Origin of the sequence: Nitrosococcus halophilus Nc 4, from assembly GCF_000024725.1 — a bacterium.
GTDB lineage: Bacteria > Pseudomonadota > Gammaproteobacteria > Nitrosococcales > Nitrosococcaceae > Nitrosococcus > Nitrosococcus halophilus.
The window spans coordinates 1022631-1137973 of sequence record NC_013960.1 but is presented as its reverse complement, the minus strand read 5'-3'; the positions used below and the strand labels follow the sequence as shown (position 1 = coordinate 1137973).

Below are 115343 nucleotides of genomic sequence, written 5' to 3'. Positions count from 1 at the left end.
ACGGCAAGAGCAAGAAGCGGGTTCAGAGCGAGGCGGGGCAATTGGAAATCGAGGTGCCACGGGACCGCAATGGGAATTTTGAGCCGCAATTGGTCAAGAAACGTCAGCGTCGGCTGGAGGGCTTTGATGAGAAGGTGCTAGCGCTGTATGCCCGGGGGCTCTCGACCCGAGAGATTGAGGCGCAGCTGGAAGAGCTCTATGGGGTGGAGGTCTCCCCGGCGCTGATTTCCCAGGTGACCGATGCGGTGTTGGAGGAGGTGCGGGCCTGGCAAAGCCGGCCCCTATCGGCCGTCTATCCCATCCTATATTTTGATGCCTTGTTTGTGAAATCACGCCAGGAGGGCATGGTGAAAACGAAAGCAGTGTACTTAGCCCTGGGGGTCAATCTAGAGGGAGAGAAAGAGCTGTTAGGGATGTGGATGAGTGAAAACGAAGGGGCTAAATTCTGGCTGTCGGTATTCAATGAGCTGAAAAACCGGGGGGTCGAGGATTGCTTTATTGCCTGCGTGGACGGGCTCAAGGGCCTGCCTGAGGCCATCGAGGCGGTGTTTCCACAGGCCCAGGTTCAGCTGTGCATCGTGCACAAGGTGCGCGGCTCGCTGAAGTATGTCCCCTGGAAACAGCGCCGGGCCGTGGCGGCCGACCTGCGGGCCATCTATGGCGCCGCGACCCTGGCCGAGGCCGAACAGGCCCTAGAGCGCTTCTCAGCGCGTTGGGATGAGACATATCCGGCCATCAGCCCCAGCTGGCGGGCCGATTGGTCACGGCTGACGGTCTTCTTTGATTACCCACCCCAGATCCGGCGAGCCATTTATACCACCAACGCCATCGAATCCTTGAACTATTCACTACGAAAAGTCTTGAAAAACCGGGGCGCTTTTCCCACGGATGAAGCCATTTTCAAGGTGCTCTATCTGGCCCTGAACAATATCACCAAAAAATGGACTCAACCCATTCGGGACTGGAAGGCCGCCCTCAATCAATTCGTCATCCTCTTCGCTGAGCGGATGCCCAAGTGAAAATTAGTTACACAAAAAACTTGACACCCTCGATATTTAGGCAACAATAGACAAGGCTTGGCCCCTAAACCCAGGTTCCAAGCTCCTACCATTCCCTTTCTAATTAAACAGCATGCCGCGGCTGGATTTCGCTGATAATACGTTTGGCTTCTTTTATTTCAGCAACGCGCAGGTCGTACTCGGCTTGTAGTCCCAGCCAGAATTGAGGGGTGGTGTCAAAATAGCGGGCTAATCGCAACGCGGTATCCGCGCTAATCCCACGCCTCTCCCGCACAATCTCATTAATGCGCGGCGTGGGCACATGAAGCGCTTTCGCCAACGCGTTAACGCTCATTTCAAGCGGCACAAGATAGTCCTCGCGCAAAATTTCTCCAGGATGAACTGGGCGCATCCCATTTTTAAACATAGGTTTACCTCCTCAATGATAGCCCACAATTTCAACGGCTTCCGGTCCCTCGCTCGTCCAGATAAAGCACACCCGCCACTGCTTATTGATTCGGATACTGTATTGTCCAGCTCGGCTGCCTTCCAATGCTTCCAGTTGGTTGCCTGGCGAAGAGGCTAGGTCCCGTAGCTCCCGCGCATTGTTCAATTGAACGAGTTTGCGCTCTGCCACCTTGCGAATGCTTTGCCACCGGCGGGATTTGCCGGTTTCAAACAGACGTTGGGTCTCTTGGCAGCGGAAGCTTTTAATCATCGAGAAATGTATAACGTTTAACGTTAAACTTCAATATCTGGGGGCAGAAGTTAACACCCCGCCTATTTTCCACTAGCTGCACGCCCTGGACCCTGCACAGGTAAAGGGCCTAGCTTTGTGCAGCGCTTCTCTGGGAGTTTGATATTTAGGCGGCAATAGACAAGGCTTGGCCCCTAGGTACGTTGACAATCCCCTCCTTTCCCCTGGCGCTCTTGCTCTAGCAAAAGGTTACGGTGGTTACATCCACCGTTTTTCTAATGGTAATTCCGCGTTTTCATAGAGATCAGTGTGGGCAAACTCCACTGGACATAAATTTGGACATAAACACCCCCGCCTATATATGCAAGCCAATGATTTTATAAAGTAATATTGTAATATATAGGTGGACATTATTGAGGACAAATATGGTGCCTTTTAAGCTCGCTGAGCATCGCATCCGAGTTGAGACTGCCCGTTTTGGCCCTTTTTTATTTCAAATTGGGGTTGATGCCAGTCGAGTCGAGATCCTCTACCAGCGGGTCAGCGATGCGCAACGGCGTTTTCGCGGTTCCCCCCTTTCTCAGGTCGCTAATCGGCTGGAACGGGAAGTTGCGGTCAGCAGCGTCTTTGGCACCAATAGCATTGAGGGTGGCGCCCTTTCAGAGAAGGAGACGCAGATTGCTCTAGAGCTAGATCCACGCAAGGTGAAGGACACCGAGCAGCAGCGGGTCGTTAATCTTAAGGCTGCCTATAATCTATCTAGGAACATGGCCACTAGTCCTGGTTGGGTTCTGGATCTAGAGTTCATCTGCCAGATCCATGCTGCAATTACCGCGAAGCTCCCCCATGAGCACAACCAACCAGGCCTATTACGGGACAACCCCAAGGGGATCAACACTTTTGTCGGCGATGCAGCCCATGGTGGCCGCTACAAGCCGCCGCAGTACGGCGCGGACATTCGCCTGCTGCTGGAAAATTTGGTCGAGTGGCACCGAAAGTTGCAGGCGGAAGACGTGCCCGTTCTAATCCGCGCTCCATTGGTTCATTACTATTATGAACTCATCCATCCTTTTTGGGATGGCAATGGCCGTGTTGGGCGGGTTATACCAATTTAGTTAAAGAATGCAATTTATTGAGGCTTCAAGTGGTTGTTTAGACTGAATCTATAGAATGCAAAATTACATGAAATTGGTATTATTGAGGCAGCCCTGCTACAAGCTGAAGGTTTTCGGTATGCGCCCTTTGCACAAGCGCGCTACTACTTTGAACATGTCGATCGCTATTTCACTTTGATTAATATCTGCCGTAAGGCGGCCGACCGAAAAACTGCGTACCCGAACACTCCTTTTATCGAATTCTTCCTCGAGGGGATGCTGACCAGCTTAGAAAAACTGCACGACCGGGTGAATCAACTCATCAACATTCTATTGTTCGAGAACGACATTAAGCGCCGCCACGACGAAAAGGAGATCAACGACCGACAATACGCGATCGTCTCTCAAATCCTGAATGCAGGACAACCTGTTCCTCTAGCTGAGCTGCGCCGTGCACCCTGGTATCTTGCGCTCTACGCTCAACTAACTGACAAAACGAAGCAACGCGATCTGCGTCGCCTACGCGAAGCTGGGCTGGTTAATCAGGACAGGCAAGGAAAACTATGGCCCGGCTTTGTCCAGCTTAATGACGAGGCGGTATAACTGGTAGAAATTGGCTTTCAAGCCATGGCGGCCCCCCTGTCCAGCATATAACGAAACAGCAGTCGGGGTCCCTCCTTTCCGCTGGTGCTCTGCAAGGCCATCAGGAGCGCAGCCCAGAAAGGCAGTGTGCCTTCCCCGGCCCGGATGAGTTGGTTGAGACGCTGCTGGACCCGGCCAGGGTTGATTTGGATTTCGGTGCGGAGGAGGTCGGTCATGACAGACACCTAATATAAATTAATATCAACACGTTGACATTATCTACCAAGCCCCGCCGGGACTGGCCTAGCGGGGTTTTTTGGGGACAATCCGTGTTTTGTCAACCTGATTTTGATTTGTCAATCGGCCTCGCTGCTGATACCAATTTCATGTAATTTTGCATTCTATAGATTCAGTCTAAACAAGCATTTGAAGCCTCAATAAATTGCATTCTTTAACTAAATTGGTATGAGGTGGCGGGGCTAATGCCATCGAGCAATCAGCCAAAATGCGAACTAGTTCTCAAAAAAGTGGGGCTTTCAGCGCTTATCGCTTTCTATAGTTATAGGAGTTACGCAGTTGGCGATAACGTGTACAAAGGCTAAGCCAGATAGCCACTTCAACTCTCTCACAATTATCTGAGATCAACGCCCTTGGCTATGCGATCGCCGATGTCCTTGTCGATGTTACGCCAGTATTCAATCGCACGCCTCAATACAGGTTCGGACACGCCGTTTTTTAGGTGCCCTACCACGTTGGACACCAGGCGGTCACGCTGGGCGTTATCCATCACTTTACGCACCAAGGTGCCGGCCTGGACAAAATCATCATCGTCCTTGCGTTTTGTGTAGGCGGCACGAATGAATTCACCGCTAGTACTCCAAGTGGCCACCTCGGGATACCGCTCGGTGTCAGCCTTGGGGCCGCCCTTGGAGTTCGGTGTGTACACTGGATCGGAGACTTTATCAATTCGCATGACGCCGCCCTTGCTGTAGCTGTGGACCGGGCTCTTCGGCCGATTGACCGGGATCTGCGCGTAGTTGACGCCGAGGCGTGCCCGATGGGCGTCGGCGTAAGAAAGTAGGCGGGCAAGCAGCATCTTGTCGGGGCTAGGGCCGATGCCGGGGACGAGGTTATTCGGTTCGAATGACGCCTGCTCGATCTCGGTGTGAAAATCGCTTGGATTGCGGTTCAGGGTGAGCCGACCCACTTCGTGCAGCGGGTAATCGTCGTGGGGCCAGACCTTGGTCAGATCAAACGGGTTGAACCGGTAAGTGTCTGCCTCTTTAAAGGGCATGATCTGCACCTTCAGCGTCCAGCTGGGGTAATCGCCCTGCTTAATCGCCTCGAACAGGTCGCGGCGGTGGTAGTCGGCTTCATCACCGGCGATCCGGTCAGCTTCCTCCTGGATGAGATTCTCAATACCCTGGTCGGTCTTGAAGTGGTACTTGACCCAGAAGCGCTCGTCTTTGGCGTTGATCCACATGAAGGTGTGGCTTGAATAGCCGTTCATGTGCCGATAACTCCTGGGAACTCCGCGATCACTCATCAGAATGGCAACCTGGTGGGCGGACTCAGGCGACAGGGTCCAGAAATCCCACTGCATGTCGTGATCGCGCAGGCCGTTGTCCGCACGGCGCTTCTGCGAATGAATAAAGTGCTGGAACTTCATGGGATCGCGCACGAAAAACACCGGCGTATTGTTCCCTACCATGTCGTAGTTGCCCTCGGTGGTGTAGAACTTGAGCGCAAAGCCGCGCACATCCCGCCAGGTGTCGGGACTGCCGCTCTCACCGGCCACCGTGGAGAACCGGGCCAGCACTTCGGTCTTTGTAGCCGGTTGGAAAACGGCTGCCTTGGTGTAGGCGCTGACGTCCTGGGTCACTTGGAAATATCCGAAGGCCCCCGAGCCCTTCGCATGGGGCTGGCGGTCCGGAATCATCTCCCGGTTGAAGTTGGCCATCTGCTCCATAAGGTAATGATCATGCAGCAGAATCGGGCCATCGGGCCCTACGGTTAGGGAGAACTCGTCGCTGGATACAGGAATGCCCGCATCATTGGTTAGGGTTTTGCGGTCGCTATCTTTCATAAAAATGCCTCTTTTCAATTTTTTGCCTGTAAACCATCATCCCTTTCGATGTGATTGATACGTTAAGAAGTAGACTTTCTAAGCGAATAAAATGTCAAAAGCGAAATCTAATCCAGATAGAAATCAGTTAAGCACCTGTTTCTACCCATTTCCACTCAGCTTTATCCAGGCAAACATTTCGGTTAAGAGACCACCTTGCGATGAACCGGTGTCATCGGCAGTGTAAAAATGACCTACCTGTGCAAGTGAAAATTGCCCCCCCTTTCATTAACCTGGCTGCCCCTACCCTGCAAAGCAAACCTCACCTCGCCACTGAGCCCCCGCAAATTCTTAGAGAGGATAATCCCATGTTGGGCCTGCCCAGATACCCGCGCCCAGGCTTTCAAGGACTTCTTCAGGGCTTTGGAAGTAATCACCACGGTGGGGTTCTTCCGGTTGAAACGCCGCATAGCCACCAGAGAATCTTGCACCATCTCCCGATCCTGCATCCGCAGGGCTAACGCATAGCGGTTCATGAGGTTCCGCCGCCGGTTCAATATCCGATGTTCCAGATTCTTAAGTGCCCGGTTGGTCCCCACGGCTAACCGGGTTTTCTTTTGCCCATTGTTTTTCCTTCAGGACGTCCTCTATTACTGGTTTGAAATAATTTGGGCTCAGCGTGCTCAAATCTCTCCTTGCCCCGATCATCTGGCAGGCAATCTCCGCATCCTCGATAGTCACCCCCTGAGTACACCAGTCGCCGAACATGGTCATTGCCTTGAGGGTCATATCCCGACCCATGCCGCAGCGGCGTTGAAAGAAGTCCGCCCATTCCAAAGCAATCTTAGGAACGTAATCAGGAGTGACATCTTTCGGTAAATTAATCCGCTCGCAGAATTTCTCCAGGGGTTCTGGAAAATCACTTTTGTCTCGCGCGCGAAAAGTAGAGTAGTGATCTAAAGGGTTATAGGACTGATCGGGTGACATCTGGGTGTCACCCCTCCTATGACATCTGGGTGTCACCCCTCCTATGACATCTGGATGTCACCCCTGACATATTGTCACCCCTAGCAGACGTATAAGGAGGTTTTTTTTGAGCCAAAGAAAGGTCTATTTTGTACGTAGTGGATTTTTTTGCAGTCGCTGGCCTAACCTCAATTAGGATCCCAGCTTGTTTCAGTTCCTTGATGATTCTCTGGACTTGACGCCTTGAGTAATCCACCTTCCAGGCAATGAGGCCGATAGAAGGGTAGATGTTCTCCCCATTGTGATCCGCCGAATCTGCCATGGCCATAAGCACTATTCGTTGATTTGGGGGAAGCTTGAGATCCCAAATTTGGCCTAATATCTTGGCGCTCATTTTTATTTCCTCCTGGATGTCTAAGAGGTTTTGCGGAAGGGGAGGTACATCGTCGCTGGGAGCAGGGTGTGATAGGTACTCATCATTGGATTAGAGAGCTTATTTAGGCAGACATTGACGGAACCGTTCTGAGAAATTCTGAGATACTTCTCATATAACTTTTTGTGTGTCATAATAATACCAATTTCATCTAATTTTGCATTGTATAAATTCAGCTTAAACAAGCACTTGAGGTCTTAATAAATTGCATTCTTTGATTAAATTGGTATAAAAACCTATCTGAATTTTTTTAACCCTGTCGGCTTCGCCTGTTGACGGGGTTTTTGATTTCCTCAACAGCTTCCAAACCACTATCCCAACCATCACCATGCCGGCAGCGATGATGAGCGGCAGGCCAAATTTGGTGATGAGATAATTCACCCTGTTTTCGTTAACTCCGATGTTTCCCATTGACTTTTTTCTGCTTGGGGATGTAACCCTCAACGAAACCGTCTTCATCCCTCCGGAATCGAATATTGGGGTAATCACATAAACCTTGTTGCCTCATCTTCTTCGCATAGCCGGGCATGCAGTCAGCACAAAATGGATTTTTATTGGCTGTTTGTTGATAAAGAGTCGAAGACAACTTCGCGGCTCTCACCCAAAGACGGAACGTGTGTTCATCGCAACAGCGGGGACGATGTATCTTCATAAAATTTAATACTCAATTCTTTCCCATCTTTCTCACCCCAAAAGCAGCCACAAAAGCCCAGCCCAAAACGATCCGCAGCCCAACAGCAGCGCTAATAAAATCCGCCCGCCCGTGACATACTCCTCAGCCTCAACAGGCCTGCGCCGATCTTCTTTTCTTCCTTTGGATTTTGGAGACCCCATCCAGCACACTCTCCAGGCAAGCTAAATAACGACATCTGCCCTGCGGTTTCTGCATTCCGCAACCTGTTTATTTGTCGATTACGCTGATGCTTCTCTCTGTCATGATTCAAATGACAACGATTACAAAGCGCCGCCAGATTCAGCAGCGATGCCGCCTCTGGCCTGTGGTCGTAAACATGGGCAGTGGTCAATATCACCTTGCTGCCGGTGATGGGGTGCGGCTTGTAGTTCTCCGCCCCGCACCACTCACATTTGTTCTTAGCCCGGTAGAAGCGGATAAAGCGGCTTCTGAGTTTCCAATCCTTCGGGTAGCGTTGTTTGTTTTCTGCTCGAATGGGCATTCATTCCCCCGTCAAAAAAACGGGCCTGGTTAGGAGGCGCCAGGCCCAAACGGTCCCGGTGGCACGCCTCGGCATTGCCACCCCAAGGCTATGGCGGTGTTGTAATACCAATTTCATGTAATTTTGCATTGTATAGATGCAGTCTAAACAAGCACTTGAAGCCTTAATAAATTGCATTCTTTGATTAAATTGGTATAATCTGTTCATCCCAATGCCTTCCTCGCCAGCGTGCGCATGGCCTCGTATTCCTCCCTGGGCACACTGATCATTTCCCCTTCCCTCTCGATGACCTCGTAGCCTAGGGCGTAGAGAAAAAGCACCACCTTGCCCAGGCCGATTCCCGCTTTCCCGGACACGATCCGGTTGACCTGAGTGGTGCTCAGGCCCGTTTTCTCCGAAATGGTGTTCTGTTGCGTCATGTAGATACGACGCAGCAGATCGGGCTCGGTGATAAATCCCCTCTGATTCCCTGTCATTCCCTGAATCCATGGGCTTTACTCCTGCCAAACGATTTTTCAGGAGATGGCGATGCCTGCCTTTCAAACTGCCCACACTGCCGCTCAATGTCCCAGGCATAACCTCGCTCGCCTTTGGCCAGGCACTCGACGGAGATTCCACCGTGGACGAGCCAGAGCTTGGCATGGAGGCATTGGCGGCAGGTGGCAGTCATGCGGCTTGGTCTTCTTTGGGTGCGGAACTGACAGGATTAAGCCTTGCGTAGTCGCCGAAATGCTTTCTTGCCGCTGCGTTATAAGCTTCAGCCGCTTCTTCTGCGCTTTCGAAGCAACCAAGGTTGATTTCCTTGCGATCAACCATGATTCTGGCTCTCCATTTACCGGTATCAGACTTCAAGGAAACACCTTTAAAACCAGATGGATTGTTTCTAGATCCACGTTGATTTCTGCTGTTCTCTTGTTGAGAGCAAATGCGCAGGTTGATCTTGCGGTTATCAAGCAAGTCGCCGTTGATATGGTCGGTAACAAATCCTTTGGGTACTTGAAGGATCATCCTGTGCATGTACTCCTTAGCCTTCTGTCCATCCTTGAGAATCCAAGTAACGGCATACCCGAGAGCGCTTACGTGCCATCGATAATTGACCAAGCGCTCGTAATCATCAGCATCAATCAAGGCATAACGGCCTTTTGTCAAAGGGATCTTCTTATATGGCATCTCCCCATAGAGGTCGGGCCTCAACTCGTACCGGGTGACACGACCGTTGGTGGCGCGCTTGATGGCCAACACTCGCTCGGCGGGAACACGGCCCTTTTTGATCCATTTCTGAACGGCCTGATAGCGCACCCCACATGAACGCGCTAGGGCGGTTTGGCTACCAACAAGCTCGATTGATTTTTGAATGGGTGTTTTCATGCAAACAAATGTACAACCAATAGTTGCCAACATTAAACAACTGATAATTGGAAAACAAACTAATAAACTGCAACCTATGGTTGTAAATACTCAACAATCGAAAAAGGATTTTGCCGCTCGGCTAGATAAAGCCTTGACGTATGCCGGAATACCCCAAGGCCGAAATCGGATAGCTAGCGTATCCAAAATGTTCGGAGTATCGAGGGAGGCCGTTAGAAAGTGGTTGGCTGGGGAAAGTATTCCAGATACCAAACGAATAGCGGGTATTGCCCAGAGAACCGGCGTCAGAGGGGAATGGCTGTTAACCAGTCAAGGGCCGATGTGTTATGGCGATAAAGAAGAAATGCATGAGCAAAGTCTTTCCCCCCACGTCCTCCAGCTCGCCCACCTCATTGCCCAGGCCCCACCCGAAAAGGTCCAAGCCATCCTGACCCTACTGGGTGTCAAGGAAGAAGGCATCTACCCTCCACCTCGCAAAGAACGCCGCAGCGGTGGGGAGCGCCGACAGAATGTTCACGAAGTGGACTTCGAACGCAGGAGTGGACTGGATAGACGTGGAAGCCGCCCATTCTTCGATGACGAGACTCCGCCACGAAAACCAAGCAAGAAAAAACCAAGAAAAGGAAAGGATTAGTCGTGTTCAAAAGCGTATCAACGGATACTATCTCTGCCCTGGAAAATCTTCATCGGCGAGCGCAGAGTGTGGCGACCTAGTGGGCATTGCGTTTGTCGGCATCCAGAGAGGAAAGCGCCCCGTCACGGGCTGGGCGGGAGAAGCGGGCAGCAATCCATTTTTAACTTTGGGGTTTTTGAAGCGTCTAAACCAGAGGCTCCTGAACCATGCTGAGGATATGGGGTATTGAGCCGGGGGGGTATTGAACATCCACAGAAACGCCGAGGGCGGGTGGTGAGGGGGATCAGCACTTAAATAAGAATTTACAAAGCAATAGGGGGATATTAGTATCAATAGAGCAAGTGGAAATCGGATTGATGCTACCAGGTGCTCATAATTTCGAAGACTTAAATGTTAACCCCACTTGGAAGGCCCATGTTAAAACTCACGAAGAAATAAAAATTGCATATGTTAAAAAAGTGGTAGTGCTCAAAAAGTAATGCTGCTCAGGGTTGTCGTATAACTTCTTGGTTGTAATGACAAATAAAGAATTTGATTGCCCCGATGTGGTTGGCCAGTTTTTTCGAAAATGAAAGGGTTTGACGAACCAAGCGCGAGACGCGCTGACGCAAGGTGCAGTTAAACCGTTCGATGGCATTGGTTTGCCCCGAGCCCTTGGGACACACTTGATGCTGCGCTGGGGGAATAGTGCCCCGATAGGCCTCCCAGTCGTCAGTGGAAAAAGTGGCGTATTTGCGATAGCTTGCCGGAAGGCGTAGCCACAGCTCACGGGCACTGTCCCGTGAGCGGTCACCAACATAGAAGGCCAATACTTGGCGCGAGCAGGGATCGAGCGCCAGCCAGAGCCATTGCTTGTTCGCTTTACAGCCAACAAAGCTCCATAATTCATCGGCTTGGACTTCTAAACAAAACATCTCAATGGCCCGATCGGGTGAGACCGATTGAACACCCAGGTCATCAGGCAAGTGCGCGTATAGCTCATCGATAAACTGCAGCAACCACGTCAAACTCACCTCCAGTACCCGACAAATGCCTCGCAACGACAGCCGCTCTAGCAGCAATTTTTTAACCAAGGCGCGCGTGGTCTCGTCAATACGATGGGCGTCGGCCACAAACTGCCGCCCGCAGTTCAGACAGGCGTGATTTTGTTTACTGTAGTGGGTGCGACCGTTTTTCTTAATGTGCGATAATTCGCAACGTGGGCAACGCAAGTTGTTCATCAGAGCGACTCCTTGTGAAGAAAGTTTGGTCGCTTCCTATTACAACGGAGTCGCTCTGTTTTCACAAACTCAAAGCATTACTTTTTGAGCACCACCTGAATATGATGGAAAAGTTATTCCCAGAATCTCCCCAGTATAAGGGAACCTGGGCTCCAGTATATTTGGAGCCAATAGTGGGGTCCGGTGAAAGAGTAACAGTTGCCGTAGCCGCCTTATCCTGTGATGGTGAGCGCCAAGTAATTCAAGCCATTCGGAGTGAGTTAATCAATTGTTTATATGGTTCTAAATCGGATCATTTTCAGAGCATGATCAATTGGATCATCAAATCTTTAAACACCCATATCAAAAATCATGGAAATCTAGATGATTGGGTACCTCCCTTTGATGGAGTAATACTGGGAAATCCCGTAAGTGGTGCAGATCATGATATTAAAGGCCTGTTTAGGCAGGCTATTAGATTCTCTGCAATCCTTGGCACTCTTGCACTAGAAGCTGAACGCGACGAAGATGACCAAGAGCCAAAAAATTATAGTGATCAATGGTCCCGAAGGGTTTTAAAAGAAACCCGTGCTATTAATACAGATTTAACAAAATACTTCCGTAGAAGAATTAAAATCAGCGAATCATAGATTCTTACAACTTTTGGTTTTTTAAATGAAAGATATGCTTCTAACTTTGGGCTGCTAGCGCCAACACGCCTGTCAGCTTCTTTGAATATAATCAAAGCAAGATTATTGGATTTAGAAACATTAAAGAAATCACAAATATTGGTTAAACCAGAGCAGTTTGAGCTTATAGTAGGAACCCCTTCTCTAGAAGATCCAACATTATCTGAAAATTCTATCAAACGCTTAAACCGACATTCCGCACCCCTATAGTGGATTTTCAAGAATAAAGGGTTTCATAAGGGGGACCTAAGATCGCCAAGAGGCCTCGGTGGTGGTCGTGGAGATTGAGGACGTAGGTCTGGCTCTGTTGCACAATTAATACATGGATGCCGACAAAGCACTGAAAGACCCAACGGGCAGTAGGTTTGGAAGTGGGTTGACCTTTTTGGTCGGGGAAAGTCTGTTGATGTTGGGTGAGGGCCTGGCGCATCCGATACTCCAGGGCGGCGTAGACGAGCAGAGACAAGGTCATGACCATCATCAGGGCCATAATACGCTGAGGGGATTTGAGAAACAGCGAAGAGGCGAGAAACAAGGGGTCCTTCATAAAGCGAAAGCCACGCTCTACTTGGCTCTGTTGCTTGTAAGCGGTCAGCAGTTCAGCCGGTGGGAGTTGGTGGGCATCGAGTTCGTTGGTGGCCACAATAAAGCGACTTTTGCGGGTGAGCAGCGCTTCGCGGGTCTGGGGAGCTGAGGCCAGTGCTCCGCGCAGGCGAAAGCGGACCGTGGTGGGAGGTTGTCCGGTCGCCGGTCGTCCTGGCTTGTCATAAGCGGGAAGCGCTTCAACGGCGCCTTCCTCTACGGTGGTGAACTTGAGGGTGGCTTGAAACTGTTCGAGCGCCTGTTGGGCATCGCTGGAGCAGGCAAACGTTTGTTGGCAAAGGCGCTGGAAATCCTGGGCTTCTTTGCCGCTTTCTTTCAACACCTGGCGGTTAACGGTCTTCAGTGCCCGCTGGCGGGCCGGCGTGGATTCGACCAGCAACCAACGCTGTTCGATGTCGGCGTAGGTGGAGACCCGTTCTTGGTAGCGATAATCCTCATCCAGGACGTTCATGGGCTCTGAGGGGGTGGAGGTCAGCACCCTCTGTGCTTCTTTCAAGGTGGCGGGCACCCGGGTGATCCACTTGCGCTCACCCAGACTTTGGAGCGTGGCTTGGGTGTACAAGGCACTATCGGCGACCAGGTATTCAAGGGGGCTGGCCTGGCAAAGTTGCTCTAGGTGGGCTTCGACCACTTGCTTAAACTGGGCCTTATCTTCGCTGTTGCCATTGAGCGGCTGCATGAAAAGGGGTAATCCTGCCTGGTGTTCGGTCATCAAGTTCAGCACCACTTGATTAAGGTCGGGGCGGTGATCACGGCTGTAGCCCCGGGTAATATGAATGACCCTGGCTTGCGGTTCCTCGGCGCTGTTATAGTCTCCATCGACATGAAAACTCGTGCTATCCAGCTGCCCAAAGCGGCCCTCTAATCCTAGCCGCTTTGCCGCCTGAGCACTCAGTACCGCATACAGAGCGGTCACATCATGGGCATACAATGTGTCCAAGGCACGTCCCAGGGTGTCGTCATTTAAATGGGCCGGTTCCACCCCCGGACCCATCAGTCGCTCGGTAGGCTTGTTCTCAAAAAAACGCGGCACCAGATAAAGCCGTTGATTAACAAACCCTAGCCCATTGAGCACCAGGGCTTTCACCGCTTGACCTACCGAGACTTTTCGCTGCTCTCGATCCTGCGGGATCTGTTCATCCAAACCCTCGCCCAGACCCAATTCATCAAACATTGAGGCCACTAACCCTAAATGGTCTAAAGTCTGGCTCTGGTATGCTTCGGCCATGCCCCCTTCCTCCCTTGGCTCAGCTAAAATAGAAAAGCTAATTTGGAGGCTAAAAATCCTTTTGTCTACTCATCAGGGTGCGGAAACACGGCTTAAAAGAAGCTATTGAGTTGGTAGATGAAATAGCCCGCTTTGAAGGCATTCATTTTTTCAGGACTGAAAATGCTAGATCTGCCGCAGAACATTTAGTGAAACAAGCCGCATAAAAATTGTACTGCGTTTTTAGCCCGCTTTACGCGGGCTCCTCGTCATGCATATCCACAAGATCGTCGATATCAACGTTGAGCGCCTTAGCGATCCGCTTGAGCGCTTTGACAGTCCCCTCCCTTTCTCCTTTCTCCATCATCGCTAGATAGGACTGGCTTAATCCTGCTTGCTCCGCCAGATCGTGTTGGGTCAGGCCGCGATAGGTTCGCCATACCTTGATCGGGTTCTCGCCTTCTAAGAGCCTCTCGACAATATCCTGTGGCACACCCTCATCATCGGGCGCAGCAATCGCCCGTTCAAGAGCAATGGTATCTTCTACCATTTCTGCTTTTTCCAGCAATTCCAAATATTCTTCGTATGGGATAACGGCCCATTCCGGCCTTTCACCTCGTTTAATTACTTGAGCAGTCATTTGTAGACATCTCCTCTCGGCCCAATCTTTATCACTGATATTATCAGACGGTTTCTATCTATATGGTAGATAGCCCTCCAGCCGCCCATCTTTAAACGATAACCCTCGCGCCCAATCATCGGCTTGATATCTACATCCGTCCGCGCCGGATCAAGCGCTAGCTTTTTAAATGCCTCATTTATTTTTATAGCCATCTCCCGAGGCATGCGCTGCAAGATTTTTCGCGCTGATTTTTCATAAATCACTGTGTACATGCCTTTATTATCTTATTAAGTGATAATATATTCAATAAAAATATCACCTAAAGAGATAATAAGTGCTAACCCCCCTCCCTTTCCGGCCCGACAACGGCTAGAGGGAGCCCGCCAATGTCCTGCTAAATATTCACTAGCTACCCCTACGGCAGTGGCTGAGGGATGGTTGTCGCTTTCCAAAAAAATACAACTATCTGTTTTTTACATTAGGCAACTATTGGTTGTAATCTCTCCCCATCGACGCCCCAAATGCCCCACAGGGGACACATTAAGGGCAAAGCGTTTAGGTTGCGGCGGCGTAGAAATTCGCAGACACGCAGGCAAGAACACGCTGATTAACCCGCAACCCCCACTAACCAAACACCCAGGGGAGTGCACGAAAAGAAAAACAATGGAAAAAGAAGGCTCACCCACTTTCAAGCAACGATGCAAACAAGTCATCCATGAGGCCCGCGAGCTTAACCCCAATAGCGAGGCCATGATCGGCTGCTTGGCGGCCCGTTTGGTGATGACACAAAATGCCATGACGCTGCACATCCAGCGCATGAAAAAGTTACTGCAAGACATGGAGGCAGATTTATGTCAACCAAAACCCGAAACGAAAGAATCCAACGGCTCCTCTCCGAGGGACTGAGCGAAGCCCGCCAAAGGAATATGCATGCCATGAAAGAGTCCTATTGCGCTGTGCATTTGGCCAACAAATGCGCCACGCTACAGGAGCAGCAATCTCGATTAGTGCCCTACCAGGAAGCTAGAAAACTCCAGCAGTGGATGCGGGAGAATCCCGCCCTAGTGTACGGCGTGTTGGGCGACTTAAGCGTTGAGCAACTGGCTAATCTAGCTGAGATTCCCACGCTTTTCGGAAGCTACATCCTGGGCCAATTGCATGAGGCCATGGTTGATGAGGAAGAAATGCAGGACAAGGAGCCCGATAGAGAAGCCGAACATGACCTTAGGGAGCGGATCAACGGCTATAGGCCGGATATGTTGGGGGTGTGTTGATGAATACCGCTAACGAAGAAATCAGACAAGAAATATTCGGAATAGAGGGTGTCAAGTTTTTTGTGTAACTAATTTTCACTTGGGCATCCGCTCAGCGAAGAGGATGACGAATTGATTGAGGGCGGCCTTCCAGTCCCGAATGGGTTGAGTCCATTTTTTGGTGATATTGTTCAGGGCCAGATAGAGCACCTTGAAAATGGCTTCATCCGTGGGAAAAGCGCCCCGGTTTTTCAAGACTTTTCGTAGTGAATAGTTCAAGGATTCGATGGCGTTGGTGGTATAAATGGCTCGCCGGATCTGGGGTGGGTAATCAAAGAAGACCGTCAGCCGTGACCAATCGGCCCGCCAACTGGGGCTGATGGCCGGACATGTCTCATCCCAACGCGCTGAGAAGCGCTCTAGGGCCTGTTCGGCCTCGGCCAGGGTCGCGGCGCCATAGATGGCCCGCAGGTCGGCCGCCACGGCCCGGCGCTGTTTCCAGGGGACATACTTCAGCGAGCCGCGCACCTTGTGCACGATGCACAGCTGAACCTGGGCCTGTGGAAACACCGCCTCGATGGCCTCAGGCAGGCCCTTGAGCGAGCATGTCCGGGTGCACGACCTCAAACACACCTTTGGGCGCAGGTTGCGGGCCGCCGGTGCCCCGCTAGAAACCCGGAAAATGTTGCTCGGTCACCGGAACAAGGACATCACCACCCATTATTCTGCACCGGAATTAGCCGAACTTATAGATGCGGTACGGAGAATTGAGGACTGGGGCGTTCGCAAAACGTCCACATTAACTATTTTGAGGAAAATAATCCCTCAACAATAATGGTGTAATGTGTTGTTTTAGCTATGAATTATGGCGCGCCCGGAAGGATTCGAACCTCCGACCCCCTAGTTCGTAGCCAGGTACTCTATCCAACTGAGCTACGGGCGCGCGAAACAAAGAGCTTATTATGCGGAATTTGAAAAAAATTTCAATACGCAAGCCCTACGCTGATCAAGGCTAAAAAAAACCTCGCGCTGGATTCGCCTAACTCGCCATATTCGCAAGCGACTTCAACAGCGCAACTGCGCAGTATGAAATATTATCATAACTACGCTAAAAATGGCGGAGAGAGAGGGATTCGAACCCTCGATGGAGCTACTAACCCCATACTCCCTTAGCAGGGGAGCGCCTTCAGCCTCTCGGCCATCTCTCCGGAAAAAATCTACCTTTAACTTTAAGTATCAATGATAACAGTTATTCACTGCCTCCAGAAATAGCGGGTGTAGCCTGGAGTGCCGCTTCTGTGAGCTCTGACTCGGTAGCTTGCCCCTTACCATTAGCCTGTTCCTTCTCGCGCTGGATACGCGCATAAATCTCTTCCCGGTGGACAGTAACTTCTTTTGGCGCTGTCACGCCAATCCGCACCTGGTTGCCCTTTACACCTAGCACAGTTACCGTGACGTGATCCCCAATCATCAGGGCTTCGCCGACGCGTCGAGTCAAAATTAACATAGGTCCCTTCTCCTCTTCTCAAAAATGGGCCCACTCGAGTGGGTCCATGGTTTCGCAGCCTCCATACCGGGATGATGGACTAGGCATAATAGGGTTCTTGCCTAATAACTTATATCCCGCTTTTCTGCTCGTGTCGCGCCTCCCTACCTGCTGCACACGCTGTTATTATGCTTTTACCAAATTGTAATATATAGCGTTATGTTTGAATAGTTTCTCTCTAAACCAATTTGACTCACTTATATTAGACCATGAAACTATCCTTAAAGGGATGAGGGTATTCTACCTGGTGTCTTTTCCAATTCAAATGCCGAATGCAGGGCCCGTACCCCAAGTTCTAGGTATTTTTCATCGACAACCACTGAAATTTTAATCTCAGAGGTTGAAATCATCTGAATATTAATACCTTCTTGCGCTAAAGTGTGAAACATAGTGCTGGCAATGCCAGCATGGGAGCGCATGCCTACCCCTACCACCGAAATCTTCGCAATCTTATCATCCCCCCTTACCTCACGAGCGCCCAGATTCCGGGAAGCTTCGCGCAAGATCTCAAGGGCTTTACGGTAATCATTACGATGTACTGTAAAGGTAAAATCTGTCGTACCATCCCGGCCCACATTTTGAATGATCATATCCACCCCAATGTTGGCATCAGAGATAGGGCCAAGAATATGATAGGCAACCCCTGGCTTGTCGGGGACTCCAAGAATAGTTAACTTAGCTTCATCGCGATTGAAGGCAATTCCAGAAATTAGCGGCTCTTCCATTCCCTCTACCTCGGCTGTAATCAGAGTACCCTCCCCGCTTTCAAATGATGACAATACCCTCAAGGGTACCTGGTATTTACTAGCAAACTCAACTGAACGAATCTGCAAAACCTTGGCACCGAGACTAGCCAGTTCAAGCATTTCTTCGTAGGTCAGATGATCTAACCGCCGGGCTTCAGGAACTACCCGGGGGTCGGTCGTGTAAACGCCGTCGACATCGGTATAAATTTGGCACTCATCTGCTCCAAGAGCTGCTGTCAGGGCCACCGCAGTCGTATCTGAACCTCCCCGCCCCAGGGTAGTAATATTGCCTTTTTCATCCACCCCTTGAAAACCAGCCACAACCACGATTCGCCCATGGCTTAAGTCATCGCGGATACGTTTGGCATCAACTTCCTGGATACGTGCTTTGTTATAGGCGCTATCGGTGCGGATATGTACCTGGGCCCCGGTATAGGAGCGGGCTGGAATACCGCGCTGTTCAATGGCGATGCTTAGCAAAGCAATGGTCACCTGCTCACCCGTAGAAAGCAGAACATCTAACTCTCGGGGATTGGGCTGAGGATCAATCTCATGAGCCAAAGCCAACAAGCGGTTAGTCTCACCACTCATGGCCGAGACCACCACAACGAGGTCCTGCCCTTTCCGCCGGGACGCTACAAGTTTCTCAGCAACCGCCTCGATGCGCTCGAGAGTCCCGACGGAGGTACCACCAAATTTTTGAACAATTAAAGTCATTTACCTCAATATAACGAATAGTTATTAATTTACCCCAAAGATCATCCCCTAGAAGGCCTCAAATAAAAGGGTTAGGGTTTACTGCCCTTTAGATTTTAGATGACTCTCTACCCACTCCGGAACTGATTTAAGGGCGGCATCCAACTTATCTGGATCCTTACCCCCTGCCTGGGCCATATCCGGGCGCCCCCCACCTCGGCCTCCCACCTGTTCAGCTACAAAGTTAACCAGATCTCCAGCCTTAATCTGGTTAATGGCATTTTTAGTCACCCCTGCAATCAAAACCACCTTACCTTCCACCACTGTACCTAGCACAATGGCGGCGGTGGCAAGCTTACTTTTGAGTTGATCGGCCGTATTACGCAAGGTTTTGATATCGACCCCGTCAATCCGGGCTGCCAAAACTTTAACACCTTGGATTTCTTGGGCCTGAGCACTTAGATCCGACCCTCCCGCGCTGGCCAGCCGAGCCTTGAGACTCTGTATTTCCTTCTCCTGCTGACGGGCCTGCTGCTGCAACAATTCAAGCTTGTCAATCACCGACTCCCGCGAGGCCTTGAGTAGACCTGCAACCGCTTCCAAGCGGGCCTCATTCTCTTCTACCCAGCGTAGCGCCGCTTCCCCGGTAACCGCCTCAATCCGGCGAATTCCGGCAGCAATACCCGTTTCATTAATAATCTTAAAGAGACCAATATTGCCGGTACGATCCACATGGGTACCTCCACACAACTCTACAGAGAAATTTCCCATGCGCAAAACCCGCACTTGCTCGCCGTATTTTTCACCAAACAAGGCCACAACTCCAGCATCCAGAGCCTCCTGCAGAGGCATAATCTGCGTTTCTACCGGTAAATCTGCCCTAATTTGGGCATTGACCAAGCGCTCAATTTGACGCAACTGTTCTGGTTCTAGCGCTTCGAAATGGGAAAAATCAAATCGCAGCCGATCGGCAGTCACTAGAGAGCCTTTCTGGGCGACGTGCTCCCCCAGTACCTGCCGCAGCGACGCATGTAGAAGATGCGTGGCCGAATGGTTAAGCCTCGTGGGAGCCCGGTGTGCTCGCTCCACTTCGGCTTGAATTAAGTCGCCAACCCGTAGCTCGCCTAAGCGGACTTCGCCTAGGTGCGCATATGCGGCTCCCTGCTTCTGGGTATCCGTCACATTGAATAATCCACCGGGAGCACGCAACGTTCCCTGGTCTCCCACTTGCCCGCCCGCTTCAGCATAGAACGGGGTCCGGTCAAGCACCACAATTCCCTTTTCACCGGCGCTTAGTTGTTCCACAGCCTCTGTGGTCTCAGCCACCCGGAATAGGGCGGTCACTTGGCCTTCACCACGCAGATGCTCGTAACCAATAAATTCTGTTTCCAGATCTAGCTGGAGGTCAGGTCCATACTCGATCTTGAAGCGACTAGCGGCGCGGGCCCGCTCACGCTGCTTGGCCATGGCGTGCTCAAACCCCCTCATATCCAGCGTAAGGCCTCGCTCCCGAGCAATATCGGCAGTCAAATCCACAGGGAAACCAAAAGTATCGTAGAGCCGAAATACCGTTTCCCCAGGAATCACCTGACCCGATAGATTCTCAATATCTTGCTCCAGAATTTTGAGTCCCTGGTCTAACGTCTCATTAAAACGTTCCTCTTCCAATTTCAGCATCCGCTCTACTCGGCTCTGGGCCTGGGGCAACTCAGGATAGGCTTCCCCCATTTCTACGGCCAACGGCTGCACTAACTGATAGAAGAAAGGGTCACGTAAGCCTAGCTTGTGCCCATGCCGAATGGCTCGGCGGATGATGCGGCGCAGGACATAACCTCGCCCCTCATTGGAGGGCTGCACGCCATCAACAATCAAAAAGGCACAGGAGCGAATATGGTCGGCAATCACTCGCAAGGAGGTCGGCTCTTGGTTTTGAATGCCCGAAAGGGCAGTAATCGCGGTGATTAAATTACGGAACAAATCGATGTCGTAATTATCATGGACTCCTTGCATCACTGCCGCCAACCGTTCCAAACCCATCCCCGTATCAACGGAAGGCTTGGGCAAGGGGGAAAGGTGGCCTTCCTTATTCCGGTCATACTGCATGAAAACCAGATTCCAAATCTCAGTATACCGGTCACCCTCCTGCTCCGGGCTACCAGGAGGACCTCCCGCAATGCCAGATCCGTGATCATAGAAGATCTCCGAAGAAGGGCCACAGGGTCCCGTATCTCCCATGGACCAGAAGTTGTCTTCGGCACCACAGCGGGCAAAGCGCTCAGGGCTAACGCCAATCTCCTTTAACCAAATATTGGCCGCTTCATCATCATCCTCAAAAACCGTAATCCACAACCGCTCAGGTGGTAACTTCAGCACTTCGGTCAACAACGCCCACCCATAGCCAATGGCCTCGCGCTTAAAGTAGTCCCCAAAACTGAAATTGCCCAGCATCTCAAAAAAGGTATGATGGCGAGCAGTATACCCCACATTTTCAAGGTCATTATGCTTGCCCCCGGCACGGACACAACGCTGGGCACTGGCAGCGCGGCGATAAGCGCGGGTTTCTCGACCCAGGAAAACATCTTTGAACTGAACCATGCCCGCATTGGTGAAAAGCAACGTCGGATCATTAGCGGGGACTAAGGGACTACTGGGGACAATCTCATGGCCCTGGTGGCGAAAATAATCGAGGAATATTTTTCGAAGTTCAGCACTGCTTTTCATGATCGATTGCTTAGGCTAAGCGCCTCAGTCATCTATTCCGCTTAACGCGCGATTAATCTGTTCCTGGGTAAATCCCCGGTACTGCAGAAAACGCATCTGCCGGGCCCGTTCCCCAAAACTGCTGGGAAGTGCTTGTCCAAAGCGCTTGCTCCGGGCTTTCATCGCTTGGCTATCCCAATTTCTTTCCTGAATGAGGCCATCGGCAATCAAGGCCTCGCTGATACCCCGCTCCTTGAGTTCGGCCGCGATACGGCGGGGTCCAAAACCACGTTCCGCCCGCGAACGAATATAACTTTCGGCAAAGCGTTGATCGCTTTGTAAGTTATCCCGCCCAAGCTCTGCCAGCACGGCCTCAATTAAATTAGCTTGATATCCCCGGACGGTAAGTTTACGTTGTAATTCCCAACTGGAGTGCTCCCGCCGCGCCAGCATCTCCAACATTAGGCTTCGAACTTTTACTGCACCATTATCGCCCATATGAACAGTCAGGCTTCTACCTCCTCGGCCTCTGCCAATGCCGCTTTGCTCGGCAAGAGCTTCTCCCGGATACTGGCTTCAATGCCCTGGGCGAGTTCTTGGTGTTCCTTGAGAAATTGACGCACATTATCCCTGCCTTGACCAATCCGATCCCCATTATAGCTGTACCAAGCGCCTGTCTTTTGGACAAGCCCTTCCTGAACACCCAGATCGATAATCTCTCCTTCCCGAGAAACTCCGCTCCCATAAAGGATGTCGAAGGAGATCTGTTTGAAAGGCGGCGCCACCTTGTTCTTAACAATCTTCACCCGGGTTTCGTTACCAACGATCTCCTCCCCTTTTTTGAGGGAACCCACTCGACGAATATCCAAACGCACAGAAGCATAAAATTTGAGCGCATTACCACCGGTGGTCGTCTCCGGGCTACCAAACATCACCCCAATTTTCATTCGAATCTGGTTAATAAAGACAACCAGTGTATTGGAGCGCTTGATATTCGCGGTAAGTTTGCGCAGGGCCTGAGACATCAACCTGGCTTGCAAGCCTACATGGGAGTCGCCCATTTCCCCCTCAATCTCCGCTTTGGGAGTCAAAGCGGCTACCGAGTCTATCACAACCACATCCACTGCCCCTGAACGGACCAACATATCGGCAATCTCTAGCGCTTGCTCCCCCGTATCCGGTTGGGAAACAAGAAGGTCATCAACATTAACCCCCAATTTCTCAGCATACTGAGGATCCAGGGCGTGTTCAGCGTCCACAAAAGCCGCCGTCCCTCCCACCTTCTGAGCTTCTGCGACGACTTGTAGCGCTAAAGTCGTCTTGCCTGAGGCCTCTGGCCCAAAGATTTCAACCACACGGCCTCGTGGCAACCCTCCCACCCCGAGGGCAATATCAAGCCCTAGAGAGCCGGTAGAGATCACCTCGACCCCGCGTACGGTGTTAGCATCACCGAGACGCATTACCGCGCCTTTGCCAAATTGCTTCTCAATCTGTGAAAGGGCAGCTCCCAGCGCTTTTTTCCGGTTTTCGTCCATTGCTTGACCTCTAATTTTTCGCAGCGTACAAGCCTATGCCTTTAAATAAAAATTATCCCATAGTCTGGCTAGGACATCCTAGTCCGCGGGTAGCGAATTAATTGGTTCATATCACTAAAGGCCAAGTACGCAACACTTGGTACTGAACCCCACTAGGATGGGTCACTGACTGCACCAGACAAAAATGGTCAACCTGCCAGACCAGGGGCGCCACCCGAGTGGTGGGAAAACGCCCGGCCACCTTACGCGCCAGAGTCATATGGGCCCGGTAAGGCCGAGTCTCGGGCTGATAACCACATGCCGTCAGCCCTTGATTCAATTGTTTCACCAGCTCTATCAAGGGCTCCGGCGTCTCCTCGGCAGCACACCAAACTACCCGTGGGCGGGGCCAATGCCCTATCTGCTCCAGCTGTAGCGTAAAGGGGCTCCCCACAATAGTATCGGCCACCGCTTCGGCACAGGCACGCTGTTGCGCCGTCATACTCCCCAAAAAAACCAAAGTCAAGTGCAGATTCTCAGGGCGAACCCGTTTCCCCTGCTTACCCAATACCTGCCGGGCAATTCGAGCCAAGGACTCCTGCAACGCCTGTTCAGGCCAGAGGGCAAAAAACAAACGCTGGGTTTCAGTTGGACTGTTCAAGGACATCCAATAACCCTCGCAAAGCCCGCTCCACTGATTGCTGCCGCACCGCATTGCGGTCCCCTGGAAAACCTTCCCGAGCGGTCCACTCGCCCCCCGTCTTCAATGCCCAAGCAAACCAGACCGTTCCGACGGGCTTTTCTGGAGATCCCCCCCCGGGTCCGGCAATCCCGCTGACGGCAACGCTGATCCCGGCACGACTGTGAGCCAACGCCTCCCTTGCCATTTCCTTGACAGTGGCTTCGCTTACCGCGCCAAAATGCACCAGCGTTTCCGTGCTAACTTCAAGCATCTCCTGTTTAGCTTCATTGCTATAGGTCACAAAACCCCGTTCAAACCAAGCTGAACTCCCGGCAATATCGGTGATGGCCTTTGCTACCCATCCACCCGTGCAAGACTCGGCAGTGACCACCTTCAAGCCGCGTGCTTGTAAGACCTTTCCAAGCTGCTGGGGTAACATCTTTAGCTTCATTTCAAAGATAGTTATACCAATCTATCTAGCAAATGTCCTGCGATGACATGATCTAAGGCTAGTCGCCAAAATACGGTCGCCGCTACTCCCTAACAAGTGCTTGCTATCGTCCAGGATATGCTTGCTATAATCAATGCCGCTATAACAACAATATCCAATAAATTTCTTCCCGCAAACTGAGATTTTAATCTGCCCCTGCCCAAGAGGCGGAATCTTTAATTCAGCGATATTTGCCAACTCACTACCGACTGCAAAGGTCTGTCTATGTCAGCGAATGGCCTGCAAAAACCCCATACTCCCATGATGCAACAGTACCTGCGGATTAAGGCAGACTATCCCCACACCCTTCTACTTTACCGTATGGGTGACTTCTATGAGCTGTTCTATGAGGACGCTCGACGTGCGGCAGAACTACTGGATATTGCCCTCACTAGCCGTGGCCAGTCAGCGGGCGCCCCCATTCCCATGGCGGGAATCCCCTACCATGCCCTCGATTCCTATTTGGTAAAACTAGTCCGTCAGGGAGAGTCAGTGGCCATCTGTGAGCAGATAGGTGACCCCGCCAAAAGCAAAGGTCCTATAGAACGCCAGGTAGTGCGGGTGGTTACCCCGGGAACAGTAACCGATGAAGTCCTGTTGGAGGCCCGCCAGGATAATTTGCTTGCCGCTCTCCAGCGGCAAGGAGAGGTTTTTGGATTTGCCGTGCTTGATCTTTGTAGCGGGCGTTTTAGCATTCTAGAAGTGGATAACGAAGCAGCAGCCGCCAGCGAACTGGCCCGCATCCGTCCGGCGGAACTTTTGGTCAGCGAGGAGCTAACGCTCACCCTGGCCGATCCTCAAGCAGCTCCGGTGGCACGGCCTTTACCTCCCTGGTATTTTGATACGGAGAGCGCCCAACGCCAACTTTGCCAGCAATTCGGGACCCAGGATCTAGCCGGCTTTGGCTGCGAGGACCTAAAAACCGCTATCGCCGCTGCAGGATGCCTGCTGCAATATCTCCACGATACCCAGCGGACTCGGCTTCCCCATATCCAAAAACTCCAGGTAGAGTCCCAGGAAACTAGCGTTATCCTTGATCCCAGCACGCGGCGCAACCTGGAATTAGAAGAAAGCTTGAGTGGTCATTCCAGCCATACCCTGATTGCAGTGCTGGACCGAACGGCAACCGCTATGGGCAGCCGCCTGCTACGGCGCTATCTCCATCGGCCCCTGCGGGACCAAACTCTACTCAAGCAGCGTCAACAGGCGATCGCCACCCTCCTGGAAACAGGATTGAGTGCTGCTCTACAAAAGCTACTTCGGGGAATTGGCGATATTGAGCGAATTCTCTCCCGGGTAGCCTTGCGTTCAGCCCGCCCACGAGATCTTGTTCAATTACGCCAGTCTCTGGGATTATTACCTGAAATTCAAGCCCCCCTATTCCCCCTCGATAGTCCCCAGCTTCAGTTACTGCGGCAGGATCTAGGCCCCTTTCCAGAACTCTATCAGCTGCTGCAACGAGCCATCTGCGAAAATCCTCCGGTACTCATCCAAGAGGGAGGAGTGATTGCCCCCGGCTTCGACTCTAAACTGGATGAGTTGCGGCATCTGAGTGACAACGCCGGGCAGTTTTTAGTGGAACTGGAGCAACGGGAACGGGAGCGCACAGGACTGTCGACCCTTAAGGTAGGCTATAATAAGATCCATGGCTACTATATTGAGATCCCTCGCACTCAAGCCCATAAAGCCCCTCCTGACTATACTCGCCGCCAGACCTTAAAGGGGGCTGAACGCTATATCACCCCGGAACTGAAAGGCTTTGAGGATAAGGTGTTAAGTGCCCGAGAACGGGCGCTGGCGCGGGAAAAAGCCCTTTATGAAGAATTGCTTGAGCAATTGGCCAATCCGCTCCCGGCTTTACAGGTTTGTGCCAGTGCCTTGGCGGAATTGGATGTGCTGAATAACCTGGCTGAACGGGCCGAAACCCTGGAATATGTGGCCCCCGTGTTGAGCGATCAGCCGGGGATCCGGATCGAAGGGGGCCGCCACCCAGTGGTAGAGCAAACTATGGAGGCCCCTTTTGTGCCCAATGATCTAACCCTCCATGAAGAACGACAGATGTTAATCATTACTGGTCCTAATATGGGGGGAAAATCCACTTACATGCGCCAAACGGCCTTAATTGTCCTACTCGCCCATATTGGCAGCTTTGTTCCAGCCCGCTGCGCGGTGATTGGCCCTATTGACCGAATGTTCACCCGCATCGGCGCCGCCGATGATCTTGCCGGGGGACGCTCCACTTTTATGGTGGAAATGACTGAGACCGCCAACATTCTACATAATGCCACCGAGCACAGCTTAGTGCTGATGGATGAAATAGGCCGGGGCACAAGCACTTTCGACGGTCTATCCCTGGCCTGGGCCGTGGCTTCCCACCTTGCCTGCACGGTGCATTCCCTGACTCTATTTGCAACCCATTATTTTGAACTGACTAGCCTCCCTGAGCATTTTCCTGGGGTGGCTAACCTTCATCTCACAGCAACTGAGCATAAGGAACGTATTGTTTTTCTCCATGCAGTGAAAGAGGGTCCTGCCAACCAAAGCTATGGCCTCCAAGTGGCCGCATTGGCTGGCGTTCCCCAGGAAGTCATTGCCCAAGCGCAGCAACGGCTCGTGGAATTAGAGAATCACGCCCGGCAAAAGCCGGCCGATGGGGGCGAAGCCCAACTCGACCTATTTGCAACACCTGCGGATCATCCTGTTGTTCAGATCTTACAGGATTTGGACCCAGACGAGCTCAGTCCCCGGCAAGCCTTAAAGAAACTCTATGAACTCAAAGCGCTGTTAAACCTTGCTGTTAGCAACTAAATAGGCCATCATTTTTGGCGTTTGCGGCCCAGGGCTTTTAGCTACAACAACCTGATTCTACCCAGGAACCTCCCCGGTGGATCCCGCCTTTGGTTTCTTGTGGTGGGCGCCGAGTCCCCGCAGGCGCACACCAGGTCACCGGTTCCTGGGGGACGGCCGGCGAAATCCCAATAAAATCATCCTTATAAGGACCGGTAGTCAGGAACCGAAAGGTGCGCTCACACACCGCGATACGTTCTCCCCGCGGAAAAACGTGGCCTTCTTCATCAGAGACTTGGGTATAAGGTCCCCTATAAATGACTGCCTGGCCCACATCCATGCATTCGGAGCCTTCAGGCTTAACCGCAGTCAGAGTCGCCGAACGAAACTCGATGCCCTCCACCACCTGCCAAGGTTCAGCCTCCCATTTATCGTAGCTCACCGCAACAAAGCCCGCGGCCAGGAAAGCATCTAGGAATTCTTTCTCCTGGAAGGCCCCAGAAATACAGCCGGACCACAATTTCGGATCATCACGTAAGTGCTGGGGAACGGCCTCATCGCTAATGACATCGGAAATAGCCACCCGTCCGCCCGGACGCAATACCCGAAAGATTTCCGCAACCATTTGCGCCTTTGCCCCATCATCCACTAAATTCAGCACGCAGTTGGAAATGACCAGATCCACCGAACCATCAGGGATTAGGGGACTTTCCTTACGTTGTTGGGTCTTAAAAGCCTCTAGACGGGCTAAATCTCGGCTCCTGGACACCGGGTTTGCGGCCAAATAGGCATCTACAGCGGCTAAGTCTAAAGCCAGATCCTGGATCAACCCCTTTTTAAATTCGACCCGATCACCACCCAGCCGTTCTGCCATCTCGGCTTGGTATTTTTGGGCTAGGGCGAGCATATCGTCGTTCATGTCTAGGCCTATCACCCGCCCTTGGGCACCCACCAGTTGCGCTGCCATATAGCAGATTTTACCGCCACCGCTGCCAAGATCGAGCACGACATCTCCTTCTCGAATATAGGGGGAAGGATCACCACAACCATAGTCCTTATCGATGATTTCCTGGGGCAGTATCTGCAACAACCGTGAATCATACTCTACTGCGCAGCACAACTCAGTTTGGTGCGCCTGAGCCCCTTCTGAATACCGTTCCAACACATTAGCTTGCTGCGACATCTATGCACTGATCCTTTTCTGGTAGCGGAACTCTACCAAATGCTAGCATTTGCTAGGTCCGATCCGACAAAGCCCTTGAGATAAATCCCAAGAGCGCCATTGTGGTCGCGCTTCATCTTGTTCCCGTCCGAGCCTTTCACCCCACGCGCACCACCTAATTGATGATTGACTTCACCTGTCCAATTAACGGTTTTACTTGTGTAGGACTCATCGGTACTAATGACTACGGTCCCACATTTTTTCGCCATCCATAACAATCGCTGACGAAACCGATAATGGGACCACGTTAACATAGCGCGAACCGATTTCTTTCTTAGCTTCCGTTTAACCTTCAACGCCATCTTTTTCGTTTCAAAATCAGGAATAAAAATGACTTCAAAGTTCTCGCATAAAAACCGTGCACACTTCCGTTGAGCCCGCTTCCAACATCCCGCACTGCCTCTTCTGCATAGTCGCTCAAGTAATCGACTTTTCGTCCCTACCGGTATCCCATCAACTTAAAGCGCCACCGCAACTGCTCCCCTGTCCAGCGCTGCAACCGTAGCAATGATCGGCCACGGCAATAGGATTGCCCTCTAAATTTGTGCCCGACTCCATGAGTTGGGAAAGATGAATGGGTGATTTGCCGGCATAGACCAACGGCAAACCCAGCATCTGATTAAAATCGCAATCGTAAACATATCCTTGCCAATCAACGCTAATAAGGTTGCGACACATCACCGACTCTAGGTTTTCTACCTGGTAAGCCTCTCGCAACAGGGCCATATATTTTCTAAACAGCCCCTTGGAAACGAGCATGCTGCCAAAACGCTGGATCGGCATATTAGTCAAACTAAACAAATGGTTAAAAACAATCCCGTAACGTTCACAAAGCTGGTGCTTATATTCCGCTTCTAGCCCCTTTTGGGGCGGCGGTAAAGTCGCACCCTGGGGGTTATACACGAGATTGAGTACCAGCCCTGAAGCCTTGTCACCATAACCCAAACGATTGAGCTTCTGTAAAGCCTGGATGCTGGTCTCAAACACCCCTCGGCCCCGTTGCCGATTGACATTCTCTTCCAAGTAACAAGGCAATGAAGCCACCACTTCTACTCCCTGGGCGGCTAGGAATTCGCCTAAATCTTCCTGGCCCGGCTCCTCAAGAATAGTGAGATTGCAACGATCAATGACTCGGACTCCCAAACTCCGCGCCCTGGTGACGAGATCTCGAAAGTGGGGATTAAGCTCTGGTGCTCCGCCGGTAAGGTCTAAGGCAGTTACGCTGGAGATTTGCAAAAACGCCACAACTTGCTCAATGGTTTCCCGAACCATGACTTCTTTACGCTTCGGGCCAGCGCTGACATGGCAATGGACACACTGCTGGTTGCAACGATAACCGAGGTTAACCTGCAATGTTTCTAGATGTTTACGCCTCAGGGCTGGAAAATCCGTGGCTTGCAATAAGGGTAGGGTTGCATGCATGGAACTATCTATACGCCTCAAACAGATGACATTTTTGATAACACAGTAATTTATTTGTTTAAGACTTCTTAGGTACCCTTTTGTTACGGTACCATAAGATAATCCTTCATACTGGCTTTACAGGTTTTTTCGCCACATTATTCCGAAGATAGACGGGTAATGCCTGTTCTGCCATCACTGCTTCATTTCGGGCAAAAGCCGCAGCACCTAGCTGGGCTGTTGCGCTAGCGCGGGGATAGCATTCTGCCTCCCAGCCAGCCACTATCCCTCCCAAACGCTCGCACAGCTTATCCTTATAAGCTCCCCAGCCGGTACCTGCTCCAAACCAACGCTCCCCTGCCACCAAAGGAACTACCTCGGGAGCGCAGACTTGCTCGACTCCCGCCAATTTAACCAGACCATCCGCCCCTCGCTCATAGGCACCCCAGTAAACTTCACCCATCCGGGCATCGATAGCCGCCAGAACCTTCTTTGCCCCACAAGACTGGGCTAGGGCTGCCAGAGAAGAAACGGGCAATACGGGTAAGTCATGGGCAAAAGCAATCCCTTGCGCCACCCCCACACCAATCCGTACACCAGTAAAAGACCCAGGACCCTGGCCGAAAGCGAGTGCATCAACAGCGTTCAGGGATATGTCTGCTTCTGCCAATAACGCCTCTAGCATACTTAAAATAAGATCCGAATGCCCTTGAGGAGTGACCACAAAACGCTCATGGATGTGATCTGCCACCAGCAGCGCTGCAGAACAGGCTTCCGTCGAAGTATCGAGAGCCAATAGCTTCATATTGAGCTAAGATACAAGGATCTGTTTTTCCTCAAATAACTTGACACTATGTTTCCAGTAAGAAACCCTAATCCAACTTCGATTCGACCGGTCATTACCATTGGCCTCATAGTCACTTGTATCCTAGTCTTTTGGTGGGAACTTTCATTGGAGCCAAAAGAAGCCGCTCGGGCTATCTACAGTTTTGCGGTTACTCCAATATTCTTTCTTCATAAAGTGGAATTAGTCGGCAGTCCAATACCCGTTGAGCTCACTCCCATCACCTCCATGTTTCTCCACGCCGATGTGTGGCACCTAGCCAGTAATCTACTATTTTTCTGGATCTTTGGAAAAACAATCGAAGATGCCACTGGACACGTTCGCTTTATCCTTTTTTATTTTCTGTGCGGAATTATATCAATAATGCCGTATATCCTTCTCAACCCTACCTCTCAAAACCCTATAATTGGTGCAAGCGGTGCCATCTCGGCAATATTAGGTGCTTATCTCCGATTATTTCCCCACTCCAGAATCGTTGTGATCTATCTACGGGGCCTCTATCCTGCTCTGGGCCGAGTACCGGCAGAATGGGTGCTTATATTCTGGTATGGACTGCAGCTTATATATGGAATATTTACCAATGCCCAGCAAGAAACCGTGGCATGGGAGGTGCACCTAAGCGGTTTCGCCGCTGGCATGCTCTTTGTGCCCTTATTTTATCGCTCGCCAAAATAAGTTTAAGAAAAAGGCCGATGATCTAGAGAAAATTAAAAGAAGATGAATCGAATAATTTGAAGTCTGTCAAAAAACATGCATATTTTTTTCATGTTCTATTGATTTATCTTGAAACCTGTCCTAGGTTTTAACCATGGGGTTTATGAGGGTTTTCTAGCCCGATCCCATTATGCGAATTTTATGCCATAAAAAATATTATAAATATTAAAAACATGTAAGAGAGGTAGGCATGAAACAATCCCATGGGAAATTATTTAAAACTTGGGCAATAATGATCATTCCCTTCCTGGCTGGCGCTATATTACTCTCTCCAACTGTGGTTTTCGCGGGGCAATCTGTCTCCACATTGGAAGAACGGGTCCGGCAAATGGAAGAAGAGCTTCGGATGCTGCGTAGAGAACTAACGCGGGTTAGAGAAGAAGCTCAAGAACCTGCACAGCAGGTAGAGCAACTTGAAGAGCGAGTGGCAGTGGTAGAAAGAACTAGCCCATCCGAAGCCCAACCCCTGGGGTATAACATGCTCTTCTTCCGGGGGGGTTATACCGAATTGAATAGCGACCGCGGTAGTCAGGTCTTTACGGATTTTTTTGGGGCCAACGGCATTAGAAATAATGATGATTCTGGCTGGTACGTGGGCGCTGGATTCGACTATTTCCTGAGCGATAACGTTTGGGGACTAGTGCCTAGCACCTCAGTCTTTGCAGAATTAGGTATTGAGTATAAAAAATTTGACACTAAAGATGACGCCCTCCGCGTAGTGCCTGTTGCCTCAAATGCACTCGGCGTTCAAAATACCAGTACTGAGGGGGTTACCCTCAGCATGCTTACTGTCAGTGCTTCGCCCAAGCTCAAATACACAGGCTGGGGAAAATTTCAACCCTGGATTATTCCAGCAGGTCTTGACTTCCATGTGATCAGCCCACCTTCAGACGCTGGCACAGTGCTTGATATTGGCGTGCAGTTCGCTGCAGGCCTCGATTATGAACCTATTCGAGGATTTCACGTAGGGGTAGATGGTCGCTACCATCTCGCCGCAGATGAAACAAATGGCGTCGAAAATGACCACTGGACAGCTGGAGGTTATTTAGGTATCCATTTTTAGGATTTCAGAAAACCCACTTAATAAAGGGGGAAGGCAAATTTCTCTTCCCCCTTGCAATTTAGCCCTTTATAATCCTCTCAATGAATCTAAAAAATCATCCTAAAGGTCACTGGAATCAATTCTAGCCCCTCTGTTTCCGTGCCCCTCCAGAACACATTATTTCCTGCCCTTCCATGCAACTATCTATTGGGAGCTATTAGGAAGCTGCCGCTTTAGCTACCGCTTTTGCTTCTGCTGTTGCATTGATCAATTGCTTATTATTTCGTGCCCGCACTAATTTCCAATAACCAAAGAGATTAGTAGAGGTAATATCAACCACTTCCAGATCGGTTTCTTTCACAAAGGAATCCAAACAAAGATCAGGATGAAATCCCAGAAATCGAGAAAGGGGTGAAAGCAAACGTTCAATTCCAGCAAGCACTGGATTGGTACTTTGAAAATGGTTCAAAATAAAAAGCTCACCGTCCGGCTTGCAGACACGTTTTAGTTCATTGACTAATCGCTCGGGATGGGGCACTACAGAAGCGACATAGGTTGCCGTGACCTTATCGAAACTATTGTCAGGAAATTCCATATACTCGGCATCCATCACCCGCAGCTCAACCACATTTTCCAACCCTAAACGCTTTTTCCGAGTATCTGCTCGCCCTAGCATCTCGGGGGAAATATCAATCCCCGTTACCTGGACAAAAGGAGGGTATAAAGGCAAAGAAAGGCCAGTCCCAACACCGACTTCTAGGATCTTATCACCTGGCTGGCAATTCAATTTTTCAATACTCTCCTTGCGCCCCCGTTGCATTACCGGCCCAAACCAGGCATCATAGAGGGCTGCATAGCGTTTGTAAGCTTTCTGTACCGCATCAATATCCAAACGGGAGCGTTGTTTTTTTTCTTCTTTAAAAGAGCCTTTCAGTTGATTAGTCGTTCTATTTAACTGGTTAGGCTCATTGGTTGTTTTTTTCATAGGAATTTGCAACCTCTTTTTTATTTGTTGAAAAATCAGCTGCCCCTAAATAAGAATTCTCGGGTCCCCAAATCTGTTTTCGCTGTTTTCCACCTTAACTATAGCGCATTTGCTTACAATTTGAGTTGTTTCTAGTCCTAAATAGCAACAATAAGGTACTCTTAAGGCTAGAGCCACGACATTCCATAGCATTATTTCAAAACTCCCTAGTCACCAGATAGCTGCCCAGGTATAATAATAACGTCATTAAATTCTAGAAAAATTTGATGACTAGAAGGCAGAGCGCTACACGCTAAGAACAACCCAAAATATTTTCCAGAACATGGAGTGCCCGGAAGATGGCGAAGTCAAATTCAGGCGCTTAGACCCCGGTGAGAAATGAGTCAATAGCTAGCGCCCCAGTTGGCGGGCTTATCCAAACAACCCGCTTCTCTGCTACCCGGTGCAAACTCACCGTTCCGCTCTGCCAACAGGATTTTATTCGTAAATTGTAAGATCCGAATGCTTACGATAAGCTTGGCCTCCAAGTAAAATAGCTTTTAGGGGAGCGTATGCTCAAGTAATTTAATTATAAGTAATTATTTAGCTATACAAGCGCTTATTGTAGGGCTAACTATTAAAAGACAGGCCGCCTAGGGCAGCAGAAGATAAACTATAATTATGACTGATATAGAGCCATGATAAAATGCTTAAGTTTAACTCTAGTAAGATTAATACAGCTTAGTGCTGTAGTATTCTATGCTTACATCATGTTCATCTACGTGGGGGCATTGTTTCTTCTGCCTCTCGCTGGCATTTATCATTTATCTAATGCCTTGAGTTTTCTAGGACTACCTACCCTTCTTGCTGCCATGATTGCAATCGCAATGGTAGCAGGAATAATCTATCTCGGTTACAAGATCCCAAGTTTTTTCACGACTATTCGAGATTTTGGATTAAATCTAGTAAGTCTTGGGTTTGATCAAATTAAGCAACTTAACCAGATTGCTGAAGAAACAAAAGGCTCTTCCTCAGAGGGCAGCAGCACCTCACATCACCCAACCTAGTAAACAAGGGCGAATTAAGCAATGATCTCTTGGCTGCCTAGGGAAAGGCAGCCTACTCTTTGCTTAATAAAGCTAGTTTCATTTTTTTTCAATATCTTTAGGTCGGATCAGAGAGAGCAACTGTCCTGCCTGAGCCTCTAAGTAGCTCCAATCATCAGGAAGCTTTAACTGAGCCAATGCAGCGGTAGGAAACCGCTTCCCCTCTGCTGCGGGTCTTGTCAATTTTTCACCGCAGAGGAAGATAAGTAAATTCTCTAAACCAGGATTATGGCCGACCAACAAAACAGTGTCAATCGAGGTTGGACAATCCGAAATGACCCTCAACAATAGAGGGACCTCAGCTTCGTAGATGCGCTCATCCCAATGAATTTTATTCTCGGGAATATTAAGCTCCCTAGCCACCATGTAAGTGGTTTGTTTTGCACGTAGTGCAGGTGAGCTAACCACATACCCTGGATTAAGATCATGTGTTTTCATCCAGTAGCCTAGACGCGGTGCATCTCTGATTCCACGCTTAGCCAGAGGGCGCTTAAAATCAGAAGGACTCCCCGTATCCCATGCGGATTTAGCATGTCGAAGGATTAATAACTGGCGCGACACAAATATATACCCCCCCAAAAATGAAAACCCCCGGCCGAGGATATCAGCCGGGGGTTTTACTCAGATAAGATGCCTGGCGGTGACCTACTTTCACATGGGCAACCCCACACTATCATCGGCGCTGAGTAGTTTCACTTCCGAGTTCGGTATGGGTTCGGGTGGGACCTACTCGCTATGGCCACCAGGCAAAAACTTGCTCTCTCTACGTCGGGGAAGTCTTCTCTAAAGCTCTCTCTTTGGCAATCCACCCAACTTGCTTGGGTGTTATATGGTCAAGCCTCACGGGCCATTAGTACGGGTTAGCTTCACACATTACTGCGCTTCCACACCCCGCCTATCAACGTTGTCGTCTCCAACAACCCTTCAGGAACCTCGCAGGTCCTGGGAGATCTCATCTTGAGGAGGGCTTCCCGCTTAGATGCCTTCAGCGGTTATCCCCTCCGGACATAGCTACCCGGCAATGCCACTGGCGTGACAACCGGAACACCAGAGGTCCGTCCACTCCGGTCCTCTCGTACTAGGAGCAGCCCCTCTCAAATCTCCAACGCCTACGGCAGATAGGGACCGAACTGTCTCACGACGTTCTAAACCCAGCTCGCGTACCACTTTAAATGGCGAACAGCCATACCCTTGGGACCGGCTACAGCCCCAGGATGTGATGAGCCGACATCGAGGTGCCAAACACCGCCGTCGATATGAACTCTTGGGCGGTATCAGCCTGTTATCCCCGGAGTACCTTTTATCCGTTGAGCGATGGCCCTTCCACTAAGAACCACCGGATCACTAAGACCGTCTTTCGACCCTGCTCGACCTGTCCGTCTCGCAGTCAGGCACCCTTTTGCCTTTGCACTCACTACGCGATTTCCGACCGCGCTGAGGGTACCTTCGCGCTCCTCCGTTACCCTTTGGGAGGAGACCGCCCCAGTCAAACTACCCACCATGCACTGTCCCCAACCCGGATAACGGGCCTAGGTTAGAACTCCAAACATGCCAGGGTGGTATTTCAAGGTCGGCTCCACCGAAACTAGCGTCCCGGCTTCAACACCTCCCACCTATCCTACACAAGCAGGTTCAAAGTCCAGTGCAAAGCTGTAGTAAAGGTTCACGGGGTCTTTCCGTCTTGCCGCAGGTACACTGCATCTTCACAGCAATTTCAATTTCACTGAGCCTCGGGTGGAGACAGTGTGGCCATCGTTACGCCATTCGTGCAGGTCGGAACTTACCCGACAAGGAATTTCGCTACCTTAGGACCGTTATAGTTACGGCCGCCGTTTACCGGCGCTTCGTTCAAGGGCTTCGCCTCGCGACTAACCCCATCACTTAACGTTCCGGCACCGGGCAGGCGTCACACCCTATACTTCCTCTTTCAAGTTCGCAGAGTGCTGTGTTTTTAATAAACAGTCGCAGCCACCTGGTCACTGCAACCCCCTTCCGCTCCAAACGCTCAGTCCTTCACGTACCAGGGGCACACCTTCTCCCGAAGTTACGGTGCTAATTTGCCGAGTTCCTTCACCCGAGTTCTCTCAAGCGCCTGAGGATTCTCTCCCCGCCCACCTGTGTCGGTTTCGGGTACGGTCTAACATAACCTGATGCTTAGAGGCTTTTCCTGGAAGCCGGGCCTCAACTGCTTCGCCCTTAAATAAGAGCTCGTCATCACGCCTCGGAATATGCGCCCCCGGATTTGCCTAAGAACGCTCCCTACACGCTTAAACCGGGACTTCCAACCCCCGGCCAGTCTAGCCTTCTCCGTCACCCCATCGCAGCTATGTCAGGTACCGGAATATTAACCGGTTTCCCATCGACTACGCCTCTCGGCCTCGCCTTAGGGACCGACTCACCCTGCGCCGATTAGCGTTGCGCAGGAACCCTTGGGCTTTCGGCGAGGGGGCCTCTCACCCCCTTTATCGTTACTCATGTCAGCATTCGCACTTCCGATGCCTCCAGCATGCCTCTCAGCACACCTTCTACAGCCTACGGAACGCTCCCCTACCGCGTCAATCCCCCGCAGAGGACCAACACCCGCAGCTTCGGTATATCGCTTTAGCCCCGGTACATCTTCCGCGCAGGCCGACTCGACCAGTGAGCTATTACGCTTTCTTTAAAGGATGGCTGCTTCTAAGCCAACCTCCTGGCTGTCTTCGCCTTCCCACATCGTTTCCCACTTAGCGATAATTTCGGGACCTTAGCTGACGGTCTGGGCTGTTTCCCTCTCCACGATGGACCTTCTCACCCACCGTGTGTCTCCCATGCTCTCACTTCCCAGTATTCGGAGTTTGCCTCGGTTTGGTAAGACTATACGCCCCCCTAGCCGAAACAGTGCTCTACCCCCAGGAGTGATACATGAGGCACTACCTAAATAGCTTTCGGGGAGAACCAGCTATCTCCGAGCTTGTTTAGCCTTTCACTCCTAACCACAGCTCATCCCCTGATTTTTCAACATCAGTGGGTTCGGGCCTCCAGTGGGAATTACCCCACCTTCACCCTGGCCATGGCTAGATCGCCCGGTTTCGGGTCTACTCACAGCGACTCATTCGCCCTGTTCAGACTCGGTTTCCCTTCGGCTCCCCTCTCGGTTAACCTCGCCACTGAAAGTAACTCGCTGACCCATTATACAAAAGGTACGCAGTCACCCCCCTAAGGAGGCTCCCACTGCTTGTACGCATACGGTTTCAGATTCTCTTTCACTCCCCTCTACGGGGTTCTTTTCACCTTTCCCTCACGGTACTTGTCCACTATCGGTCGGTAGGGAGTATTTAGCCTTGGAGGGTGGGCCCCCCTTCTTCAGACAGGATAACACGTGTCCCGCCCTACTCAATTTCACCTGTAAAACCCTTTCGCGTACCGGGCTATCACCGTCTACGGCCGGACTTTCCAATCCGTTCCACTAAAATCCTACAGGCTTTTGGGCTGCTCCCCTTTCGCTCGCCGCTACTCAGGGAATCTCGGTTGATTTCTTTTCCTCTAGGTACTGAGATGGTTCAGTTCCCCAGGTTCGCCTCAACTGCCTATATATTCAACAGCTGATACCTAGCCTAAACTAGGTGGGTTCCCCCATTCGGATACCCCCGGATCATCGCCCGTTTGCCGGCTCCCCGAAGCTTTTCGCAGACTACCACGTCCTTCTTCGCCTCCTACCGCCAAGGCATCCACCGTATGCGCTTATTCACTTGACCATATAACCCCAAACAACCTGGGCTATACTAACAATGCCAACATACCTCGCAAGCTCATCGCTTGCCTCGCCTTGAACTTTCTTTTACACTTCCCCTCATTTTTAAAGAGCATGCAAGAGAATAACACTATAACTCTTGCTTTATTCAGACAGCGCCCTAAAAACTATGCTCGTTTTTTGACGATGCCCAAAATCTTTTTTAATCAATCTAACTTCCACGTCTTGGTGGAGCCAGGCGGGATCGAACCGCCGACCCCCTGCTTGCAAAGCAGGTGCTCTCCCAGCTGAGCTATGGCCCCTTTGAGGCTGTATTAGCGCTCAGCCACCCAAACACCTAAGTCATCTATTTACTGAACGCCGAATTTGGTGGGTCTGGGTGGATTCGAACCACCGACCTCACCCTTATCAGGGGTGCGCTCTAACCGACTGAGCTACAGACCCGATACTCGCCCTAGCCTAAAAACTCTGACTCCGGGAACAACCATGTTTCAACCCGGCCATCCACAGCAACGCTTTTGAGGGCTTATACCCCATTGAATGCGCTTTAGTCTGCTTCGCCCAGTGAAATCTAAAAACCACATGAACCTATCACTATCTAGGCTGCCCAATGCTTGTCCCTACTCTAAACTAACCGTAGTAGGCACTACTTACCACCCTATAGTGATAGCGAATTAAATATCATCACATCTAGATCAAACAGCTTATGTGGATGCTCGCGAAGCTAGGTTATCTGCTTTACAGTAAAGGAGGTGATCCAGCCGCAGGTTCCCCTACGGCTACCTTGTTACGACTTCACCCCAGTCATTGACCACACCGTGGTAAGCGCCCCCCCGAAGGTTAAGCCACCTACTTCTGGTGCAGCCAACTCCCATGGTGTGACGGGCGGTGTGTACAAGGCCCGGGAACGTATTCACCGCGGCATTGCTGATCCGCGATTACTAGCGATTCCGACTTCATGCAGTCGAGTTGCAGACTGCAATCCGGACTACGACCGGCTTTCTGAGATTAGCTCCGCATCGCTGCTTGGCCACCCTCTGTACCGGCCATTGTAGCACGTGTGTAGCCCTGGCCATAAGGGCCATGATGACTTGACGTCATCCCCACCTTCCTCCGTTTTGTCAACGGCAGTCCCCCTAGAGTGCCCGGCCTAACCGCTGGCAACTAGAGGTAAGGGTTGCGCTCGTTGCGGGACTTAACCCAACATCTCACGACACGAGCTGACGACAGCCATGCAGCACCTGTCTCCCGGCTCCCGAAGGCACCCCCGCATCTCTGCAGGGTTCCGAGGATGTCAAAACCAGGTAAGGTTCTTCGCGTTGCATCGAATTAAACCACATGCTCCACCGCTTGTGCGGGCCCCCGTCAATTCATTTGAGTTTCAACCTTGCGGCCGTACTCCCCAGGCGGAGAACTTATCGCGTTGGCTACAACACTGAAAGGCTTACCCTCCCAACGTCTAGTTCTCATCGTTTAGGGCGTGGACTACCAGGGTATCTAATCCTGTTCGCTCCCCACGCTTTCGCACCTCAGCGTCAGTTATGGTCCAGGAGGCCGCCTTCGCCACTGGTGTTCCTTCCGATATCTACGCATTTCACCGCTACACCGGAAATTCCGCCTCCCTCTACCACACTCTAGCTCAGCAGTATCAAGTGCAATTCCCAGGTTGAGCCCAGGGCTTTCACACCCAACTTACTAAGCCGCCTACGCGCCCTTTACGCCCAGTAATTCCGATTAACGCTCGCACCCTCCGTATTACCGCGGCTGCTGGCACGGAGTTAGCCGGTGCTTCTTCTGTGGGTAACGTCAATACGATGCGCTATTCACACACCGCTTTTCTTCCCCACTGAAAGGGCTTTACAACCCGAAGGCCTTCTTCACCCACGCGGCATTGCTGGATCAGGCTTGCGCCCATTGTCCAATATTCCCCACTGCTGCCTCCCGTAGGAGTCTGGGCCGTGTCTCAGTCCCAGTGTGGCTGATCGTCCTCTCAGACCAGCTACCGATCGTCGCCTTGGTAGGCCCTTACCCCACCAACTAGCTAATCGGACGCAGGCTCATCCCCTAGCGCGAGGCCCGAAAGTCCCCCGCTTTCCTCCTCAGAGTATATGCGGTATTAGCCCGAGTTTCCCCGGGTTATCCCCCTCTAGAGGCCAGATTCCTACGCGTTACTCACCCGTCCGCCACTCGCCAGCCGCCTAAGCAAGCTTAAGCGCTGCTGCCGTCCGACTTGCATGTGTTAAGCATGCCGCCAGCGTTCAATCTGAGCCATGATCAAACTCTTCAGTTGAATCTTTCAAGCCAATTAGATTGGCTAAAATTTGAATTGACGCCGAACAAATCACAACCTAATGCAATTGCTCGCGTCAAAAAATCTGGCAAATAGCCCTTCAACGCAAGCACCCACACAAGCTGTTTGATCTCAATTTTTAAAGAACTGGCTCCGCCATGCAGAGCTTATATATAGTCTATACTTTCTTCCCTAAGAATGCCAATCTGGCATTTTCGTACTCGGCAATCCGTGCCGGTAATGAGGCGTGTATTATACAGTGCTGATTATTTCCGTCAAGCTTTTTCTGCTGCCTCTGTTTCCCCATCCTGACGAACAATGAAGCCGCCGCCAGGGGAAGGGCGAATTATCAAGATCTAAGCAGTACCTGTCAAGTATAAAATACAGTTTATGGCCTATTTTTTAACAATTATCTTCGGAAAGCCCTATAGATACTCGAGCAAAGCGCCGTTTACCTACTTGCACTACACAGGTAATGCCAGGTAATAGTTGGAGAGATTGGTTCTCGATGCGCTCACCATCTATCCTGACAGCCCCCTGTTTAATCATACGCAAGGCTTCCGAGGTACTTGTCGTAAGGGCCGATTCCTTCAGGAGCCTGGCAATAGGTATCCCTTCTTTTCCCGTCGATATGGGAATTTCAGAGATATCTTCCGGCAAAACGCCCTGGCGAAATTGGGCAACAAAAACTTCATGGGCCTGTTCGGCCATGCCATCACTGTGGAAGCGGGCAACGATTTCTTTCGCTAGCTTTATCTTGATATCACGGGGGTTAGCCCCCTGTTCAACTTCTTTCTTCCAGTGGGCAATCTCAGTCATTGGGCGAAAACTCAGCAGCTCAAGATAACGCCACATTAATTCGTCAGAGATGGACATAAGCTTGCCAAACATCTCCCTAGGTGGCTCGTTGATGCCGATATAGTTTCCCAGGGATTTAGACATCTTCTGCACGCCATCGAGCCCTTCCAAAATGGGCATCGTAATAATGACTTGTGGCCTTTGACCGTAAACTTTCTGCAAATCTCGGCCCACTAGCAAATTAAATTTCTGATCGGTACCACCTAGCTCTACATCAGCTTTTAATGCTACTGAATCATAGCCTTGTAATAAAGGATAGAGAAATTCATGGATGGCAATAGGCTGTCCACTTTGGTAGCGCTTATAGAAATCATCACGCTCAAGCATGCGTGCCACTGTGTAATGGGAAGACAACCGCACTAAATCAGCAGCCGTCATTCCATTCATCCAGCTAGAATTGAAAACCACCAAGGTTTTTTCAGGATCAAGTATCTTAAAAATCTGCTCTTCGTAGGTGCGGGCATTCTCCAGGACTTCATCACGGGTAAGCGGTTGGCGCGTTATATTTTTTCCTGTGGGATCACCGATCATTCCGGTGAAGTCGCCAATCAAAAACAAAGCTTCATGCCCAAGCTTCTGAAACTGACGCAGCTTATTAAGTAGCACCGTATGTCCTAGATGCAGCTCTGGTGCAGTGGGATCGAAGCCAGCTTTGACGCGCAAAGTTTTACCTTGCTCCAACCTTAGCTTCAATTCTTCTGCTAGCAATATTTCTTCGGTTCCCCGCAGTATTTCATCGAAAACCTGCTGCGGTGATGCCATGGTTCCTCCACATCACTTAAGCAATATCAATTCATTAAGTTTGACTATACCACAGCCTCACCTGACATCGCTCTGTAAACTTACAAGTTTGGTTTAACCGCTCCCCAAACTTCCCCTCCCGCATTAAATTGAGAGCGCCAATTCCTGACGTCGAACTTCCAGAGATAGATTTTCAGCGCGTCTAGTCACACCTGCCCCAAGCGCCTATATCGTTAAATACTTGCGAACGGCCTTGATAACAGCTTCAATGGGAGATAAATAGCCTCCTCTTCATCTAGACTGGAGCCGAATTCCAGTTAGCAACCTATACCTATTGACCCAACGTTGCTAGCGAATTACGGTTGATAGTAAAGAACTCCGCCCATGGATACGCGTTTATAGGATCCAGAACAATGATTGACAAGGACTACCGCTACTATATCCACAAAACAAAGAATAGAGGGGCCTATTGGCATAAAAAATATCGACACCGAAAAAAGCATGTACCTTGGATACTTACCTTAGGCTGCATTAGCCTCTTGAGTATTGGCATTGGCCTTACTCTATATGGGCGGGAACTGTCAGCGTATCCTACCCGTCCCCTGACCCAGATTGACCACCTAACTTTAGGGACTATAGCTGCAGGGACTATAGCTGCCCGCCAGCCACTCCCCACCCAAAAACCCGCAGCCATCGCCGCCAAACCTCACGCAATCACACCGGATCTCCATAACTGGCAGAATATCACCATTAAGAAGGGAGACAATCTTTCCCGTATTTTTTCCCGGTTAGGTCTAAGTCCCCGTCAGGTCCATGAGGTGATGTCCTTAGGAAACCCCGTACGCCCCCTGGCACTTCTGCGCCCTGGCCAGTTGTTACAGATCGCCCTTAAGGGTGATAACGACAGTCGGCAACTCGCCGCCTTACGCCTTAATTTTAGCCCTATCGAGTATCTTGAAGTCCAGGCTAAAGATGATAAGTTCCAGGCTAAGCGCATCAGCCGAAATGTTCAAACTCGCCTTGAAACCGTTACGGGAACCGTTGAAAACTCCCTTTTTAAAGATGGGCTTCAAGCGGGCCTTACGAATAAACAAATCATGGAGCTAACCCAGATTTTTGGCTGGGATATCGATTTCGCACTGGATCTAAGATCAGGAGACAACTTCAAGGTGCTCTTTGAGGAACACTACCTCCAAGATAAAAAAGTACAAAATGGGCCTATTGTTGCCGCTGAATTTACCAATCGCGGCAAAACTTTCCGGGCCATTCGCTACCCTGATGGCAACGGCCATTCAGCTTACTACACTCCCGCAGGGCTGAGTATGCGTAAGGCCTTCTTGCGCACCCCTGTCAATTACTCGCGAATCAGTTCTCATTTTAACCTCCAGCGTAAACATCCCGTTCTCAACCGAATCCGCGCCCATAAAGGAGTCGATTACGCAGCCCCCATCGGAACCCCAGTTAAAGCCGCTGGTGACGGCAAAGTCGTATTCGTGGGCCGCAAAGGAGGGTATGGCAAAGCCGTCATACTACAACATGGCACTAAATACAGCACTCTCTACGGACACTTATCTCGCTTCAAGCGGGGGCTAAAGGTGGGAGCCAGAATCAGCCAGGGGGAAGTCATTGCTTATGTAGGCCAAACAGGTCTTGCCACCGGCCCCCATTTACATTACGAATTTTTAGTTAATGGAGTCCATCGCAACCCTCTCACAGTGAAATTACCCCAGGCCAACCCCATCCCCTCTCAGCTCCAGCAGGATTTTCAGAGACACGCAACTAAACTCGTGGCACAACTGGATGCCGCGGATAACACCACTGTAGTCCTCAACCAATCACTCAATTCCCAACCTAACTAGGCCAAAATCACAACATGGCTCAACGTTATATTGGTCTCCTGTCTGGTACCAGCATGGATGCTATCGATGCCGCCCTAGTGGAGCTGGAACCACTTCGGCTTTTAACCACCCATACCGTTCCTATGCCTGCAGCTCTGCGGCAACAATTATTTACTTTGATAGAACGCCGCACAACCTCTCTAGAAGACTTAGGAGCCCTGGATATTCGTCTCGGACGTCTTTTTGCAGAAACGGTCATCGAACTATTAGCCAAGGCACAGGCTTCTGCTGCTGAGGTCCAAGCCATCGGGAGCCACGGCCAAACCATCTACCATTGGGCCCACGCTCCAGACCCGTTTACCCTACAATTAGGGGATCCCAATACGATTGCGGAAATAACAGGCATTACCACCGTGGCCGATTTCCGCCGCCGTGACCTTGCGGCCGGAGGTCAAGGCGCACCTTTAGCACCTGCTTTTCACGCTGCTTTTCTTAGCACGCCTCATCATCACCGGGCAGTGCTGAATATTGGCGGTATGGCCAATATTAGCTTTCTGCCCACCGACTCCGAAAAAGGGGTATGGGGGTTTGATACGGGCCCAGGCAATACCTTAATGGACGGTTGGATACTTCGCCATTTAAACAAACCCCTGGACCGAGATGGCTGCTGGGCAGCATCGGGACAAATTAACGAGATGCTATTACAGCACTTACTGGCCGACCCCTTTTTTTCCCTTTCCCCCCCCAAGAGCACCGGCCGAGAATATTTCAACATGGCCTGGCTGGATCATATACTGGGCAAGATGAGAGCAAAACTTCCCCCTGCAGATGTCCAGGCGACTTTGTGTGCGCTCACCACAACCAGCATAAAGCTTGCAGTACAAAACTTCAGCCCCCAGACGGAAGAACTTTTGGTTTGCGGAGGAGGAGCCAACAACAAAACTTTAATGGAGGAATTGCAGAAACTGTTGACCCCTTGCCGTGTGACCACTACCGCAACCTATGGAATCCCTCCTCAATGGGTTGAAGCCTGCGCCTTTGCTTGGCTGGCCAAGCAAACCTTGGAAGGTCATCCCGGAAACCTGCCTGAGGTGACCGGTGCCAGGCATCCAGTCATTCTAGGGGCTATTTATGCAGGCAATGCTGCGGCTAATTCCCGCGTATAAAGCTCGATCTCTTCTTCGGTACGCAGTTCAGTAGCGCAGACCAACAAGGTATCGCCTAATTCCGGATAAGTGCGATCCAACCTCACTCCAGCTAAAATTCCATGTTGCCCTAAGGTCGATAAGACTGTTGATGCTTGAACTGGGAAACGTAATACCGCCTCATGGAAAAATGGCTTTTCAAACACTTGCTCCACTCCGGGAATAGCCGTCAACCGTTTTACTAAAGCCATGGTGTTGGCATGACAAGCAGCGGCCACTTGGGCTAACCCCTGAGGTCCTAACAATCCCATGTACAAAGTAGCCGCAGTCACCATCAAACCCTGGTTGGTGCAAATATTTGAAGTGGCTTTAGAACGGCGAATATGTTGCTCCCGCGCCTGCAGCGTCAGCGTATACCCTGGCTTATTTTCTAAGTCTACGGTACGGCCGACAATCCGCCCTGGCATCTGACGAACATGGGCTTGCTTGCAGGCCATGAATCCAAAATAGGGTCCTCCGCTGGCAAGCGGTATCCCTAAAGGTTGGCCCTCGCCACAGACAATATCCGCACCTACCTCGCCCCACTCACCAGGGGGTTTCAATAAGGCCAGTGAAGTAGGATTAACCACGCCAATCACCAGCCCCCCTTGTTTATGGGCCCAATTGGTTAGGGCATCCACTTCTTCCAAACAGCCAAAATAGTTGGGCTGAGGAATCACCAAAGCCGCAAAGTCCTCCTTGATGGATTCCAAGGCTTCCAAATCTATAGCCCCGCTGGCGATGTCATAGGGAATTTCTTCCAAGGAAATCCCCTGATTTTGCACCAAGGTCGCCACCACCTTGCGGTAGGCGGGATGAACCGTAGCAGGCACAAGCACACGGGGGGATTTCCCCCGACGACTTAGGCGGACCGCCATCAGTACCGCCTCGCCCAAAGCGGAAGCACCATCATAAATGGAAGCATTGCTCACTTCCATACCTGTCAGCGCCGCCACCATGCTTTGATATTCGTAAATAACTTGTAGCGTGCCTTGGCTCGCCTCCGCTTGGTAAGGGGTATACGCGCTGTAGTATTCCCCCCGTGAAGTGATTTCCCAAATCGGTGCGGGAATGTGATGCTGATAAGCGCCCCCGCCGGCAAAACAAATGGCTGCATGGTTCTGCGCGGCCCGTCCCCGCAGAAGCCGAGTCACCTCTATTTCATTCAAACCAGGGGGGACAGCATCAAAGTCGGTTGTTCTCAAAGCGGCGGGAATTTCATCAAAAAGCGCCTCAATATCAGGCACCCCTATGGTTGCCAGCATAGAACGGATGTCTTCATCAGTATGGGGGATGAATGGCATGACAAATGTCTCCTATAACTAGCTCTCAGCAGCAATCATATCAGCATAGCCCTTGGCGTCTAGGAGTTGGTCTAAGGCTGCAGCGCTATCTGGACGCAGCCGGAACAGCCACCCATCGCCATAGGGTTCCTGGTTAATGAGTTCTGGTTGGTCCATAAGCAGTGTATTTACCTCGATGATCTCTCCCTCTACTGGAGCATACACATCGGATGCTGCCTTCACCGATTCGACTACCATGCATTCCCCGCCAGCACGGACGGTAGCCCCCACTTCCGGTAACTCAACATAAACCACATCACCTAGCAATTCTTGGGCATGCGCGGTAATCCCCACTGTCAGGTCACCCTCCCCTTCCTGCCGGGCCCATTCATGGGTCTTGGTATATTTTAATTCTGCAGGAATCTCACTCATGATTTTCTCCTTATTCACTCATTACTCTATTCATAACCGATCATAGCGCTCAACCAAGCGACGTACCCGTGCCGCAAGATCCGGTTTTATCTGTGACCAATTAAAACGCCAGCGCCAATTACCCTCAATCGTTCCCGGTAAATTCATGCGCCCCTCGCTCCCTAACTCCAAAATATCTTGCATCGGCACGACAGCATGCCGTGCTACTGACTGAAAGGCACAATTAATCAGCGCCCATGGCATAGGCTCGGCTGGAAATCCTAGGCACTCGTAGACCCAGTGGCGTTTCTCTTCAGACAAGCGATTAAACCAACCTAAGATGGTATCGTTATCGTGGGTACCCGTATACACCACACAGTTTTCCACGTGATTTTCAGGAAGATAAGGGTTATCAGATCCGCCATCAAAAGCAAATTGTAAAACTTTCATCCCAGGCAAATGAAATTGATCCCGCAACACCTCCACCTCTGGAGTAATGGTGCCTAAATCCTCAGCCACCAACGGTAGAGCCCCGTAGTAAGCCTCCAAGGTGTGAAATAGAGCTTCGCCAGGTGCTTTTATCCATCGCCCCTTAACCGCTGTTTCAGCATCAGCAGAAATCTCCCAGTAGGATTCAAAGCCGCGGAAGTGATCAATGCGGATGATATCGCATAACTTTAACTGGGTGCGCATTCGCCCTAGCCACCAACAAAATCCATCGGCTTCAATGGCATCCCACTGGTAGAGGGGATTTCCCCAACGCTGGCCAGTTGCCGAAAAATAATCAGGAGGCACCCCTGCCATCACCGTCAACTGGCCATCCTTATCCAAAGTAAAATATTCTGGTTGAGCCCAAACATCAGCACTATCGTGGGCAACAAAAATGGGCATATCACCGAAGATCAATATCCCATGCCAATTGGCATAATTTTTGAGTCTCGACCACTGCCGAAAAAAAATAAATTGCTCAAAGCGGTTACGGTCCATCAAAGTCCCTAGCTCTTGGCCTGCCGCTTTAAGCACCTGTTCTTCCCGCCTGCGCAGTTTTTGGGGCCATTCAAACCAAGGGGTATTACCATAGGTTTCCCGCAGGGCTTGAAATAGAACATAGTCTTCCAACCAAAAAGCTTGATCCCGGCAAAATGCTGTAAATTCAGCCTGCATCGCCTGGTTTGCATAAATAGCAAAGCGGCGACACCCCTGTTGTAGCACCGCCTTACGATCGGCCAAGTCAGCATCACAGACCCCAAACCAGGGTTCCTCAACCAGGGCCTGCAAGGAAATTAATTTCGGATTACCGGCATGAACCGAGAGGCATTGATAGGGGGATAGATCCTCGTGGGTAGGCCCTAAAGGAAGGACCTGCCAAACCGTAATACCCGCTTCCGCAAGAAAATCCACGAAACGGTAAGCGTCCGCCCCTAGATCGCTACTCGGCAAAGACGTAACATGGAGCAAAATCCCCCCATGTCGCTGCCGAAATGGCTCAGCCTTTACCACACTAACATCCTCTTAATGGGTGGCCACACGCCCGTGGATGCCATGGTAGAAAACAAGCAGCCCGCTAGTTCCTGTCATGGAGAGGTAACAGGGCTATCCATTATTAAACCGTTAATCTGCACCGATGAGTTCCCCTTTCTAACCGGTAAATTAAAGCCGCCTGCCACCCAAAAGGCCAAGCTGTTCATCACAACATCAATTTAAGGATTTTAAAATAAAAGGGAGAAACTAGTTCGGTGACAATGCCTTTTCTGCACCCTAGCATCGAAGCCGAGGGTACAGGATAAATAGCCCCCTGTCGACCGTCAACGAATATAACGGTACCTTTGGCCCAACATCTCTGGGGTGACTAAAACGACTTCCTCCTCCGTGACATAGAAACGTTTTTTGTCCTCTTCCAAATCTTCACCAATCACCATGCCATCAGGCACTTTACAGCCTTTATCCAAGATTGCCTTCCTAATATAGCAATGCTTACCTATTGTCACATCCGGCAGCACCACACTATCAGACACTTCGCTATGGGACTCCACCCGTACATTGGAGAACAGTAACGAATGACTCACCCGAGCACCGGCGATGATACACCCCCCGGAAACCATAGAATCTACCGCCATCCCCCGACGATCCTCGTTGTCGAAAATAAACTTTGCGGGAGGCAACTGAGCCTGGTAAGTCCATATCGGCCAATCTTCATCGTAAAGATTGAGTTCTGGGCTAACCCCAATCAACTCCAGGTTAGCTCTCCAAAAGGCATCCACCGTCCCCACATCCCGCCAGTAGCCGGGATCCCCGCCCTGGACATCACGGAAAGGGAAAGCAACCACTCGATAATTACTACGCAGCATAGAAGGAATGATATCCTTACCAAAGTCGTGGGAAGAGCTGGAAGTATCCGCATTTTTAATCAGCTGTTCATAAAGGAAAGACGCATTGAAGATATAAATGCCCATAGAGGCTAATGTCTCACCAGACCGCCCTGGAGAGGGTTTGGGATGCTCCGGTTTTTCAATAAACTCTATCACCCGGAGATTATCATCGACACTCATGACACCAAAGGCCTTGGCCTCCTTGAGAGGCACATGGATACAACCGACGGTCATATCGGCCTCAGATTCTACGTGGTAGGCCAACATATCCCCATAATCCATCTTGTAAACATGGTCGCCTGCCAAAACGAGTACATAATCTGGATTGTGGGTGCGGATAATATCGAGATTCTGATAAACCGCATCGGCGGTGCCTGCATACCAAGAATCCTCGATCCGCTGGGAGGCCGGCAATAACTCTACGAATTCACCAAGGTAGCCCCGCATGAATCCCCAGCCTTGCTGAATATGGCGGACCAGCGAATGGGCCTTATACTGGGTTAATACCCCGATACGGCGGATACCCGAATTAACACAGTTGGAAAGAGGAAAATCGATAATGCGAAATTTACCCCCAATAGGTACTGCCGGCTTAGCTCGCCAAGCCGTCAAGTGCTTCAACCGGGAGCCTCGCCCCCCCGCAAGGATTAGCGCTAAAGTATCACGGGTAAGACGGCTTACGAAACGGGCGCTATAATTTTTTGCCATAGTAAAAGAAACCTTAGCTAGGGCGGAACTGGCCTGTAGACTTTAACTGTATAGTATAGCGTACGACCTTAAAAAATAAGATCACCATGACCGATTCTCAGTATTCCGCGCAACCCAGGGCTCCTGAACTCTCAGAGGAGCTTAAAAAGATCGTAAAGGCCCGCCATCCCGATCCCTTTAAAGTACTAGGCTGCCATCCCCACGGAAAAGGCATCCTGGTACGGGTCCATCTCCCCCATGCCACCCAGGCCTGGGTTGGGACCGAAGGCACTCGGGAAATGGTGCGGTCTTCAACAACGGGTTTATTCGAATGGCATGGAGAGGTCAAAGAACTCTCCCCCCCCTATCAGATTTTATGGAAGGATGAGAGAGGGACGACCCATCGCGGGTACGACCCCTACTGCTTCCCTCCACAACTTTCCGATTACGATCTCCACCTTTTCAGGGAAGGCAAACACTGGCACGCCTACCGTATTCTGGGCTCCCATCCAGTGACTGTGAATGGCATCAGTGGCATTTTGTTTGCCACCTGGGCCCCCGAAGCTGAACGGGTAAGCGTGGTAGGAGATTTCAACCGCTGGGACGGTCGCTGCCACCCCATGCGACTTCGGGGCCTAACCGGAGTTTGGGAGCTGTTCATCCCCGGTTTGAAACCAGGCACCCTCTATAAATACGAGCTCCGTAACCAGAATTATGGATCCCTCCATCTTAAGTCCGATCCTTACGCGCAACATTTCGAACTACGTCCTAATACGGCCGCTATTGTAGAGTCAAAAAACAGCTACCTGTGGCGGGACCAAAAGTGGATGCTCCAGCGCAAGAAATTCAATTGGCTCCATCAGCCGATTTCAGTCTATGAGGTCCACCTCGGATCCTGGCAACGGGATGAAAACGGCAAATTCCTCAATTATCGCCAGCTAGCCTGGCGATTAGTAGATTATGTCTTAAACATTGGGTTTACCCATATTGAGCTTCTACCAGTGACTGAACACCCCTTGGATGCCTCTTGGGGTTATCAAACAACAGGTTATTTCGCGCCGACGAGTCGCTTCGGCACACCTGATGAGTTCCGATACTTTGTGGATTATTGTCACCTCCATGGCATTGGCGTGCTCATGGATTGGGTGCCTGGGCATTTTCCCAAGGATGACCACGCCTTAGCCCGATTTGATGGCAGCGCCCTCTACGAACATGAAGATCCCCGTCGTGGAGAGCATAGAGACTGGGGAACGCTTATTTTCAACTACGGTCGGCATGAAGTTAAGAATTTCCTGCTTTCTTCCGCCTTCTATTGGCTCGAAGAGTTCCATATTGACGGCCTACGGGTAGATGCAGTGGCTTCAATGTTATATCTAGACTATTCCCGGGAGGAGGGAGATTGGATACCTAATAAATATGGGGGGCGCGAAGATCTTGAGGCTATCGAGTTTCTACGGGAGCTGAATACCGTACTTCATGAACAGCATCCAGGCGCCTTGGTCATCGCTGAAGAATCCACCTCCTGGCCTATGGTCTCGCGGCCAGTCTATCTTGGGGGCCTTGGCTTTTCCATGAAATGGAATATGGGCTGGATGAATGACACTCTACTCTATATGAGCAAAGATCCCATTCACCGTCATTATCATCACGATGCCCTGACCTTTGGGCTGCTATATGCCTTTAACGAAAACTTTATGTTGCCCCTCTCCCATGACGAAGTCGTCCATGGAAAGAAATCCTTACTTTACAAGATGCCGGGGGATGAGTGGCAACGATTTGCTAATCTCCGCCTGCTCTATACCATGATGTTCACCTACCCAGGTAAGAAGTTGTTATTCATGGGCTGTGAGTTTGGACAAGGTGAGGAATGGAACGAGTCCCGAACCCTGGACTGGTACCTGCTAGAGTATCCTTTCCACCAGGGGGTGCAAATGGCCATCAGAGACCTCAACCGCCTCTATTATGGCCTCCCTGCCTTACATGACCATGATTTCGAGAAGGAAGGCTTTGAATGGATCGACTGCCATGATTCTGCCCAATCGATCTTGAGCTACCTACGCCTAAAAGAGGACGATTTTGTGGTCGTGGTGTTAAATTTTACCCCTGTCCCCCGGACTAATTACCGTCTCGGGGTTCCTAAAGCCGGCACCTATTCAGAGTGCTTCAATTCGGATTCTACCTACTATGGCGGCAGCAATATCGGCAATAACCAAGGCATCCAAGCCGAGGAGATTAGCTGGATGGGACGTCCCTATTCCATCAACATTACGGTGCCTCCTTTAGCGGGAATCGTATTGCAACCGAAACCTCTAACCAAGGAGGAGCCCTCTATCCCGTCCCTCAATCCCAAAAAATAAAGCCCTTAGGCGTATTCCTAGGAATGATGGGTATTCCTGATGCGCTTAATGCGCTTATAGTAATTCATCAGCCCATTAGTGGAGGAATCGTGACTGCTGACCTCCCCGGAGGCTTGTAGCTCCGGCAAGATAGTCTTGGCCAACTGCTTGCCCAGTTCCACTCCCCACTGGTCAAACGAATTAATATCCCAGAGCACCCCCTGGACAAACACCTTATGCTCGTAAAAGGCAATCAATGCCCCCAGAGTCCAAGGGGTTAGTTTTGGAAAGAGGAAAGAATTGCTGGGGCGGTTGCCTTCAAAAAGCTTGTGGGGGATGAGCTGCTCTAATCTCTCCTGACTTAGGTTTGCCCCTTCCAGCTCGGCTCTTACCTCCGCCTCGGTTTTTCCCTTCATCAGGGCTTCGGTCTGGGCAAAAAAATTCGATAACAATATCCGGTGATGCTCTCCAAGAGGGTTATGGGATTCAATCGGCGCTAAAAAATCTGCCGTTACCAAGGGAGTCCCTTGGTGTAAGAGCTGGAAAAAGGCATGCTGGCCATTGGTGCCCGGTTCCCCCCAAATAACGTTACCCGTAGCATAGTCCACTGATTCTCCACCGCGAGTTACACTCTTACCATTACTTTCCATCTCCAATTGCTGTAAATAAGCAGGGAAACGTTCTAAATACTGATCGTAGGGCAGGATGGCATGGCTTTGGGCACCTAGAAAATTGATATTCCAGATCCCTAACATCGCAGCAATTACCGGCATGTTTTGCTCGAAAGGCGCCTCCCGAAAATGCTCATCCATCCCATGAGCCCCTTCGAGCAGTTCCTCGAAGCTATCCATGCCCAGGAAAAGTGCAATGGATAAACCAATGGCGCTCCAAAGGGAATAACGGCCGCCGACCCAATCCCAAAACTCAAACATGTTATGGAGATCTATGCCAAATTTTTCTACTTCGGCTTGGTTGGTAGAGACCGCAACAAAATGCTTGGCTATCGCCTTCTCGCTAGAGGCCGTACGAAGAAACCACTCCCGGGCACTATGGGCATTGGTCAAAGTTTCTTGGGTCGTGAAGGTCTTCGACGAAATCACGAACAAAACGGTCTCAGGTCGAATGACTTTCAGGGTTTCGGCCAATTGAGTCCCATCCACATTAGAGACAAAATGGACTCGAATGCCGGGCTTAGCATAGGGACGTAGGGCTGCTGTCACCATGGCAGGACCTAAATCAGAGCCACCAATCCCAATATTGACGATATCCGTTATACGTTCGCCACTGAACCCCCGCCACTGTCCGCTGTGCACGGCATCGCAGAACGCCCCCATACGCCTCAAAACACCATTCACCTGAGACATCACATCCTGACCCGCTACCCTAATGGGGCGGTTTGAACGGTTGCGTAATGCAATGTGCAGAACCGGACGATTTTCCGTATTATTAATGGGCTCGCCGGCAAACATCCGCTTAATCCATTGTTCGAGCCCTTGCTCACGGGCCAGATCAAGGAGCAGTTTCAGCGTTTCTTCCGTGATCAGGTTCTTAGAATAATCAAAAAGTATGTTTTTGAAAATTAATGAGAATTTATTAAATCGTTGGGGATCGGCCGCGAATAAATCTCGCATATGCTGCTTTCCCATACGGCCATGATGCTGGAGAAGAGCAGTCCAAGCGGGAGTATGCACCAGGGAAAGTTTCCTCATTTTTCTCAAATGTCGTCTTTAGCGCTGCTGCCGAATATAGTCAGGTAGTTTGCTTTGGGGCATAGATTGCTGGGGCTGCGCTTTGCGCAGATCTTTGACACTCACCGTCCCCTGAACCACCTCATCTTCCCCCAGGATAAGCGCCCAGCGGGCACCGCTGCGATCAGCGCGTTTCAATTGGCTTTTAAAGCTGCCGCCGCCGTAATTGACCTGCAACCTCACGCCAGGCACGGCCTCCCGCAAATGCTCGGCAAGCAGTAACGACTGGTGCTCTGCCTGGGGGCCAACAGCGACCACATAGAGATCGACAATAGCCGGTTCTTTCAAGCAGCCTTGCTCACCCAGCAACGTAATCAAGCGTTCCAACCCCAGGGCAAAACCTACCGCGGGTGTGGGTTGCCCGCCCAACTGTTCCACCAGACCATCAAAGCGCCCGCCCGCACACACAGTCCCCTGAGAACCTAACTGATCACTGACCCATTCAAAGACAGTTCGGGTGTAATAATCCAAGCCGCGAACTAAGCGGGGGTTGATTTCATAAGCAATACCGGCGCTATCAAGCAGATCTTGCAACGCTTCAAAATGATCCCGTGAATCCTTATCTAGATAATCGAGAAGCCGGGGAGCCTGCTCAATTATTTCCTGTAACGCCGGATTTTTACTATCCAAAATACGTAAAGGGTTGCTATGAAGCCGGCGGCGACTGTCTTCATCCAGGCAGTCCTGATGGTCTGTAAAAAAGTCCACGAGGCGTTCCCGGTAGGTCGCCCGTGCTGCGGGGGAGCCGAGAGAATTGAGCTGCAAGCGCAGACCCTCTAGTCCCAGCTGCCGCCAGAAGCGGGCAGTCATCAAGATGAGTTCAACATCCACATCAGGCCCTTTAGGACCTAAAACCTCTACCCCAATCTGGAAAAATTGCCGATAACGACCTTTCTGGGGCCGTTCATGGCGGAACATGGCGCCGTAATACCAAAGGCGCTGAGGGCCTTGGGTTAGCAAACCATGTTGCAGGACAGACCGAACACAACCCGCCGTGCCTTCTGGCCGCAGAGTTAAACTATCCCCATTCCGGTCGGTGAAGGTATACATCTCCTTCTCCACAATGTCGGTGACCTCACCAATGGAGCGTTGAAATAACTCCGTGGGCTCTAATAGGGGCAGACGGATTTCCTGATAACCATAGCTGGCCAGTACGTTGCGTAAAGTATCCTCCACCATTTGCCAATGGGGGGTTTGATCCGGAAGGATATCGTTCATCCCCCGAATAGCTTGTATCTTTTTCACTACACCCAAACCTTGTTTATTCAGAGAAGAAGCCCCAGGGAGCAGCTTCCCTCTCCCCTGTCAGTTTTCGTCGTCCGAGGAGCCCACCGTGAACCGAGCTACGTTTCCTTGCGTATAGGGCGCCAAATCTAAAGGCTGACCATTAAACTCCACTTTTGCCGCCAGAGCATTACCTATGGTGGCGTGCAAAGGAGCAGTCCCTGTTAACTCTAGGGTGGTGCCAGCCTTTAGCAGTTTGTACACAAGTTGCTCACCCGTGCTATCAGAGACCTCCACCCAGCTGTCACCTCTTAAATGGAGGGACAACTGGGCAGGGGCAGAGCCTCCCTCGCCTTGCGCTTCTTCCCCTGCCGGATTGTCTTCCCTAATGAGAGCAGGAGCCAAGGGAGAGGCCATTTCTGGTAAGTTCTCGTTGAAATCCCCCTCCAGCGACAGCAACTCTGGTTCCTCTGCCGATGCCGCAGAGGCTGGATTTAGGCTTTGGGGAGAGACTGCCGGCCTTTCCTCTGCCCTGGAATCATTGATTTCTGGCGCTGTGAGGGAAATGCCCATTTCATCCTTTGCACTTTTTTCCTGCTCCATGGGAGCCTCATCAGTCAGAGCCTCATTGGAAAAAAAGGGAATATTTCCCTCCCAAACCATCATTACCAAAATACCTAGCAGCACTATCAGCAGATAGGCCGCACTCCGGCTGGCCCAATGACTGCGCTTAACGGGCTTAGCATTTGTTCGGGGCGTTGGTGCAGGCGAGGCGGGTTCCCATTCGTCAAGGACTTGTGCCAACAGAGGATCCGGAGGCAAATCAAGAAATTTACAATAGGAACGCACGTATCCCAGAACAAACGCTTTTCCTGGTAGGGAGTCCCAACGACCTTCTTCCATAGCCCGGACCGTATCCATTCGCAAACGAAGGCTTGCCGCAACTTCGGTAAGCTCAAGACCACGGGCTTCCCGCGCCCGACGCAACTGCTCACCCGGAGAGATTTCTTCCCTAGGGGACGGGGAGGGGGGCGTTTCATCGGAGGCTACCATTATCACCGTTGCCTTTCCATACTCTCCCGCAATAGTTGGGCCTCCTGGGAATCAGGAAAGTTTTGCCTCAATAACAGGGCGTAACTAGACACCGCATCCTCGTTGCCTAACTCACGCTCAATTTTAATTCCTAACCATAAGGACTGGGAAGTATGCCGTGCTACCGCCCGATAACGTTGCAAGTATTCGTGGGCTTGTTGATAATGGCCTTGATTGAAGTTTATTTCAGCCATGCGATACAAGGACTTGGGAAGTCTTGGCTCGATCTGCAGCGCCTTGAGGTAATAGTCTTCTGCCTTATCAAGCTCAGATTGCTTTTGGGCAGCCATAGCGGCATTCTCATAGGCCAATTCCGGTGTACCATATAAAGGATTTTTAACGGCCTCCAAAAAATGTGTCTCCGCTTCCCGATAACGTCCTTGGCTATAAAGAAAAACTCCATAGTTGTTTTGGGCTTCCGAATAGCTAGAATCTAGTTTTATAGCTCGCTGAAAATGCTTTTCCGCCTCTTCTACCTGGCCCAAACGTTGCTTGAGCAGGGCTAAAGCATTATGAGCACTGGGAAGATTAGGATCTTGTCCTATCGCGCGCTCCAGTTTTTTTAGCGCTTGTTCCAACTCGCCTTGCTTGAAATATTCCACTCCCAATTGGACGTTAATTCGAGCCGCCCTGGCCCCATCAACCGAGGCGCTAGAGGCTTGGGTTTGAGAAGAAGAGGTTGAAGTTGAAGCACAACCCCCAAGGCCAAGCAAAATAATGGCCAATACTCCCGTAAATACCAATTTCATCATGCTGACAAGGGCTGCGGTAAAGAGCCCGCTACACGCTGTTGGTTTAAGGTACGGCGAGTACGGTCTTGAACTCGACCCGCCAATTGACCACAGGCGGCCGCAATATCATCGCCACGAGTTTTGCGGGTGACGGTCATAAGCCCTCCTCGTAGCAATTCCTCCCGAAAACGATCAATGGTCTCGGTATCAGAACGACGGTAAAGGCTGCCTGGAAAAGGATTAAAGGGAATGAGGTTAACCTTAGCGGGTAAACCTTGTAATAACCGTAATAGCGCCCGGGCATGTTGCAGAGAATCGTTCACTCCAGCCAACATGACATACTCAAAAGTCACGGCACGCCTTCTATCCCCTGCAACGTAACGCCGACATGCCGCCAGCAACTCCCCTATAGGGTACCGTTTATTCAGTGGGACAAGCTCATCACGAAGTTCATCCGTGGGGGCATGGAGCGAAACCGCGAGACTCACCGGGCAAATAGCGCGTAGCCGATCCATCGCGGGAACCATCCCGGCCGTGCTGAGAGTCACTCGACGCCAAGATAGCCCATAGGAAAAATCGTCTAACATCAAATTCATGGCAGCAACTACGTTATTAAAATTGGCAAGAGGCTCTCCCATACCCATCATGACCACATTAGTGATAATGCGCTCACCTTTGGGATCCCGCCCTAGGGCCTTATTCGCCAGCCACAGTTGGCCTATGATCTCCGACACCCCCAAATTGCGATTAAATCCTTGTTTCCCCGTGGCGCAAAAAGAGCAGTCCAAGATACAACCTACCTGGGATGAAACACAGAGTGTGCCTCGATCCTCCTCGGGGATGAATACCGTTTCAATACAATTGCCTCCGGACACCCGTAGCAACCATTTATACGTTCCATCGGTTGAATGATGCTGATGAACGACTTCCGGGAGAGCAATCACCGCGGTTTCCGCTAAGCGCGCCCGTAGCGACTTGCTCAGATCGGTCATGGCGCTAAAGTCAGTAACAAACTGCTGGTGGAGCCAACGAAGCATCTGACGGGCGCGAAAAGGTTTTTCACCGAGGCGGGCAAAAAAGGCTTCCAACCCGACCCGATCCAGATTAAGCAAATTGATTCTGGAGTCGGTCATCATCCTAGGAGACTTCAGTCTTTAGTTAATCCGTGGACAAATTTCTTCTGGCTTAAAGAAAAAATTGATTTCCTGCTCTGCCGTCTCTGGCCCATCAGAACCATGGACCGCATTAGCATCAATGCTTTCCGCAAAATCGGCGCGGATGGTCCCCGGAGCCGCTTCCTTCGGGTTGGTCGCTCCCATTAGCTCGCGGTTCTTGGCAATGGCATCCTCTCCTTCCAAAACCTGCACTATGACCGGCCCCGAGGTCATAAATTCAACCAAATCGTTATAAAAAGGCCGTTCTTTATGAACAGCATAAAACCCTTGAGCTTGTTCCTTGGACAGGTGGAGCATTCGGGCCGCCACAATTCGTAGTCCCCCTTTCTCAAAGCGGGTGTAAATCTCCCCGATGACATTCTTAGCAACGGCATCCGGCTTAATGATAGAGAGGGTGCGTTCAATCGCCATTTATATTATGCTCCTTATTTACTGAAAAGCAGAAAAATATACTAAGAAGAAGAGATTTTTGGGAAGAGATTATACCATCTTAGGCAGTGCTTATGCCTAGGGCAATGATCATTAATGCAAATTGCAATTGAACACCTCAATCACCTTAAAAAAAAGCACTTTTATGCTACCTCAATAGGGAGCCAACTAGTTCCAAGCCAACATCATAAGTTAAATAATTTTGGTAATAGTCAGTTCATGACCTAATTTGGGCTAATAAAACGGTTGACGATATTAAACATGCGTACTTCTCAATACTTGCTTACGACTACCCGCGAAACCCCAGCCGATGCCGAAATCATTAGCCACCAGTTGATGCTCAGGGGGGGATTCATCCGTCGCCTCGCGGCCGGCCTCTATACCTGGCTGCCCCTTGGCCTACGGGTACTCCGTAAGGTTGAAGGCATCATCCGTGAAGAAATGGATAAAGCCGGGGCCCAGGAAATTTTAATGCCCGCGGTGCAGCCTGCCGAACTATGGCAGGAAACGGGACGCTGGGAGCAATATGGACCCGAACTACTGCGCTTTACCGACCGTCATCAACGGCCTTTCTGTTTTGGTCCTACCCATGAGGAGGTCATTACTGATCTCATCCGCCGTGAAATACGGAGTTATAAACAGTTACCAGCCAATTTCTACCAAATTCAGGTGAAATTCCGGGATGAAATCCGGCCCCGCTTTGGCGTCATGCGGGCCCGGGAATTCTTAATGAAGGATGCCTATTCATTTCACCTGGACCAAACCTCATTGGAGCAAACTTATCAGCAAATGTACGAGACTTATTCTCGTATCTTTGAGCGAATTGGACTGACCTTTCGAGCAGTGCAAGCGGACACTGGAGCCATTGGTGGCCAAACTTCCCATGAATTCCATGTGCTCGCCGCCTCCGGTGAAGATGCCATCGCTTTCTCGGATAAAGGCACCTATGCCGCCAATGTGGAATTGGCAGCGGCCCTCCCCCCTAGCGGTGAACGAGCCTCCCCCAAAGAAACATTGTCTTTAGTAGAGACACCAGAGCAACGCACCATTGAAGAGGTCAGCCAATTCCTCAACACCCCCCCCTCAAGCTGCGTGAAAACCCTCTTGGTAGAAGGCAGCGAGGGAGGATTTGTGGCCCTCGCACTAAGAGGGGACCATGAACTCAATGAAGTAAAAGCGCAAAAACTTCCCCAAGTGGCTAGCCCTCTTCAATTTGCCACGCCCGAACAGGTGCGGGAAATCTGCAATGCCGGTATCGGTTCCATAGGACCCCTAGGCCTGGACATTCCTCTTATTGCAGACCATAGCGCCGCCCATTTAACCGACTTCGTTTGTGGGGCCAACCAGGAAGGTAAGCACTTTACCGGGGCCAACTGGGAACGCGATTTACCCGAGCCCATAACGGCTGATATCCGCAAGGTAGTGGATGGAGATCCAAGCCCCGATGGAGAAGGTTTTCTCTCCATCGCCCGCGGTATCGAGGTCGGTCATATCTTCCAGCTTGGCGAAAAATACAGCCAGGCTATGAACACCACGGTACTCGATGAAACAGGACAAGCTATTATCTTGACGATGGGCTGCTATGGTATTGGGGTCTCTCGAGTAGTCGCTGCGGCCATTGAACAAAATCATGATGAGCACGGCATTATCTGGCCTGATCCCATTGCCCCCTTCCAGTTGGCTCTCGTACCTATTAATGCCCATAAGTCAGTACGGGTACGGGAAACAGCCGATCAACTCTATAGCCAGTTACAAGCAGCAGGTTTTGAAGTATTGCTCGATGACCGTCAATTGCGTCCTGGAGTAATATTTACTGATATGGATTTGATTGGTATCCCCCACCGCCTAGTGATTAGTGACCGAGGATTGGATGCGGGTACTGTCGAATACAAGCGGCGCCGAGATGGTAAAACGAGCACAATTCAGTTAGACAACTTAATTCCTGGACTCAAGTCTGAATTAAAAACTCCGATACCCGGGAGGTCATGAATCTCCTTGGTTACAGTTTGCTATTTATTCTAGCTTCCTTTTCTACCCTGTTGGGTGCAGCCACTACTGAGCGACCCGATGCCCAGTTGCGGCAACAACTTATTGCCGCTGTTGGCATGAAAGATGGTTTTAAAGACCGATTCCATGCCCAGGTTTGGTTACTAGATATGGAGTACCGCCTTAAAAGCCGGCTCCCTAATCTTAAAGAACGCCTAACAATCCTGCGTCTGGCTCACCGGGAAGCAGTCCGGGCAAATTTACCTCCTGAACTGGTATTAGCGGTCATCGAAGTGGAAAGCAACTTCGACCGTTTTGCCATTTCTGAGGCCGGTGCTCGAGGCCTCATGCAAGTCATGCCTTTTTGGCGCAAAGAAATTGGCCATAGAAAAGATAATCTCTTGGATATTGCGACCAACCTGCGTTTTGGTTGCACTATCCTTCGTCACTATATCGACCAAGAAAAAGGCAATCTTACTCGAGCCCTAGCCCGTTATAATGGCAGTATTGGAAAAATATGGTACCCGAGCCGAGTCTATAAAGCCCTTCGCCGTTGGCAATAACACCAGGTCATATCATACCCGCCAAAAACAAAAACCCCGACCAAGGCCGGGGTTTTTGATAAGATCTAAAATATTGTCGTTATTTTGTATTTAATTCCTTACTGAACGAGTCTCCACCGAGGCCAATGGATTACGGTCTGTCCAGTCTATTTTCTCCCTAATAATCATCTCGCCCCTACGCTCACTGGCATCAAGATCAGTATGCTCTACGGGCGCATGTACTAGATTCTGATGGCAATCAATACAGGTCCATCCTTCGTTCAGCTTTTTGTGAGCTCGCTTGCCGGATTTAGCTACAGGTTGCGGATTCTTGTGACAATCTCGGCAAGTGACACTATCCCAACCCCTGAGATTCATGCGAGCATGGTGGGCCATTTCCAACCGCCGCTCATTGAATTTTTCAAGTGTAGAATAATCGTTGGTAAATTCTAAATATAGTTCTCGCACCCCATCCACCACATGGGTGTAAACCGCCTTGTGAAAGTTCCCTAAGCCTTGGGGAATGTGGCAATCTTTACACTGGGGTTCTAGCCCAAACGAACCATAATGGGCAGATTCTTGCAATTCCTCATAGGGGTAAGACATGGAGTGGCAACTGGTACAAAAAGTGGTGGTCGACAATGCCGCCTCACCACCGAAAACGATAACGATCAGACCAAATAAACCACCCGCCCCAACCGCAATCGGGCGCCAATGAACCTTAAAATACTCGCTAATGGCTTGCCACCATTGCTTTAATTTAGACAACATATTATTTCACTCCTAGCATTTACTTCTTCTTCGGTGGCGTAGCGTGCTTTTGGAATTCTTCATGGAACGATGCCACCGGATCACCAGAAAAAACGCCCTCTAGCTTATAATGCTCGTGCATCTCCTCATCATTACGCACCGCTTCTTTGAATTTAAACTCGTATTTTGGGTCCACCTCAGGGGTGAAAGGCGTATAAGGCTCTCTGGCATGAGGCCAGGGGGAACCTTCGTAGTTGAGGTGGCAGGCATTACAGCGCTCCTCGATTTCTTTATCCGTAAAGACCTGGCCCGCAGCTACAAGCTCTTCCCGTGGGGTAGTTTCCTGGGTTTCATCAAATTTATCAGCCGCATCCTTATGAATATGCTTGTATTCAGATCCAGGGCCATGACAGGATTCACAACCGACGCCCTGCAAATATTTTTTCAAACGCCTAGGGAGAGCAATTTCATAGCCCCCATACTTTCTAAACCCCGTTACATGGCAGCCGACACAGTCAGGATCTTCGGTGTAGTCTTCATCCGGATCTAATCCTGCTTTTTCCTTTGCCTCTGCTTCTTCACCAGGCTCTAAGGACTCCATCGCCTGCCCATGAGCTGTTTCAAGCCATGAGTCATACTGGGGCTCATGGCAACTTTTGCATTTTTTGAGCCCATCATAGGGGGGTTCATCTTGGGCCCATGTTGTTCCCATGGCAACTGCAAGCAGAGCATAAAAACATAAATGTCTAATTGTCTGGTTCATAAACTTTCTCCTTCAAAGGAAAACCCAAAATTAACCAGCGTCATTAGCAGGAGCAGGCGGTAAAGAATAGACCCAGTAACCTCCATACTGAGCAACCAATTTGAGCTTTTCAAGTTCTGTTGGTTGTGAAGTGCTAAAGGGCAACATTTTGGCTATTAAAGTATCTTTATAAGCACTATCGGTCAGAAAATAAGCGCGAACCGTATCTTCCCCCTGGCGCTGAACCAGGTAGGTCTCATAGCCATTCTCTTCCATCCATTGCTTGACACGAGGAATTAAGGCATGTGTCTGCTTGCTGCCGGGAAAATCATTATAACCAATACCAAAGCGCTCGGGCGCCATGCCCCCCAATTTATAGGCATCGGCCCAGTGGACGACAACATAGGCTTCACGGCCCCCGGCCAATTCTCTCAGTATTGACGCACCCGTAGCTTCGTCAGCCAACAGCGCTTCCGCAATACGCTTTTGGCGGACTTTTGCCTCGCTTGAGTCAGTGACCTGCCAAAACTCGTGCTCTAAATTTTCAATCGCCTTCTGTTGCTTGGCCCAGGGGCCAGGTATTAGCAGGGGTTGAGCCAGATTTTCATCAAATAAGGTATTCACCCCCTCGAGCAATTCAAGCTGACGGGAAGTATCCCACCAACCCAGTACCACCGCTTCAGATGGCACATGCTCAGCAATTGCCCGAGCCAATTTAGTCAAATCTTTAATGTCGCCGCTAACCGTTAACACGGGTTCAATAAGATTATTTTTCCACTCCAGCAATACGGGAGCATGGTCCCCCTTAGACCCTGTGTAAAACTCTACCAAGGGATCTTTTTGTACTTCTTCTGCAAGTAGTTCGTACTTACGGATAGTCATCCCCTCATAGGCCTCAAGGCCCAAATCAGGGAATTTTTCTACCCCACCTTCTGCCACCTTTTTGTATTGATACGGCGCTTCCCCATCGCCGGCTGAATGGAGAATCGCCCATCCCAACCAACCTAAGAGGAGAAGCCCCCCTGCTATCAGGATTACCCCGATAAACAGGGGAGCTCTGCTTACTCCTTTTGAAGAAGGTGGCATGGTTTTTTCAGCCACAGACACTGAGGACTAACCTTCCGACTGTTGCTTACGACGCCAAGCCACCAAACCCACGCCAGCAAGCACCATACCGCCGCCAAGGCCACCCACAACAGCGCGCTCTACCTGATTATCCAGGTCTAATATGCCAGCAGCTTTTATATCGCCTTCCATCATAGCGACTTTGGTTTTCAGCTTGGCAAACTCCCTGAGCTGGGTATTAGCATCCTGGATATTGGTGTAACGCTCCAGCAACGGACCCCAGCCTTCGGTGTAAGTCCAAAATCCAGGGTTTGCGTGAGCAAGCGCTTTATAATGCTTGAGCAAATCCTGCTCCCACATTTTTGCGTACTGCAGCTCAACCGCGGTGGGGTTATTGTCTTTTGCAATGAAGAGCTGGAAGAACTCACCGGGGGCATCATGCTCCGGCTTCGGTGGAGCGGGACGGTTAGTTTTCTGACCCGGCAACAACCCATCTTCATATAAACCTTCTATGATGTGCTTCGCCTCGATCTGCTTTTTAAGGCCAGAAATAATCCCATTATCTATGAATTCTAGATAAGCCTCGGCAAAGGTGGGCGAGTGGCAATTGTTACAGGTTTCTACCCACGCGTCCTTACGGTCCTCATACCACTCATGCTCAAGGTTGTTGGCGATTTTTTCCTGAGGGTTGAAGGCCCACCGTACCTTGCGCACCACATTATGGCCAAACCGGCCTTTGTACTCGAAGTGGCAAAAAGCACAGGTTGGTGCAGTTTGTCCATTTCTTCCGATCGCATCCCGAAGCGGCATTTCCCAATCCCACTCATCTCCTAACATCAGGTAAATGGCACCATGTTTAGAGAACAAGTAGTTTTCGTACTCATTGTGATCAGCCCCATTATGGCAATAACCACAAGCATCTGGCTTGCGGGCTTCTACCGTCGAGAACTGATGGCGAGTATGGCAGGTGTCGCAGCGGTTTTGGTTGATATGACACATGGTGCAACCTTCTGCCACTTCCCGATCTTCCATTGCCGCCCAGGTGGCAAGCTCTACGTTAGCTTGGTAATCAAGGGCATGGGAGGGACGTCCCGGGGGCCAAACCGGATCGATTTTATTACCCTTCACATCTGTGGTTGGCCAGGTAAGCGTATCACGCTCCGATTCCCGCTCGGCAAACTCTTTCAGATGGCAGGCACCACAAGTGGCCGCATCAGGGATGCGAAGATCTTCTTTATGATGGCCTTTTTCAGCACCAATGCCAACGTGGCAATCGATACAAGCCACCTCTTTGAGTTCTTCGTCTTCCCCAAGTTTGCCCAAGGAACGGAGATTATCCTCGACCTCTTTTATAAGCCTTTTCTTGTAGTAGCGGGAATCGTCTTTTGGTAGGTTACGGATCTCATCTAAATTTGCATGGACACTTTTTTTCCAGGCATGAACCCAACCCCGAGTTTCATCTTCATGGCATTCTACACACTCTTCGCGGGTAGCGACCTTGGCCGGTGAACTCGGCGGCTTGTAGTAGGTGTAAGGGTCCATATATTGACTGAACGGGATAGGCTCCCAGTATTCAGCATATTTCCCTTCCCCATGCCCTTGCGCTGGATCATAATAACGCTCTGTTACTGCTTCATATAGCTCTTTAGGCGAAGCTTCATACTTATCCACTCCCAGAGCTTCGTAAAGCTCATTGGGGATTTCAGCATTTGCACTGCCCACGAATAACAAACTTACGCTGGCTACCGTGGCAGTGGCTCGCAAAAGCCTTCCAATTATACTGTCACTCATAATTGACCTCTAATTGCACTGTCACTCACATTGACCTCCTTCGCACCCGGGGTCCTAAAGCATAAATGCTATGTTTTTTGTGGTTATAGGGTTTACTGGTCTCAATGGAAAGTACCGCCTAGTAAAAAAACAAGAAGACCATTAGGACCAGTTCAATACTAAAACATGGCACCAATCATTGTTCCTAATTGATACCAGCATAGCTGCACATGAAGTAACTAAGTGATTGACAAAACTATAAAATATTGGTTTTTTAAATTGCTTACAAAAGCACAATCAAGGACCATAATTTGCGGTCAACAAGGCCTCAGTACTACACCTGCAACTGGCGTGAGTATAACAACAAAACAGCTCATTGCAATAAAGCCGTGGAGAGAGGTATTGGATTGAGCTACCCAAATTTACTGTGGCCCTAAATATAAGTATATGTACCACCAAAATGGTACCAATAGAATCGCCCCTATTGGTCCTATGTTAATTTCAATAAATTAAATTATAATAGGTCCAGTCAATCATAATGTTTTAGACAAGCACCAAAGTTAAGGCCTATGCAACTACCGCTGAAGCTAGAGCGCCGGAGCAAGCAAACTTTACAAAGCCAACTTTTTGAACAAATTCGTGGCTTGATCCTGAGCGGTAAATTGAAACCGGGCACCCCCATGCCTGCCACCCGCTCCTTAAGCGAACAGTTGGGGGTCTCCCGCAATACGGTGCTCTTAGCCTATGACCGCCTCATTGCTGAGGACTACCTTCAGACCCAGGAAGCAGTAGGCACCTATGTCAATTCCCACTTACCCATGGATTCCTTGGTCCTCAAAGCACCAACCCAACCGCTGGTGCTTCCTGAAAAACCTCAGGCAAGACGGCATCCAGTACTGTTTCGAGGCCGGGCCCAAAAAGTGGCCAATTCTCAACAAAATCGCCTTGCCTTGGATTTTCGGGTGGGACGCCTGGATCCTCATTCTTTTCCGGTCAAAACCTGGCGACGCTTAATTTTACGCCATTTGAATGCAGGCGGGGCTAACCTGACAGAGTATCGAGACCCTGCTGGCATTTTGGCACTGCGAGAGGCCATCGCCAATCACTTAGGACCCGCCCGTGGGATAGTTGTTACCCCGGAGCAAGTTATTGTCGTAAGTGGTAGCCAACAGGCGCTGAACATCGTGGCCCGTTTATTGGTGGGTCAAGGAACACGAGTGGTCACAGAATGCCCATGTTACCAGGGGGCCGCTTATGTATTCGAAAGTTATGGCGCCCAGCTCCATCCTGTACCGGTGGATAAATATGGATTGCAAGTTTCAAAACTTCCCCCCACACCGGTGAGTTTGGCTTATGTCACCCCTTCTCATCAATACCCCATGGGCTCAACCCTATCCCTAAAACGCAGAGTCCAATTACTGGACTGGGCCGGACAAGTGGGAGCGTACTTGATTGAGGATGATTATGACAGCGATTTCCGGCATAATGGGTCCCCCTTGACGGCTCTAGCGGGGTTGGACCCTTATGGCTGCGTGATTTACATGGGAACAGTGTCGAAATCGATTGGTGCCGGGCTTCGCCTGGGCTATGTAGTGGTCCCTGGAGAGCTAGTGGAACCTGCAAAAACAGTCAAGGCTTTGCTGGATAGCGGCAACCCTTGGCTTGATCAGGCCGTCCTGGCTGATCTTATCTCCAGCGGTAGCTACGCTAAGCATCTGCGACAAATCCGACGCATGTACCTTCGCCGCCGTGACTGCCTAATAGCCGCCTTAAAGTCACATTTTGGGGAGGTTACTCTGTCCGGCTTAGAGGGAGGAATGCATATTGTCTGGCACCTACCTCCGGATTTTCCTACAGCCGCCGAAGTACAGGCGATTGCCCAGGAAGTGGGCGTTGGGATTTACACTTTAGAAAGCGGAGGCGCCTACGATTACGGCCATAAGGAATACAGTGAGCGTACGCTAATCCTGGGTTATTCCTCCCTTCCTGAGCTTCAAATTCGCGAGGGAATTGCAAGGGTGGCAACAGCACTAGCAAACACTCTGGGCCATTCAAAACAACGCTACACAGACAACCCTAATGCTGGTCAAGGCAAGGGCCACCCTTCGCCAAAACCTAAAGTGCTTTCAAACTAATTGCAACTCTATCAACAAAGAAAATCTATAAATTTTCGTAAGAGGTATCCTATGAAGCAGTCCGATTCCAAACGTCATAAAACCCAATATCTTCGGAAAGTTGCCAGCTTTGCCTTTGTAGGTTATGTCGCTCTCAATACCTTAGCCTACGCGGCAGATTCATCTCCTGCTCTCTTTAATGTCAACAACGAACTTCTCCAACCCAAGGACTACAGAGAGTGGGTCTATGTGGGCACGCCAGTCACCCCCAATGACATGAATGATGGGAAGGCTATCGTACCTGAATTTCATAACATCTATATCAATCCGGAAGGATTTGCCCACTGGAAGAAAACCGGCGAATTTCCAGATGGGACCATGGTGGTGAAAGAGCTTCTCAGCGTGGGTGCCAAAAAGGCGCTGACAGGCAACGGTTACTTCATGGGTGAATTCACTGGTTTGGAAGCAGCAGTCAAAGACTCAAAACGGTTTCCTGACGAGCCAGGTAATTGGGCCTATTTCATGTTTGGGATGGAATATCCCTTAGCTCGTAAAGCTGCACCCAAACCCACTGCTGAGTGCAATTCATGCCATGAAGCTAATGCCAAGGACGATTGGGTTTTCACTCAATATTATCCTGTCCTTCAGGCTGCAAAACCTAAGGAATAGGAACAGCAAGGAAATACTTTGACATCTTCATGGGGGTAGAAACCAAAGCGTAACTACCCACGAAATAAAAGTATTAAATAATAAAAAAGGGGCGCTTAGCGCCCCTTTTTTCCTACCGCAAGAGGATCTTATCCCCTTTTCCCAGTGTCGGATCAACTCCAGGAGCGTTCATCAACAAAGTAATGGCGCCACGCATAGCAGCACTCATGGTGTGATCAACAATGGCATTATTCGTTGGCCGGTCAGCTGGAGAAACAATATCTAGCATATCCCCTGTTGCCACTGCGATATTATGGGTTTGCACTCCATAGAGCACATTCTTCGGATTACCATTGACATAGACCCGGTCCCAAATACCCGCGATGGGGTGTAGGGCCACCGGCATGTTAATATTGGCATTTACAAAGTAAATTCGGACCCGTTCACCTGGCTCGGATTGTAATGTCAAGGTAGCGTTCTCATCATGCACTGGATCGTAGTGAAAGATCTTGCCGTTGATAAGGGAAGCTGTCCAATCACGGTTTTCAATCATCGCATCCTTGTCACCAGCATCAGGAAAATATTGGGACTGCACTAACACGTACTCTCGATCCGGCTTGGGGAAATCATTGCTGTAGCCTTCCTTAGGATCTACAATGATAACGCCGAACATACCGCGGGCTATATGCTGGGCCATAGTAGCGGCCCCGCAATGATAGATAAAGACACCTGGATATTTAGCCTTAAAGGTAAAATGCTTGCTGTGCCCTGGCCTTACGTCTTCAAGCTCATTGAGAACGTCCACCACAGCAGCATGGAAGTCTAAAGAGTGGCTTTGCTGATTGCTTTCCGGATTAACGAGTTCAAAATCAACCACATCCCCTTCTGTAACCCGGACTACGGGGCCAGGGATAGTCCCATTATAAGTCCAAGCCGAATATTGGGTACCCTTATTATCAATGACAACCTCTGTCTCCTTAACTTCAAACTTGACTTTGACCTCCTTGGCAAATGCAACCTGTGCCACAAAAACAAAATTTGCAACGGCGAATAATACAGCTGCGGTTTTATTAGTTAATTTAAATTTATTGTGCATACTTTATCTCTCTTCTTCTTGGATTCAAGCCCATGGGCCACAGGGGCTAGGATGCTTTTCCGTACTCGCACCCACACAAAGCGCGGAGATATTTCACGAGATCCCAAATTTCTTCATCAGTAAAAGTATCTTCCCACGGTGGCATCAGCACTGATTTGTCCACTGCCTGTCCACCTTCTTTAATCGCCGTGAATAACTCCTCATCAGAACGGGCCGACATTTCTTCCGGATCAGTGTGATCCCGTGGTTGGGTTGACATATCTCGAACATTAATTCCCTTGCCATCGCCATTCATGCCATGGCACTGCCCACAATAGGCTTGATAATTCTTTTCAGTCTGGCTTTGCTCGGCGTTGGCTTGTGCTCCATACAGACAAGAGGCTAGCAATACCCCTACTAGAGAAATTCGATGCTTTGCGATCATTTCGAAGCCTCCTTAAAACCTTGCTCTTTCAAAGCATGCAGATAATGCACCAGCTTTTGAAGATCACTTTCTTTAAGGTGCTTGTCAGGCATCAATGTCTTTGGATTCCACGCTTGTGGATCTCGCATGAAGCTAAGGAGATAATCATCCTGCAAACGGTCAGCGGCAGTGTAAACTTCCGGTCCAGACAAACCACCATAGCCTGGCTCGATCTGATGGCAAGCTAGGCAGCCCCGGAATTTATCAAATAGGAGCTCTCCCATCATGAGTGGGATTTTTCCTGGCTTATATTCACCTTGGTTAATCAACAGACTCTTTGCTTTAAAGCCCATGAGGCTTTCAGCGACGGCTTTGGCCTCTTCCTTAGAAAGTTCGGGGTGGGGAGAAAAACTGGTTGCATCAATTTCATCCCCCTCCTCGCCCAACTTCACATGATCGGGATAAAATACGCCGGCTGGGCGAAGACGTTGTGGTGATTGAAGCCATTCCGTAATCCATTCAGCCCGGTATTTGTTACCGGCATAAAAGAGATCCGGCCCCTTACGTCCCCTCAGTTCCCCTAATGTTGCCGGCTCGGGCCCAGTTAAATTATGGCAACTACTGCAGCGCTCCTTCAGAATCTTTTCCCCCAAAGACGCAGCTTCAACCTGTGAGATCTTGGCAGCGCCAATTAACAGCAGGACGACAAACAATTTGAATAGCTTCATCATCGCATCTCCCATGTGCATACTTATTACCTCCTCCTGTGCCGGCGCTCGCGCAATAGCGATTTACCTCTAAAACCTTCATGGTTATGCATGCCATAAGGCTTTTGCATGGACTCGCCGTAGAAAAAGTTTGGGTCATATTGTTTGTCTTGCCAGACATACCAATCATCTGCTGGAATTCCTTCGTATTCGATAATGGTCATAGGGCCGCCGGGGAACTTCCCGTTATTAGTGGTGTGGTGATCAATATGATCATGAAAGATGAACCGCCCTGGATTATCCATTTCTATAATGGCGTCGTAGCGTTCGCCCGGACCTAGCAGAAGAGTGTCCACATAATAGGGATAAGGTAAAGGCGTGCCATCTTTGTGTGTAACTAACAAGTCATGGCCATGGATATGCATTGAATGCAGCTCACTGCCGGCACCGATAAAACGGACCCGCACGACATCACCCTTTTTGACTCGCAACGGCTGCGTTAGGGGATAGGATCGACCATTAATAGAAAAGAAGTTGGGTCGATCGAGAGGACCACCGCCTTCTCCGAATTTATCCGCATGCTTATTTTCCCAAGCACTTAGCATCATGATCATTTCTTTGGTCACTTGTTTTTCTAGTTCAGCCGGCTCTTTAGGGTCTACCACAATGGGGCCCCACATACCGCGAATTCCCACGTGTTCATTGACATTAACGTGGCAGTGATACCAAAGCGTGCCGGTCTTTTCTGCTTTCCAGCGATAGGTAAAAGTTTCCCCCGCCTCGATAGCATTCTGGGTTACCTCCGGCACACCATCATTACGCCAATTATTTATTTGATAGATGCCGTGCCAATGAATGGTATGTTTGAGAGAGGTGTTATTCATTACATGAACAATGACGTCATCCCCCTCCTTGACATGGATAAGCGGCCCTGGAACTTGACCGTTAAAAGCAAATACCTGATAGTCCAGGCTAGGCGCTACCTTCATACTCACCTCATCAATGGTGATCTCAAACTCTCGCTCTTCCGCCCAAAGTTGGTGAACAGGCAAGAACGCCCCTAACAGGATTAATGCAACCGTGTCTCGAAATTGACGTCTGGGTTGTCGAGCATTCTTCTGCCATACTTCAAGAAAACTCATGCAATCCTTCCTCCTTTATTCATTAAGGATCAGCCGAGCAACGGCCCCAATACTGAGGTAAAGCACCTCCGGGCTGACATTCCGCTCAGACCATTTACCCTTAAAAAATTTATTTAAAATACATCTTTTTGGTTATACCAATTTATTCTTTTGTTATTACCCCCGAGACTAAATATCTTTATGCTCGGCTAGGGTATCTACTCCCATTAATAAGGCTTGCAGGGACATCCTTGTCACCTGTCTTTGTGCCTCTGACTTACTTCAAAAATACCTCAAACTTCCTGTCTAAGCGTTAAGTACTTTTTGCTATTATCAAAAATTTGAGCCATAGAATAAGTTGCCTTTTCCTCCAAAATATCATGCGCCTTCCTGTGCCATAGGGCTTTCGTGTTCCATGGCCCCTTTAGAACCCACCGCCACGCCTTGCACTCCGTCGTGCTCGTTGACATTGATATGATAGTGGTACCAAAAGGTACCCGTTTTCTCTGCTTTCCAGCGATAGGTAAAACTCTCACCTGCTTCGACAGCCTTTTGTATAGACAAGAGTCTTTTTTTCATTTCAGACATACCATCGTTGTGCCAGCTATCCATTTGATAGACACCATGCCAACGAATGGTATGTTTAAAAGGCGTATTGTTCTTTACATGAACAACGAGATCATCGCCTTCATCAACATGGATAAGTGGTCCCTGAATCTGCTCCTCGGAAGAAAACGTACCCATTTCGCCAATGGGAAAATCAAACTCCCAATCTTTCGCTAGAATTTGTTGGGGAGACAGGAGTACCCCTAAAAAAAATAAGGCAAACCAAGCCAAAAAGCGGTATTTAGGCTGGGGGGTATTACTTTGCCAAGTGTTGAAAAATTTCATCTGATTATCTCCTCTTTTGCTTACGTCACAATCACCTAAATCGTGCCCGCCTCACAATGGCCCATAGAAAACCGAGGCAAAAAATTTATCGATCTGAAATCCCATTGTGGTGACTTATCCTTTATAAAATATATTTTATTTACATCTTTATAGATAAATAAAAAGATGTATTTAATATGTATGTTTATTGATAAATATGTATATCAAATACATCTTTAAGATATTTATATCTTCCCTTAAAAGAAATGTCAAGAAAATTTATTTTCTTGCGACAGCTTAATGCCTTGCAAAGGGATTCGTGGAGATTGGGGCAAGAGCAAGTTGCCAACAGACTAGCTTCAGAATTCCACGTGCTGGAAGCCGCCCACTTAATTGCTATTAATTATGGTCTCAGGACCAGGGTGCTAGCGAACCAGCTCCCTGCGGAAGCGATGATGAAGATCACTGGGTACTGACTTCTCCCCGCCCTGTCGGGCGAGGGTTGTTGGATCACTCCAAGAACTTTCCTCGTTCAACACGCCTTCCCTAGGCGACAACGCCTGTTGTCGCCCCCGTTCCAGTCGCTCCAGAGGCTAACCCCGCCAGCCCGGCGGTTTTGATATTGATCGCCGCTGCGATGTCGCGGTCATGGACACTCCCGCACGAGGGACAGCGCCATTCACGCACCTCCAGCGGCAGCGTTTCGTTGATATGTCCGCACCCTGGGGTGGGGCAACGCTTGGAGTTGGGAAACCCGCGGTCGATCTCGACTACGGTTCGCCCTACCCCCTGCGCCTTGTACTTCAGTTGACGGACAAACTCTCCCCAATTGGCATCGGCTATGGGCTTGGCAAGCCGGGGGTGTTTGATCATGTTCTTCACCGCCAGAGATTCAACGCACACGACTTGGTTTTCGTTGATCAGTGTGCGGGTCGCCTTGTGGGTGGCGTCCCTACGGCAGTCAGCTATTTTGGTGTGCACACGGGCCACCTTCAGCCGCAGTTTGTTGCGGTTACGGGAACCTTTGCGCTTCTTCGCCAGCTTACGCTGCAGATAGGCCAGCTTCGCTTCGTACTGCTTGATGTACTTGGGATTGCCGGATTTGAATCCGTCGCTAGTGACGAACAAGTCTTTCAGACCCAGATCGATGCCGACCGTCTTGTTGACCACCGGCATCGGTTCGGACTCGAATTCACACAGCATGGACACAAAATAGCGTCCCGCTGCGTCCTTAGAAATCGTGATAGCGGAGGGCTCTGACGGCAGACCGTCCTTGAAGCTCCAGTGGATATTCAGCGGTTCGCTCGACTTGGCAATGAACAGTTGGCCGTCCTTGAACCGGAACGCGGCTTTGGTCAGTCGGATTGACTGGCCCCGATGCTTGGATTTGAAACGCGGATACCCCGCTCGCTTCTCCCAGAAGTGCTTGAAAGCCTGCTGCTGATCGCGCAGCAACTGCTGGAAAATAACGCTGGAAACCTCATTCAGCCAAGAAAAGTCCTGCTTGAGTTGGACAAGCCTTTTTTCCAGCGCCCAATGGGGAATGACTTCGCCGTTCTGATAGAACGCATCGGTACGATGCTTGAGTGTGTTGTTCCAAACAAAACGCGCACAGCCGAACGAACGAGCCAGCAGTTCGGCTTGTTCAGCTGTGGGATAGAATCGTTCCTGGTACGCCCTCTTCGTCATATTTGTATTTTACAAAGATCAGCGCATTCTGTAAAGCCGCTTCGCGGCTTGCGCTTATATCACCCCCCGATTGGGCGATGCTTTACGCGCTATTGGGTAAAATGAGACAGTCAGCAAAGATGGATAACCGTTATGGTATGCTAGCTGCCTAGCGCACCTCAAACGTTTGAATCTCAGAAACCGCTACCGTTTCGCATTGGATATCAACCACCTCTGCTAAGGCCGGTCCCTGCCACAGCCATTGCTTAAGCGCTTCAACTGCTTCAGCTTCTCCCTGCAAAAGAGCCTCAACTCTACCATCAGGAAGATTACGCACCCATCCCCGCACCCCTAACTCCATTGCTCTTTCCCGGGTAGAAGCACGAAACCATACTCCTTGAACCCGACCATCAATGAGGCATCGAACGCAAGCCACCATCACGGCCCCCTGCTGCATCTCTCATGACCCTAAATAGATACGAGCGCATAAAAACGATAATTTTCTATCCAGGGCAGAAGCTTCAAGAAGAGTGTCAGAACCAAAAATAACGGCTCAAGCTGCTTGAACTGGAATAGTATTCCGAGTATGAGTGATACGATTTTGATCGTCCAGGTAAACTAAGAGTGGTTTAAATGAACTCATTTCAGAGCGATCAAGCATCGTATAGGCACAGATAATAAGCCGATCGCCGGGACAAGCCTTATGGGCCGCAGCGCCGTTTACTGAAATAATACCGGAATCGCCCTCAGCCCGGATTGCATAAGTGACAAAGCGTTCCCCATTATTCAGATTATAGATATGAATCTGTTCATACTCGTGAATACCCGAGGTCTCTAGCAAAGCGCTATCAATAGCACAAGAGCCCTCGTACTCTAACTCGGCATGGGTCACGCAAGCGCGATGTAACTTGGACTTGAGTAGAGTCAAGTACATGAATTAACAATCCTTCTAACGATAAAAAGCCCAATATATCTTCTATAATTATACGTCTTAGCCAATTCACTTCAACCGAACAGGCACGTTATCGATAAGACGAGCCTTTCCTAGGTAGGCAGCAGCAAGAATAACCAGGCTTTCTTCACTCCCTATTGGCTCAGCGAGATCCTCTGCCCTTCGGATACAAAAATAATCAGGGCGAAACCCCTCACTCGCCAATGTTTGGCAGCCTTCTTCCTCTAAAGTTGAAAAATCGCACCGTCCCCCCTTCACTGCTTCCGCAGTGTTACCGAGGGCGCCAAAGAGGGCGGGGGCCCTTGCCCGCTCCTCCTCCGTAAGATAGTTATTACGGGAGCTTAATGCTAAACCATCTTTATCCCGCACCGTAGCCACGCCCTCAATATCTACAGGCATAGCAAGATCGGCAACCATGCGCCGGATAATAAGCAGTTGCTGATAATCTTTTTCTCCAAATACCGCCACATGAGGCTGTACAATATTAAATAATGCGGTCACCACAGTAGTCACCCCCCGGAAATGTCCTAACCGGGAAGCGCCTTCCAAAATATCTGAAAGTCCGGGTACCTCGACCCGTGTGACGTTTTCCAACTGCTGCGGATAAATATCTTCCAGCAAAGGGGCAAAGAGCACCGCAACTCCATGCTCGGCTAACCATTGCTGATCTTTTTCAAAGGTCCGGGGATAACGAGCATAATCGTCCTGATCATTGAATTGGAGAGGGTTAACGAAGATGCTGACAACGACCCGATCCGCCAATTGAGCGGCCCGTGCAACCAGAGCCAAATGGCCTGCGTGAAGATTACCCATGGTAGGCACCAAGGCTACCCGCTCCCGGGAAGTCCGCCAGCATTCTACAGCACTGCGCACTGCGGCAATAGTTCGTAAGGTTTGCATTAGTAACTCAGCTCAAGAGTAGGGAACTGGCCCTTTTTTACCGCACTGACATAGGCCTGAATCGCATTTGGAATGCTATCTGCCCCATCAAGAAAATTCCGGCTAAAGCTTGGGGGCTTACCAGGGCTAATGCCCAACAGGTCATAAAGTACCAATACTTGGCCATCGCAGTCAGGGCCAGCACCACAACTAATGACGGGAATCTCTAATGCCTGGGTGATTTCGTTGCCAAGGCGAGCTGGGACGCATTCCAAAATCAACATATCTGCCCCCGCCTGCTGCAAAATCACAGCATCTTCGTGAATCTGTTGTGCCGAACTCTCTTCCCGGCCCTGTACGCGATAACCCCCAATCCGGTGCACCGATTGGGGCAACAGTCCTAGGTGAGCGCAGACGGGAATACCCCGTGTAGTGAGTTGCTCCACAGTCTTGCGCAGCAGGCTTCCTCCTTCGAGTTTTACCATTTGCGCCCCCCCTTCGCGCATCAGTCGGGCAGCGTTATCAACCGCCTGAGTGGGAGTGGCATAGCTCATAAAAGGCATATCTGCCAGAACAAAAGCACGGTGGCTTCCTCGCACGACGTTCCGGCAATGATAAACCATGTCATCCATAGTGACCGGTAATGTACTCTCTTGTCCCTGGACGACCATGCCTAAGGAATCACCTACGAGCAATGCCTCCACTCCGGCAGTTTCCAGCAAGGCAGCAAAGCTGGCATCATAGGCCGTCAGCATGGCGATCTTCTCGCCCTGCTGTTTCATTTTCCGTAATTTAGTTAAAGTCAAGCGGCTCATAACCGTTGTAAGCCCTGAGGGGAACAGCACTGGGCAAGATCAACCACCCTTCCTCGCCCAGGGACCACCACCTGGGGGGCGACTTCTGCTAAGGGATAGAGCACAAAGGCCCGCTCATGCAATTGGGAATGGGGTATGGTCAACTTCTCCGTCGCAATCTCTAAGTCACCGTACAAGAGCAAATCGAGATCCAAAGTGCGCTCACCCCAGTGGCGCTTGCGGACTCGATGATGGCTCTGCTCAATAGCTTGCAGCTTAGCTAGCAAGTCAAAAGGTCCCAGCCCCGTGTCCAGGACCGCAACTGCATTAATATAATCCGGTTGATCTTGAGGCCCCATCGGAGCGCTTCGGTAGAGCTTAGAATGGGCTACACGGCGGGTTTGGGGCAGAGCAGCGAGCTCAGCCAGGGCTTGACAAACTTGCTCCTGAGGCTGGTTAAGATTGCTTCCTAACCCAATATAAGCTCGAACCATGATCCTTAAGCCTCCGTTGGGGTCGCAGACTTACCCACACGCTTCCTCGGCTTCCGGCGATGGCGGGACTTTGTCACAATCTTAACATAGCGTAAACGTTCCTTTTCTCCCATCTCCTGAATTTTAGTCCACCATTGACAAAGCTCTTCCAGCTCTTCACCCGACTGGGCCCGCAACAAGAGGAAATCATAGGCAGCTCGAAAGCGTGGGTGTTGCAGTAGGCGCAAGGGTCGCTTACCCCGGCGATAAGCAAAGCGGGGCTGCAAATACCAGATCTCACGCATGGGCAACGAAAACCGCCGGGGCAAGGCCACATGGACGGCCTGATTGGCTAACACGACTTCTGCAGCTTTGCGCATCGCTTGAGCTCCCGGAATGCCTTCTTGCTGGTAGCGTTCGGTAAGCTTTCGAGTAGGTTCCCATAGTAAAGCCGCAAATAAAAATGCGGGTGTCACCGGCTTACCCTCTTCAATTCGAGTATCCGTGTTGCTCAGGGCCTGAACCAAGAAAGTTCGAGGAAAACCTTTTTCCTCTTCGGCTAAACAAGCCTCAGTTTGTGGAAATAACCATTGGAACAGATGAAAATGGCGAAGTAACTCGAAAGTCTGTACCGCACACCCCCCAAGAAACAGTTTCAACACTTCTTCAAATAACCTTGCCGAAGGTATCTCTTGCAGAGAAGGGGCAAGATCCCAAATGGGCTTCTCGCTCTCAGGATGGAAAGTAAACCCCAACTTGGCGGCAAATCGAACTGCACGTAACATCCGCACCGGATCTTCCCGGTAACGGGTCACCGGATCGCCGATCAAGCGCAATCGGCCGGCTTTAAGATCTTCCATACCCCCCGTGTAATCCACCACGGAGAAATCCCTGATATTGTAATATAAAGCGTTAACCGAGAAATCCCGCCGCCAGGCATCCTGTTCCAGGGTTCCGTAAACATTATCGCTCACGATACGCCCATTCTCGCTCAACCCTTTCCCTGGAGGGCCGCGAAAAGTAGCCACCTCAATAATATCCCGTCCAAAGCGAACATGGGCTAAGCGAAACCGGCGTCCAACCAACCGGCAACTGCGGAATAGATCTCGAATTTGCTCTGGCCTAGCATCTGTGGTTACGTCGAAATCCTTGGGCTCATGGCCAAGTAACAGATCACGCACGCAACCTCCAACCAAATAGGCGCTAAAACCCGCTTTTTTCAAACGATATAACACATTGAGAGCAGGCTCGCTGATATTGGCGCGCGAGATTACATGCTCAGAGCGAGGAATAATTATAGGCGAATCAATAGCTATAGCTCGTTTATTATTTTCAAGTTAAAAGTTAAAATAAATTAGTCTCTCCTAGACACCTGGTAGGGGAAAGGGCATTTAATCCCCTCTTTTCCACCTTCCCAAATATCTTCCCCCACCCTACACTATCAGCACACTTTGAAATATAGGTATTTTATGCATAGGTGCCTGCCCACCTGAATTCAACATCTGCTTGAGCAGCCTGCGAGGATATGTATAATATCAGTTTTTTATTCCTGGCACTTGCTCCCATCGTCTAGCGGTTAGGACGCCGCCCTCTCAAGGCGGTAACAGGGGTTCGATTCCCCTTGGGAGCGCCATTTTTCTCAAACCCTTGATCTCCTCTTAAAGCCCTACCCCAGAATTGACCGTCAAGCCGTATTTGCCTTACCATCAGTAAGATAGGCATCAATTAAATGTAGATGCCCAAATATTCCATTCTATGAGGCTGGTGGGTATATCCACTCTCTCGTACATGAATTAATTTTACTTGATTCCAAATTAGGGATAAGCTCACTCAAGTTACTTTTTTGCTCATTGTAGCTTTGTAATTAGGAGATCCTAATTGTGCTGAAACCAAAACACCTCTTGCTAATCTCAACGGTGATTGCCTCTTCTACTGCCCTCCCCCTTTTTGCAGAACAGCAACATCAACATGATGCCCACAGGAATCTCCTCGGAAACCTCCCCGCCGATAAAGTCGAGGAAATCCGTGCTCTGGAAAATCCTTTACCTAAATCGCCCGATGCCATAGCAAAGGGCAAGAAAATTTATGAAGGTAAAGGCGGGTGCGCCAATTGCCATGGGCAAACAGGCGCTGGAGATGGACCCCTGGCTGCCGACCTAGATCCTCCTCCGCGCAACTTCCAAGCACATCCTACCTGGTTACATCATAGCGAAGGAGAAGTTTTCTGGGTCATCAAACACGGCATCCCGGGATCAACTATGCCCTCCTTCAACGGTATTCTGACTGATAAGGAGATTTGGGCATTATTACGCTTTTTACCCACCCTCACTGCCACCTCGGAAAAAGGCATGAAGGCAGAAGATCAGCACCAACATGAGCATGATCATGGACATTCCGAGCCTAATACTTCGGAACAAGATCATGAACATAACACACATAAAGAGCATGGGCATCAGCCAGAGCACGGACACTAAGATTTAGATAGCTACACTAAAGGGTCGGAATTTGTCCCTTTGGCACAAGCGCGGAAACCTCGGACTGCTGTCCGAGGAGGAAGCGCCCAAGGTAAGGGTATATTTATGGACTGCCTTAGGGCTTACCCCAACCCTTTTGCAATTTTGTAGGAAGCTTATTGACACTTACTCATAACTACACTTTACTGTTTAATAGATATAAGGGTTAGTAGCGATTAGAAGCGATATAATTATTTGATAGAGCTAGTTTTTTTACGGGAGCAACCATGGCACAGAGCCTTTCAAATAAACAACGCAGTGAATTTAAGCAAAAGCTACAACAGCGGTTTGATGAATTGCGGGAACAGGTACGGCAGGAACTTCGGGAAAGTGATAATGAACACTACATTGAACTTGCCGGAAAAGTGCATGATCCAGAAGAGGCCTCTCTGGCTGATCTCCTCGTAGATATCGACCTTGCCATAATTGATCTTCACATTGAGGAAATTCGGGATATTGAGCATGCGCTGATGCGCTTTCCCATGGGCAGTTATGGCACCTGTACCGATTGCGGCGCCGACATAGATTATCAGCGCCTTCAAGCTAATCCAGCAGCAAAACGATGCCTTGATTGTCAAGCCAGACACGAGCGAACCCACGCGGAAAAAGCTTACCCAACCCTCTAACCACTGCTTATTCTAGCCTTCTTCTTTCCTTTCTTGACCGGGGCTGCAACAGACCTAGCGTCAATAGGTAATGAAACCTCTACTACAACCCTTGGTCGTCAATGATCCCTTTGATGATCCCGTCCTCTACCTGGACTTTCTCTTTGAGAAACGGGCCCTGTTGTTTGACCTAGGAGATATCCGGGCCCTTCCTGCACGAAAGATTCTCCGCATTAGTGATATCTTCGTTTCCCACACCCATATGGACCACTTTGCAGATTTTGACTGGTTATTACGGTTGGTTCTGGGGAGAGAGAAGCGGTTGCGGCTATTCGGACCTCCTGGTTTTATCGACCATCTAAAACATAAACTGGGGGCCTACAGCTGGAACCTAGTCCATAACTATGAGAATAACCTAGACCTTATCGTCACCGAGCTACACTCTGAGGAAAGCGGTCGGCAGTCAATTTTTCGCTGCCACCGGGCCTTTGCCCAAGAGCACCAAGAAGATCCCCATCTTCCCGCGGGCATCCTGGTGGACGAACCTAACTTTAGGGTACGCACCAAGATCCTAGACCATGGCATTCCCTGCTTAGGCTTTGCAGTCGAAGAGAGCCAGCATATCAACATATGGAAGAATCGTCTGCAAGAGATGGGGCTACCTGTAGGCCCCTGGCTGCGGGATTTAAAGCAGGCTATCTTAACCGGACAGCCTAATGAAACCCCCATAAGGATTTGGAAGCAGAAAAATAAAGAAGAGCACCCAAAATTCCTGCCTCTTGGCCTGTTGAAACAACGAGTTTTACATATTACGCCCGGGCAAAAAATCAGTTATATCGTTGACATAGGCTATTCGGAGAGCAACCTCAAAAAGGTGGTGGAATTGATTCATGACTCTCATTTCCTATTCATCGAGACCACTTTTCTCCACCAAGATGCAGAGATGGCGGCAGAAAAATATCACCTTACTGCCCGACAGGCTGGCTGGATTGCCCGGGAGGCGAGAGTCAAACAACTCATCCCCATCAACTTCTCACCCCGCTATTCTGACCAGCGACAAGAGCTGATAGCAGAAGCCCAAGAGGCATTTGCAGGCTGATATCGCTGCGGCTCAAAGCAGGCCTAGATATCTCCAAGCTTATAGGTAAATTTCGGCTATTGCGTTATGGGGAAAACCTCTTGCCACTGCTGAAGTCTGAATTAAGACAGAGATCGTGTACCCCTAAGTATCTCAGCAAAAGTTTTGAAGTATTCCTGGAGCGAGCCGGTGGCGTGGAGCCAGGGGACAGTGAAGTCCCCACCAACCCTTTTTTCAGGGAGGAAAAACGGGTTTGCGGAACACCACCGGCTCGCTCCTAAAACACCTCATATTTTATTCATAGGTACTTATCCAGGAGAAGAGCAATGGCCAAAGATTCACTGGGACGCCTAAAGGGCCTTTCCAAGGCCGATCGCCAACAAATCGAAGCAACCCAGGAAATGCTAGGGCCTGAGCCTGAAACCATGGGATTCGTGAAAAACCTCTTTTGGGGTCATTTCCGGGAGGAGCTGGTTTTTCCATTCCCCCAAGTCAACCCAGAAGAAACCACCCGTTGCGATCAGCTCCTGGCCGAGCTGGACCAGTACCTGGAAAACGAGCACCCCGCTATCGCCATTGATCAGGAGCAAAAAATCCCCGAGTGGGTAGTCAAGCGTCTGTTCAGCATGGGAATCATGGGGATGATTGTCCCCAAGGAATATGGAGGGGGGGGCTTTGGGATTACCAGCTATAACCGGGTGCTCTCCCGGATTGGGCGGCGTTGCGGTTCAACCGCGGTCATGGTCTCCGCCCACCAATCCATTGGTTGCGGCGCCATTATCTTATTTGGAACAGAAGCGCAAAAAAAACGCTTCCTTCCCTCCATGGCCAAGGACTATCTCAGCGCCTTTTGCCTTTCCGAGCCTAATGTGGGCTCCGATGCGGGTGGCCAAGAAACCCGCTGCGAGCTTTCTGAGGATGGCCGGTTTTATATTCTCAATGGCGAGAAAAAATGGGCCTCCTCCGCTGCCTTATCGGGTCTCTTTACTGTCCTGGCCAAACAAAAGATCCAGGACCCACAGAGCGGAAAAGAAAAAGACCATGTCACCGCCCTTATCTGCACCCCGGATATGGAAGGCATCGATATCTACTCCCGCAACCGCAGCAAATGCGGCATTCGGGGAACTTGGCAGGCCAGAATCCGCTTCCGCGATGTAAAGGTTCCCAAAGAAAACCTCCTCCACCAGGAAGGAAAAGGGCTCAAAGTTGCCCTTACCTGCCTGGACTATGGTCGCTGCACGCTTGCGGCCGGAATGGTGGGATCAGCCACCATGGCTTACGAGCAGGCGGTAAAGTGGGCTCAATACCGCTATCAGTTTGGCTGCCCTCTGGCGGAATTTGAGCAGATCCAAGCCAAAATCGCTGCCATGGCGGCCTATTGTTATGCCATGGAGGCCATGCTCTACATGACGACCGGCATGTTAGATCGCCATGATGAGGACATCATGCTAGAGACGGGAATTTGCAAGGTCTTTTGCTCGGAAATGGGTTACCGGGTCATCGATGAAGCCCTCCAAATCATGGGAGGCGAAAGCTATATGACCGAGAATGAAATTGAACGCCTGTGGCGAGACAGCCGGATCAACCTCATTGTCGAGGGAGCCAACGAGGTGATGCTAAGTTTTATCTTTGGCTATGGTTCGAAACAACTTGGCGAATCCCTCTTAAAAATTGCAGAAAACCCTCTGAAGCATTTGGGCCAGGCGCTGCAGTTAAGCGCCGAGCTTTTCCTGGGAGTAAAAAAACCAAGACCTAGGATCACCCGCCTTCACCCCTCCCTAGCGCCACTGAAAAAGAAGCTGGAAAACTATACCCAGCAGCTCTCCCATCAAATCAAACGCATGTTCCACCAACACCGGGAAAAGCTTATCACCCGGCAACTGCTCCAGGGGCGGCTAAGTTGGATTGCCATCTGGCTCTACGCCATGAGTTGCAGCCTGTCTCATCTGGAGCGAAATCTTCGATTAGGAATGAAAAGCGAGCACATCGGTCTTCAAAGGGCAATGGTTGAACATTTCTTTGATTTGGCCAGCCGAGCCATTGAACAAAATTTCCAGGCCTTAGAAAAGAATGCAGATGGAACCCTCCATGCCGCAGCTCAAGCTGCTTTGCGCCAAGTCGATCAGCTCCCAAACGCCAACTATGTGATCCCAGAAAAAACCCCAATCAAAGAAGCACGGGGAAGCGGCCGTCAGCCCGATCAATCCCCTATCCAGCAATTCGGCTCAGGCTGGCTCACCCTATAGGCGAAAAAATTGAACACAGCCGAAAAAAAGACCTTATATTTGTATAGTGAACTAAGGATACCCGGATAGCCTTATTTTCCTACCCGGATGAGTCCCCCCAGCCCAGCAGCATCAAGGGCCTGGCATAACATCTGGTAAATGGGTTCTGGTTTTTCTTCCTGCAATGCACGGTTCAGCAATTCTTTAGCGTGCTGCTGGCTAAAGTTTCTGATGACCCATTTGACTCGAGGTAAATCACCCGCAGTAACGCTGAGATTATCTACCCCCATACCCAGCAGCAGTATGGTTGCCGTAGGCTCACCCGCCATTTCGCCACAGACGCTGACCGGCTTGTGCTGTCGGCGCCCTGCTTCAACTATCTTGAGGATGGCTGCTAAAACCGCGGGATGGAGAGAGTTATACAATCCCGCGACCCGTTCATTGCTGCGATCCACCGCCATCAAATATTGAGCCAAGTCATTAGTCCCCACAGAGAGGAAATCCACCCGCCGTGCCAAGGCTTCCACCTGATAGACCGCCGCAGGAACCTCAATCATAGCCCCCATACACGGCCAAGCGACCTCAATGCCTTCATTCTCCAGTTCTTCATAAGCTTGCCGCACTAGGCGCGTAGCCTCCTCCACCTCAGAGACACTACTAATCATAGGCAACAACAGACTCAGGTTATTTAACCCTTCAGCGGCGCGGAGGGCTGCTCGCACTTGAGTTAAAAAGATTTCGGGGTGATCCAACACAACCCGGATTCCCCGCCACCCGAGAAATGGGTTGGCTTCCCGGATCGAAAAATAGGGCAAGAATTTATCCCCTCCCACATCGAGGACTCGCAAGACTACCGGAGAAGGGGCAAAAGCTTGGAGAAGTTGCCGGTACATGGCATATTGTTCTTCTTCAGTAGGGAACCGGTCTCTCACCATAAATGGCAACTCAGTCCGGTAGAGTCCCACCCCTTCGGCACCAGCAGCAAGAGAAGGCTCCGTATCTGCCAGTAGACCGATATTGGCATATAAATGAACTTGAAAACCGTCTGGTGTTTTGGCGGGCAATTCTCGCAAACACTTAAGATCTTCCGTGAACTGGCGTTCTTCCCGGGCAAGGCGGGCAAATTCCCGACGTACTGGAGCACTTGGTTCCAGATATACCCGGCCTTGGTATCCGTCCAGTATCAGCTCTCGCTGGTCAAGTTGACCGAGATTTCCCGTGCTGATACCCATGATGGCGGGGATACCCATGGCGTGGGCTAGAATTGCCACATGGGAGAAACCCGATCCATGGGCTGAGAGTACTCCCACGAGGCGCTTAATGGGCACTTCGGCAAGATCCATGGCGGTTAAGTTTTCACCTACCAAGATGGTATCTTCCGGGTATTCCAGATTGACAGGCGCTGCATTCTGCAAATAGGCCAAAATACGCCGGCCGATCTCCCGCAGGTCATTGGCCCGCTCCCGCAAGTAAGGATCTTCCATGGTCTCAAGACGTTTAGCTTGCTCTTTGATGACAGCACTTAAGGCGCTTGGCGCCCATTCACCGGCACGGATGCGTTCTACTGTGGCCTCCACTAGGCTGTGGCTTCCCGCAAGCATGGCATAGGCTTTAAACAAAGCCCGGTATTCATTCGCCAATGACCGCTCCAGATGATTTCCTAAAGACTGCATCTCCCGAGAAACATGGGCTACGGCTAATCGAAAGACCCTCTCTTCTTCCCCGGCATCAACTGCCTGGCGTTCCGGCACCGTATCTAGATCGGCTGCAGAATAAATGACCACCCCTTTGCCTAGGGCCACACCTGGAGCCCCGGCGATACCCGTAAGGTATCGCTCAGAGGCATCCCCATTCCGGCCGCCTTTTGGCTTTTGCAAAACGCCACTAGCCCTAGCATGGGCGATGACGCCACCTAGTTGGGCAGCGAGAGTAAATAAAAAAGACACATCAGCTTCAGTGAATTGGCGCGCCGCTTGCTGTTGCACTACCAACACCCCCAACAACTCCCGTTGGTGGAGCACGGGTACGCCTAAAAAGGCCCGGAAGGGTTCTTCACCTGAACCAGGAATAAACTTAAAACGAGGGTGGGCAGCGGCGTTTTCCAGATTCACGGGTTCAGCTCGCTCCGCAACCAACCCCACCAATCCTTCCCTGGAAATAAGCCGCACCAGTCCCACTGCTTCGGGGTGCAACCCTTGGGTGGCCATGAGAACATGACTACCATCACTCTCTGTAAGGTACACAGAGCACACGTCTACCGCCATCACCTTACGGGTTTGCACCACGATGACCTGCAACACCTCTTCAAGGCTGGCGGCAAGGCTCACTTCCCGCACAATATGGCTGAGAGAGTCGAGAGTACGAGAACTAGGAGACCCGGTAGTCAAACCCGATAGCCCAGTGGCGGTCCCTGTCGTATCTTTACCAAGGTCTGGGTTCATTGCTCCCTCAGTAACATGTTTAGAATAACGCCTAATACTAATGATACTAATAAGTGTAATCGAATTTATGGCTACACCGAATGGATTGGAATAAATTTAAAGAGACACAAAAACAGTCTTTTCCCCTCTGGGTTGTGGGTGCATTTGCAGGTAGGTTTTATATATTCTTAAAGTTTTTAGGTTTTTCTTGCAGCCAGAAAGTTGTCTAGGTCTTTTAATATTCAGGAAAGCTGATGAGCATAAAACAAGAACCAGACAGAGAAGATCTTGTACTCGGATGGCGGGAGTGGGTGAGGCTACCAGAACTAGGAGTCCCTGGCATAAAAGCAAAGATTGATACGGGTGCGCGTACTTCGGCTTTACACGCCTTTTGGCTAGAGCCCTTCCAAGAAGGCCGCCAAACTAAAGTCCGCTTTGGACTGCATCCCCTGCAGGGCCGAGTCGATGTGGAACTCATCTGTGTCGCTGAAATCGTTGACGAACGGGTGGTGGCAGATTCTGGAGGACACCGGGAAAAGCGCTACGTTATCCAAACGCCCGTTCAAATCGGAGATCAACAATGGCCCATTGAAATCACGCTGACCAATCGTGATACCATGCAGTTCCGCATGCTGTTGGGACGCACTGCATTGGTGGCAGGAAGGGCAAAAATAGCCCCAGGCGCTTCCTATCTCGCAGGTCCTTCCCTGGCCCACCAATATCCCCCAAAACCCCATCGCCATAAAAAACCCAAAGATAACTAATGGAGTACCGCTCATGAAGATCGCGATCCTCTCCCGCAACGCCAAACTGTACTCAACCCGACGGTTAATAGAAGCAGCGAAAGAGCGGGGACACGAGGTCCGCGTCCTGGATGTTTTACGCTGCTATATGAATATCGCCTCCCACAGGCCCTCCATTCACTACAAGGGTGAAGATTTAACTGATTTTGATGCAGTGATTCCCCGACTAGGGGCCTCAGTCACCTTTTATGGCACCGCCGTACTGCGTCAATTCGAAATGATGGGGGTCTATCCCTTAAGCGAATCCGTGGCCATCACCCGCTCCCGAGATAAGTTACGCTCATTGCAACTTCTGGCACGGAAGGGCATTGGACTGCCAGTGACCGGGTTCGCCCATGCCCCGGACGATATCGATGATCTCCTGAAAATGGTGGGGGGCGCGCCGGTCGTTATCAAGCTACTGGAAGGCACCCAAGGCATTGGGGTGGTGCTTGCCGATAACAAAAAAGCGGCTCAAAGCGTCATCGAAGCATTCATGGGGCTTAAAACTCACATTTTGGTGCAAGAGTTCATTAAAGAGGCTGCAGGTTCTGATATCCGCTGTTTTGTCATTGGCGATAAAGTCGTGGCGGCAATGAAACGACAAGCTCCAGAAGGCGAATTTCGCTCAAACCTCCACCGGGGGGGTACCGCCACCCTCGTCCGCATCACCCCAGAAGAGCGGTCCACGGCCATTCGCGCCGCCCAAACCATGGGTTTAAATGTGGCTGGGGTTGACGTCTTACGTTCGAACCATGGCCCCTTAGTCATGGAAGTGAACTCCTCCCCGGGCCTAGAAGGCATTGAAGCGGCAACCGACAAGGACATTGCCGGAAAAATAATTGAATTTATTGAGAAAAATGCTACTCGAGGCCGAACCCGAACCCGCGGTAAAGGCTGAACCATGAACCACACATTTCAGATCGGAACCCATAAGGTAGGTCCGGGGGAACGGACAACCCTTGATCTCACCGTCCCCCACCTCTACACCCATACTGCCGTCTCCATGCCAGTCCAGGTAATTAATGGGAAACGCCCGGGGCCAAAATTGTTTGTCAGCGCCGCTATCCATGGGGATGAAATTAACGGGATTGAAATCATCCGCCGGTTAGTGGGGCTTCCGGCCCTGCGGCGACTTCGAGGAACCTTGCTTACCGTGCCGGTGGTCAATGTTTACGGCTTTGTCAATCAGTCCCGCTATCTTCCCGATCGGCGGGACCTGAATCGCTCCTTCCCAGGCTCTAAAACCGGCTCCTTAGCAGCCCGCTTAGCCTACCTGTTTATGGAAGAAATCGTCGCCCGTTGTACTCACGGGGTTGATCTACATACCGCCGCGATTCACCGGGACAATTTGCCTCAGATCCGAGCCTTAGTAGATGATCCGGAAACCAAACGGTTAGCCCAGGCCTTTGGCTCCCCCGTCATTCTCAACTCCGATCTGCGGGACGGCTCATTACGCCAAGCAGTGGCCGACCAGGGTATCCCGGTCTTGTTGTACGAAGCGGGGGAAGCGCTGCGCTTTAACGAGTTTGCTATCCGCGCCGGCGTTAATGGGATTGTCTCTGTCATGCGAGAATTGGGAATGCTCCCCTCACGCCGAAAGAAAAAACCCCGGGCCGGGCCCGTGGTTGCCCGTTCTTCAAGCTGGGTTAGGGCGCCCCAGAGCGGAATTTTGCGTTCACTGACCGCCCTGGGCAACCATGTCAAAAAAGGAGATACCATGGCCATGGTTGCCGACCCCTTTGGGGAAAAGACCGAAGCCGTCATCGCCCCTTTTTCAGGAATTGTAGTGGGACGCACCAACCTGCCCTTGGTCCACGAAGGCGAAGCCATCTACCACCTAGCCCGGTTTGGAAAACCTGAAACAGTTGCCGAGGCCTTGGAGGCCTTCCAACTGGAACATAGCCCAGAAAGCAGTCTTCCCCTTCCCGAAGAGCCCCCCATCACTTGAACTTCAACCCCCATGCCTGTGCCTATTTTGGGCAAACGCTAAAGTGAGCTATTCCCCTTTTGTTCATAGGACAGGGAGGCGTCTAAGTCAGTTCTAGAAGCATTCGACGGGGAGCCAGTTTTTGGTTTCTCTTCAGAGCCAGCGCTTGGCTTCAAATCCAGTTCTGGCTCTAAATCGGCTCCCGGATACATTTCAAGGGCAGCTTGAGAAGTTCGTACCATGGGGACAAACTCCCCCTGTTCTTCAACCGGTACAGGAGCACTCCGCCGCGTGCGGTAAAGGCCAAACAGTCCAAGCAAAGCTAGAATTGCCGCCAAATACTCTAGGAAAGAGGGCGCTCCCCAAGTGGCTATACAGAAGCCGGCAACCACCGGCCCTAGGGCAGAACCGGCACCATAGACTAATAAGATGCTTCGGGTCGCCTCCAGGACTTCCCCCGGTTTAAGGTGATCATTTAAATGGGCTACAGCCAGTGCATAAACTGGAAAAGAAACGCCTCCGTAAAGAAAAGCGAGCAGCAGTAACACCACGACCGAACCATCTAAAACCATTAAAGCGCCAAAAGCAGTCGCAGCACTGGCCAAACTGACCACGATGAGCACATCGCGGCGATCCCAACGATCTGATAAATGCCCTACCGGCCATAACAACAGCGCGCCCCCAAAGATAACTGCGCTCATGAAAGCCGAGGTCCCAGAGACTGAGAGCCCAATACTTTGGGCGAAGACGGCCCCCATCCCCCAGAAAGCACTGCTGGCAAGACCAGCAACCAAGGCTCCTACTACCCCTAGGGGGGAGACAGAATAAAGGGCTTTGAGGTTTGATTGAGGTGCGGGGACCGGCTTTGGCTCCACCATTTGAGTCAATGCCACCGGGATCAGCGCCAGGGAAATGAATACTGTGGCCAAGGCAAAGCGGATGAAACCCTGACTATCCTCTATTAAGAGGAGGAATTGACTCAGCCCCAAAGCCACCAGGGTGATGCTCATATAGATAGCAAACACCCGACCCCGACGATGGTGGGAAGACTGCTCATTAAGCCAACTTTCAACAACCATATAAAGGCCCACTATGGAGATACCCGAAATGATTCGCAAAATAGCCCACCAGAGGGGATGAATCCATAGCGCAAAACCCATCGCTGCTGCTGAGCCCAGGGCCGCCATGGTGGCAAAAACACGGATATGCCCCACTCGCTTGATCAAAGGGGGGCAAAAGAAGGTGCCAAGCACATAGCCCAGAAAAAAAGCGGATTGGATGAGGCCAATAATCGCCGGACCGAATTGCTCCTGATTGGCTCGTACCCCGACTAAGGTGCCTAATAGTCCTGATCCCAATAGCACAATGGCGATGCCGAAAAGCAACGAAGAGATGGATTGTAGCTCACGTACCATATTGCAGCGCTTTACCTAATTTGCTCACTGAGTACCAACTTTCCTCTAGCCATTTAATTTTTCATTTAGCCGGTGACTTATCCCCCTGGAAAGGGGAAGACAACTCACACCCATCAGAACTAAGATAAAGGCTCCCAAGTTGCAATATGCGAATTGCTTGCCTTGCAACAGGCGTTAGGAGTGAAACCGTACCGCGGCGAAAATTCACTTGCCGAACGATAGCCAATCCCAACCCCTCCCCTTGAGAATCAGCCAAGCCACAAAGCAGATGATGGGCAAGCCTAACGGAGACGAAGCCTCGCTGAACCACCAACTGCCTGAGCCGTAAGCGATGCTCTCTGGCACCTTCAAAATAGGTCCGAAACGCTTGTTCGCGGGCCGCCCTTCTGATATCAATAGACTTTGCTTTTGTCTGGGGCGAGGAACGAAGCCGGATCACATTATAATTGCGACAGGCCCTCACAATAGGACCCAGCTCCTGTTCTTTTTCTAGCGCCACGATAACCTGAGGGCGTAAGGAATCAATCTGGAAGGTCTTAAGTACCCTGCCACTGCCGGTGACCAAACCAGAGGTATCAATGATCACAAAAGGAGCTTGTGCAAGCTCCACCATCCGTTTGGTTCCCACCACCACCGGCAGTAAATGCCCTATGGGAGAAACAGCCCCCACAAAATAGAGCGCAGCCAGTGGTGCCTGGCTAAGTTCAAGCGCCTCATCAAGATAGGCGAGGGAAATGGTCGCCGGGGGGCCAACATCTTTCTGCCCCACATCGGCATCCACAAAGGCCACCCTAAAGCCTGCCGCAGACAAGGTCTGCCCTAGAAAAGCGCAATAGGTGCTTTTACCCCGATCGGTCGCCCCAAGCACTAGGATTCGATGCCATTGCTGCTTTAAGATCTGTTCGGCGGCAGTTCGCCAAGGCGTCGGGATATCGATGGCAGACATTGCCTATTTTGTGGCCTTTTCATTCCCACATTAGGGGGAATATTCCTGATGCTCTCCGGTTAAAGGCACAAAAGATACCCTGAATATACTACGTGTATCGATTTCGTTATTTTCCTTCTTTTCTATCACCATAAGCTCTTGATCAAAGCTCACTCCCAGGGGAAGCACCAATCGTGCACCTACCTTGAGCTGCTCAATCAGTGGCGCTGGAATAGAAGGTGCCGCCGCAGTCACTATGATTCCATCAAAGGGCGCCTGCTCCGGCCACCCAAAATAACCATCGCCGACTCGGGCTTCGACATTGGTATAACCCAGCCGCCACAACCGAGCCTCTGCTTGTTGGGCTAATTCCTCAATAACTTCAATAGTGTAAACTTTTTTGACTAGCTTAGAGAGAACCGCCACCTGGTATCCCGAACCTGTGCCTACCTCCAGGATGATATCATCGGGGGCGGGTTCTAAAAGATCAGTCATTAAAGCGACGATATAGGGTTGGGAAATGGTCTGTCCATGCCCAATAGCAAGGGGGCCATTATCATAGGCATAGGGACGGAGCTCATCCGGCACAAATTCATAGCGCGGCACGGCTTTCATGGCCTCCATAACCCGCTTGTCGAGAGCTTCTTTACCAATCCAGCGTTGGGTAATGTCAACTTCCCGCTGGATATCCTACAACATTTGTCGACGAGCTCTCATTGTCATTACCCTTTGCAAAACCCACCCAAAAGGACGCCCTAACATTGAGGTAAAGAAGGTGCGCAACATCTAATAGTTTTCAAAAATAATCCCCATTAAATATCCAGACCCCATTGACCGTCATTGGACAACCAACAGACAGGCATGTGGGAGGTATTGTGGGCATAGCCCACCCTTCCCTTACGATCGACGATAATAAGACCTGCCTCACTATGGGTTCCTCTCACCAGAACAGCCAGGGCCCGTTGTACCGCAACCAGGGGATGATAACCCGCCTGTAGCTCTCCCATCGCCGTCTTTGCCAACACGGTGCGAATAATCGCCTCTCCAATACCGGTACAAGACACCGCGCCGAAGCAATTGGCATAAGTGCCACAACCAATCAAGGCCGAATCCCCGACCCGGCCCGGTAAAGCATCGAATAACCCCCCCGTTGAAGTGGCTGCCGCACTGCGCCCTAGCTGATCCACAGCGGCACACCCCACGGTACCGTGCTTTCTCTCCCAGCGCTGGCGCTGGTGTTCCACAATCAATTCCCCATTGGCGCATAGTTCAATGCCCACTTTTCTAGCAAAGCTCAAGGCACCCTCTCGGACTAAGAGCACCTCTCGGCCCCTATCCAGCACCTTGCGGGCAAGCCGAATAGGGTTGCGAATACGATCTATGGCCGCTACTGCTCCAGCAGCCAGGGAGGAACCCTCCATGATGGAAGCATCCATTTGAATTTCCCCAACCCTATTGAGTGTTGATCCTGTCCCCGCATTATAGAGGGGGTTGTTTTCTAAACTCTCCACCGCCATCTGGACCGCATCCAAAGCCGAGCCACCCTCTAGCAGCAGGCGCCAGCCCACGAGCGCCGCTTCTTGACATCCCACCTGGCTTGCTTCTATATGATGATCAGCCATCCGGCCTGCTCCCCCATGGACGATGATGGCGGGGAATGTATACTTCATAGTTTTATCACACTTAGGTACTGAACATGCGGCGGTTGATTGAGCTCCAGACTCATTATCGAGAAGAGTTGGTAGATATCACTGAAGCTGTCAAGCAGGCAGTAAAAGAAAGCGGTATCGACAACGGCCTTGCAGCACTTTACGCCCAGGGGGCAACTGCGGCACTGATGATTCAGGAAGGTTGGGACGCCAGCGTACGCACGGATGTGATTCACTGCCTCCAGGAACTGATCCCACGGGGAGTGTGGTTACATGATCGCCAAGACGGCAATGGCGATGCTCATCTCAAGGCCGGTTTCATCGGCCCTTCAGAAACTATTCCTATTATCGAGGGAGAGCTGGGATTGTCAACCTGGCAAAATATCTTTTTTTGCGAATTCGATGGGCCACGGAAAAAACGAACCCTGGTATGCACCCTTATCCGTGACCCTTAACCTGCACAACCGCCCCCCCTTTTTCGGTTACTGTTTGGCCCCCAGAGCCAGGGCCTGTTGGCGGCTTATTTTAGCCGCTTGCGTCACCGCCTCTTCATCCCAAACCGAGCTTGCCTCTGGCCACCCTTGAATATGCTGTTCAACCAAGTCGGCCAAAGCGCGGATATGAGCAGGCTCATCGTTAAGGGCAGGGATGTAGTGATATTCTTTCCCTCCCGCCTCTAAAAATAACTCCCTATTCCGTTGGTCAATTTCCTCCAAAGTTTCCAAGCAATCGGTGGCAAAACCCGGGCAAACGATGTCCACCCGCTTCACTCCACCCTCAGCCCACTCCCGCAAAAGGTGATCGGTATAAGGTTTGAGCCATTCTTCACGGCCAAAACGGGACTGGAAAGCCACTTGCCACTCCCCTTCTTTCAACCCTAGGCGTTCTGCCAACAGACGGGCGGTCTTATGGCAGTGGCAGTGATAAGGATCGCCGGCCAGTAAATAACGCTTCGGCAGACCATGGAAGGAAAAGAGCAAACGCTCTCCACGCCCTGCTTCCTCCCAACTGCGCCGAATAGTCTCCACCAAGGCCTCCAAATAGCCAGGGTGATCATGATACTGGGTGATCATCCGCAGCTCCGGTATCCAACGCCAAGTGGAAAGAACCTGGGCTACCGCATCAAAGGCGGAACCGGTAGTACTGCCCGAATACTGGGGATAAAGGGGAAAAACCAACAGCCGCTGGGCCCCGGCTTGACGCAATTGTTCCAAAGCCTCTTCAATCGAAGGGGTGCCATGGCGCATTCCCAAGCTCACCTTGAGGGGACCACCCCGGGTATCCAGTTCCTCCTGCAGAGCACTGCCCACCCGCCGGGCAAAGCTCAGTAGCGGAGCCCCATCCTCACGCCAAACGCTTTCATAGAGGCGCGCCACCCGGGAGGGCCGGACCCGCAAGATAATGCCATGGAGAATCAACCACCACAGGGGACGGGGTATCTCCACCACCCGAGGATCAGACAAAAATGCCGCCAAAAAGCGCCGTACCGCAAGAGCCGTCGGGGCTTCCGGGGTCCCTAAGCTAGTCACTAGCACCCCTGTGCAACCAGGCGCGTCATGGCGATAGTCCGAATTACCTTTAAAATCCACGTGTTAACCCCTGCTACCCTGGTCGTGAAGTACTCCCCCTAAAGGGAAGACGAAAACATTAACTTCTATATTATACCCACAACTCAAACCGTCTTATTAATGGTAAGCGGGTCCTCTTTCTTCGCCGTCAGCGCCTCACGGTAGGCATCAATCCCGGCATGGGCAGCACCGACCAGCCACCCCCCAGGGCGATGGCTATAGCGCTCATTGGCCGGGGCAACACCCCGGCTTGCTACTTGGACAGAGGCATTTTCCAATCCTGCGGTGAGACTTTCCTCCGGTCCCTGCGATTTAAGCGGGCCGGCATCCAGGGAAGAAGCCACCGACTCAATCGATACCGCCGCCTGGGACAAAACCTCCTCTCTTGGCTCCTGGTGCAAGAGAGCAACCACATGTCCCTCGATATCATCGCCACTAAAGTGCTCAAGAGCCACATTGGCGGCGGCCACCGCTGCCCCGATGGGACCGCCGAATAGGGCGCTACCCGCTAGCCGGGAAGCCGGATCAATAGTATCCCCGGAAAGCTCGCGGTAAAAACTGCCAACCACCGGCAAGTGGTGCAAGGGATTGACCACATCCAGCAGATCACCAAAAGTCAATCCATCCTCTCCAAAGGGTTTAAATTCCGGATTCGAAGAAATCTCCTGGGCGGGCTCCTTGGCCTGGGGAAAAGCGGAAGTGGTGAGCGGGTTCATTACGACCGGGATTGACATCACGAAATTCTCCGAATGTAACCATAAGGCTACAGGCAAATTACATACCAAGTATTGTTTTGCCGGATATACGCGACGCTTAACCTCCAGCCTACGGGCGGTTTATTAGCGCCTCCTAGGCAAGGTCATTGCCCGAAACGGATAGGCTTGCCTCCTCTTCATTTGCTCAATTCTCCCCATTTAAAACACAACCCCATCCCTTTTGTCAGCCGAAGAAACAGCCCCTCCCTAGCAAGCAAACCGGCAATTTTTGCCGCTAGAGCGGTCAAAAAGAAAGCTTGACGCCCCCAAAACCGGAGAGACCCGGTGTGCCGAATCCGAAAACTTCCTGATATTGCTTATCCAGAAGATTATTCACCCGGGCGAATAATTGAAAATTGTCGGTTAAATCGTAGGAAGCAGCGAGATTAACCACCGTATAGCTGGATAAGGGAATATTTCCCACATCTTGCCGGCTACCCACATAGAGCACCTGAAGATGGAAGTTCGCTTTGCCGAGAAAATGGTAATTCACATTGACAGCCGCTTTGTGTTCAGGACGCCGAACCAAGAACTCGCCGGTTTGCCTGTCTTTGGTTCGCATTTGGGTATAGTCTCCCCGTAAGGTCAGCCCCTCAAGGGGGGTCAAGGCCATGAAAACCTCCCAGCCTCGAGCTTCAGCCTCGGCGATGTTAATCAGTTGGAACTTATCAGAAGCCACTTGGCTAAATTGGATGAGATCAGTAAATTCATTGTCAAAATAGGCCGCCCCCAAGACCAGCTGATCACTCCAAAGGGATTGCTCCACCCCAATTTCCCAAGACTCGCTTTCTTCAGGGTCCAAGTCTGGATTGTTGAATTCAAACCGGGTGTCCATGGTAGTGGTATTGAAGCGATCATCAAACAGCTCGGACAAAGAAGGGGCTCTGAAGCCCGTTCCGTAGCTGCCTCTGAGCTTGGTGCCAAGAGGGTCTAATACCAGTGCAGCGGTGACTCGCCCGGTGATTTTGGAACCAAAACGATTATGGTCGTCCAGGCGCACCCCCCCGGTAAGAAACAGCCTGTCCCATAAATCCAGTTGCTCTTGCAGATAGTACCCGGTGGTGTGGGCGGTTTTCCGGGGAAGTGTCGAAGTTGGCGATTCGATCTCCAGTCGCTCTTCTTCTGTGGTAATCCCCAAAGTCAAAGTATGGCTTCTAGAAAGGTACACATTGTTTTGCCAATCCACTTTGACTTTTTCACCCTTAAAGGCGCCTGGAAAGGGGAAGGGATTCTGGGGATCCGGCCGATCCTTGTTTTCCCTATCGTGGTGGGTAAAAGAGATCCCTAGCATTTGCTCCCATAATCCCTCGAATAAGGTGAGCCGCCCCTGGCCTCGAAGAAAAAGCTGCTCCGTATCCAGAGTCGAATTCGGATCATCAATGGGCAAGAAGCGGCCCAAGGCATCTACTGTGGATCCATCAATTTCCGTATGCCCATCGTTATAGCGCAGAGTGACATCCAGGGAAAAATTTGGTCCAGGGGTCAGACCCAAACGCCCTGCAAAGGTGGTATTTCGATAGCCGTCTTCTTCAGAATTGCCTAGCCGGGAATCAGCCGCTGAAATGCCCTCGCTTTCCAGGCGAGCCCCGGTCAAGCTGTAATTGATCAACTCACCCCCTCCGTTGATGCCGCCGGTCACCTTGAAGGTGTTGAAAGAACCGCCTTCGGCACGGGCTGTTAGCTGGGGCTTGCCGCTCCCCTTCTTGGTAATAATATTGATGACTCCGCCAATGGCATCAGAACCATAAAGGGTACTTTGCGGTCCTCGCAAAATCTCAATGCGCTCGATATTATCCGTTAGCAAGTTGGCAAAATCGAAGAGTCCACCGGGATTACTGGGATCATTAGCCTCTACCCCATCGATGAGCACCAAAGTATGGTTGGCGTTGGCCCCCCGCAAGAATACCGAAGTTTGCTGCCCTAAACCCCCACTTTGGACCACATCGACTCCCGGCAAACCCCGCAACACCTCCAATACCGGCATTCTTTGCCGCTGGGCGAGATCCTCGGCGGTGATGACACTCACGGCGCTCCCTACCTGGCGCACTGGAGTTTGGGTACGGGTCGCCGTCACCACTATGGGCTCCAAGATTTTTTGGGTCGGTGGCTCATCAGCATAGGCCGGGAACCCCAAAATGGCTAAGCTGCCTAGTCCAAACGCTGAAAATATTTTCAACGGTCTCTCTCCTCTGGGACCGTGCACACCCGCACGGAAATCATTACAGGCACGGTGAAGAGGAAGACAACAGAGGGGACTAAAGGGAGTCACCCAGCACCGTCGCCCTCCGCAACATCGCATGGCACTCTAGGCCGGTCTCCGGGCTCGCAAGTGGCGGAAATCACAATATCCGCCAGTACTGATCGCCTTCCCGCGAAAATCCGCAGTGGCTTAGTAACCAGTCTCTATCTTGCCTACCGTTGCGGGGGCAGCGTCGGCTTTTGACCGACTTCCCGTTTAACCCCTGGTCAGGATCGGGGCACCTGTAGTGAGCTGGGCAATCTAGGGAAATGGCGCCTCACTGTCAACATTTATCGCCCATACCGTTATCATGAAAGGAGGTTTAGTGCAGAATGAGAGTTAAAAAACAATGAAACCACCTATTGTGATTATCGGTATCGGCGAAATGGGCGGAGTATTCGCCCGAGGCTTCCTGCGCTTGGGGCATCCGGTTTACCCCGTCCCTCGGGATCTGGCCCTGGAGGAGGTCGCCCAGGAAGTGCCTTACCCAGCCCTGGTCTTAGTCGCCGTTGCAGAAGCGGATCTCCACCCGATACTAAAGCAAATACCAGGGCCCTGGCAAAACCGGCTAGCCCTATTGCAAAACGAGCTTCTACCCCGGGACTGGCAACCCTACCCATTTACTGACTTGACCGTTATTTCAGTCTGGTTTGAGAAAAAAGCAGGGCAAGATGTTAAAATTTTGCTCCCTTCTCCGGCTCATGGCCCGGGAGCCCCCCTGCTGGCCTCGTCCTTAAAGGCATTGACCATCCCCGCCCAGGTTCTGACCACAGAAGCAGAACTCCTCTTTGAGCTAGTGCGCAAGAATGTCTATATCTTGACTGTGAACATTGCCGGGCTCATCACCGGAGGCGATGTGACCACCCTCTGGAACCAGCATCAGGACCTGGCCAAAAGGGTAGCGAAGGATGTCCTGGACCTTCAGGAGTGGCTGGCGGGAACCTCCCTTCCCCGAGAACGGCTTATTGAAGGCATGGTGGCCGCTATTGAGGCGGACCCCCAACATAAATGTACAGGCCGATCAGCGCCCGCCCGCCTGGAACGGGCCTTACAACTGGCGGGAGAAGCTGGGCTAGAGGTCGCCACCTTGCGTGAAATTGCCCACCAGCGAACTTAACAAAACAGGTAAGGGGTTGGTTTTCCTGCCTCTCATCCTTCCTCTTCGTGCGCCTAGCATATGCTACTTGTCGGCCTGTAGAGCGGTTGAACAGAACGAAAACGACCCCATTCCTCCCAAAATTTTTGCCGAGATACTTATCGGGAGCAGAGACAGACTGCCCTTCCACCCTATTCGGCTAAAGACTGGCCCCATGAAATATCAGTTGCGACCCCGCTCTTGGGCCATTACCCCCGATTTGAATCCGGCTGATGCCAGCATTGGGAACATGAATACGAAAGATGGTTTCTAGGGGCATACCCAACACATGGCGTATCACCATCCGCATCGCTCCCGCGTGGGCAACCACCAGCAAATGCTCTCCACTATGGCGGCTCAGCAATTCTTCCCAAGCGGCAATAACCCGATCTCGAAATTTCAAAAGGGGTTCCGCGCCCGGCGGCGTATGCCGTACAGGATCTTCATAAAAGCGACGGAGAGCCTCGGTCTCCCGTGCCATGACTTCAGCGGCAGTGTACCCTTCCCAGGCGCCAAAACTAATCTCTTTTAACCGTTCCTCCAATTGCAAAGGTCGCCCCTGGCGCTGGCTAAGTTCATAAGCAAATTCCGCACAGCGCTTGAGAGGAGAACTAATGATCCGATCCCAAGGACAATGCTCGCCGACAGCAGCCCGCATTTGGGACCAACCCTTTTCACTCAGGGGGTCATCCAGATGCCCTCGGTAACGGCGCCCTCCCACCGGCTCACCATGGCGGATCAGATCAATAAGCGTTGGAATAGAATTTGACTGCAACACCCCTCCTCCAGCATCATGCCCTGTACAGTGCTGGCCTTACTTTATCAAAACATCACGAAAATTACCCAACTGTTGACCATGATCGAAAAAAGCCCCGTTCAAAGAAACAGGGCTTTTTTCGATCAGATTTTTCGTAGGAATGAATATCAAGGAAGGTCCTCCCATTCCTTGCCTTCCCCATAGTGAAGCCAGAGTTTGGCGGCTGTCTCGCCGACTTTCTCGCCCAACGCCGCCGCGGTTATCCCTCCCACCAGGCCGCCTATGGCGAGAGACCCTCCCCGCATGCTGGCCATAGTCTTGTTATCAAGTTCCTCGTGCCTTTCTAAATCCTTAACAATTAAGTATGTCATTGCCGTATCCTCCTCGTTTGATAGGGGTGAATAGAGCAAAACATCAGTTCTCTAATTAAAATCAAAAAATGGGTCCGGGATTAGGGAACGTGGGTCCCGGACGGGGAAATGTGGGCCCTGGATCGGGGAATGTCGGTCCAGGAAAGGTAGGCCCTGGCTCAGGAAACGTGGGTCCCGGACGGGGATAGATAATGCTAGACGCTCTACCCTTACCGCCTTTGATAGCAAGGGCCATTGCTTTTTTATCAAGTGCTTCGTTCCTCTCTAGATCTTTGATTACCAAATGAGTCATGATTTGTCCTCCTAATCGGTGAACATTAAAGCTGTTCAATCAAGCGCAATACTTTGGCTCTCGCCTTTAAAGCTATTGCCCGCTCTTAATAAGATCAGGAGCAACCAGTATGCCAGCTTCTCCGCTTTAAAATTTAACTTTCTGAATTGCAATTTTTTTTATAGGGAAAGCAATGAATCTGTTGACACCCCTATGCTATTAAAAAGTTGCCTTTCAGAAAACAAAGCAGTACCACTATGTTGGCTTCTCAATAACGTAGTGCAATGGGAAGCCGGAATAACATCAAGGAGAGTGAGACTCGGATCAGGGCTCGCACCCACCTTGTCTTTGCTCGAACATCAAGCGCAAAATTTATAAGTACTCGAGAGAATAAAGGATCAAAGTTTAACGCCTGATTGCCACCCCGCCCTCATTTTAGGGAGATGCTATAAATGATTGAAAAACTAAACAAACTAGCCATTTTTATCAGTCCATTGAAGTGGCCAGCGCTAATCATTTCAATTGCTTTATTAGTTGTCGCGGTAACTATAGCGGTCAGCTCAAGCTCCCGTGATGAAGATATCCTATTGATACCTTCTATTGTGGGCTTTGTATGGTTTCTCTGCATCTATGTATTGATATCGAATTTTCAAAATATTCCGAGAAAAATAGAGCCAGAAGACGGGTGGTTTGCTCGAATTAAAGTTCGCTTATATCGATTTTGGTTTTTAGTACTTGGATTGTTGTTTATCTTAACCACGGGATTAGTATTATTTATTTCTTACAGACTAATCATGGATTGGTTAAGCCGATATTAACAGTGCTTGGATTGATAGAAGCATGAAAGGTGGACGATAAGAAAGAAAACCCAAGGAAAAGTTTCTTGGTAGGACATAATCAGATTACCTCAGATCGGTCACTTCTTTAATTAACAGACGTTCCCGATACCAAGTGGGTACGGTAAATCCAATAAATAAACCAATCGCCGCAGAGAGGGGCAATACTCTTAGTTGCGGGGGGCACCTCCAAGTTTTGTTTTTTTGGCAGTTCAGAGCTGAATTCCGGCGTAGATTCTTTACTGCTTTTATCTCTGTTGTCTCTCAATCAAGCTATTTATCAGCCTACTGTAGGTGCTGGGGTTTTTCGGTAATTTACAACACTCTATCCTGGTGAAATATTGACATTAACACTTCACGCTGAAGGGTAAGCGACTTTCGGAGGCTGGAAGGTTTTATATAAAACTCTAGACTTAATTGGAATACACAGGGGCAAAAAACCGGCCGACAGCAAATCCCTGAGAACCAGCGCGGAACACTGCACCAGACCCTTTTGGTTAGTATCAACCGTATCGCCGCCGCCATAAGAAAGTGCGGGATAGAAATTCCCTAACGAAAAAAAACCAGGAGCAGCCAACAATGAGATTGCCAGAACTTAATGCGTCCGACTTATATCACGCCTGTGATCTCAAGCAGTTCTCCTTTGAAACCACCGAGGAACTGGAATCACTGACCGAGATCATTGGCCAGCGGCGAGCCGTAGAGGCGGTACGGTTCGGGATTGACATCAATCAGGAAGGCTACAATGTCTTCGTACTTGGCCCGTCAGGTGCGGGCAAGCGAACCCTGGTGCGGGAATTTCTAGAGCAGCGGGCACCAGAGGAGCCAACTCCGGATGACTGGTGTTATGTCAATAATTTCGACCAACCCCATAAACCCATTGCCCTCAGGCTGCCTACCGGCAAGGGACCGCAGCTGCGCGATGACATGGAACAACTGGTGGAAGATGTACAAAGCGCACTATCCGGCGCTTTTGAGAGCGATGAATACCGCCAGCGGCGGCAATCGCTGCAGGAAAGATTCACCGAACAACAACAAAAGGTCGTTGAGGAACTCCAGCAAAAAGCCCGGGAACGGGGTCTAACCTTTATGCAGACTCCAGCCGGACTGGTCTTTGCTCCCTTGGATCCCCATGGAAAGCCGATGAGTCCAGAGGAGGTGCAGAAATTGTCGGAAGAACGACGCCAGGAGTTCCAGGCGGCGGCACAGGAGATGGAGAAGGAAGCGCAACGGATTATGGAGGAGACCCCTCGCGCGCAACGCCAGGCCCGCCGGGAGCTCAAGGAACTGAACCATCAGGCAGCCGAACAGGCGGTTGAACCCTTGATTGATGAGCTGCGTTCCCACTACGAGGATCATCCCCGAGTGCTCAGCTATCTAGAGGCCGTCAAGGGGGATCTGGTGGCTCAGGCTGAGGAACTGCTGAAGTTGCAGCGTGAAGAACACGAACAAAAGCAACCCAAGCAACCGATGGGGCCAGCCGGCGCACCGATTCCCAAATCAATCATGGAGTCGGCACTGCTGCGCCGCTATAGGGTCAATGTGCTGGTGAAACACGATCCCTCAGAGGGGGCTCCAGTCATATCCGAGGACCATCCCACTCACCAAAATGTTATCGGCCGGACCGAGCATCTGGCCCAGATGGGCGCCTTGATTGCGGACTTCAATCTGATCAGGTCGGGCGCACTGCACCAGGCTAATGGCGGATATCTAATCCTGGATACCTATAAATTGCTGCCACAACCCTTTGTATGGGAGGCATTAAAGCGGGCCCTCCAGTCCAAGGAAATCCGCATCGAGTCGCCACAAGAAATGATGGGGTTGATCAGCACCGTCACCCTGGAACCCGAGCCTATTCCTCTAGACATCAAGGTGGTGTTATTAGGTCCCCCCCTATTCTTCCATTTGCTGAATGCTCTAGATCCGGAATTTGCAGAATTATTCAAGGTACCGGCAGACTTCGAAATCGACATGGATCGGGGCGACGAAAATATCCAGTTGTATGCCCGGCTACTGGGGACCTTGGCCCAAAAGGACCAGCTACGACCGTTCCATCGTGCTGCCGTAGCGCGGGTGATCGAACACAGCTCAAGGCTGGCCGGCGATGCGCAGAAGCTGTCAATACATATGCGCAGCGTGGCCGATCTGATGCGGGAAGCTGATTACTGGGCGCGCCAGAATGGTCATGATGCGGTAGGGGTCAAGGATGTACAGCGGACCATCGATGCCCAGCGCTATCGGGCGAGCCGTCAGTATGAGCGGGCCCAGGAACTGATCCAGCGCGATCTGATCTTGATTGACACGGAAGGCGCTAAGGTGGGCCAGATCAATGGACTAGCCGTGACGCCGTTTGGCGACTTGCTGTTCGGACGACCCAACCGGATCACGGCACGAGTGCACATGGGCAAGGGCGAGGTTATCGATATCGAGCGCGAAGTGGCCTTGGGTGGACCCCTGCACAGCAAAGGGGTGCTGATACTGGCCGGTTTCCTGGCAGGCCGCTATGCGCGCACTCAACCGCTTTCCCTATCGGCGAGTCTGGTGTTCGAGCAATCCTATGCCGAGGTCGAAGGGGACAGCGCCTCAGCGGCGGAACTGTGCGCTCTGCTTTCTGCCATCGCCGAGGTGCCCCTCAAGCAGTCGCTGGCCATCACCGGATCAGTCAATCAGCACGGCCAAATTCAGGCCATTGGCGGAGTTAATGAAAAGATCGAAGGTTTTTTTGACGTCTGTCGGAGCCGTAATCTTAGCGGGGAGCAGGGGGTGCTCATCCCCGCGGCGAACGTTCAGCACCTGATGCTGCGCCAGGAGGTCATCGATGCTGTGGAGGCTGGCAAATTGCATATTTACCCGCTCAATACCATCGATCAAGCCATGGAAATGCTTACGGGTCTGCCTGCCGGGGAAGCCGACGAACAGGGCAACTATCCAGCCGATAGTTTAAATGGCAAAATCAGTTCGAATCTGGCGGAGTTGGCCCGGCGACGGCAGCAATTCCTGCCAGTCTCGGAGAATAGGGAGGGCAATTGAATCCTGTGATCACCCAGCCCCTTACCGATCATCCAGGATGAGAAATTAAGGGCTCAGCCGATCCTCAATATACTCCCGCAAAGCCTTGGCCACCAAATCATTGAGACTCACATCCAACGCCGCCGCCTTCTCCTGAGCCCTGCGGTGTAAGCTGGGATCGATGCGCACGTTGAATTTGCCCGAGGCGGGCTTATCTGGTGGCACCCCAAGCTCGGCGCACATCTGTAAATAGCCTTCCACAGCCTCCACGAAGCTGGCCTTAATTTCGGATACTGTCGTGCCTTCATAGGTCACGATATCGTTGATATTGAGCACGCGCCCATGGAGCACGTCATCCTCGGTGCTGTATTCCACACTCCCGTAATAGCCTTTATGAAAAAGTCTGTTCATCAACTACCTCACTGTGGCCGGAGTGATCCCCGCTGCCTCTAACAAATGCTTAACCGCTTTGACTTGGTAGGCCTTGGCCTCTTTATGAGGATGGGGACGATGCAAATAAGCGCGCCGTTCGCCTAATAACAAGCGCACCGCTGAGCCGCTTCCCTCTAACACTCTCCCATCGCAGGCCAGCATCAGCTGCTCAATATCCTGCCAGGCAATCTGCAAATGGGGAGTTGGGCGAGCAAAGATAGCCTCAAGCGTTCGTTTTTGCTTCTTATTGAGCTTCATGGCGCCACTTAAATTCAGTACCAAATTATAGTACTGAATAGAGGCCTTAACAAAATCTATCCTCCCCCTTTAGCATCTAGCCTCACTCATCCTCCCAATGCTCATGGGCCAATGGTATTTGGTTCAACTCCTCGTGCCGCAGGCGCCATGGGGGGAGGAATTGGTCCATTAAATGCCGAAAGCGATCGTTATGGTATCGCTCTAGCAGATGCACCATCTCATGAACAAGGATGTACTCCAGGCACCGGAAAGGGTGCTTGGCCAAATCCAGGTTGAGCCAAACCCGCCGCGCAACGATATTGCAGGTGCCCCATTTGGTCTTCATTTTCTTGATACCCCATTCGGCCACCTGAACGCCTATCACCGGTTCCCACCGGGCAATGAGATCCGGCACGAGGACTTTCAGTTCCCGGCGGTACCATTCATTGAGAATCGCTTGGCGCTTGGCGGCATCGGTCCCAGGCCGCACGAATAATTCCAGGGCGGTGTTCCCTTTTAACTGCACCCTGGGGGCGGCATTTTCCTCGATAACGTGGAGACGATAGCGCCGCCCCTGAAAATAGTGGCTTTCGCCGGTGACCATCTGCCGCGGAGACTGGCGCGGCTGTTCGAGAAAGCGGGCCTGCTGGCGGCGAATCCAACCTAGCTTGGAGATCACCGCCAGGCGAACAGCCTCGTCATCCACTCGCAGGGGCGCCGCTACCCGGACCCGGCCGGCCGGCGGATAAACGCCCAAATGCAAATTTTTGATGGCCTTGCGCACCACTTCCACCCGAAGGCCGCTGACCTCAATAAAATGGCGTTTAGTATTCACGCTGATTTTTCACCAGTTCAAAGATCTCGGGTGTTTTCACTGCATACTCGCCGAGTTCTTCCCGAATAGCGTTTTCCACTTCCCGCTCCTTGAAGCGGTTACCCCGCCAGTCGTCCTTCTTAGTGTAACGCACAGCAGTGTCGATCTTGACCGCTAGCGCTTCATTGTGGTCAAGGTTGTCGTAAAGGGCCCGCCTGGCCGGGGTGTCCAGGGAGGTGGGATAGGCAGTAGTCGCGGTAGGCTTTTTCACCTTGCCGGACAATTCCACCAGCTTTTTGAGATATTCTTGGTATGCCAACGCCTGGGCCTTGCGCTCCTGAATCAAGGCATCCAGCAATTGGGACATTTTCTCGTAATATTTGGGATTCACCGGCTGCTCATCGATAATCAACTTGCGCACATTGTTCTCGATGGTTTCGGCCATGGCCTCGGGGTTGTCGCGAATCCCTTTGGGCAGCCTGTCCAAGGCCCCTAGTCCCTGCTCCACAATCAGCTCCACCAGACCCAGATCATCGAAAGCCGAAATCGCTTTACTATCCTCGGCCTGGAGGTAGGTATCCAGCAGATGGCGCATGGCGGGCTCGAATACTTTCATGTCCACGTAGTCGCCGCTGCCAAGCTTCACCTCATGGCGGACCTTCTCGTAGTGGTCCACTTCTTGCCGAATGGCCTCGATTTCAGCACTGCGGTAACCGGCTTTCGGCATTTCATTGGCTAGATTGGCAAAGGCCCGCACCAGGGCCGCCACCCCTTTGTAGAGGGCGATCCGCTTGGGCTCGTTGTCCTTGAGGGCCTCCTGGTCGCTCGTATCAGCGGCGCAGAAATAATGCAGATAGGCCCCCGTGTCTTTGGGAGGCGCTACTGGCTCACAGAGGGCCTTGACCGCCTCCCGGGCTTCTTCCAGTCGTTCCCGGCCCTTCTCCAGGCGATTTTCCAGCAGGCCCGCCACATCCGCCCGGTCATAGCCCTCCAGGGCGCCGCCGGTGTAGTCGCCAATGGCCCCCTCCAGGGACTTGAACAGGTCCTTGTAATCGATGACATAGCCGTATTCTTTGTCGTCTCCATCCAGCCGGTTCACCCGGCAGATGGCCTGGAACAGGCCATGGTCCTGCATCTTTTTGTCGATATAAAGATAGGTGGCCGAGGGGGCGTCGAAGCCGGTCAAAAGCTTGTCCACCACGATAAGGAGCTTCATCTGCCCCGGCGCTTTGACGAATTTTTCCTTGACCGCTTTTTCAAATTCTTCAGTCCGAGTCATGGCCTTGTCTTCGGGCTCCTCGAACCAATCGGCCAGCATTTTTCGGTAGATGTCATATTGGCGCAGTTTCTCCGTCAGCCCCTCGCCGCTCTCCTCGCCCTTGATATCGTTAGGCGAAGGCTTATAGCTGGTGACAATGGCGCATTGACCCGCCAGGGGAGTCTGGGCAAACAGTTCATAGAGCTTGCAGGCCTGGTAGATGCTGCTGGAGACCAGCAGGGCATTGCCCCGGCCGCTCATCAGCCGGTCCCGGGTCTCCATGTCGAAGAGGATGTCGGCCACAATCTTCTCCAGGCGCGACTAGGAGCTGAGCACCTTTTGCAGGGTGCCCCATTTCCGCTTGAGCTGAACCCGGGCCAGATCCGAGAGCCCCCGAGTCTTGGCATCAAACCACTGGTCCACCCGCTGGGGCGAGGTCAAGTTCTGGTCGATGTCCCGGGCCTCATAGCGCAAGTCCAGCACCACGCCGTCGCGCACCGCCTCGTCGAACTTGTAGGTATGGAGGTAAGGGCCGAAGACCTCGATACTCTTTTGCTTATCGGCCTTTAACAAGGGGGTGCCGGTAAAACCGATGAACAGGGCATGGGGCAGCAGGGCCTTCATGGCCCGATGAAGCTTACCGGACTGGGTGCGATGACACTCGTCCACAAACACGAAGAGCTGGCCCTTGGCTTGGAAATCAGAGGGCAAGCTCCTTTCCAGTTCCTCGATAAAGGCCTCGGTGGCCGTCTCTTCACTGGCGCCGAATTTATGGATGAGGGAGCATAGTAACCAGGGCGTGGTGGCATTGAGTTGGGTCATCAGGTCGGCGCCGCTTTGGGTGCGGTAGATGGCTTCGTTCACTCCCAGGAACACCCCCTCGATCTGCTCATCCAGCTCGGTGCGGTCAGTGATGATGAGCACCCGGGCGTCTTCTATATGCTCCCGTATCCACTTGGCGAGCCACACCATGGTGAGGGACTTGCCGGAGCCCTGGGTGTGCCAGAGGATGCCTCCCTGCCGGTTGCGCACGCTCTGTTGGGCCGCCTTGACCCCGAAGTATTGATTGTGGCGGCAGGTCTTCTTGACCCCGGCATCGAAGACCATGAAATCATGGATGAGTTCTAGAAAACGGGGCTTGTTGCAAAGTTGAAGCAACGGCCGGTCCAGGGCGTTCTCAATATCGCTTTCTTCCTTCCAGCTCGGGTAATGTTTTTCCGGCGTCTCGATGGTGCCGTAGCGCAGCCCTTCGCTATCATTGCCGGCCATGAGCAGTTGCAGGGTGGTAATACCAATTTGACAAAAGAATGCAATTTATTAAGGTTGTAAGTGTTTGTTTAAATTAGACCTATACAGTGCAAAATTACATGAAATTGGTATAAAAAAACCGCGGATGAAAGCTTTTTTCTGGTTATCCAGGTTCTGGCGGACACCCTCGCTCACCGCCACGGTGGAGCGTTTCAGCTCCAGCACCCCCAGGGCGATGCCGTTGACATAGAGCACGATATCGGGACGCTTGGTATGCTCGCCCCGGATGGAGACTTCTTCGGCAATAGCGAAGTGGTTTTGCTCCGGGTGGTCCCAGTCAATGAACCACACGGTCTGGTGATGTTCCCCCGCCCCTTCCTTGACCTTCACCCCGTAGCGCAGCAAATCATACACGGCCCGGTTGGCGTCATAGAGGTGTTTTCCCTCCCCCAGGGCGGCGGCCTTGCCGAGCTGATGGAGGGCGCGGGCGATAAGGGCGTTGGAGACACCCCCCTTGGCCAGCCAGGACCGCAATAGACCCTCTTCGATATTGCGATTCCCTTCCCGGTCACTCCAATTGCCCAAAAATTCGTAGCCCAGTTGCTCCCGGAATAATTTGATGACCTGCGCCTGGGTTTGGCGTTCTTTTTGGCCGACGGTGGTCATCTTTGTTTTTTCTTGCGCTTATTCTTCAAGTCAGCCCTCATCTAAATAGCGGCATATCGGCGGTTTAAAAATGCCCGAATCCGGCGATTGCTCCAATCATTGCCTAAGGTAATTACGCAGTCCACAATATGAGTGACTATATCGCCGTTCCACACGGGGTCAGGATCTCGCTCTTCTTCAAGCTCACAATCCCGCTCCTCACCTGCTTGGGTTATCAACCAAACCGCATCACGCTCATACTCTGGCAATTCCGTGACATAGGCGCTGACCAACTCATGAATAGTAAATTCATATGTATTCCAATATAAGGACTCTTCATCCTGGAGCTGAACGCAAATTTCCTCCCAGGTATTGTTTAGGCCCGAGTCTTCCCCGGAGAGCAGACCGTCACTAGACGCCATGCGTTGGAGGTCACGAATAGTCTTGCGGGCGATCCGCTGACATACCTCTTCAGCTAAAATGCGTACAATCCTATACTCGGAGAGTTCCTTTTCCATATCAACTATTGCAGTTTTTCAGTAATTGTATTTTGCTGGCGAGTAGCTTCTGCATCCTATCCTGCTCGCCACTCAAGGCGGCACATCTCAGCGTAGAAGTCCAAGCAGAGCATTCTCTGAGGGAAGTGGGGCGACGATGTTTGGTCAATTACCGTGCTCCAGGTACAACGAAATGGGCTTGATTTTCTCGCCCTGTGGATGCTATATTTATAAACAGTCTCATCCACCTGATGTGGAAGGAGCATCCGAAGCCCTTCGGCAGCAATGTCGCGGGGCTTCAGCCTTTCTAAAGCTTCCAAAATTTCTTCCGCTCCTTTTCAAAGCTCCTACGGCGGTGAGGCTTTAGATCGCAATAAGCTGTCTTGAGTAGATAATAATCCCGGCGCTTACTCAGAATCACGGCGAAATCCCACAATTCCGCCCAAATTACCACGCGAGTTTCCCGGCCACGACGATTTTCCCACCAACTGAACCCCTCTGTGCCATTGGAGGCCTGCTCAATAGCCCAGGCAATCCAGCGAATCCGCGCACAGCGGTTGAAATCTGGTATCCGATCCTCTTCATTTCGGTTTCCAGGATGAGGGGCTTCGGAAATGACATGCCAAAAGCTATATCCCTTGCCCCGAGTTTCGGGTCGATATTGCGCTTTAACCCGCACTTCCCTGAAGCGCACTTCCGCACGGACAAAACTTGCAAGAAACGCCTCATAGACCGCATCTTCATATGCAGCCCAATCTCCTTGAAACGGCAGTAGCGCCGGCGGGTCAATCACGCCCTCTCCTGTGGTTGCCAGATGAATAGATTAAATTTCCTAACTGCAGGCGGCGTCGATTTCGCAAGGGTCAGCCCGCTCCTTGTCTGGACATGCGCGATAAGCGCCTGTTTGGCTTTACTGCCATCAATACGCCGGAAAAGATGAGATAGCGCGCCCGCGAGAACATCGGCCATCTGGACGAGCACAACATCATGGGAATGTACCGCTTCGATGTTCTTGATCCGGCTGTTGTCGAAATCGTAATGGGCATTACACAACACCTCATGCAGCTTGGTGAGCTTTACCGCGCTGTGTGTGTCCTTGATGTCGACAAAAATTCGGAATCCGTGCTCGTCATCAATCATCCGTGTCAGCAACAACCACCACATCTTGTAGTAAAAGTCATCATGGCTTTGATCGAAGCGTGCGTGCTCCAGTGTGTTTTTATCGGGTACCACTACACCGCGGAAGCCAAGCCTCGACTCATCGAAGAAAAGATCAATGAGCTTACGATAAAATGCCAAATTGGACGGCGATATTTGCGCCCACTTAATCTCTCGGCTTGTTGGAATGCCATAGGCTTTTTTAAGTGACTTGATGGCCCGCTCCACCCGCTTGCGAACATCCGCCGGACAAGACACCGCACCTAGCGCCATGGCATTCTGCCTATCCTTTTCTAAATGGCAGGATTCATCGCAATAGAGGTGAATCAGTCCATTCATACCAGTCGTATCCTGCCAGTGAGGAGTTCCTGCATCATGCCCTGTTTGATAGCCTGGGTTTTGTCTCGGCGGGCTTCTAGGGTAGTAATTTCGGCGTCCATGTCGGAGAGGATGGTGGCAATGGCTTGCTGCTCATCAAAACAGGGAGCGAGAAATTCGAACTCGATAAACGTAGGCAAGCGAAGTGAATCAACCGTTGCCTTGACAGAATTACGCATTGCTTGCTTATTAAAGGTCTGAAGCAGGCAATAGTAGATGAACTTACCGTTGGTGTCGGCAGCAAAATTACTAATTTTGTAAACGCGTTGATGGTAATCAAACTTTCCATTCACATAATGAAAGATGCTGCCAATTCCTCCTTCGCCTGGCACGAGGATAGCCTCGCCATCAAAAGAATACGTGTTTATCCTTTCGACTGTTTGCGAACGAACGAAGAATGGATATTTTCCATCCTCGGCCTTATCTTCGTTGTTCTTCTTGCCTGTCTTAACTACTGATACATCCCCCAGCCGCTTCACCTCCCACTCTCCCTCAAACCCCGGCAGTCGCTGCTTGCCAGTCAGGAGTTGCTGCATGGCGGCGGTTTTGATGGCGCGCTTTTTGGCGATAAGTTTGTCCAGTGCGGCGATTAGGGCATCCAAATCCGACAGGGCGGCGGCGATGGCGCGTTGTTCCGGGAGAGGTGGCAGCGCCAGTAGATAAGGATTTAGCTTTTCAAGGTTAATATTTAACTGAGCATTTTGTGTCGCTAAACCTTCAAACTTTTTTTTCTGGCTTCTGAGAGCATTAAAAAGCCATCGTTTTTCAACATTTGGTTTAGGAAAAATTGCAATCAAACTATCGGGACATGCCGTCTCAAATGATGCAACTCCGACATCCCCAATATTGGCAGCAATGGTGAAGAAAAGTGTGTTTCGAGGGAATAATTTGCTGACGCGCAAACCTTCATCATTTAGAGTTTGAGAATAAGATATGATACTGCCGTTTGAGTTGGTTACATCACCAGTTTGAATGAATGGAATATCACCACCAAAGAATTTTGGGTCGTTTCTCGGGCGGGCGCTAAACTTCCCGCGTTCAAGAAGTGCAATATCCCCGAGATACCGGACCGCCCAATCCTCCGGAATCACCCCAATCTCAGTCCGTTTATACCCCGGTGGCACATCGTGCTTCGTCCCCAATGCCGAATAATCAACAGCCGCCTCTTCAACTGCCATCCCTTCCTTGCTCATCCGTCAGCACCCCACACCAGCCCCATCTGCTTTAGATGCTCATCCACCCGCGCCGATAACATTTCGACTTCCTGGGTGAGTTGGGGCAACGGCTCGGCGTAACGTTCTTCCAGCGCCTTGACCCGGCCGGCGAGGGTTTGGGTGACCCGTTCCACCTCGGCCATGACCTGGGCCTCCATGGCGGTCAGCCATTTGTCCTGCACCACCAATTGCTTGATTTCGGCTTCATCCAGTTTGCCGTATTGGGCGAAGACTTTTTCATCCAGGGCCTCCTTGGCGGCTTGCAACTCGTCGATGGCGGCTTGTTCCGGGGCAAAATAGCGGGCGACGATTAAAGCGGGAGGGATCAAATCAGTTTTGTATTTCTTTTTGTGGATGACCAGATCCGGGGTTTCCTTGGTCTTCCTGCCCTTTTCCTCCACCAGCAAGCGGGGCTTGGCGGCCTCCAGCCAACCGTCCTGGACAATGACGTACACATCGTCCTGCATTTCCTCGGCCCAGTAGTCCATCAGGTGCTGGTAGACATCGTATTTATCCACCAGCTCGGCCTGGGCAAACCGCTCCAGCAGATCTTCCGAGAGGGCGTGAATGAGGGCCTTGGGTTCGGCGCCGATATGGAGTCCCTGGAGGGTGGGCAAATGCTGCTCCCGCCAGGCCCGGTAAATGGCCAATACCCGCTCGGAAAAAGCCGTGAACTCGGGCCGCCCCAGGATGGTGACCTTCACTTCCTGGGCGGGGACGCGGGCATAACGGTAACCCTCCCGGTCGCTGGGTTTAAAGAGCGCCGGGCGCAAAGTGGGGAAGGCTTGCCAGTAGTCCTCCAAGGCGTCGATATCCCGATTGGGAATACCGCCGTTCAAATGGGCGTTGAGGTCGTGGAGATCTTCCGGCGCGGAGCTGTCGATATAGCGGGGGATGTTGAGGTTGAAGTCGTTGGCCTCAATTTCCTGGAGGCTGACCAGTCGGGCGTATTTGGGGTCCCTGTCGATCTGCCGGGTGAATACATCGACGATCTTGTGCAAATCCTGGCTACGTAGGCGGTTTTTGTTGCCGTCCTTCATGTAGCCCTTGCTGGCGTCCATCATGAAGACGCCGGTGCGGGTCGGGGCCTGTTCCTTGTCGATGACAATAATGCAGGCGGGAATGCCGGTGCCATAAAAGAGGTTAGGGGGCAGGCCGATGATGCCCTTGATAAGCCCGCGCCGAATCAGGTTCTTGCGAATCACCGCTTCGGCGCCACCCCGGAACAGCACTCCATGGGGCAGAATGACCGCGCCCTGGCCGGTGCTCTTGAGGGATTTGATGATATGCAGCAGGAAAGCGTAGTCCCCGTTCTTGGCCGGCGGCGCCCCCAACTCAAAGCGGCCGAAGGGATCATGGGCCGGGTCCAGGCCGCTGGTCCAATTCTTTTGGGAAAAGGGGGGATTGGCCACCACGAAGTCGAAGGTCTTGAGGCTGCCATCCTTGTGCTTCCAATAGGGGCTGGCCAGGGTGTTGGCGTGCCAGATCTCCGCCGTCGGGGCATCATGCAAAATCATGTTCATGCGGGCCAGGGCGGAGGTGGCGTTATCCATCTCCTGACCGAAGATGGACAGACCCCGGGGCGCTTCGTCGGCGACTTTGAGCAGCAATGATCCCGAGCCGCAGGTGGGATCGTAAACCGTTTGGTCCTGGCGGGTATCCCGGCTGATGCCCAGCACCTTAGCCATGATGCGGGAGACCTCGGCGGGAGTATAGAACTGCCCTTTGCTCTTGCCGGATTCGGTGGCGAAATGGCGCATCAGATATTCGTAGGCGTCCCCCAGCAAATCGTCCCCTTCGGCCCGGTTGGCGCGCAGATCAATGTCGTTGAAAATGGTGAGCAGCTTGGAAAGCCGGTCCACCATCTCCTTGCCCCGGCCCAGCTTATCCTCGTCATTGAAATCGGCCACATCAATGACGCCCTTGAGATCGTTTTCCTCCGCCAGGCGGCCGATGATGGTATTGATCTTGTCGCCGATTTCCTTGTCGCCCTTGAGCTTGAGCATATCGGCAAAAGAGCCGCCCTCGGGCACCACAATCAGGGCATTGCGGTTGCCGGCGTATTTGTCGGACATGTATTTGACGAACAGCAAGGTGAGCACATAATCCTTGTACTGGGAAGCATCCATGCCGCCACGCAGCTCGTCGCAGCTTTGCCATAGGGAGCTATAGAGTTCGGATTTTTTAATGGCCATGCGTGGGTGGTCTTATCTGCTAATGAGGGGGGAACAATAACGCTAACAGTGCTTAGAGGGAAAGCCGCATCGAGACCAGATTCTAGTTTTATCTAGACTACAGTTAGAAAGACAAACCTCCTTCAGGGCAAACCATACCGGAAATACCGAAGTGCAGACTCGCATGGTAGATCTTGTGAAGACTTCAGAGGGGAGAACGCTCAACTAGCCCTCTTAGAAAGAGAATTAGGAAGGCTCTTCGGGCGATTCAGGGAGAGGCTTATCCTTCTTTTCCAGTTTTTCTTCTTTTCTACCAGTAACAAAAATATATGCAAGGCCAATTATAGAGGATAGGAAAATTCACCACTTCGATACCCACCTACTATGGCTATCGACTGGTGATGCAGCGAGGTAAGTCATCCAAGTCAGAATCGCCTTACTATATTGCTATACAAGACAAACTGCACTCCCGGAATATATAACCCACTTTCCGCACCCCCTTCGTAACTTGCTGAAAATTATAGGTTAAATTTCGTGCCAGTTTTAAGCTGGGATTAAAAAAGACCAAAAAACTAGTAAGTTAAAAATAAGGGTGCGGAATGTCGGATATAACATTATACATATATGTATAGTATGTATAACCAAGCTACCAAAATAAAGCATGGAACCCGCATTCTGGTTGAAAGGTTACTAACCCTAAAATCCTTATCATACCCCGCTATGGCTCACCCTGGCGGGGTTCCCCTTTGGAGGGCAGATCATGATTGACCCCAATAAAGATCATTACGCATGGACCCAAGAAACCATTGAAAAACTGCGCCAGGGGAAATTAAACGAGGTGAATATGGAGGACTTAATCGAGGAATTAGAAGACATGGCGTCAAGCGACCGGCGTGAGCTTAGAAACCGTTTATCGGTGCTGCTGATGCACTTGCTTAAGTGGAGGTATCAGCCGGAGCGCCGGGGCCGGAGTTGGCAACTCACCATTGAAGAACAGCGCATAGCCATACAGGACTCGTTGGAGGATAGCCCAAGTCTTAAGCCACAAGTAGCACAGATAGGCGAAAAAGCTTACCGGCGCGCCGTGGTATTGGCGGCACGGGAGACTAACCGAGATAAAAGCACTTTTCCCACCACATTCGAAGAAACCGGGTGGACGTGGGAGCAGGTATTAGATATGGAGTTTTTGCCAGAGTAGTTCCCCAATTGTTTCATAGGGGTCAGGACGTGGGGATTAAATGCCAGGCCTTACTCCTTGGCGGGAGTTTTCGGGTCCCTTAAAAGCCCCTTTCGTCACTTTTGTCACCCCTGTCTAGTAGGTATTTAGAAAAAAATACAGGCGCGGGCTACCCTGAATCAACAGGGACTTACAGCATAGATAAAGTGGTGCGCTGGGTGGTCGATTATCTTCAGTGAAGAGAAGCTTCATAGGAGAAGAAACATGAAACTCAAACCACTTCATGATGAAGTGGCTAGGAAGATTTCACTCCCTTTAGCCCCTGCCAAAGGTCACCGTATAGCTCACCGCAAATCCATACAGGCAATAAAAAAGGCCTACCAAATTATGGTAAGCCTTTGATTTCTTTGGTGGGCCATCAAGGACTCGAACCTTGAACCTACTGATTAAGAGTCAGGCCCAAACCCTTTTCACCCTGTTTCATGCCTCTTCAAATGTATCAGTACAAACATTTATATAACAGTAACTTAATTTGATTTTTGTTTCACGATGATTCAGACTATTTCGTCTGTTGCCAAGTACAAAAGTATACCCAAAGTATACCCAAGCGGAGAAATAGCCGTATATGAATTTTACCGACCGCGCCATCCGGGCGCTAAAACCAAAGGAGCAGCGATATGAAGTACTCGAGGATGGGCGCACGGGACTACGTCTGCGAGTATCGACAGTGGGACGCAAATCCTGGCTCTTCACCTACCGCAAGGGCGGTAAGCTCAATCGAATTACCTTAGGGGTTTATCCCGAGATGAGCCTTGCCCGGGCGCGTGAAGAAGTCAGTCAGCGCCGATCCCTTCTCAACCGAGGGCTTGATCCCGCGCACATT

Annotated in this window: 109 protein-coding genes, 5 tRNA genes, 3 rRNA genes, 1 pseudogene and 1 riboswitch (2 of these 119 cut by a window edge); of the genes and pseudogenes, 33 read left to right on the top strand and 85 right to left on the bottom strand. The window is 51.0% G+C overall.

Annotated elements, in window-relative coordinates; all coding sequences use genetic code 11:
• On the top strand, positions 1 to 1019 hold the 3' portion of the coding sequence (locus NHAL_RS05680) for an IS256 family transposase (RefSeq protein ID WP_013031487.1). Its footprint begins 205 nt before the window's first position; the window shows 1019 of its 1224 coding nt (coding positions 206–1224); its start codon lies beyond the left edge, outside the window; its stop codon occupies positions 1017 to 1019.
• 103 nt (positions 1020 to 1122) lie between these two features.
• On the opposite strand, the gene NHAL_RS05675 is transcribed toward NHAL_RS05680, so the two are convergent.
• Together NHAL_RS05675 and NHAL_RS05670 are read right to left on the bottom strand one after the other, a co-directional pair.
• Complete coding sequence (locus tag NHAL_RS05675) at positions 1123 to 1425, bottom strand: HigA family addiction module antitoxin (RefSeq protein WP_013032205.1); 303 nt, start codon at positions 1423 to 1425, stop codon at positions 1123 to 1125.
• A 12-nt stretch (positions 1426 to 1437) separates the two neighbouring features.
• A complete protein-coding gene (locus NHAL_RS05670) occupies positions 1438 to 1716 on the bottom strand; it encodes a type II toxin-antitoxin system RelE/ParE family toxin (RefSeq protein WP_013032204.1) in 279 nt (92 codons plus the stop codon).
• A gap of 392 nt (positions 1717 to 2108) precedes the next feature.
• Between NHAL_RS05670 and NHAL_RS21480 the strand changes: the two genes are divergently transcribed.
• Together NHAL_RS21480 and NHAL_RS21475 are read left to right on the top strand one after the other, a co-directional pair.
• Positions 2109 to 2810, top strand: a complete 702-nt coding sequence (locus NHAL_RS21480; protein ID WP_203434363.1) for a Fic family protein — start codon at positions 2109 to 2111, stop codon at positions 2808 to 2810.
• A gap of 255 nt (positions 2811 to 3065) precedes the next feature.
• Entirely contained in the window at positions 3066 to 3392 is a 327-nt protein-coding gene (locus tag NHAL_RS21475; RefSeq protein ID WP_203434362.1) for a hypothetical protein, read from the top strand.
• 17 nt (positions 3393 to 3409) lie between these two features.
• Here NHAL_RS21475 and NHAL_RS05660 read toward each other — a convergent pair whose 3' ends face one another.
• From NHAL_RS05660 to NHAL_RS22415, 10 genes are all read right to left on the bottom strand, one after another.
• Positions 3410 to 3607, bottom strand: a complete 198-nt coding sequence (locus NHAL_RS05660) for a hypothetical protein (RefSeq protein WP_013032203.1) — start codon at positions 3605 to 3607, stop codon at positions 3410 to 3412.
• A 395-nt stretch (positions 3608 to 4002) separates the two neighbouring features.
• Positions 4003 to 5457 (bottom strand): catalase, encoded by a 1455-nt coding sequence (locus NHAL_RS05655; RefSeq protein ID WP_013032202.1) that lies wholly within the window; start codon positions 5455 to 5457, stop codon positions 4003 to 4005.
• Positions 5458 to 5690: 233 nt separating this feature from the next.
• Complete coding sequence (locus tag NHAL_RS05650) at positions 5691 to 6035, bottom strand: hypothetical protein (RefSeq protein ID WP_041354671.1); 345 nt, start codon at positions 6033 to 6035, stop codon at positions 5691 to 5693.
• The gene (locus tag NHAL_RS05645) at positions 6013 to 6423 is read right to left on the bottom strand and encodes a hypothetical protein (RefSeq protein ID WP_013032200.1); all 411 of its coding nucleotides are present in this window, start codon (positions 6421 to 6423) and stop codon (positions 6013 to 6015) included. Before NHAL_RS05645 ends, NHAL_RS05650 begins: the two co-directional genes overlap by 23 nt.
• 16 nt (positions 6424 to 6439) lie before the next feature.
• Positions 6440 to 6796, bottom strand: a complete 357-nt coding sequence (locus NHAL_RS22420) for a helix-turn-helix domain-containing protein (RefSeq protein ID WP_013032199.1) — start codon at positions 6794 to 6796, stop codon at positions 6440 to 6442.
• A gap of 216 nt (positions 6797 to 7012) precedes the next feature.
• Positions 7013 to 7246 (bottom strand): hypothetical protein, encoded by a 234-nt coding sequence (locus NHAL_RS05635; RefSeq protein WP_013032198.1) that lies wholly within the window; start codon positions 7244 to 7246, stop codon positions 7013 to 7015.
• 332 nt (positions 7247 to 7578) lie between these two features.
• Positions 7579 to 8010, bottom strand: a complete 432-nt coding sequence (locus NHAL_RS05630; RefSeq protein WP_013032197.1) for a hypothetical protein — start codon at positions 8008 to 8010, stop codon at positions 7579 to 7581.
• A gap of 203 nt (positions 8011 to 8213) precedes the next feature.
• On the bottom strand, positions 8214 to 8486 hold the full coding sequence (locus NHAL_RS05620) for a transcriptional regulator (protein ID WP_013032195.1): 273 nt from the start codon (positions 8484 to 8486) through the stop codon (positions 8214 to 8216).
• A complete protein-coding gene (locus NHAL_RS05615) occupies positions 8483 to 8680 on the bottom strand; it encodes a hypothetical protein (protein ID WP_041354669.1) in 198 nt (65 codons plus the stop codon). The genes NHAL_RS05620 and NHAL_RS05615 overlap by 4 nt, the downstream gene beginning before the upstream one ends.
• Complete coding sequence (locus NHAL_RS22415) at positions 8677 to 9378, bottom strand: Cro/CI family transcriptional regulator (protein WP_049780588.1); 702 nt, start codon at positions 9376 to 9378, stop codon at positions 8677 to 8679. Before NHAL_RS22415 ends, NHAL_RS05615 begins: the two co-directional genes overlap by 4 nt.
• Before the next feature lie 76 nt (positions 9379 to 9454).
• Between NHAL_RS22415 and NHAL_RS19695 the strand changes: the two genes are divergently transcribed.
• Complete coding sequence (locus NHAL_RS19695; RefSeq protein ID WP_157862485.1) at positions 9455 to 10012, top strand: helix-turn-helix domain-containing protein; 558 nt, start codon at positions 9455 to 9457, stop codon at positions 10010 to 10012.
• A gap of 485 nt (positions 10013 to 10497) precedes the next feature.
• On the opposite strand, the gene NHAL_RS05600 is transcribed toward NHAL_RS19695, so the two are convergent.
• Entirely contained in the window at positions 10498 to 11223 is a 726-nt protein-coding gene (locus NHAL_RS05600; RefSeq protein WP_083761436.1) for an IS1 family transposase, read from the bottom strand.
• 23 nt (positions 11224 to 11246) lie between these two features.
• On the opposite strand from NHAL_RS05600, the gene NHAL_RS05595 reads away from it, so the two are divergent.
• On the top strand, positions 11247 to 11861 hold the full coding sequence (locus tag NHAL_RS05595) for a hypothetical protein (protein WP_157862484.1): 615 nt from the start codon (positions 11247 to 11249) through the stop codon (positions 11859 to 11861).
• 256 nt (positions 11862 to 12117) lie between these two features.
• Here NHAL_RS05595 and NHAL_RS05590 read toward each other — a convergent pair whose 3' ends face one another.
• The 3 genes from NHAL_RS05590 to NHAL_RS05580 all read right to left on the bottom strand — a co-directional run bounded on the left by NHAL_RS05590 (position 12118) and on the right by NHAL_RS05580 (position 14604).
• Complete coding sequence (locus NHAL_RS05590; protein ID WP_013032190.1) at positions 12118 to 13731, bottom strand: IS1634 family transposase; 1614 nt, start codon at positions 13729 to 13731, stop codon at positions 12118 to 12120.
• 232 nt (positions 13732 to 13963) lie between these two features.
• Positions 13964 to 14350 (bottom strand): helix-turn-helix domain-containing protein, encoded by a 387-nt coding sequence (locus tag NHAL_RS05585; RefSeq protein WP_013032189.1) that lies wholly within the window; start codon positions 14348 to 14350, stop codon positions 13964 to 13966.
• Entirely contained in the window at positions 14347 to 14604 is a 258-nt protein-coding gene (locus NHAL_RS05580) for a type II toxin-antitoxin system RelE family toxin (protein WP_013032188.1), read from the bottom strand. Before NHAL_RS05580 ends, NHAL_RS05585 begins: the two co-directional genes overlap by 4 nt.
• 391 nt (positions 14605 to 14995) lie before the next feature.
• Here NHAL_RS05580 and NHAL_RS20940 point away from each other — a divergent pair, with 391 nt between their 5' ends.
• Together NHAL_RS20940 and NHAL_RS05570 are read left to right on the top strand one after the other, a co-directional pair.
• Positions 14996 to 15238: a hypothetical protein gene (locus NHAL_RS20940; protein WP_013032187.1), complete on the top strand. Its 243-nt coding sequence runs from the start codon at positions 14996 to 14998 to the stop codon at positions 15236 to 15238.
• Positions 15184 to 15606, top strand: a complete 423-nt coding sequence (locus NHAL_RS05570; protein ID WP_013032186.1) for a hypothetical protein — start codon at positions 15184 to 15186, stop codon at positions 15604 to 15606. Before NHAL_RS20940 ends, NHAL_RS05570 begins: the two co-directional genes overlap by 55 nt.
• Before the next feature lie 75 nt (positions 15607 to 15681).
• On the opposite strand, the pseudogene NHAL_RS05565 reads toward NHAL_RS05570, so the two are convergent.
• Positions 15682 to 16185 (bottom strand): annotated as a pseudogene (locus NHAL_RS05565) (IS256 family transposase); the annotation flags it as partial.
• Here NHAL_RS05565 and NHAL_RS22410 point away from each other — a divergent pair.
• Positions 16163 to 16420 carry a tyrosine-type recombinase/integrase gene (locus NHAL_RS22410; RefSeq protein WP_083761361.1) on the top strand — a complete coding sequence of 86 codons (258 nt, stop codon included), beginning with the start codon at positions 16163 to 16165 and terminating at the stop codon, positions 16418 to 16420. The pseudogene NHAL_RS05565 and the gene NHAL_RS22410 sit on opposite strands and share 23 nt — an antisense overlap.
• Positions 16421 to 16451: 31 nt before the next feature.
• Here NHAL_RS22410 and NHAL_RS05555 read toward each other — a convergent pair.
• The 9 genes from NHAL_RS05555 to pncC form a co-directional block, all read right to left on the bottom strand.
• Positions 16452 to 16528, bottom strand: a tRNA-Arg gene (locus NHAL_RS05555).
• 172 nt (positions 16529 to 16700) lie between these two features.
• Positions 16701 to 16793 (bottom strand) — tRNA-Ser (locus tag NHAL_RS05550).
• Between the two features lie 41 nt (positions 16794 to 16834).
• A complete protein-coding gene (gene csrA / locus NHAL_RS05545; RefSeq protein ID WP_013032185.1) occupies positions 16835 to 17092 on the bottom strand; it encodes a carbon storage regulator CsrA in 258 nt (85 codons plus the stop codon).
• Positions 17093 to 17352: 260 nt separating this feature from the next.
• The gene (locus NHAL_RS05540) at positions 17353 to 18594 is read right to left on the bottom strand and encodes an aspartate kinase (RefSeq protein ID WP_013032184.1); all 1242 of its coding nucleotides are present in this window, start codon (positions 18592 to 18594) and stop codon (positions 17353 to 17355) included.
• Between the two features lie 78 nt (positions 18595 to 18672).
• Entirely contained in the window at positions 18673 to 21294 is a 2622-nt protein-coding gene (gene alaS, locus NHAL_RS05535; protein ID WP_013032183.1) for an alanine--tRNA ligase, read from the bottom strand.
• Positions 21295 to 21318: 24 nt separating this feature from the next.
• On the bottom strand, positions 21319 to 21771 hold the full coding sequence (locus tag NHAL_RS05530; RefSeq protein WP_013032182.1) for a regulatory protein RecX: 453 nt from the start codon (positions 21769 to 21771) through the stop codon (positions 21319 to 21321).
• Positions 21772 to 21779: 8 nt separating this feature from the next.
• Positions 21780 to 22808, bottom strand: a complete 1029-nt coding sequence (gene recA / locus NHAL_RS05525) for a recombinase RecA (protein ID WP_013032181.1) — start codon at positions 22806 to 22808, stop codon at positions 21780 to 21782.
• Positions 22809 to 22914: 106 nt separating this feature from the next.
• Positions 22915 to 23454 (bottom strand): RNA 2',3'-cyclic phosphodiesterase, encoded by a 540-nt coding sequence (gene thpR, locus NHAL_RS05520; RefSeq protein WP_013032180.1) that lies wholly within the window; start codon positions 23452 to 23454, stop codon positions 22915 to 22917.
• On the bottom strand, positions 23432 to 23920 hold the full coding sequence (gene pncC / locus NHAL_RS05515) for a nicotinamide-nucleotide amidase (protein WP_013032179.1): 489 nt from the start codon (positions 23918 to 23920) through the stop codon (positions 23432 to 23434). The genes thpR and pncC overlap by 23 nt, the downstream gene beginning before the upstream one ends.
• A 264-nt stretch (positions 23921 to 24184) precedes the next feature.
• Here pncC and mutS point away from each other — a divergent pair, with 264 nt between their 5' ends.
• Positions 24185 to 26767 (top strand): DNA mismatch repair protein MutS, encoded by a 2583-nt coding sequence (mutS, locus tag NHAL_RS05510; RefSeq protein ID WP_013032178.1) that lies wholly within the window; start codon positions 24185 to 24187, stop codon positions 26765 to 26767.
• 37 nt (positions 26768 to 26804) lie between these two features.
• Here the strand turns inward: mutS and NHAL_RS05505 are convergent, their stop codons facing one another.
• From NHAL_RS05505 to tsaB, 4 genes are all read right to left on the bottom strand, one after another.
• Complete coding sequence (locus tag NHAL_RS05505; RefSeq protein WP_013032177.1) at positions 26805 to 27929, bottom strand: methyltransferase domain-containing protein; 1125 nt, start codon at positions 27927 to 27929, stop codon at positions 26805 to 26807.
• Positions 27930 to 27961: 32 nt separating this feature from the next.
• On the bottom strand, positions 27962 to 28222 hold the full coding sequence (locus NHAL_RS22405) for a zinc ribbon domain-containing protein (RefSeq protein ID WP_420804793.1): 261 nt from the start codon (positions 28220 to 28222) through the stop codon (positions 27962 to 27964).
• A 199-nt stretch (positions 28223 to 28421) separates the two neighbouring features.
• Positions 28422 to 29390, bottom strand: coding sequence for an arsenosugar biosynthesis radical SAM (seleno)protein ArsS (gene arsS / locus NHAL_RS05495; RefSeq protein ID WP_013032176.1), 969 nt, complete (start codon positions 29388 to 29390; stop codon positions 28422 to 28424).
• A 106-nt stretch (positions 29391 to 29496) separates the two neighbouring features.
• Positions 29497 to 30174: a tRNA (adenosine(37)-N6)-threonylcarbamoyltransferase complex dimerization subunit type 1 TsaB gene (gene tsaB, locus NHAL_RS05490; protein WP_013032175.1), complete on the bottom strand. Its 678-nt coding sequence runs from the start codon at positions 30172 to 30174 to the stop codon at positions 29497 to 29499.
• Positions 30175 to 30321: 147 nt separating this feature from the next.
• On the opposite strand from tsaB, the gene NHAL_RS05485 reads away from it, so the two are divergent.
• A complete protein-coding gene (locus NHAL_RS05485) occupies positions 30322 to 30888 on the top strand; it encodes a rhomboid family intramembrane serine protease (protein WP_238985449.1) in 567 nt (188 codons plus the stop codon).
• 229 nt (positions 30889 to 31117) lie between these two features.
• Positions 31118 to 31990 carry a hypothetical protein gene (locus NHAL_RS05480; RefSeq protein ID WP_013032173.1) on the top strand — a complete coding sequence of 291 codons (873 nt, stop codon included), beginning with the start codon at positions 31118 to 31120 and terminating at the stop codon, positions 31988 to 31990.
• Positions 31991 to 32186: 196 nt separating this feature from the next.
• On the opposite strand, the gene NHAL_RS05475 is transcribed toward NHAL_RS05480, so the two are convergent.
• Positions 32187 to 32954, bottom strand: a complete 768-nt coding sequence (locus NHAL_RS05475; protein WP_013032172.1) for a class I SAM-dependent methyltransferase — start codon at positions 32952 to 32954, stop codon at positions 32187 to 32189.
• A 749-nt stretch (positions 32955 to 33703) separates the two neighbouring features.
• On the opposite strand from NHAL_RS05475, the gene NHAL_RS05470 reads away from it, so the two are divergent.
• Positions 33704 to 34000 carry a hypothetical protein gene (locus NHAL_RS05470; RefSeq protein WP_238985448.1) on the top strand — a complete coding sequence of 99 codons (297 nt, stop codon included), beginning with the start codon at positions 33704 to 33706 and terminating at the stop codon, positions 33998 to 34000.
• A 78-nt stretch (positions 34001 to 34078) separates the two neighbouring features.
• Here NHAL_RS05470 and NHAL_RS05465 read toward each other — a convergent pair whose 3' ends face one another.
• From NHAL_RS05465 to tyrS, 7 genes are all read right to left on the bottom strand, one after another.
• Positions 34079 to 34600 carry a SixA phosphatase family protein gene (locus NHAL_RS05465; RefSeq protein ID WP_013032169.1) on the bottom strand — a complete coding sequence of 174 codons (522 nt, stop codon included), beginning with the start codon at positions 34598 to 34600 and terminating at the stop codon, positions 34079 to 34081.
• Between the two features lie 71 nt (positions 34601 to 34671).
• Positions 34672 to 34786: ribosomal RNA gene (rrf, locus tag NHAL_RS05460) — 5S ribosomal RNA — on the bottom strand.
• 82 nt (positions 34787 to 34868) lie between these two features.
• A 23S ribosomal RNA gene (locus NHAL_RS05455) occupies positions 34869 to 37773 on the bottom strand.
• A gap of 222 nt (positions 37774 to 37995) precedes the next feature.
• A tRNA-Ala gene (locus NHAL_RS05450) sits at positions 37996 to 38071 on the bottom strand.
• A 65-nt stretch (positions 38072 to 38136) separates the two neighbouring features.
• Positions 38137 to 38213: transfer RNA gene (locus tag NHAL_RS05445), tRNA-Ile, on the bottom strand.
• A 301-nt stretch (positions 38214 to 38514) separates the two neighbouring features.
• Positions 38515 to 40059, bottom strand: a 16S ribosomal RNA gene (locus NHAL_RS05440).
• The 16S, 23S and 5S rRNA genes sit together here with 2 tRNA genes alongside, the layout of an rRNA operon.
• 402 nt (positions 40060 to 40461) lie before the next feature.
• A complete protein-coding gene (gene tyrS, locus NHAL_RS05435; protein WP_013032168.1) occupies positions 40462 to 41679 on the bottom strand; it encodes a tyrosine--tRNA ligase in 1218 nt (405 codons plus the stop codon).
• A 392-nt stretch (positions 41680 to 42071) separates the two neighbouring features.
• Between tyrS and NHAL_RS05430 the strand changes: the two genes are divergently transcribed.
• A complete protein-coding gene (locus NHAL_RS05430) occupies positions 42072 to 43517 on the top strand; it encodes an OapA family protein (protein WP_013032167.1) in 1446 nt (481 codons plus the stop codon).
• Between the two features lie 14 nt (positions 43518 to 43531).
• Positions 43532 to 44662, top strand: a complete 1131-nt coding sequence (locus NHAL_RS05425; RefSeq protein WP_013032166.1) for an anhydro-N-acetylmuramic acid kinase — start codon at positions 43532 to 43534, stop codon at positions 44660 to 44662.
• Here the strand turns inward: NHAL_RS05425 and gcvPA are convergent.
• From gcvPA to glgC, 4 genes are all read right to left on the bottom strand, one after another.
• Positions 44626 to 45984, bottom strand: coding sequence for an aminomethyl-transferring glycine dehydrogenase subunit GcvPA (gcvPA, locus tag NHAL_RS05420; protein ID WP_013032165.1), 1359 nt, complete (start codon positions 45982 to 45984; stop codon positions 44626 to 44628). The genes NHAL_RS05425 and gcvPA overlap by 37 nt on opposite strands.
• 18 nt (positions 45985 to 46002) lie before the next feature.
• Positions 46003 to 46395 (bottom strand): glycine cleavage system protein GcvH, encoded by a 393-nt coding sequence (gcvH, locus tag NHAL_RS05415; RefSeq protein ID WP_013032164.1) that lies wholly within the window; start codon positions 46393 to 46395, stop codon positions 46003 to 46005.
• A 30-nt stretch (positions 46396 to 46425) separates the two neighbouring features.
• A complete protein-coding gene (malQ, locus tag NHAL_RS05410) occupies positions 46426 to 47874 on the bottom strand; it encodes a 4-alpha-glucanotransferase (protein WP_013032163.1) in 1449 nt (482 codons plus the stop codon).
• Between the two features lie 305 nt (positions 47875 to 48179).
• Complete coding sequence (gene glgC, locus NHAL_RS05405) at positions 48180 to 49451, bottom strand: glucose-1-phosphate adenylyltransferase (RefSeq protein WP_013032162.1); 1272 nt, start codon at positions 49449 to 49451, stop codon at positions 48180 to 48182.
• An 86-nt stretch (positions 49452 to 49537) separates the two neighbouring features.
• Between glgC and glgB the strand changes: the two genes are divergently transcribed.
• Positions 49538 to 51787, top strand: a complete 2250-nt coding sequence (gene glgB, locus NHAL_RS05400) for a 1,4-alpha-glucan branching protein GlgB (RefSeq protein WP_013032161.1) — start codon at positions 49538 to 49540, stop codon at positions 51785 to 51787.
• A gap of 17 nt (positions 51788 to 51804) precedes the next feature.
• On the opposite strand, the gene pgi is transcribed toward glgB, so the two are convergent.
• From pgi to ndk, 6 genes are read right to left on the bottom strand one after another with little or no spacing between them, the layout of a single operon-like run.
• Entirely contained in the window at positions 51805 to 53475 is a 1671-nt protein-coding gene (gene pgi, locus NHAL_RS05395; protein ID WP_013032160.1) for a glucose-6-phosphate isomerase, read from the bottom strand.
• Between the two features lie 18 nt (positions 53476 to 53493).
• Entirely contained in the window at positions 53494 to 54759 is a 1266-nt protein-coding gene (gene hisS, locus NHAL_RS05390; protein WP_013032159.1) for a histidine--tRNA ligase, read from the bottom strand.
• 60 nt (positions 54760 to 54819) lie between these two features.
• Positions 54820 to 55791, bottom strand: coding sequence for a RodZ domain-containing protein (locus NHAL_RS05385; protein WP_013032158.1), 972 nt, complete (start codon positions 55789 to 55791; stop codon positions 54820 to 54822).
• A gap of 2 nt (positions 55792 to 55793) precedes the next feature.
• Complete coding sequence (pilW, locus tag NHAL_RS05380) at positions 55794 to 56582, bottom strand: type IV pilus biogenesis/stability protein PilW (protein WP_013032157.1); 789 nt, start codon at positions 56580 to 56582, stop codon at positions 55794 to 55796.
• A complete protein-coding gene (gene rlmN, locus NHAL_RS05375; RefSeq protein ID WP_041354662.1) occupies positions 56579 to 57694 on the bottom strand; it encodes a dual-specificity RNA methyltransferase RlmN in 1116 nt (371 codons plus the stop codon). Before rlmN ends, pilW begins: the two co-directional genes overlap by 4 nt.
• Before the next feature lie 21 nt (positions 57695 to 57715).
• Entirely contained in the window at positions 57716 to 58147 is a 432-nt protein-coding gene (ndk, locus tag NHAL_RS05370; RefSeq protein WP_013032155.1) for a nucleoside-diphosphate kinase, read from the bottom strand.
• A 279-nt stretch (positions 58148 to 58426) separates the two neighbouring features.
• Here ndk and NHAL_RS05365 point away from each other — a divergent pair, with 279 nt between their 5' ends.
• Together NHAL_RS05365 and NHAL_RS05360 are read left to right on the top strand one after the other, a co-directional pair.
• The gene (locus NHAL_RS05365; RefSeq protein ID WP_013032154.1) at positions 58427 to 60154 is read left to right on the top strand and encodes a proline--tRNA ligase; all 1728 of its coding nucleotides are present in this window, start codon (positions 58427 to 58429) and stop codon (positions 60152 to 60154) included.
• Positions 60151 to 60714 (top strand): lytic transglycosylase domain-containing protein, encoded by a 564-nt coding sequence (locus NHAL_RS05360; RefSeq protein WP_013032153.1) that lies wholly within the window; start codon positions 60151 to 60153, stop codon positions 60712 to 60714. Before NHAL_RS05365 ends, NHAL_RS05360 begins: the two co-directional genes overlap by 4 nt.
• 90 nt (positions 60715 to 60804) lie before the next feature.
• On the opposite strand, the gene NHAL_RS05355 is transcribed toward NHAL_RS05360, so the two are convergent.
• Genes NHAL_RS05355 through NHAL_RS05340 form a run of 4 tightly spaced genes read right to left on the bottom strand, consistent with a single transcriptional unit; the run spans position 60805 to position 65041 of the window.
• A complete protein-coding gene (locus NHAL_RS05355) occupies positions 60805 to 61464 on the bottom strand; it encodes a NapC/NirT family cytochrome c (protein WP_013032152.1) in 660 nt (219 codons plus the stop codon).
• A gap of 19 nt (positions 61465 to 61483) precedes the next feature.
• Positions 61484 to 62206: a cytochrome c family protein gene (locus NHAL_RS05350; RefSeq protein WP_013032151.1), complete on the bottom strand. Its 723-nt coding sequence runs from the start codon at positions 62204 to 62206 to the stop codon at positions 61484 to 61486.
• 30 nt (positions 62207 to 62236) lie between these two features.
• On the bottom strand, positions 62237 to 63286 hold the full coding sequence (haoB, locus tag NHAL_RS05345; RefSeq protein ID WP_238985447.1) for a hydroxylamine oxidation protein HaoB: 1050 nt from the start codon (positions 63284 to 63286) through the stop codon (positions 62237 to 62239).
• Between the two features lie 12 nt (positions 63287 to 63298).
• Positions 63299 to 65041 (bottom strand): multiheme c-type cytochrome, encoded by a 1743-nt coding sequence (locus NHAL_RS05340; protein ID WP_013032149.1) that lies wholly within the window; start codon positions 65039 to 65041, stop codon positions 63299 to 63301.
• A gap of 548 nt (positions 65042 to 65589) precedes the next feature.
• On the opposite strand from NHAL_RS05340, the gene pdxR reads away from it, so the two are divergent.
• Positions 65590 to 67155, top strand: a complete 1566-nt coding sequence (gene pdxR, locus NHAL_RS05335) for a MocR-like pyridoxine biosynthesis transcription factor PdxR (RefSeq protein WP_013032148.1) — start codon at positions 65590 to 65592, stop codon at positions 67153 to 67155.
• A gap of 51 nt (positions 67156 to 67206) precedes the next feature.
• A complete protein-coding gene (locus NHAL_RS05330; protein ID WP_013032147.1) occupies positions 67207 to 67803 on the top strand; it encodes a cytochrome P460 family protein in 597 nt (198 codons plus the stop codon).
• A gap of 112 nt (positions 67804 to 67915) precedes the next feature.
• Here NHAL_RS05330 and NHAL_RS05325 read toward each other — a convergent pair whose 3' ends face one another.
• From NHAL_RS05325 to pcnB, 12 genes are all read right to left on the bottom strand, one after another.
• A complete protein-coding gene (locus NHAL_RS05325) occupies positions 67916 to 68878 on the bottom strand; it encodes a multicopper oxidase domain-containing protein (RefSeq protein WP_013032146.1) in 963 nt (320 codons plus the stop codon).
• Between the two features lie 46 nt (positions 68879 to 68924).
• A complete protein-coding gene (locus tag NHAL_RS05320) occupies positions 68925 to 69302 on the bottom strand; it encodes a c-type cytochrome (RefSeq protein WP_013032145.1) in 378 nt (125 codons plus the stop codon).
• A complete protein-coding gene (locus NHAL_RS05315; protein ID WP_013032144.1) occupies positions 69299 to 70030 on the bottom strand; it encodes a c-type cytochrome in 732 nt (243 codons plus the stop codon). Before NHAL_RS05315 ends, NHAL_RS05320 begins: the two co-directional genes overlap by 4 nt.
• A gap of 5 nt (positions 70031 to 70035) precedes the next feature.
• A complete protein-coding gene (locus tag NHAL_RS05310; protein ID WP_013032143.1) occupies positions 70036 to 71130 on the bottom strand; it encodes a multicopper oxidase domain-containing protein in 1095 nt (364 codons plus the stop codon).
• Positions 71131 to 71487: 357 nt separating this feature from the next.
• Positions 71488 to 72000, bottom strand: a complete 513-nt coding sequence (locus NHAL_RS05305; RefSeq protein WP_013032142.1) for a multicopper oxidase domain-containing protein — start codon at positions 71998 to 72000, stop codon at positions 71488 to 71490.
• 525 nt (positions 72001 to 72525) lie between these two features.
• Positions 72526 to 73668 carry an RNA-guided endonuclease InsQ/TnpB family protein gene (locus tag NHAL_RS05295; protein WP_013032140.1) on the bottom strand — a complete coding sequence of 381 codons (1143 nt, stop codon included), beginning with the start codon at positions 73666 to 73668 and terminating at the stop codon, positions 72526 to 72528.
• Positions 73669 to 73816: 148 nt separating this feature from the next.
• Entirely contained in the window at positions 73817 to 74104 is a 288-nt protein-coding gene (locus tag NHAL_RS05290; RefSeq protein ID WP_013032139.1) for an acylphosphatase, read from the bottom strand.
• 96 nt (positions 74105 to 74200) lie between these two features.
• Positions 74201 to 74581 (bottom strand): aspartate 1-decarboxylase, encoded by a 381-nt coding sequence (gene panD / locus NHAL_RS05285; protein WP_013032138.1) that lies wholly within the window; start codon positions 74579 to 74581, stop codon positions 74201 to 74203.
• A 66-nt stretch (positions 74582 to 74647) separates the two neighbouring features.
• The gene (gene panC / locus NHAL_RS05280; protein WP_013032137.1) at positions 74648 to 75499 is read right to left on the bottom strand and encodes a pantoate--beta-alanine ligase; all 852 of its coding nucleotides are present in this window, start codon (positions 75497 to 75499) and stop codon (positions 74648 to 74650) included.
• The gene (gene panB / locus NHAL_RS05275) at positions 75499 to 76293 is read right to left on the bottom strand and encodes a 3-methyl-2-oxobutanoate hydroxymethyltransferase (protein ID WP_013032136.1); all 795 of its coding nucleotides are present in this window, start codon (positions 76291 to 76293) and stop codon (positions 75499 to 75501) included. The genes panC and panB overlap by 1 nt, the downstream gene beginning before the upstream one ends.
• Complete coding sequence (gene folK / locus NHAL_RS05270; protein ID WP_013032135.1) at positions 76290 to 76766, bottom strand: 2-amino-4-hydroxy-6-hydroxymethyldihydropteridine diphosphokinase; 477 nt, start codon at positions 76764 to 76766, stop codon at positions 76290 to 76292. The genes panB and folK overlap by 4 nt, the downstream gene beginning before the upstream one ends.
• 5 nt (positions 76767 to 76771) lie before the next feature.
• Positions 76772 to 78040 carry a polynucleotide adenylyltransferase PcnB gene (pcnB, locus tag NHAL_RS05265; RefSeq protein WP_238985498.1) on the bottom strand — a complete coding sequence of 423 codons (1269 nt, stop codon included), beginning with the start codon at positions 78038 to 78040 and terminating at the stop codon, positions 76772 to 76774.
• A gap of 263 nt (positions 78041 to 78303) precedes the next feature.
• On the opposite strand from pcnB, the gene NHAL_RS05260 reads away from it, so the two are divergent.
• The 5 genes from NHAL_RS05260 to NHAL_RS05240 all read left to right on the top strand — a co-directional run bounded on the left by NHAL_RS05260 (position 78304) and on the right by NHAL_RS05240 (position 83187).
• Positions 78304 to 78378 (top strand) — tRNA-Glu (locus tag NHAL_RS05260).
• Between the two features lie 247 nt (positions 78379 to 78625).
• Positions 78626 to 79219, top strand: a complete 594-nt coding sequence (locus tag NHAL_RS05255) for a c-type cytochrome (protein ID WP_013032133.1) — start codon at positions 78626 to 78628, stop codon at positions 79217 to 79219.
• Between the two features lie 266 nt (positions 79220 to 79485).
• Positions 79486 to 79884: a TraR/DksA family transcriptional regulator gene (locus NHAL_RS05250; RefSeq protein WP_013032132.1), complete on the top strand. Its 399-nt coding sequence runs from the start codon at positions 79486 to 79488 to the stop codon at positions 79882 to 79884.
• A gap of 70 nt (positions 79885 to 79954) precedes the next feature.
• Entirely contained in the window at positions 79955 to 80962 is a 1008-nt protein-coding gene (locus NHAL_RS05245; RefSeq protein ID WP_013032131.1) for a ribonuclease Z, read from the top strand.
• Positions 80963 to 81267: 305 nt separating this feature from the next.
• Positions 81268 to 83187, top strand: coding sequence for an acyl-CoA dehydrogenase family protein (locus tag NHAL_RS05240; protein ID WP_013032130.1), 1920 nt, complete (start codon positions 81268 to 81270; stop codon positions 83185 to 83187).
• A 71-nt stretch (positions 83188 to 83258) separates the two neighbouring features.
• Here NHAL_RS05240 and ptsP read toward each other — a convergent pair whose 3' ends face one another.
• On the bottom strand, positions 83259 to 85607 hold the full coding sequence (gene ptsP / locus NHAL_RS05235; protein WP_013032129.1) for a phosphoenolpyruvate--protein phosphotransferase: 2349 nt from the start codon (positions 85605 to 85607) through the stop codon (positions 83259 to 83261).
• Between the two features lie 233 nt (positions 85608 to 85840).
• On the opposite strand from ptsP, the gene NHAL_RS05230 reads away from it, so the two are divergent.
• The 3 genes from NHAL_RS05230 to NHAL_RS05220 are packed head-to-tail and all read left to right on the top strand — an operon-like array spanning position 85841 to position 88319.
• Positions 85841 to 86350 (top strand): ATP-dependent zinc protease family protein, encoded by a 510-nt coding sequence (locus tag NHAL_RS05230; RefSeq protein WP_013032128.1) that lies wholly within the window; start codon positions 85841 to 85843, stop codon positions 86348 to 86350.
• Positions 86351 to 86363: 13 nt separating this feature from the next.
• Positions 86364 to 87269, top strand: coding sequence for a 30S ribosomal protein S6--L-glutamate ligase (gene rimK, locus NHAL_RS05225; protein WP_013032127.1), 906 nt, complete (start codon positions 86364 to 86366; stop codon positions 87267 to 87269).
• Between the two features lie 3 nt (positions 87270 to 87272).
• The gene (locus tag NHAL_RS05220; protein WP_013032126.1) at positions 87273 to 88319 is read left to right on the top strand and encodes a succinylglutamate desuccinylase/aspartoacylase family protein; all 1047 of its coding nucleotides are present in this window, start codon (positions 87273 to 87275) and stop codon (positions 88317 to 88319) included.
• Between the two features lie 38 nt (positions 88320 to 88357).
• Here NHAL_RS05220 and NHAL_RS05215 read toward each other — a convergent pair whose 3' ends face one another.
• From NHAL_RS05215 to NHAL_RS05200, 4 genes are all read right to left on the bottom strand, one after another.
• The gene (locus NHAL_RS05215) at positions 88358 to 89713 is read right to left on the bottom strand and encodes an MFS transporter (protein ID WP_013032125.1); all 1356 of its coding nucleotides are present in this window, start codon (positions 89711 to 89713) and stop codon (positions 88358 to 88360) included.
• Positions 89714 to 89774: 61 nt separating this feature from the next.
• On the bottom strand, positions 89775 to 90659 hold the full coding sequence (locus NHAL_RS05210) for a Clp1/GlmU family protein (protein ID WP_013032124.1): 885 nt from the start codon (positions 90657 to 90659) through the stop codon (positions 89775 to 89777).
• 30 nt (positions 90660 to 90689) lie between these two features.
• Entirely contained in the window at positions 90690 to 91325 is a 636-nt protein-coding gene (locus NHAL_RS05205; RefSeq protein ID WP_238985497.1) for a protein-L-isoaspartate(D-aspartate) O-methyltransferase, read from the bottom strand.
• A gap of 125 nt (positions 91326 to 91450) precedes the next feature.
• Entirely contained in the window at positions 91451 to 92308 is an 858-nt protein-coding gene (locus NHAL_RS05200) for an isoaspartyl peptidase/L-asparaginase family protein (protein ID WP_041354659.1), read from the bottom strand.
• A 26-nt stretch (positions 92309 to 92334) separates the two neighbouring features.
• Here NHAL_RS05200 and NHAL_RS05195 point away from each other — a divergent pair, with 26 nt between their 5' ends.
• Positions 92335 to 92742 (top strand): secondary thiamine-phosphate synthase enzyme YjbQ, encoded by a 408-nt coding sequence (locus NHAL_RS05195; protein WP_013032121.1) that lies wholly within the window; start codon positions 92335 to 92337, stop codon positions 92740 to 92742.
• A 27-nt stretch (positions 92743 to 92769) separates the two neighbouring features.
• Here NHAL_RS05195 and hemH read toward each other — a convergent pair whose 3' ends face one another.
• The 3 genes from hemH to NHAL_RS05180 form a co-directional block, all read right to left on the bottom strand.
• Positions 92770 to 93876 (bottom strand): ferrochelatase, encoded by a 1107-nt coding sequence (gene hemH / locus NHAL_RS05190; RefSeq protein ID WP_013032120.1) that lies wholly within the window; start codon positions 93874 to 93876, stop codon positions 92770 to 92772.
• 83 nt (positions 93877 to 93959) lie between these two features.
• On the bottom strand, positions 93960 to 94589 hold the full coding sequence (locus NHAL_RS19690) for a hypothetical protein (RefSeq protein ID WP_013032119.1): 630 nt from the start codon (positions 94587 to 94589) through the stop codon (positions 93960 to 93962).
• Between the two features lie 265 nt (positions 94590 to 94854).
• Positions 94855 to 96786, bottom strand: coding sequence for a TonB-dependent receptor plug domain-containing protein (locus tag NHAL_RS05180; RefSeq protein WP_013032118.1), 1932 nt, complete (start codon positions 96784 to 96786; stop codon positions 94855 to 94857).
• 115 nt (positions 96787 to 96901) lie between these two features.
• Positions 96902 to 97110, bottom strand: a riboswitch (cobalamin riboswitch).
• 88 nt (positions 97111 to 97198) lie between these two features.
• Between NHAL_RS05180 and NHAL_RS05175 the strand changes: the two genes are divergently transcribed.
• Complete coding sequence (locus NHAL_RS05175) at positions 97199 to 97966, top strand: NAD(P)-binding domain-containing protein (RefSeq protein ID WP_013032117.1); 768 nt, start codon at positions 97199 to 97201, stop codon at positions 97964 to 97966.
• A 178-nt stretch (positions 97967 to 98144) separates the two neighbouring features.
• Here the strand turns inward: NHAL_RS05175 and NHAL_RS05170 are convergent, their stop codons facing one another.
• Positions 98145 to 98762: a histidine phosphatase family protein gene (locus NHAL_RS05170; RefSeq protein ID WP_013032116.1), complete on the bottom strand. Its 618-nt coding sequence runs from the start codon at positions 98760 to 98762 to the stop codon at positions 98145 to 98147.
• Positions 98763 to 98908: 146 nt separating this feature from the next.
• The gene (locus NHAL_RS05165; RefSeq protein ID WP_013032115.1) at positions 98909 to 99112 is read right to left on the bottom strand and encodes a hypothetical protein; all 204 of its coding nucleotides are present in this window, start codon (positions 99110 to 99112) and stop codon (positions 98909 to 98911) included.
• Positions 99113 to 99835: 723 nt separating this feature from the next.
• On the opposite strand from NHAL_RS05165, the gene NHAL_RS05155 reads away from it, so the two are divergent.
• A complete protein-coding gene (locus tag NHAL_RS05155) occupies positions 99836 to 100201 on the top strand; it encodes a hypothetical protein (RefSeq protein WP_013032113.1) in 366 nt (121 codons plus the stop codon).
• Positions 100202 to 100798: 597 nt separating this feature from the next.
• Positions 100799 to 103249: a Lon protease family protein gene (locus NHAL_RS05145; RefSeq protein WP_013032112.1), complete on the top strand. Its 2451-nt coding sequence runs from the start codon at positions 100799 to 100801 to the stop codon at positions 103247 to 103249.
• A gap of 45 nt (positions 103250 to 103294) precedes the next feature.
• Here the strand turns inward: NHAL_RS05145 and NHAL_RS05140 are convergent, their stop codons facing one another.
• The 11 genes from NHAL_RS05140 to NHAL_RS05100 form a co-directional block, all read right to left on the bottom strand.
• A complete protein-coding gene (locus tag NHAL_RS05140; protein WP_013032111.1) occupies positions 103295 to 103639 on the bottom strand; it encodes a type II toxin-antitoxin system HicB family antitoxin in 345 nt (114 codons plus the stop codon).
• Between the two features lie 3 nt (positions 103640 to 103642).
• A complete protein-coding gene (locus NHAL_RS05135) occupies positions 103643 to 103918 on the bottom strand; it encodes a type II toxin-antitoxin system HicA family toxin (protein WP_013032110.1) in 276 nt (91 codons plus the stop codon).
• 82 nt (positions 103919 to 104000) lie between these two features.
• Positions 104001 to 104732 carry a M48 family metallopeptidase gene (locus tag NHAL_RS05130; RefSeq protein ID WP_013032109.1) on the bottom strand — a complete coding sequence of 244 codons (732 nt, stop codon included), beginning with the start codon at positions 104730 to 104732 and terminating at the stop codon, positions 104001 to 104003.
• Entirely contained in the window at positions 104722 to 106272 is a 1551-nt protein-coding gene (locus NHAL_RS21785; protein ID WP_238985446.1) for a type I restriction enzyme subunit R domain-containing protein, read from the bottom strand. Before NHAL_RS21785 ends, NHAL_RS05130 begins: the two co-directional genes overlap by 11 nt.
• 18 nt (positions 106273 to 106290) lie before the next feature.
• Positions 106291 to 107238, bottom strand: a complete 948-nt coding sequence (locus NHAL_RS21780; RefSeq protein WP_238985445.1) for a DEAD/DEAH box helicase family protein — start codon at positions 107236 to 107238, stop codon at positions 106291 to 106293.
• 48 nt (positions 107239 to 107286) lie between these two features.
• Positions 107287 to 107883 carry a type I restriction endonuclease gene (locus tag NHAL_RS21775; protein ID WP_238985444.1) on the bottom strand — a complete coding sequence of 199 codons (597 nt, stop codon included), beginning with the start codon at positions 107881 to 107883 and terminating at the stop codon, positions 107287 to 107289.
• Positions 107884 to 107924: 41 nt separating this feature from the next.
• Positions 107925 to 108380 carry a hypothetical protein gene (locus tag NHAL_RS19685; protein ID WP_013032108.1) on the bottom strand — a complete coding sequence of 152 codons (456 nt, stop codon included), beginning with the start codon at positions 108378 to 108380 and terminating at the stop codon, positions 107925 to 107927.
• A 286-nt stretch (positions 108381 to 108666) separates the two neighbouring features.
• Positions 108667 to 109152 carry a hypothetical protein gene (locus tag NHAL_RS05115; protein WP_013032107.1) on the bottom strand — a complete coding sequence of 162 codons (486 nt, stop codon included), beginning with the start codon at positions 109150 to 109152 and terminating at the stop codon, positions 108667 to 108669.
• Positions 109149 to 109856 carry a DUF3800 domain-containing protein gene (locus tag NHAL_RS05110; protein WP_013032106.1) on the bottom strand — a complete coding sequence of 236 codons (708 nt, stop codon included), beginning with the start codon at positions 109854 to 109856 and terminating at the stop codon, positions 109149 to 109151. Before NHAL_RS05110 ends, NHAL_RS05115 begins: the two co-directional genes overlap by 4 nt.
• On the bottom strand, positions 109853 to 111088 hold the full coding sequence (locus NHAL_RS05105) for a restriction endonuclease subunit S (RefSeq protein ID WP_203434360.1): 1236 nt from the start codon (positions 111086 to 111088) through the stop codon (positions 109853 to 109855). Before NHAL_RS05105 ends, NHAL_RS05110 begins: the two co-directional genes overlap by 4 nt.
• Positions 111085 to 113304, bottom strand: coding sequence for a type I restriction-modification system subunit M (locus NHAL_RS05100; RefSeq protein WP_013032104.1), 2220 nt, complete (start codon positions 113302 to 113304; stop codon positions 111085 to 111087). Before NHAL_RS05100 ends, NHAL_RS05105 begins: the two co-directional genes overlap by 4 nt.
• A gap of 739 nt (positions 113305 to 114043) precedes the next feature.
• On the opposite strand from NHAL_RS05100, the gene NHAL_RS05095 reads away from it, so the two are divergent.
• Positions 114044 to 114481 (top strand): DUF29 domain-containing protein, encoded by a 438-nt coding sequence (locus NHAL_RS05095; RefSeq protein ID WP_013032103.1) that lies wholly within the window; start codon positions 114044 to 114046, stop codon positions 114479 to 114481.
• A 604-nt stretch (positions 114482 to 115085) separates the two neighbouring features.
• Positions 115086 to 115343 carry the start of a tyrosine-type recombinase/integrase gene (locus NHAL_RS05090; RefSeq protein ID WP_013032101.1) on the top strand. It continues 945 nt past the right edge of the window, so only the first 258 of its 1203 coding nucleotides appear in the window; it begins with the start codon at positions 115086 to 115088; the stop codon falls past the right edge of the window.

Excerpts from the sequence above, each read along its gene's own strand:
- NHAL_RS05675 (WP_013032205.1), bottom strand. The coding sequence starts at position 1,425 with ATGTTTAAAAATGGGATGCGCCCAGTTCATCCTGGAGAAATTTTGCGC.
- NHAL_RS05250 (WP_013032132.1), top strand. The coding sequence starts at position 79,486 with ATGGCACAGAGCCTTTCAAATAAACAACGCAGTGAATTTAAGCAAAAG.
- NHAL_RS05215 (WP_013032125.1), bottom strand. The coding sequence starts at position 89,713 with ATGGTACGTGAGCTACAATCCATCTCTTCGTTGCTTTTCGGCATCGCC.
- NHAL_RS21475 (WP_203434362.1), top strand. The coding sequence starts at position 3,066 with ATGCTGACCAGCTTAGAAAAACTGCACGACCGGGTGAATCAACTCATC.
- NHAL_RS21780 (WP_238985445.1), bottom strand. The coding sequence starts at position 107,238 with ATGGCCGGCAATGATAGCGAAGGGCTGCGCTACGGCACCATCGAGACG.
- pdxR (WP_013032148.1), top strand. The coding sequence starts at position 65,590 with ATGCAACTACCGCTGAAGCTAGAGCGCCGGAGCAAGCAAACTTTACAA.
- NHAL_RS21775 (WP_238985444.1), bottom strand. The coding sequence starts at position 107,883 with ATGACCACCGTCGGCCAAAAAGAACGCCAAACCCAGGCGCAGGTCATC.
- NHAL_RS05570 (WP_013032186.1), top strand. The coding sequence starts at position 15,184 with ATGTCAACCAAAACCCGAAACGAAAGAATCCAACGGCTCCTCTCCGAG.
- NHAL_RS05425 (WP_013032166.1), top strand. The coding sequence starts at position 43,532 with ATGGCTCAACGTTATATTGGTCTCCTGTCTGGTACCAGCATGGATGCT.
- NHAL_RS05580 (WP_013032188.1), bottom strand. The coding sequence starts at position 14,604 with ATGTACACAGTGATTTATGAAAAATCAGCGCGAAAAATCTTGCAGCGC.
- NHAL_RS05670 (WP_013032204.1), bottom strand. The coding sequence starts at position 1,716 with ATGATTAAAAGCTTCCGCTGCCAAGAGACCCAACGTCTGTTTGAAACC.
- NHAL_RS05200 (WP_041354659.1), bottom strand. The coding sequence starts at position 92,308 with ATGAAGTATACATTCCCCGCCATCATCGTCCATGGGGGAGCAGGCCGG.
- glgB (WP_013032161.1), top strand. The coding sequence starts at position 49,538 with ATGACCGATTCTCAGTATTCCGCGCAACCCAGGGCTCCTGAACTCTCA.
- pgi (WP_013032160.1), bottom strand. The coding sequence starts at position 53,475 with ATGAGGAAACTTTCCCTGGTGCATACTCCCGCTTGGACTGCTCTTCTC.
- mutS (WP_013032178.1), top strand. The coding sequence starts at position 24,185 with ATGTCAGCGAATGGCCTGCAAAAACCCCATACTCCCATGATGCAACAG.
- NHAL_RS05315 (WP_013032144.1), bottom strand. The coding sequence starts at position 70,030 with ATGCACATGGGAGATGCGATGATGAAGCTATTCAAATTGTTTGTCGTC.
- NHAL_RS05305 (WP_013032142.1), bottom strand. The coding sequence starts at position 72,000 with ATGAAATTTTTCAACACTTGGCAAAGTAATACCCCCCAGCCTAAATAC.
- NHAL_RS05530 (WP_013032182.1), bottom strand. The coding sequence starts at position 21,771 with ATGGGCGATAATGGTGCAGTAAAAGTTCGAAGCCTAATGTTGGAGATG.
- NHAL_RS05320 (WP_013032145.1), bottom strand. The coding sequence starts at position 69,302 with ATGATCGCAAAGCATCGAATTTCTCTAGTAGGGGTATTGCTAGCCTCT.
- NHAL_RS05165 (WP_013032115.1), bottom strand. The coding sequence starts at position 99,112 with ATGACATACTTAATTGTTAAGGATTTAGAAAGGCACGAGGAACTTGAT.
- folK (WP_013032135.1), bottom strand. The coding sequence starts at position 76,766 with ATGGTTCGAGCTTATATTGGGTTAGGAAGCAATCTTAACCAGCCTCAG.
- panB (WP_013032136.1), bottom strand. The coding sequence starts at position 76,293 with ATGAGCCGCTTGACTTTAACTAAATTACGGAAAATGAAACAGCAGGGC.
- NHAL_RS05635 (WP_013032198.1), bottom strand. The coding sequence starts at position 7,246 with ATGGGAAACATCGGAGTTAACGAAAACAGGGTGAATTATCTCATCACC.
- NHAL_RS05210 (WP_013032124.1), bottom strand. The coding sequence starts at position 90,659 with ATGTCTGCCATCGATATCCCGACGCCTTGGCGAACTGCCGCCGAACAG.
- NHAL_RS05095 (WP_013032103.1), top strand. The coding sequence starts at position 114,044 with ATGATTGACCCCAATAAAGATCATTACGCATGGACCCAAGAAACCATT.
- NHAL_RS05100 (WP_013032104.1), bottom strand. The coding sequence starts at position 113,304 with ATGGCCATTAAAAAATCCGAACTCTATAGCTCCCTATGGCAAAGCTGC.
- NHAL_RS22405 (WP_420804793.1), bottom strand. The coding sequence starts at position 28,222 with ATGTTAACGTGGTCCCATTATCGGTTTCGTCAGCGATTGTTATGGATG.
- tsaB (WP_013032175.1), bottom strand. The coding sequence starts at position 30,174 with ATGAAGCTATTGGCTCTCGATACTTCGACGGAAGCCTGTTCTGCAGCG.
- NHAL_RS05540 (WP_013032184.1), bottom strand. The coding sequence starts at position 18,594 with ATGACTTTAATTGTTCAAAAATTTGGTGGTACCTCCGTCGGGACTCTC.
- NHAL_RS05140 (WP_013032111.1), bottom strand. The coding sequence starts at position 103,639 with ATGAACAGACTTTTTCATAAAGGCTATTACGGGAGTGTGGAATACAGC.
- panC (WP_013032137.1), bottom strand. The coding sequence starts at position 75,499 with ATGCAAACCTTACGAACTATTGCCGCAGTGCGCAGTGCTGTAGAATGC.
- rlmN (WP_041354662.1), bottom strand. The coding sequence starts at position 57,694 with ATGACCGACTCCAGAATCAATTTGCTTAATCTGGATCGGGTCGGGTTG.
- NHAL_RS19695 (WP_157862485.1), top strand. The coding sequence starts at position 9,455 with ATGGTTGTAAATACTCAACAATCGAAAAAGGATTTTGCCGCTCGGCTA.
- NHAL_RS05430 (WP_013032167.1), top strand. The coding sequence starts at position 42,072 with ATGATTGACAAGGACTACCGCTACTATATCCACAAAACAAAGAATAGA.
- NHAL_RS05330 (WP_013032147.1), top strand. The coding sequence starts at position 67,207 with ATGAAGCAGTCCGATTCCAAACGTCATAAAACCCAATATCTTCGGAAA.
- NHAL_RS05310 (WP_013032143.1), bottom strand. The coding sequence starts at position 71,130 with ATGAGTTTTCTTGAAGTATGGCAGAAGAATGCTCGACAACCCAGACGT.
- NHAL_RS05220 (WP_013032126.1), top strand. The coding sequence starts at position 87,273 with ATGAACCACACATTTCAGATCGGAACCCATAAGGTAGGTCCGGGGGAA.
- NHAL_RS22410 (WP_083761361.1), top strand. The coding sequence starts at position 16,163 with ATGGCCTCAGGCAGGCCCTTGAGCGAGCATGTCCGGGTGCACGACCTC.
- rimK (WP_013032127.1), top strand. The coding sequence starts at position 86,364 with ATGAAGATCGCGATCCTCTCCCGCAACGCCAAACTGTACTCAACCCGA.
- NHAL_RS05245 (WP_013032131.1), top strand. The coding sequence starts at position 79,955 with ATGAAACCTCTACTACAACCCTTGGTCGTCAATGATCCCTTTGATGAT.
- NHAL_RS05290 (WP_013032139.1), bottom strand. The coding sequence starts at position 74,104 with ATGCAGCAGGGGGCCGTGATGGTGGCTTGCGTTCGATGCCTCATTGAT.
- NHAL_RS05145 (WP_013032112.1), top strand. The coding sequence starts at position 100,799 with ATGAGATTGCCAGAACTTAATGCGTCCGACTTATATCACGCCTGTGAT.
- NHAL_RS05470 (WP_238985448.1), top strand. The coding sequence starts at position 33,704 with ATGTTCATCTACGTGGGGGCATTGTTTCTTCTGCCTCTCGCTGGCATT.
- NHAL_RS05585 (WP_013032189.1), bottom strand. The coding sequence starts at position 14,350 with ATGACTGCTCAAGTAATTAAACGAGGTGAAAGGCCGGAATGGGCCGTT.
- arsS (WP_013032176.1), bottom strand. The coding sequence starts at position 29,390 with ATGCATGCAACCCTACCCTTATTGCAAGCCACGGATTTTCCAGCCCTG.
- NHAL_RS05360 (WP_013032153.1), top strand. The coding sequence starts at position 60,151 with ATGAATCTCCTTGGTTACAGTTTGCTATTTATTCTAGCTTCCTTTTCT.
- NHAL_RS05620 (WP_013032195.1), bottom strand. The coding sequence starts at position 8,486 with ATGACAGGGAATCAGAGGGGATTTATCACCGAGCCCGATCTGCTGCGT.
- csrA (WP_013032185.1), bottom strand. The coding sequence starts at position 17,092 with ATGTTAATTTTGACTCGACGCGTCGGCGAAGCCCTGATGATTGGGGAT.
- tyrS (WP_013032168.1), bottom strand. The coding sequence starts at position 41,679 with ATGGCATCACCGCAGCAGGTTTTCGATGAAATACTGCGGGGAACCGAA.
- glgC (WP_013032162.1), bottom strand. The coding sequence starts at position 49,451 with ATGGCAAAAAATTATAGCGCCCGTTTCGTAAGCCGTCTTACCCGTGAT.
- panD (WP_013032138.1), bottom strand. The coding sequence starts at position 74,581 with ATGTACTTGACTCTACTCAAGTCCAAGTTACATCGCGCTTGCGTGACC.
- NHAL_RS05295 (WP_013032140.1), bottom strand. The coding sequence starts at position 73,668 with ATGACGAAGAGGGCGTACCAGGAACGATTCTATCCCACAGCTGAACAA.
- NHAL_RS05240 (WP_013032130.1), top strand. The coding sequence starts at position 81,268 with ATGGCCAAAGATTCACTGGGACGCCTAAAGGGCCTTTCCAAGGCCGAT.
- gcvH (WP_013032164.1), bottom strand. The coding sequence starts at position 46,395 with ATGAGTGAGATTCCTGCAGAATTAAAATATACCAAGACCCATGAATGG.
- NHAL_RS05350 (WP_013032151.1), bottom strand. The coding sequence starts at position 62,206 with ATGAACCAGACAATTAGACATTTATGTTTTTATGCTCTGCTTGCAGTT.
- NHAL_RS19685 (WP_013032108.1), bottom strand. The coding sequence starts at position 108,380 with ATGGAAAAGGAACTCTCCGAGTATAGGATTGTACGCATTTTAGCTGAA.
- pilW (WP_013032157.1), bottom strand. The coding sequence starts at position 56,582 with ATGATGAAATTGGTATTTACGGGAGTATTGGCCATTATTTTGCTTGGC.
- NHAL_RS20940 (WP_013032187.1), top strand. The coding sequence starts at position 14,996 with ATGGAAAAAGAAGGCTCACCCACTTTCAAGCAACGATGCAAACAAGTC.
- NHAL_RS19690 (WP_013032119.1), bottom strand. The coding sequence starts at position 94,589 with ATGTCAATCCCGGTCGTAATGAACCCGCTCACCACTTCCGCTTTTCCC.
- NHAL_RS05645 (WP_013032200.1), bottom strand. The coding sequence starts at position 6,423 with ATGTCACCCGATCAGTCCTATAACCCTTTAGATCACTACTCTACTTTT.
- NHAL_RS05340 (WP_013032149.1), bottom strand. The coding sequence starts at position 65,041 with ATGAGTGACAGTATAATTGGAAGGCTTTTGCGAGCCACTGCCACGGTA.
- NHAL_RS05590 (WP_013032190.1), bottom strand. The coding sequence starts at position 13,731 with ATGGCCGAAGCATACCAGAGCCAGACTTTAGACCATTTAGGGTTAGTG.
- NHAL_RS05195 (WP_013032121.1), top strand. The coding sequence starts at position 92,335 with ATGCGGCGGTTGATTGAGCTCCAGACTCATTATCGAGAAGAGTTGGTA.
- pncC (WP_013032179.1), bottom strand. The coding sequence starts at position 23,920 with ATGAAGCTAAAGATGTTACCCCAGCAGCTTGGAAAGGTCTTACAAGCA.
- NHAL_RS05475 (WP_013032172.1), bottom strand. The coding sequence starts at position 32,954 with ATGAAAAAAACAACCAATGAGCCTAACCAGTTAAATAGAACGACTAAT.
- NHAL_RS22420 (WP_013032199.1), bottom strand. The coding sequence starts at position 6,796 with ATGAGCGCCAAGATATTAGGCCAAATTTGGGATCTCAAGCTTCCCCCA.
- alaS (WP_013032183.1), bottom strand. The coding sequence starts at position 21,294 with ATGAAAAGCAGTGCTGAACTTCGAAAAATATTCCTCGATTATTTTCGC.
- NHAL_RS22415 (WP_049780588.1), bottom strand. The coding sequence starts at position 9,378 with ATGAAAACACCCATTCAAAAATCAATCGAGCTTGTTGGTAGCCAAACC.
- NHAL_RS05660 (WP_013032203.1), bottom strand. The coding sequence starts at position 3,607 with ATGACCGACCTCCTCCGCACCGAAATCCAAATCAACCCTGGCCGGGTC.
- recA (WP_013032181.1), bottom strand. The coding sequence starts at position 22,808 with ATGGACGAAAACCGGAAAAAAGCGCTGGGAGCTGCCCTTTCACAGATT.
- NHAL_RS05230 (WP_013032128.1), top strand. The coding sequence starts at position 85,841 with ATGAGCATAAAACAAGAACCAGACAGAGAAGATCTTGTACTCGGATGG.
- NHAL_RS05135 (WP_013032110.1), bottom strand. The coding sequence starts at position 103,918 with ATGAAGCTCAATAAGAAGCAAAAACGAACGCTTGAGGCTATCTTTGCT.
- NHAL_RS05615 (WP_041354669.1), bottom strand. The coding sequence starts at position 8,680 with ATGACTGCCACCTGCCGCCAATGCCTCCATGCCAAGCTCTGGCTCGTC.
- thpR (WP_013032180.1), bottom strand. The coding sequence starts at position 23,454 with ATGTCCTTGAACAGTCCAACTGAAACCCAGCGTTTGTTTTTTGCCCTC.
- ndk (WP_013032155.1), bottom strand. The coding sequence starts at position 58,147 with ATGGCGATTGAACGCACCCTCTCTATCATTAAGCCGGATGCCGTTGCT.
- NHAL_RS05655 (WP_013032202.1), bottom strand. The coding sequence starts at position 5,457 with ATGAAAGATAGCGACCGCAAAACCCTAACCAATGATGCGGGCATTCCT.
- NHAL_RS05155 (WP_013032113.1), top strand. The coding sequence starts at position 99,836 with ATGATTGAAAAACTAAACAAACTAGCCATTTTTATCAGTCCATTGAAG.
- NHAL_RS05630 (WP_013032197.1), bottom strand. The coding sequence starts at position 8,010 with ATGCCCATTCGAGCAGAAAACAAACAACGCTACCCGAAGGATTGGAAA.
- NHAL_RS05355 (WP_013032152.1), bottom strand. The coding sequence starts at position 61,464 with ATGTTGTCTAAATTAAAGCAATGGTGGCAAGCCATTAGCGAGTATTTT.
- NHAL_RS05175 (WP_013032117.1), top strand. The coding sequence starts at position 97,199 with ATGAAACCACCTATTGTGATTATCGGTATCGGCGAAATGGGCGGAGTA.
- gcvPA (WP_013032165.1), bottom strand. The coding sequence starts at position 45,984 with ATGCCATTCATCCCCCATACTGATGAAGACATCCGTTCTATGCTGGCA.
- ptsP (WP_013032129.1), bottom strand. The coding sequence starts at position 85,607 with ATGAACCCAGACCTTGGTAAAGATACGACAGGGACCGCCACTGGGCTA.
- NHAL_RS05110 (WP_013032106.1), bottom strand. The coding sequence starts at position 109,856 with ATGAATGGACTGATTCACCTCTATTGCGATGAATCCTGCCATTTAGAA.
- NHAL_RS05365 (WP_013032154.1), top strand. The coding sequence starts at position 58,427 with ATGCGTACTTCTCAATACTTGCTTACGACTACCCGCGAAACCCCAGCC.
- NHAL_RS05480 (WP_013032173.1), top strand. The coding sequence starts at position 31,118 with ATGAAACAATCCCATGGGAAATTATTTAAAACTTGGGCAATAATGATC.
- NHAL_RS05385 (WP_013032158.1), bottom strand. The coding sequence starts at position 55,791 with ATGGTAGCCTCCGATGAAACGCCCCCCTCCCCGTCCCCTAGGGAAGAA.
- NHAL_RS05325 (WP_013032146.1), bottom strand. The coding sequence starts at position 68,878 with ATGCACAATAAATTTAAATTAACTAATAAAACCGCAGCTGTATTATTC.
- NHAL_RS05105 (WP_203434360.1), bottom strand. The coding sequence starts at position 111,088 with ATGAGCAAGGAAGGGATGGCAGTTGAAGAGGCGGCTGTTGATTATTCG.
- NHAL_RS05505 (WP_013032177.1), bottom strand. The coding sequence starts at position 27,929 with ATGTCGCAGCAAGCTAATGTGTTGGAACGGTATTCAGAAGGGGCTCAG.